Genomic DNA, 114234 nt, shown 5'->3' with positions numbered 1-114234 from the left:
TGCTCATCATGGAGCCGCCGGACATCCTGCTGGGCATCCTGACGGAGCGCGACCTGATGACGCGCGTGCTCGCCAGAGGACTCGATCCGGATCGCACGGCCGTACGCGAGGTGATGACGCCCAATCCGATCTGCGTGGCGCCGGAGACGCGGGTCGCGGATGCGGTCGTGCTGATGATCGAGCGCGGCTTCCGGCACCTGCCCCTTGTGTCGGGGACGAAGATCCTGGGGGTGTTCTCGGTGAGGGATGCGCTGCCGAGGGAGATCGGGGTGGCGCTCGGCGAGGCGGAGTTCAATGCGCAGGTGAATGATGTGTTGGGGTAGGGAGGCGTGGAGGCTGGGCAGCAGGTCCGGCTTTCTTACCGGGTGAGTGGCGCGGGCTCGTCCGGCGGGTCCAGTTTGAAGGTAATCGGCTGACGAAGCCGCACCTTGACCGGCGCGCCACGATAAGTGTGAGGCCGAAATTTCCATTGAGTGAGGGCACTGACTGCCGCGTCTGCCAGCAACTTGGGCGCCTCGCCGACGACCATCGTCCGAGCAACGTTTCCGCGCTCGTCGACTTCCATTTCGACAAGGACTCTGCCTTCAATGCCTGCTCGCCTTGCCTCGCCCGGATACGGGGATGGCACGGCGTGAAGGACTCGGGTTGGCTGGTCCAGTCCAAGCGCGCCCTCCCCTGGAGCGGACTCCTTCATAAGGACTGCTATCGCTTGCTCAGAGCTCAGGCTCTGCGAGTCCCCTATGAAATATCTCTGAGGCTTGGTTGCACAGCCAGACAGACTCAAGGTAAAGATGACCAAGAACGGAGAAAGTCTCATCGCATGTCCGCATAAGTGATGGGCTATAGAAGCACCGAGGGTCAGCTTCTTTGCTTGTTCGTGAGGGTTGGTGCGGCGTCGGCTGCTGCAAGCCGCCTTTGCGCACCCTCACACTTGGAATGTTTACATACGAGCGGCAAGGAACTACTTCAGCCTGAGCGTTTTCCAGTTCGGCCCAAGAAGATCGAACGAATCCCAGCGCAGAAACTCCAGCTCGAGCAAACGGCCGTTCTCGTCCGCGTGAAGCAACACAGACAACTCGGTGCCGTCACTGTCAAGCATCCTTCCTTCAACGCCGAAGGGATGCTGCCCACGATACTGAGGTCGCTCGTACCCAGCTATGAAGAACATGACTCGAGACCCATCCGGGGTGGCTGGGGCTGCCGAAGCCTTTTCGAGGTCCTCGAGGAGTTGGCTCCGTTCACCTTCTTCAAGCCGGTTGGCGAAGTTGACTATGAGCATTCTCTCTTCATGGGTTAATGGGCGCATGTTCATTTCACTGGAAAAAGTGTTCCGACATTTACAGTTCCGCTTGGAAGTAAGCGTGCACGATATTCCAACTCGACGCCGTCGACGATCAAACGCCCAACAACGTCTGCGTCTGCAGCCAGGTTCCCGCGCATCGCCTTTATCTCATTTGCTACTGCAGTCTCAGCATGAGCAATGTTTACGCCGGCAACTTCAAGACGCGACGCATAGTGGGCTGTTTTGAAGGCCGTCTCGGCGAAAGGAGTCACGCCCTTTAAGGCTCCCTCTGCGACACCGAGCGCTTTGACACCAGTGCCCACAGAAGCACCTATCGTGGGATTGAGCCCCTCCACGCTCTTCAGCGCCGTATCCACCAACGGCTCATTCTTCAACGCTGCCACCGAAGCGCTCCAGCCGCTGCTGATGGCTCCTCCAAGACCCGCAGCCAGCTCCACTGCCTGGCGTGCGATAAAGCCGGAAGGGTCGGTCCGGTTCGCCGCGTTGTTGCCCACATAGGCATACAGGTTGACGTCGTCCTTGTAGCCGATCGGATCGGTCTGCAGGAACCTGCCCAAGCCCGGCGAGTAGAAGCGCGCCTTGTAGTAGTACAGCCCGAGCTCGCCGATGAGCTGCTGGCCGGTGTACCGGAACCTCGGGCCAGTCATCGTGTTCGGCTCGCCATAGGGCCCATAGCTGTAGATGCCCGTGGAGGCGCCCGTCGCGTTGGCCGTGGCCACGATGCTGCCCAGGTGATCGGCGTAGAGCCAGTTCTTGGCCGTGGTGCCTGCTCCCTCGTACCAGACGATCGGCTCGTCGGTCCCCGGTCCATGCACATAGCGCCTTTGCAGTGTCGTGCCGGCCGCGTCGTACTCGGCAACCAGGTTCGCCGCGTCGTACAGCAGGTTCGTCGTGGCCGTCCCGATGGCCGTCTGCCGCAGGCGCCCTTCGGCGTCGTACGCCAGGCTCGCTGCCGTTCCGGTCTTGCTCGCCGTCTTCAGCCGGTTGTCCAGGTCATAGCCATAGCTCCAGGTGCCATCCCCCGTGAGGTTGCCATTGGCGTCGTAGGTCTGGGCCGTGCCAGCTACGGCCGTGTACTGGTTCAGCCCATTGCTGGCATAGCTCTTCGTACCCGGGCTCGCCCCGCTCCACTGGTACAGGTCGTTGGTCCAGTTGACGCTCTTGAGCTCGCGGACCTGGTTGCGCGTGTACGCGTACTGCACTTCCTGCGAGGGTGAGGCGAGGAAGTTCTTCAGGGTGGCCAACGCTCCCTGGTTGTCGTAAGTGCGCTGGATCGTTGTGCCGTTGCCCAGCGTCACCGTGGTGCGCCGCCCCAGGTCGTCGTAGGCGTAGCTGGCCAGGTTGACGCTGCCGTTCTCCAGGATCGCGCTCGGGCGGTTGCCGCGTCGTAGCTCGTGGTCGTGAAGAAGCCGTCTGGCCAAGTGGTGCGGATGCGATTGCCCGCGGCGTCGTAGCTGTGGCTCAGGGTCTTGCCGCCGGCCGTCATGCTCGCGAGCCGACCCGCGTTGTCCCAGGCGTAGCCGATGGCATGGCTGCCGTTGGCGAACTTGGCCAAGGTCCTCAGGCCGCGCAGGTCGTAGCCGAACTGGACGTTGTCGGCCGTGTTGGGATAGGACCGGGCGATCAGGCGGTTGACGTTGTCCCAGGCCTGTGTGACGACCTGCCCGTTGCGCCTGCGCAGGCTCGTGACGTTGCCATTGGCGTCGTAGCCGTTCTCCTCGTAGTCATTGGCGTTCGCGTAGTTGGGCGTGGCCGGCAGCGGGTAGTACGTCCTGGCGAGACGATCGAATCCGTCGTAGGTGTGGACGGTGAGGTTGTTCTTGGCGTCCTTGACCGAGTCGACGTTGCCGTTGGGCGTGTAGCTGTAGCCGGCATACGCCTGGGCCAAGGCAGTGCCGACGGCCTTGTTGATGGCCTGCACGCTGTCGTCGGGGTTGTAGACGGTCTCGGTGACGCGGTTGCCGCCGTCGGCCGTGGGCAGGTACTTGGTGGTGCGGAAGGGCCGGTCCAGGTCGTCGTAGGCCGTGTCGGTGATGGGGACGGGAGCGGTCTCGCCGGGGCAGGTCGTCGCGGCGGCGGTGAGCGCCGGGCCCCAGGCCCGGGTGACCTTGCCGGTCTCACTGTAGCGGCTGCAACTCACGAGCCATTGGGCACCCTGCTGCGCTGCGCTCTGGAGTGGGCGGCCGTCCGCGTCATAGGCAATGCGAGTCTGCTTGCCCATCGCATCGGTGACCTGCGTGGGCCGGCGCTCGGCGTCGTAGCTGGTGGCGATCGTGTCCGCCACGTCGGTGCGAGGGCCATCGACGCCGGTGAGGTTCCCGACCGCGTCGTGGGTGAAGGCGGTCGTCAGGTTCAGCTTGCCGGCACGACTGTCGAGCGTGCTCGTTTGCGGCACGTACTTGTTGGCCGCGTTGTAGGTGGTGGTGGTCACCACCGTACTGCTGGAAGTGGTTGTGACGGTCTTGGAGCTCGGCAGGGAGAAGCTCGGATAGCCGCTCGGGGTGAAGGCGGTGTAGGCGTAGGTGGTCTGCGGCGCCACGCCGGCGGCATCGGCCGGCGCCGTGATGGTCAGCGGCAGGCCCTGAGCGGTATAGGTGTAGCGGGTGAACTGGTTGCGCGCGTCGTAGGCGGTGTCGATCTTGTTGAAGGCGTTTTCGTAGTAGAAGCGCTGCACCCGGTTGGGCAGGCCACTGCCCGGCTTGGCCACGCTGGTGATGCTCTTGACGTTGTGCGTGCAGCGAAACAGAGGATTCGTGCAGGAGGCATCGTCGTAGGCGTACTCGGTCGCATTGCCCTCGGGCAGCTGCTTGCGAATGAGGCGGGACTGGCCGTCGTAGGTGTTGACGGTCCAGTTGCCAGCCGGGGTGCTGGATTGGATGACATTGCCCATCCCATCGAGGTAGCTGGTGCGGGCCACGCCCCCGGGGCCCACCTCCTCGGTTCTCGACCCGGCGAAGTAGTAGTCGTAGCGCTTGCCCCGTGCGTTCACCTGGCTCTGCACGCGACCGAGGCTGTCGTAGGTGTTGGTGAGCGCCGCGGTCGTAGGCAGCGCGGGGTTGTAGATGCTCTTGATCTGCCCGGGCAGTGCATAGGAGAAGGTGGTGCCCTGGCCCAGGGTGTTGGTGAAGGTGGCGAGGTTCGCGTTGGCGTCGTAGCCGAAGCTGACGGAACGCGCTCCGTCGCTCACCTGCGTGATGCGTCCGCCGGCGTTGGTGAAGGTGAGCGTGCGGCCCAGGCTGTTCTGCACCTGCGTGAGGTCGTTGCCCGAGTAGGTGAACTTCGCTTGAACCCCGCTGGGCTCGGTGTAGGTTTCCGCCTTGCCGGCGGCGTTGAACTTCAGGACCGCGCGGTTGAGCGTCTCGTAGCTGTAGCTGCCGTCGGCGTTCCTGGTGAGCTTGCCGGACTTGCCGGGGGGCGGGTTGTAGCTGCCGTCGGGCAGCTTGACGAAGACTTCGCCGTTGAGGCCCTGGGTGACGACGACGGTGTTGTCGATCAATTGGTCGCCGAACCAGCGCTGGCCGAGGGCGGCGGTGACGAGCTTGGCCAGCGGCCGTGCCGGGTCCATCAAGAGGTCGAAGGAGGCCTTGTGCTCGACCAGGGTGCCCACGGCGTCCAGCGCCGAGTCTTCGCCCATGGCCTGGAAGCCGTCGGAGTTGACGGCGGCGCTGGCGTTGAAGTTGTGGGTCCAGCCCCGGCCCAGTGGGCCGTTCTGGTTGCGCAAGCCGGAGCTGTACAGGCGCTGGAAGGACAGGCTTTGCGGGAAGGCGCCGACGCCGACGCTGAGGTCCTCGTGGTTGTAGAGGAAGTGGCCCTGGACCATGTCGATCGGGTCGCCCAGGAGTTGCAGGCCGGCTTGGATGAGACTGAGTGGCTCTCGGGATGCGGGGACCAGGATTTCGGAGAGCGTCCCAGCCGACTGTTCATACGTCGAGTAGCCACCCGAGAGGCCGTTGCTGATGATGGAACCGAGGTACAGGCCCGAGCCGACGGTGAAGTAGCCCGCCCCGCTCCAGCTGTTCTCCGTGATGTCGCAGCGCGCCGGCAGGATCAGGCGCAGGCCGGAGGCGAGATAACTGCTGAAGTTGGCCAGATGCGCCCCGCAGTTCACCAGGTTCGGTTGCACGGCACTGGCGTAGTTGGTATTGGTTGCGCTGTAGATGCGCTGCCCGGCAGCAGACGCCAGGTCGATGAGCTTGACGGTGGACACCGCCGGCACGCCGGTGGTCTGCTGCACCACGGTGGACTCCAGGATGCTCAGGTGCATCGCCCAGTTGGCAAAGGCCGCGCTCTCCTTGTCGGTGTTGCCGGCGAGGTTGGCCACGGCCAGCACGTTGCTGGGCAGATCGACATAGGCACTGCCGGTGTAGCCCGCGATGCCGACCTGGTGCTGGTGCAGCAAAGTGGTGTCGGCAATGCGCTCGGTGAGCGTGCCGGCGTGGGTGTTCTGGGCGATCCATTGCGCGCCGATGACGCCCAGGGTGCTGCCCAGCAGCGGCTCCGAGGCGTCGGCGGCGCCCGAGGCCCGGAGGTCGCTCAGCATCCTTCGGTAGTTCTCGGCGGGGCCACGGCCGGCCGGGCCCCAGCCGTTGGCGATCAGGAAGGTGTTGCTGCCGCCGCCCCGGATCTTCTGGGTGAAGCTGTGGTTGGCCCAGGTGGAGACGTAGGCATTGTGGGTGACGGTGAAGGTGATGGGAGTGGAAGAACCCGGCGTCACTGCCGTGCCCGGGTTGCCGACGGCGACGCCATCGAACTTGAGGATGGGCTGGTTGGCACCGTTGTAGGTGAGGGTCAGGCGCCGGCCGTAGATGGCGTCGGACGTATAGGTCTGGTCGATGCCCTGGTACTGCACGCGCAGGGTGGGCTTCATGTAGGCCGGCAGTTCGGCGAGTTCCTCGCTGCCCCAGGCGGTGTTCTGGTAGGGCAGTGATGTCTGGCGCAGCGCTCCGTAGAAGGGAGTGATGGTCTTGCCGCCGAGGACGTCGTCCAGCGTCGCGGTTTGCTTGGAAATGCGCAGGGAGCCCGCGAGGATGCCAGCGTACTTGGCGAGGTTGAAGCGGATGTTGTTGCGGTTGATGTTCTGCACGTAGTCGGCCGCAACAGTGGCGCCGCTCTGGGCCGAGGCCAGGTAGTTGGCGGCGTTGTAGCCGGCGTAGCTGGCCAGGTCGATGCCGCTCTTGAAGGTGTGGGGCTTGTAGCTGGGGTCGAAGACGTACCAACTGCCGTTGATCTTGGTCTTGACCCAGACGTGCTCGATGGACAGATCGGTCAATGCGGCCACGGTGCCGGGGCAGCTGCCGGCCGTGGTGGCGTTGATCTCGTAGACGGGGATCTGGGCCTGGCCGAGGAGGGACAGCACGCCGCAGGCGTTGGCGGTGCTCACGCCCCACCACTCGGCCAATTGAGCAGCGCTCAGCTTGGCGATGCCGCGCACGTAGTTGGCCTCCCAGGCCCGAGGCGCGCAGCAGCTCGACCATGAGAGTGGCCTGGTCGTGGGCCGTGGCCTGGTTGTCGAGGACTGCGCCCAGTGCCCCCTTCTGCAGGCCGAACACCGGGTAGTACTCGATGTTGTTGCGCACGTACTGGTAGATGAGATCGGGGTGGTAGCGCAGCGACCGGGCCAGCTCGGCGATCGAGGCCGGGCCGGAGGCTGCGGCGTCGCCGGAGATCTTGGCGGCGGTGGAGATCGAGCTGGAGGTAGAGGTAGAGGTGGGGGAGGAGGACGTCGAGGTCTTGCCGGTCTTCGCCGACGAAGCCGCCGCCGCGGAGACGCCCTGGTTGAGGTTGGCGGGAAGGACCCTCGCCTTCAGGATGCGCTGGGCCTCGGCGAAGCTGACCGGGGGCATGTTGGCGCGCAACACGCCGGGCGCGGGAGCGAATTCGCTGCTGGTGGTTGTCGCAGCACCGGTGGGGGCGTGAGTGGAAGCACCGGCCTCCTTCGCCCCATCCTTGACCGCCTCGCGCCGCACCGGGTCCTTGGCGCTCGGCAGGTCGCCCGCCTGGTAGCGCAATGCCGGCTGGCCGCTCGTGAAGCTCAAGGGACTGCCCGAGCCCGCGCTGCCGGAGGACGAGCGCTGGGTGACGTTGGCCTTGGCCGCGGGAGCACCGAGGGCCACAGCAGGCGGTGCGGCCTTGCGCGCAGTGCTCCCCTGGATCTGCGCGACGGCAAGGCCGCTCGCAAGCGATGTGGCAACAGCCACGGCAACGGCGCACGCGCGCGCGAGCTTGGAAATGGGAACTCCCCGAGGTCTTGTTGTTGAGAACGAACGAGAGACGAGCAGGCCCGAGGCACTTCTCGCCTCGAGGCTGTCGCGACACTGCTGCCGCTACGACGAGGTCGCCGCGACCGACGTGCGATTGCCCGCGGCGTCGTAGCTGTAGGTGATCGTGGTGGTGGCGCTACCGTCGCTGTAGACGGCGCTGGCCAGGCGGCCCAGCGTGTCGTAGCTGTAGCTCACGGAACCGGCATGGGCAGGTTGGCCTGCCAGTGCGGCGCCGCAGAGGCAAGCGGCGAGGACGGTGCGGCACAAAATCCGGCTCGGCGCATGGCGCTCGGAGGTCATCGAGGTGCGCGATCTCGATGCATGCGCTGTCAATGCAGCGGTCTTTTTATTCACTGGGGAAGCTCCCTTTTTTTTGGATCCGGCGGACTCTAGCGGATCCGGGAGAAAAACAAACTCGCTTTTTGTCGCACGAATGTGTCCTCGAGCACATCTTGTGAACCACCACTTCTGGTGGCAGGCGGCCTACTCCTGAACCGCATGTTCGACACCCCGACTCCGCCGCAGCGCCGACCTGAGCTGGCCCTCCTCCATACGGCTCATTTCGAGCGTCAGACGCCTGAACTCGGCCTGGTAGCAAGGCAACATCAACCCTGCCGTAAGCGCATGAACGTCACGGTGACTTGCACGGTATTCATGGCACGCAACGATGCTTCGATAGACGTCGAGCGCCTGTGCCACTCGGTCGGACGCTTGCTTGTCATTGCTCCTGTTTCGGATCATCGCCGGCTCCTTGCGGTGCGCCTCGGATGGCGCGCAAGGCAACTCTATTCACTCGGGCGCGAGACGGGGAGTAACAACATCGTCGTGAATCCGCGGCCCTGCCTGAAGCTGCGCTTCGATCGCCGCTTTGTCGATCACCGACCAGACTTGCCAGATCTTCCGTCCCCGGAACTCGTAGAACACGTTCTCGGCGAACGCAACTCGCTTGCCGTTGACCGGGAGCCCCAGAAAGGTTCCCTGGGGCCTGCACACGAAGGCCAGGCGGCTCGCGACATGGGGCGGCTCGGCAACCAGCAATGCCACGCTGAAATGCAGATCGGGGATCTCCCGGAAATCCCTTTCGAGCATGTCCCGGTAGCCGACCAGTTCGATCCGCCGGCCGTTATGGCTCACCTCATCGTCGACGAACCGCCCCAGCGCCGCCCAATCCTGCTGGTTGAGGCAAGCGATGTATTCGAGGTACAGCGCGGAGAGATCGGTCGGGCGCATTGGACCATCGCCCTGAAGGCTAGCCCTCAATGTCCGGCTCGACCAATCTCGCAAGGTTCAGCAGTGACTCCTGCCAGCCGAGATAGCATGCCTCCAGCGGAATCATGGCCGGCACGCCCTCCTGGACGATGTTCAGCTCGGTGCCGACCAGGACCTGCTTCAACGTGACCGTGACCTGCATCTCCCCGGGCAGGTTCGGATCGTCGAAGACGTCGGTGTACCGCAGACGTTCGTTGGGAACGAGCTCGCGGTATTCACCACTGAAGGACGTGCTCTTGCCCGTGGTGAAGTTGGTGAACGACATCCTGTACTTGCCGCCCACCTTGACCTCCATGCTGTGAACCTTCCCGGTGAAGCCATTGGGCGGCAGCCACCGCGCCTTGGCGTCGGCGTCGACAAACGCCCGATAGACTTTTTCCGGCTTCGCGGCAATGACGCGATGGAGTCTGACTGTGTTGGTACTCATGGTTCTCCTTCAATGATGGACGCGAAGGCCCGAGCCTACGAAGGATCACTCCGCACCACAAGACCAGAGAGCCGCGAATCCCGCCAAGCTGTTTCACAGAGCCCGCCACGCATCGAGACAATGCACCGCAAGCGCCGTCACCCAGCACGGCTCATCCGGATCGAAGGCCAGGCCGAAACGGGGACTGACGACAAACCCCGCCCGCTCGAACACCCCCGGATCTTCACGCCGGACGAACGGCGCCAGCGCACCGAAGGGCACCGCGAGATTGCCGAAGTTCACCACCGGCGCCTGCAGTGTGATCTCCTCCAGCCTCCCGCCGCCCTGGAAGCGGAAGATCACCGACGCGTAGTCGAGCTCATGGAGCCCGACACCGTTCCGGCCGGCCCTCGCGGGCTGGCCTCGCGTCTTCACGATCTCCTCTCGCGAAATCGAAAACGGGATTCCATCGACGCTGACGAACGGTTCCAGGTGCATGCGAGGCCAGCATGCCGTAAACCTGATCGCACTAAGGCCGTGCGGGATTCGGCTCTGCGGCGCCGCCCAGGGCTTTCGTCAGCATCACCAGGTCCATGGCCAGTCGTCCGACGCTGTCCACCTGGTCCCGCTGCGCCTGCAGCAGCGTTCGCTGTGCGTCGAGCTGTACCAGGAAATCGGTCAGCCCGTGCTCGTAGCGCACCCGCGCCAGCTCCCACGCATCCCGGCTCTGCCGCTCCTTGTCGGCGAGTTGCTCATGCCGTTGCCGCTCCGCGGCGTAGGCGCTCAGCGCATCGTCGATCTCGTGCCAGGCCTTCAGCACCGTCTGCTGGTATGCCACGGCCGCTTCCTGTTGCTGCAGCTCGCGCAGCGTCACGGTGCCGCGCCGCCGGCTGCCATCGAAGATCGGCAACTGCAGGCTGGGGCCGATGGACCATTGGCGGCTCCCCCACTCGCCGAAGCTGCGGCTCCCCACCGATTCGAAACCGAAGTTCGCACCCAGCGTGATGCGCGGATACAGATCGGCCACGGCCACGCCGATACGCGAGGTGGCCGCATGCAGCTGCGCCTGCGCGCGCCGGATGTCGGGGCGTCGCAGCGCCACTTCGGAAGGCAGCCCGGGCGACAGGTCGGGCAACGCGCTCGCGCTCCCATCGGCGGGGGCAGCGAGTTGCGCCTGCATTGCGCCGGGCTGCTCGCCGAGCAGCAGCGTGATCTGGTTGCTCGCCTGTGCCTCCTGCGCCAGCAGTTGCGGCAGGCGTGCGCGCAGGTCCGCGGCCTGGGCCGCCTGCCGCCGCACATCGAGATCAGTCGTCAGGCCACCGTCGGCGCGGGCCCGCACCAGGCTCAGCGTCTCCTCGCCGGCGGCGATGTCGGCACGCGCGATGCGCAATTGCCGCTGCGCCGTGCGCAGTTCGAAATAGTTGCGCGCCAGCTCCGACTGCACGGCCAGCTGCACTTGCGCGAGCATGGCCTGCGAGGCTGCGGCCTCGGCATCGGCCGCCTCGATGGCGCGCCGCACGCGGCCCCACAGGTCGATCTCCCACGAAGCGTCGAAGCCGGCCTGGTAGAGGTTGTGCGGCTCGCTCAAGGCACCGATCAGCTGCTCGCGGTTCGAGGGGTTGAGTGCATCGATGAGCCGCGTGGCGGAGCCGACCTCGCTCTGGCGCTGGCGCGCAGCCGCCGCGCTGGCATTGAGCTGCGGCCCGCGCTCGGCATCGGCCTGCCGGCGCCGGACACGGCTCTGGGCAAAGCGCAGCGCGGCGGTTTGCAGGTCGCGATTGGCGGCCAGCGCCTTCGCCATCAGCGCATCGAGCACCGCGTCGCCGAACGCGGACCAGCCGAGGGGCGTGCCCGCCGCGTCGCGCACCTGCGCATCGAGCAGCTCGGCCGAGCCACCGTGCCAGGCCGAGAAGTCGGCCGGCGCCTCGGGCGTCGGCGCCTTGAAATCCGGCCCGACGGCGCAGCCGCCGACCAGCATCAGCGCCGCTAGCAAGGGGCCGCAGCGGAACACGAACGACGAGGAGCAGGATGAGGAGGAGCATTGCGGGTTCTTCATGTCGCGCTCTCTTTCAGACGAGACGATGGCGGAACAGCCAGGCCGCCAGCGGCAGCGTGACGGCCGCGATGACGACCAGGGGAATGAGGTTGTGCCACACGGTCAGCAGGCCCACGCCCTCGAGATAGACCCGCTGCACCAGGTCGATGGCGAAGCGCAGCGGGTTGGCCAGGGTCGCGATCTGCAGCACCTTGGGCATGTTGCGCACCGGCGTGGTCAGGCCGGACAGCAGCATCAGCGGCATGACCAGCACGAAGGTGTAGAGCATGGCCTGCTGCATGTTGGCCGACACCGCCGAGATCGACAGCCCGATGCCCACGCTCGCGATGGTGAAGCAGGCCAGGCCCGCGTAGAGGGTGAGCAAGGAGCCGGCCATCGGCACTTTGAACCACAACAGCGTGACGCCGAGCACGATGGTGGACTGCACCAGCCCGATCAGCACCGGCGGCACGGCCTTGCCGATCATGATCTCGGTCGGCGTGAGCGGCGTGACCAGCAATTGGTCGAAGGTGCCCTGCTCCCGTTCGCGCGCGACCGAGAGCGCGGTCAGCAGCAGGGTCTGGAGCATGCTGAGCGCGGCGATCATGCCGGGCATCAGGTTCCAGCGGGTCTCGAGGTTGGGGTTGTACCAGGCGCGCGCGTCGATGCGCACCGGCGCCTGCGGCGCACCGTGCTGCTTGCGCCATTGCTCGTTGAAGTCGGCCACTACCGCGCTCACGTAGCCGGCCGCGGAGCCGGCGGTGTTGGAGTTGCGCGCATCGACGATGAGCTGGACGGACGCTTCCTCGCCGGCCTGCAGCTGCTGCTCGAAGCGCGGGCCGATGTGGACCACGAACAGGGCGTCCTGCGCATCGATGACGCGCTCGATGTCCGCCGGCGTGCGCAGCGTCGCGGCGCGGTGGAAGACGCCGGTGCCGTCCAGCTTCGCGACCAGCGCGGCCGAGGCCGCGCTCCGGCTTTGGTCGAGCAGCGCATAGTCGGCCTGGTTGAGGTCGTAGGTGGCGGCGTAGCCGAACAGCACGCTCTGCATCAGCGCGGGCACGACCAGGATGACGCGGCTCGCCGGGTCCTTGAGCACGGCCAGGAATTCCTTGCGGCACAGGTTGAGGATGCGCAGCAAGGTGTCGACGAAGGAAGCATTCATGGCATCCGCCCTCAGTCCAGCGTCTTGCGGGTGGTCGCGCGCGCCACGCCGAGCAGCAGCACGGCGTAGGCGGCGAGGATGGCGACATTGCGCAGCACCAGCGGCCAGACATCGCCGGCCAGGAAGAGCGTGCGGATCAGCTCCATGAAGTGGGTGGCCGGCAGCGCCTGACCCACCACGCGCACGGCGGCGGGCACGTTGCGCAGATCGAAGAGAAAGCCCGACAGCATCAGCGAGGGCAGGAAGCTCGCGAGCAGCGCGACTTGGCTGGCCAGGAACTGGTTGCGCGTCACCGCGGAGATGACGAGGCCGATACCCACCGCCACCAGCATGTAGAGCATGGCGCACAGCACCAGCAGCGCGAGCGATCCGACCATCGGCACCTCGAACAGGAAGCGCGCGGCCAGCAGGCAAAGCGTCAGGCCGACCATGCCGACGCCGAAGTAGGGAATGATCTTCGCCAGCAGGATCTCGACCGGGCGCACGGGCGTGACGAACAGTGCCTCCAGCGTTCCGCGCTCCCATTCGCGCGCCATCACCAGCGCGGTGAGGAAGGCTCCGACCAGCGTCATGATCAGCACGATCAGGCCCGGCACCAGGTACCAGGTGCTGGTGTTGGCGGTGTTGAACCACAGCCGCTGCTCGACGCTCACGCGGCCGATGGCGGCCGCGGGCTGGCCGCGATCGGCCTGGCGCTGCGCATTCTGCTGCAACGCGGCCGTCGCGTAGCGCAGCACGATGCTGGCGCGGCCGGCATCTGCCCCATGCACCAGCACCTGGATGCGCGCATCGCCGGCCGCCAGCCGGCGCGAGAAATCGCCGGGCACGCGCACGATGCCGTCGACCCGGCGCTCGCGCATCAGGCGCTCGGCATCGTGCATCGAACCCAGCATCACGGGCGAGATGTAGGGCGTGAGGTGCAGGCCCGCGACGGCCTCCATCGCGGTCGGCGAGCTGTCCTCCATCACCACCGCCAGGGGCGCGTTCTTCACGTCCAGCGAGAGGCCGAAGCCGAAGATGAGGATCAGGATGATGGGCAGCAGGACGCCGATGGCGATGCTGCTCGGGTCGCGCAGCAGTTGGCGCGTTTCCTTGCGCGTGAGCGCGGCCAGGCGTGTACGGAAGCCGCTCATGGGGTGGGCTCCTGCTCTTGGGTCTTTCTTTCCTGGGGGTGGGAGGGGGTGGGTTGTTGTGACCTTGTGCTTTGTTTGAGGTCGGAGCTGGGGTGGGAGGGGGTGGCTTGTTGTGACGTTGCTGTTCGGTTGAGCCCGGAGCCGGGATGTCGCCCCGGCAGGCGAGTCACTTTCTTTTGCTTCGCCAAAAGAAAGTAACCAAAGAAAAGGCGACCCCACTGGCCGCAACCCTGCGCTTCGCTGCGGGAAGCCTGCGGTGCTCGCTTTTCGCGGGGTCCGCGCAAACTCGCTTCGCTCAAACACGCGCGGCCCTGATCCGCGAAAAGCTGCGCTCCTCGGCTACGGCCAGAGGGGATCTCGACTTCAACGCGCCATGGCGCGTCCTTGTGTGGGGTGCGCGAAGACGTGCGCTGCAGGTCTTCGCTCACGCTGCGCAGACGCAGACACATGCCATGCACGTCCACATGCCCATGCCCATGCTCATACGTATGAGTAGGTCCGTGCACATGCGCCCGCACCCGCTCCCACTCAAGGCCTCGCGCAGCGAGGCCGTTGCAGGCCGAGCGAAGCAACGGCCCGATCCACTCCCCTCTGCGCGTGCCGAGGAGCGCAGCTTCAGGCGGATCAAGGGCCGCGCGTGTTTGAGCGAAGCGAGTTTGCGCGGACCCCGCCTGAAGCGAGCACCGCAGGTTGCCCGTAGCGAAGCGCAGGGTCACGCGCAGTGGGGTCGCCTTTTCTTTGGTTACTTTCTTTTGGCGAAGCAAAAGAAAGTGACTCGGCTGCCGGGACGACATCCCGGCTCCAGCCTCAAACAAAGCGCAACGCCAGCACAAGCGAGCAAAGCCCCAAATCCATAAGAGAAGAAACAAAGACAAAGCCCACCCGCCCCTCATCTCCCACCCCTCCTCTCCCTCGCCCTGCTCACAATCCCGATGAAGGCCTCTTCCATGTCCGGCGCCCGCCCGGCCTGCTGCCGCACCTCCTGCGGCGTGCCGATCGCGAGCACCCGGCCGGCATCCTGGATCACGATGCGGTCGCAGTACTCGGCCTCCTCCATGAAGTGGGTGGTGATGATCACCGTCACGCCGGCCTCGGCCAGCGCGGTGATGCGGCGCCAGAACTCGCGCCGTGCCAGCGGGTCGGTGCCGCTGGTGGGCTCGTCGAGGAAGAGGATCTCGGGCTCGTGCAGCAGGCCGGTGGCCATCGCCAGGCGCTGCTTGAAGCCACCGGGCAACAGGCCGCTGGCGGACTGCTCCTGTCCCCGCAGCTCGAACTGCTCGAGCACCGCCTGCATGCGCTCGCGCAGGCGCGCGCCGCGCAGGCCGTAGGCGCCGCCGAAGAATTCGAGGTTCTCCTGCACCGTGAGATTGCCGTAGAGCGCGAACTTCTGCGAGACGTAGCCGATGCGCGCACGCGCCTGCGCCCGCGCATGGCGCAGGTTGACGCCCGCCACCTGCAGGAAGCCGCTGCTCGCCGGCAGCAGGCCGCACAGCATCCGGAAGGTGGTGGTCTTCCCGGCGCCGTTGGGGCCGAGCAGTCCGAAGATCTCGCCGCGGCGCACGCTGAAGCTGGTGCTGGCGACGGCGGTGAAGTCGCCGAAGGTGCGCACCAGGTCCTTGACCTCGATCACGGTTTCGCCGGCATCGCCGGGGGCCGCTGCGCCAGTGGCGGCCGCAGCCGCTGCCGCGCTCTTCGGCCGCTGCTCGACGCGCAGCAGCACCATGAAGCCGTCCTCCAGGCGCGCGGGTACCGGTTCGCAAGGGGCGCCGTCGAGCAGCGCGGCCAGCGCCGGCTGGGCGGCCGCGGGCTGGCGGATCAAACGCACCTCGCCGCCCTGCGGCACGGCATCGATGATGGTGGCCGGCGCGTCGAGCAGCCGGGCCTGCAGCGTGCGGGCGGGCATGCCCTGCGGCGGCTTCGCGATGAAGCAGAGATCGCGCGCGCGGTCGCGCAGCGCCTGCGGCGCGCCCTGCGCGAGCAGGCGGCCCTCGTGCAGCACGAAGACCTGCGAGCACCGCTCCGCCTCGTCGAGGTAGGCCGTGCTGACGATCACGCTGAGCCGCTCGTCGTCGACCAGTTGCTGCACGATCTCCCACAGCTCGCGGCGCGAGAGCGGGTCGACGCCGACGGTGGGCTCGTCGAGCAGCAGCAGCTCGGGCGAGCGCACCAGCGTGCAAGCCAGGCCCAGCTTCTGCTTCATGCCGCCGGAGAGCTTGCCCGCGGGACGCGCGGTGAAGCGGCCGAGGTCGGTCATTTCCATCAGGCGCGCATAGCGTTGGGCGCGCTCCTGCTTCGCCAGTCCGTGCAGGTCGGCGTAGAGGTCGAGGTTTTCCTGCACGCTCAAGTCCTCGTAGAGGCCGAAGCGCTGCGGCATGTAGCTGATGCGGCCCTGCACGGCCTGGGGCTCGGCCGCGACGTCGATGCCGAGCACCTGCAGCGTGCCCTGGTCGGCCCGCATCAGACCGGCCGCGAGGCGCAGCAGCGTGGTCTTGCCGGCGCCGTCGGGGCCGACCAGCGCGCTCAGCGTGCCGGCCGGAATTTCCAGCGAGACATCGGCGAGCGCCTGCACCGTGCGCTTCGTGCCCTTGAGCGCGAAGCGCTTGTGCAGGCCATGGCCCACCAACGCAGGGACGGCGGCGTTCATCAGCGCCCCGTGGCGACCGGCGTCGCATTGCCGTCGAGCGAGAGGCGCACCGTCACCGGCATGCCGAGGCGCAAGCGATCCTCCTTGTCATCGGCCAGCACGCGGATCTCGTAGACCAGGCTGCTGCGCAGCTCCTCGGTCTGCACGGTCTTGGGCGTGAACTCGGCCACAGAGGCGATGAAGCCCACCTTGCCGGACAAGGGCTGGGCGGGCTGGCTGTCGATCGTCAGCGTGGCGGCCATGCCGGGCTTCACGCGCCCGAGGTCGGCCTCCGCCACATAGGCGCGGACCCATTTCGGGTCGGTGATGGCGAGCGTGTAGACGGGGCGCTGCGGCGACGCCATGTCGCCGGGCTCCATCAGGCGCGCGCGCACCACGGCGTCGATGGGAGCGCGGAGTTGGGCTTCGTCGAGCTGGCGGTCGAGCAGCGCGAGCTCGGCGCGTGCCACCTCGAGCTGGGCCTGGGCCTGCGCGATGTCTTCCTTGCGCGGGCCGGTCACCACCAGTTGCCGGGCCTTGCGGGCGTTCTCCAGTTGCGCCTGCGCCACCTTGCGGCGGGCCAGCGCGCTGTCCAGGTCCTGCTGGCTGACGGCGCGGCCGGCCGTGGTCTGGCGGATGCCTTGCAGGCGCTCGAGCTGCTGCGCGGCCAACTCGGCATCGGCCTGGGCGGCGGCCACGCCGGCGCGGGCTTGCGCGACTTCTTCGGGGCGGCTGCCGGTCTTCAGGCGCAGCAGGGCCTGCTCCTGGACGCCGATCTGCGCTCGCGCCTGCGCGGCGCGCAGCTGCAGGGTGCGGGTGTCGAGCTCGCCGAGCACCTGGCCGGCCTTGACGTGGTCGCCTTCCTCCACGTCGAGCTTGCCGATGCGATCGCTGCCGTTGAAGGCCAGCGAGACCTGGCGCTGGTCGACGTTGCCGTAGAGCACCAGGGTGGAGGCGTCGGCGGGTTTGCGGTTGAAGTACCACGCGGCCGAGGCCAGCGCCGCCACGAGCACGATGCCGCCGAGGATGAGGGGTTTCTTGTTCATGGATGGGCTTTCCCGCCAGGATGTCGTCGATGCAGTAGACTCGATAATAGCGAATTTGAATTTAAATTCAAACTAGAGCCGGTCCACGCGTCATCTCCTTCCTCGCCATGCCTTCAGCGCCTCGAAAGAAAGCCACCGCCGCGCGCGCCGTGCGCGCACCACGCCCCGACGGCGCCGCCACCCGCGCGCTGCTGTTGCAGACCGCCGGCCAGGTGTTCGCCGAGCGCGGCTATGCCGACGCCACCAGCAAGGAGATCTGCGCGCGCGCCGGCACGCCGATGGCGTCGGTCAACTACCACTTCGGCAGCCGGGAGGCCTTGTACGAGGAGGTGCTGATCGAGGCGCACCGGCAGATCGTGAGCGTGGACGAGCTCGTCGAGATGACGCGCGCGCTCGGCGATCCGCGCGACAAGCTGCGTGCGCTGCTGGCGCACATGCTCGCGCCCTCTTCGCGCGAGAACACGCCCTGGGGCTTTCGCGTGGTGCTGCGCGAGATGATGTCACCCGGGCCGCTGGCGCCGGCGCTGGTCGACAAGGCCGTGCGTCCGAAGGCGAAGCTGCTGCTCGGCCTGCTCGCCGCGATCCTGGAGCTGCCGGGCGATCACCCCGCGGTACAGCGCGCGCTGGTGTTCTCGGTGCTGCCCTGCATCGTGATGCTGGTGGCGCCCAAGGAGATTCCGCGCAAGGTGCTGCCGGCGATGGCGAAGGACAGCGAGGGAATGTTCGAGGACCTGATGCGCTATGTGTTCGCCGGGCTGGATGCGCTCCGAAAGGCGCATCGGGCGGCTGCGACTCCCCCTCGCGACGGGAGAAGGCGGGGGTGAGCCACGACGCCCGCTTCACGCCATCCGCTGCGGCAGCACCTCCAGCGCACGCAGCCGCGCAATCTCTTCCTCGCCATAGCCATGCGCCGCCAGGATGTCCGCCGCATGCTGCCCGAACCCCGGCGATGCGAATGCCTTCGGCCCCGGCGTGCTGCCGAACTTGACCGGCTTGTCGAAGCCGCGATAACCACCCACGTGCGGATGGTCGAAGCGCGACACCATCCGCTCGGCCAGCACCTGCGCGTCCACGAACATGTCTTCCACCGCCCTTACGGCGGCGCAGGGCACGGCCTCGCCGAAGATGGTTTCCCATTCGAGTGCCGTGTGCCGTTGCAGCGCGGCGCGCAGCTGGGGCACGATCTCCGCAGCCTGCTGCGCCCGCTTGCGCACTGTGTCGTAGCGCGCATCCGCGGCCAGCGCCTGCAAGCCGGTGCGTTCGCACAGCGCGGCCCAGAAATGCGCCGTGTTGGCCGACAGGTACAGGTAGCCCTCGCGCGTCGGATGCAGCCCGGTCACGCCGCCCGAGCGCATGTCGCGCCCCACCTCGCGGCCCTCGCCGTCGGCCCAGACCAGGCGAGCCGACTGCATGGCCAGTGCGCTGCGCAGCAGCGACACGCCGACGTACTGCCCCCGCCCGCTGCGCGCGCGCTCCACCAGTGCGGCGCTCACGCCCATCGCCAGCATGGAGGCCGCGTAGTAGTCGACGACCGAGCCATAGACGATCTCGGGCGGCCCGCCCGCCTTCCCCTGCATGGCGCAGATGCCGGTCATGCTCTGCAGCACCTGGTCGTAGCCGGCCTTGTCCTTGAGCGGCCCCTCCTCGCCGTAGCCGGTGACGGCGCAGTAGACCAGCGCCGGGTAGCGCTCGCGCAGCTGCTCGTAGCCGATCCCCAGCCGCGGCGGCACGGACGGCCTGAAGTTGTGCACCAGCACATCGGCCTGGGCCAGCAGCCGGTGCAGCACCTCCAGCCCTTCGGGCTTCTTGAGGTCGAGCGCCAGGCCCTTCTTGTTGCGGTTGACGCCGATGAAGGCGCGGCTCTCGGCCTCCAGCGTGGACGGGTACTTGCGCAGGTTATCGCCGGTGGGCGGCTCGATCTTGACCACGGCGGCGCCCATGTCCGCGAGCAGCGTGCAGCCATAGGGCCCGGCGATGTATGCGCTGAGGTCCAGCACGCGGATGCCGGTGAGCGGGCCGCGCGGCCCCTCCTCCTCGGGGTTCGTCGTCGTCATGGGAATGTCCTTCGGTTCATTGCGGGGCGATGCGCGCATTCTTCGCCGCCTGGCCCCACTTGCCGATTTCGCTCGCGATGAAGGCAGCGAAATGCTCGCGCGTGTCCGCCGCTGGCGTGAAGGACAGGGCCTTCAGCCGCTCCTGCATCTCGGGCGTGGCCAGCGCGCGTTGCACTTCCTTGTTGAGCTTGTCCAGCACGGCGTGCGGGGTCTTGGCCGGAGCCGCCAGGCCGATCCAGCCCACGGCCTCGAAGCCCTTCAGGCCCTGCTCGGCCAGGGTCGGTGCCTCCGGCAGCAGCGGCGTGCGCTGCGCCGAGCCGACGCCGATCACCTTGAGCTTGCCCGCGCGCACCTGCGGCAGCACCGCCGGCAGTGCGTCGAACATGAACTGCACCTGCCCGCCGATGAGCTGCGGCTGCGCCTCCGCCGCGCCCTTGAAGGGCACGTGCACGGCCTCCACGCCGGCCTGGTGCAGGAACATCTCGGTCGCCAGGTGCGAGGTCGAGCCGTTGCCTGCCGAGGCGTAGCTCATGGAGCCCGCCTTGGCCTTGGCGATGAACTCCTGCACGTTGTCGAAGGGTGCCTCGCGGCTGGCGACCATGGTCTGGATCACCAGGCCCACGTTGGAGATCGGCGCGAAGTCGCGCACCGGGTCGTAGGGCAGCTTCGCGTAGAGCGCCGGCGCGGCGGCGAAGCCGGCGCTGGTGGCCATCAGCAGCGTATAGCCGTCGGGCGGCGCCTTGGCAACGAAGTCGGTGCCGATGGTGGTGCCGGCGCCGGCCTTGTTCTCCACGACGAAGGGCTGGCCCAGCGAGCGCGAGAGCTGCTCGGCCACCACCCGCGCGAGGATGTCGGTGGCCTGGCCGGCCGCGATGGGCACGATCAGCCGCACGGGGCGGCTGGGGTAGTCGGCCTGCGCGTGGCCGTGCGGCGTGAGCGCCAGCAATGCGGCGCAGGAGGCGAGTGCAAGAAGACCTTGGCGGCGGCGGATCAGGGGCATGGTGCGGGTTCTCGGTGAAGATTCAGGCGAAGCCGTAGAGACGCGCCGGGTTGTGGACCAGGATGGCGGTGCGGGTGGCGGTGTCGGGCGCCCACTCGCTCAGAAGATCGAGCAGCCGGGCATCGTCGGGCTTGTGTCCTTCCTCGGTGGCATGCGGCCAGTCGCTGCCCCATACGAGGCGCTCGGGAGCGATGCGCACCAGGGCGCGTGCGGTCTCGACGGTATCGGCGTAAGCGGGAGGGCCGCTGTGCGTGTTGAGGTAGGCGCCGCTGAGCTTGACCCAGGCGCGCTCCCGCTCGAGCAATTCGCGCACGAGCGCGAAGGCAGCGTCCGCGTGCGCGCCGCCCACCGGCAGGCGCGCCAGATGGTCGAACACGAGCTGGCAGGGCACCTGCCGCAACACGGCCGCATGCGCCGCGATCTGCGCCGCCTGGAAGTGCAGCTGCAAATGCCACCCCAGCGGTGCGATGCGCTCGGCCAGCGGCATCAGCATGTCGAAGCGCGTGGGCGCCCCGGCGGCCGCATGCAGCGTGAGCCGCAGGCCGCGGATGCCGCCCGCATCGAGCCGGCGCAGCTCGGCACCGCCGGCTTCGGGCGTCAGCACCGCGATACCGCGCGTGCGGGCCGCGCCCAGCTGCGCGATGGCGTCCAGCGTCGCGCTGTTGTCGGTGCCGTAGGCGCGCGGCTGCACCACCACCGCGCGGCGGGTGCCCAGCCGGCGCTGGATCGCGCGGTAGTCGGCGGCCGTGGCCTGCGCGGGCGTGGATGTCAGCTTCTCGCCCGGCGCCTCCGCGAAGCGCGCATCGAACACATGGATGTGCGCATCGCACGCATCGTCCGGCACCGGATCGCGCGGCGGCGCGGTGCCGGAAGAGTTGGGGCAGGCCTCGCTCGTCATCATTCAGTCGAGATGCCTGCGTCCTTGGCCACCTTCTGCCAATACGGGATCTCGCGCTGGATCTGCGCGGCGAACTGCGCCGGCGTCAGGCCCGCGGGCTCGGCGCCTTCGCGCAGCAGGAAGGCTTTCATCTCCGGCCCCTCGACGATCTTGTTGATCTCGCTGTTGAGGCGCTGCACCACGGCAGCCGGCGTGCCGGCCGGCGCCAGCAGGCCCCACCAGATGCCGAAGCTGTAGCCGGGGATGGCCTGCGCCATCGGCACCAGCTCGGGCGCGGTGGCCGAAGGCTTCGCGCTGGTGATGCCCACCGCGCGCACCTTGCCCGAGCGCAGCGCCGGCTGCAGCGAGGGGCCGCTCGCGATCAGCACATCGACATTGCCGCCCATCAGGTCGGTGGTCGCAGGCGCCATGCCGCGGTACGGAATGTGGGTGATGAAGACGCCGGCGCTCGACTTCAACAGCTCGGTCGCGAACTGGTTGGTGCTGCCCGGGCCGGACGAGGCGTAGTTGAGCTTGCCGGGCCGCTGCTTGGCCAGCGCCACCAGCTCGGCCGGCGTCTTCGCGGGCAGGTCGGCGCGCACCGCGACCACGAAGGGACCCTGCGCCATCATGGCCACCGGCGCGAAGCTCTTCACCGGGTCGAAGGGCAGGCGCGGCTGCACCGCGGCATTGGTGACGAAGCTGGAGGACACCGCGGCCAGCGTGTAGCCGTCGGCCGGCGCCTTGGCCACGATGCCGGTGCCCAGCGTGCCGCCCGCGCCGGGCTTGTTGTCGATGAGCACCGGCTGGCCCAGCACCTCTGACAGGCGCCGGCCGATGGCCCGCGCGAACACGTCGTTGGAACCCCCGGCCGGATAGGGCACGACGATGGTGATCGGGCGCGCGGGCCAGGCCTCCTGCGCCGAGGCGCCGGCGCAGAAGGCAGCGGCGCCGAGCAGCGTCGCCAGTGCACCCGCCACGCGGCGCAGGCCGGTGGGGCAGGAAAGAAAAGAGCTGGGCAAGGTCATGTGGTCTCCGGTTGCTCGTGTTCGAAAGTCGATCGATGCGGTGCGCGCGCTCAGCGCTCGGGCAGGAGGCCCAGGCGTCGCGCATCCGCGAGCACGGCTTCGGCGCCGCGCACGAAGGGACCGTCCACCATGCGGCCGTCGACCAGGTATGCGCCCACGCCGCGGGCCTGCGCATCGCGCGCGGCCTCGACGATGCGCAGCGCGCGCTCGATCTCGGCCTGCGGCGGGCGGAACACCTGGTGCGCCAGCGCCACCTGGCTGGGATGGATGCAGCTCTTGCCGAGGTAGCCGAGCCGGCGCGCCATCTCGGCCTCGGCCAGGTAGCCCTGCGCGTCCTGCACGTCGGCGAAGGCCGCGTCGCAGGCGAACACGCCGGCCTCCCCCGCTGCCATGCGCATCGCGAACATGGCGGCATGCACATTGGCCGTGTCGCGGCGCGCGATGCCCAGCGGCTCGAAGAGATCGCCGAAGCCCAGCTGCAGGCCGGCCACGCGCGCATGCGCCTGCGCCATCGCCGCCGCCTCGCGCAGGCCGCGCGGCGATTCGACGTTGAGCATCAGCCGCACCGGCCGCGTCACACCGTTCGCGCGCTCGGCCGCCTCCAGCGCGGCGGCCGCGGCGCGCACCTGATCGACGGACTCGGCCTTGGGCAGGTTCAGCAGGTGCAGGCCCTCGCACACGACGGCGGCGATGTCGGCCTCGAAATGCGCCGTGTCGATCGCATTGACGCGCACGATCAGCGTCTTGCCAGTGGCCTGCGCCGTCGCAGAGCGAAGCAGTTCGCCGACCCGCGCCCGCGCCTCGGCCTTGCGCTCCTCGGCCACGGCGTCTTCGAGGTCGAAGGACAGGGCATCGGCGGCGCCCGACAAGGCCTTGGCAAAGAGCTCCGGGCGCGAGCCGGGAACGAAGAGCTTGCTGCGCATCGTTGGTCTCCAGAAGAACTGGTGCGAGTCTGCGCTCGTGGATCGAAAAGAAAAACCGCTCGGTGCTATCTTCAGAAGGTAGTTTTTCTTCATGATCCCGGAGGCCCCTTGAACACGGATTTCCTCAAGAGCTTCGTGGCCGTGGTCGAGCACGGCTCGATGGCCGAAGCCGCCCGCCGGCTCAACCTCACGCCCGCCGCGGTGGGGCAGCAGGTGCGCGCACTCGAGCGCGACATGGGCACGCCGCTCGTCAAGCGCCTGGGCCGCACGGTGACGCCCACCGAGTCGGGCGACCGCATCGTCGAGCGCGCCCGCGAGTTGCTGGGCCAGGTGGCCGACCTGCGCTCCGTGGCCAACGATGCGACGCTGTCGGGCGACCTGCGTCTGGGCGCCGGCCCCAACGCCCTGCTGGGCATGGTGCCGGACATCCTGGCCGGCCTGGTGAAGCGCTATCCGGGCGTGAGCGTGTACGTGCAGCCCGGCTACTCGATGGACATGCACCCGGCGGTGCAGCGCGGCGAGCTCGATGCCGCCATCGTGCTGCAGTCGCCGGTGGCGCTGCCCAAGGCCCTGGGCTGGCAGCTGCTGCGCGAGGAGCCGCTGGTGGTGCTGGCGCCCGCCAAGTGGGCCGGTGCCGATCCGCATGAACTGCTGTCGACCCAGCCGCTGATCCGCTATGACCGCACGCAGTGGGGCGGCCGGCAGGCCGAGCAGTACCTGCGCAAGGCAGGCATCAAGCCGCGCGAGCGCTTCGAGCTCAACGCGCTGGGCGCGATCGCGGTGATGGTGGATCGCGGCCTGGGCGTCTCGCTGGTGCCGGACTGGATCCGGCCCTGGCCCGAAGGCTTGCGGCTCGCGCGCATTCCGCTGTCCCTGCCCTTCGAGCCGCGGCGCATCGGGCTGATCTGGTCGCGCGCATCGCTCAGGCTGCGGCTGGTGGAAGCGGTACGGGAGGAGGCGATGGCGCTGTTTCCCGTGCCGGGCGGGCGAGCGCGTCGCGGCGGGCGTTGACGGTGCTTCGGCCCGCCCGAATGCGACGGAATTCCTTCGCCTCCCCGGCGCGGGGCTACAGCACCAGCACGGCCCGGAAGTCGTTGACGTTGGTGTGCGTCGGGCCAGTCACGCAGAGGTCGCCGATCGCCTGGAAGTAGCCGTAGGCATCGTTGCGGTCCAGGTGATCGGCCAGCTTGCGCCCCGCGGCCTCGGCGCGTGCCAGGGTATCTGGCGTGACGAAGGCGCCGGCGTTGTCCTCCACGCCATCGATGCCGTCGGTGTCGGCCGCCAGCGCCCACACGTTCTTCTGCCCGGCCAGCGCGCCGGCCAGGCCCAGGCAGAACTCGCCCGCGCGGCCGCCGCGCCCCTTGGCCTGCCCCGGCTGCCGGGGACGGATGGTGACCGTGGTCTCGCCGCCCGACAGGATCACGCAGGGCTTCGCAAAGGGGGCGCCGCGCAACGCGACCGCGCGTGCGAGCGCGCCATGGACCTTGCCGACCTCGCGCGACTCGCCTTCCATTTCGTCGCTGAGGATGTGGGCCTCGATGCCGGCTGCGCGCGCCGCCTCGGCGGCGGCTTCGAGCGACTGCTGCGGCGTGGCGATGAGATGCGTGGCATGGCCCTTGAAGATGGCATCGCTCGGCTTCGGCGTTTCGAGCGCGCCGCTTTCGAGCTGCGCCCGCACGGCCTGCGGCACCTCGATGCGATAGCGGTCGAGGATGGCAAGCGCATCGGCGCAGGTCGTGGCATCAGGCACGGTGGGGCCGCTGGCAATGATGGCCGGGTCGTCGCCGGGCACGTCGCTGATGGTGAGCGTCACCACCTTCGCCGGCCCGCAGGCCGCGGCCAGCCGGCCGCCCTTGATGCGCGACAGGTGCTTGCGCACGCAGTTCATCTCGCCGATGTGCGCGCCCGATTCGAGCAGCTGCTTGTTGATGCGCTGCTTGTCCGCCAGGGTCAGGCCCTCGGCCGGCAGCGTGAGCAGCGCCGAGCCGCCGCCGGAGATCAGGCACAGCACCAGGTCGTCGGCGGTCAGGCCCTTCGTCAGGGCGAGGATGCGCTCGGCCGCCTTCAGGCCGGCTTCGTCGGGCACCGGATGCGCGGCCTCGACGATCTCGATGCGCTGCACGAGCCCCTCGGGCCGAGGCGGGATGTGGTCGTAGCGCGTCACGACCAGGCCGGAGAGCGGCGCATCGGCCGGCCACAGGGCCTCCAGCGCCTGCGCCATCGAAGCGCCGGCCTTGCCGGCTCCCAGCACCAGCGTGCGGCCCTTGGGCGGCTTGGGCAGGTGCGCGCCCATGCTGTCCAGCGGCAATGCACGGCGCACGGCGATGCGGTAGAGCTGTTCGAGGAAGCCGCGCGGTGCGGCATGGGGATCGGGCAGGGCCTGCGATGGGTTCATTGCGTTTCGGTCTCCGTTGCCCGATTGTCCACGGCCAGCCCGCGGCGCCTCGAGCTTGCTAATTGGTCTTTGCGCCGCCCTCGAACCACTTGGCAATAAGGGCGCGCTCGGCGTCGGTCATGGCCGTCGCGTTGTTCATCGGCATGATCTTCGTGACCACCGCCTGCTGGTAGACGCCCTGCGCATGCGCGGCGACCTGCTCGGGCGAGTCGAGGCGCACGTTCTTCATCTGCACCTGGGCGCCATGGCACATGTAGCAGCGCTGCTCCAGCACCTTCTTGACGTCGCCGAAACCCACCTTCTGCGAAGCGGCGGCGCCGGCCATCTGCGCACCGGAGGGCTCGGGCCGCATCCACACGATCGACAGGCCCAGCACCACGACGCCGACCATCGCATAGGGCAGCGGATTGCCCGCATTGCCCAGCTTGAAGCGATGCCGCACCACGAAGAACTGCCGGATGGCCGCGCCGCCCAGCATGATCAGCAGCAGCACGACCCAGTTGTACTTGTGCGTGTAGGTGAAGCTGTAGTGGTTGCTCAGCATCGCGAACAGCACCGGCAGCGTGAAGTAGGTGTTGTGCACGCTGCGCTGCTTGCCGCGCGCGCCGTGGATCGGGTCGACCGGGCGTCCCTCGCGCAGTGCCTGCACGTTCTTGCGCTGGCCCGGGATGATCCAGAAGAACACGTTGCCGCTCATGGTCGTGGCCATCATCGCGCCCACCAGCAGGAAGGCGGCGCGGCCGGCGAACCAGTGGCAGGCCAGCCAGGCGGCGAAGGCGATGAAGACCGCCACCAGCACGCCGACGATGGTGTCGCCGTTCTTGCGCTGGCCGAAGAGCTGGCAGATGCCGTCGTAGACCATCCAGAAGACGACGAAGAAGGCCAGTGCCACGCCGATGGCGGCACCGGGCTGCCAGTCCATCTTGGACTTGTCGATCAGGTAGGTGCTCGCGTTCCACAGATAGGAGATCGTGAAGAGCGCGAAGCCGGTGAGCCAGGTGGAATAGCTCTCCCAGTAGGACCAGTGCAGGTGGTCCGGCAGCCTCTTGGGCGCCAGTGCGTACTTCTGCATGTTGTAGAAGCCGCCGCCGTGCACGGCCCACTGCTCGCCGCCGACGCCCTTGTCCAGCGATTCGCGGTCGTGCGGCTTCTCGAGGCTGTTGTCCAGCATCACGAAATAGAAGGAGGCGCCGATCCACGCGATGGCGGTGATGACGTGGACCCAGCGCAGCAGCAGATTGGCCCAGTCGAGGTAGTAGCTTTCCATGTGCTCAACCTTGGTTTGGACTGCTCACCACTGCGGGCGCTGTAAGCAGAGAAAGGGCCGCGAACGCAGGCTCCCGAAAAGGCCTCGCTCCGCTGCGGCTTGTGGACCGAAGTGTATACACTTTTGCGCTTGATATCGAGCGCTTTTCCGGCGCAGGACATGGTGGAAAACCCTGAGCCATACCCAAGCAAGCCCAATTCCAGGGACACCGCCGAACCGGCTTCGCCGGGCCGCCGGTGTTGCCCCCGGGTAAGGGCGGCCACACGAAGTGAGCCAACCTGGGGAAGAGCGTCATTGCATCAAGAGCTGTGCCGCGACGGCCACCGCAATCACCTCGGGCTCCTTGCCCGTGATGCCGGGCACGCCGATCGGGCAGGTGATGCGCGCCAGCTCCTGCGGCGTGAAGCCGCGCGCCTCCAGCCGGTGGCCGAAGGTGGCCCACTTGGTCTTGCTGCCGATCAGGCCCACATAGGGCAGGTCGTCGCGCACGCGCAGGCGCTTGAGGCAGGCGATCACGATGTCCAGGTCCTCGGCATGGCTGAAGCTCATGATCAGAACGCGCGAGCCGGGCTCCAGCTGCGCGACTGCGTCCTGCACGGGATCGGAGTGCTCGGTCTCGATCTGGGCCGGCAGCGCCTCGGGGAACACGCCGTCGCGGCTGTCGATCCAGCGCACCTTGAACGGCAGCGTGGACAGCAGCCGCGCCAGGGCCGCGCCCACATGGCCGCCACCGAACAGGGCCACCGGCTCCAGGTGCGCCAGCAGCTCGGACTGCAGCGCCTTCGCATCGGCCGCCGTAATGCGCTGGTAAGAGAGAAACACCACGCCGCCGCAGCACTGGCCCAGGCTCGGCCCGAGCGGATAGCGGCGCACGCCCTCGATCGCCGCACCGCCCGCGAGCCAGCGGCGCGCCTCGTCGGTTGCCTGATATTCGAGTTGCCCGCCGCCGATGGTGGCGGTGAGCCCGTCGGCCCACACCGCCATCCAGGTGCCTGCCTCGCGCGGCGCCGACCCCTGCGTGCGCTCGACGCGCACCAGCACGCCCTCCTCGCCGAGGGCGAGCCGCGCCAGCAGTTCGTCGACCATGCCGTTCATCCGCGATACCTCCCATTGCGCCGGGGCGATTCCGCCAAGGTATAAATCTCCGCATGAACCTCAAGCTGCCCGCCACGCCCCTTCGCCGCGCTTTCGCGGCCGCCCTGACCATGGCCCTGGGCCTTGCCGGCTGCGGCAGCCTGCCGGGATCGACGGGCACCGTGCCCGGCCAGCTGAGCGACGCGACGGCCGCCCCGGCCTCCAGCGCCACCCCGCGCCCCTCCAATGCCGCCACCCCGCGCGAATACAAGCAGGACGCCGCCCGCCACATCTACGCGCGCAATGGCAACCGCATTTACGCCGGCAAGCTGCCGCCGCTCCTCTACGCGGTCGGCACGCTCTCGGTCAGCCTCGACGCGAACGGCCGCGTGACCGGCATGAACTGGATGCGGCCGCCCAAGCATGCGCCCGAAGTGATCGCCGAGATCGAGCGCACCGTGCTGAGCGCCGCGCCCTACCCGCCCGCGAGCCGCATCGGCAAGCTGACCTGGACCGACACCTGGCTGTGGGACAAGAGCGGGCATTTCCAGCTCGATACCTTGAGCGAGGGACAGCTCTCGCAGTTTCAGGACCCGCGGTAGGTCGAGTAGCTCCACGGGCTCACCAGCAGCGGCACGTGATAGTGCTGGTCGGGGTTCGCCACACCGAAATCCAGCGTCACGCGATTCAGGAAGTTCGGCTCGGGCAGCTGCACGCCGCGTGACTTGAAATAACCCGCCACGTCGAACACCAGGCGGTAGGTGCCGGCCTTCAGCGCGCCGTCGCCGTACAGCGGCCCGTCGCTGCGCCCGTCCGCATTCAGTGCGAAGCGCTTCACCAGCGTGGCACGCGAATCCTCCCCGGTGCCGTCGGTGGTGTAAAGCGCGACCTCCATGCCGGCCGCGGGGCCGCCGTGCATGGTGTCCAGGACGTGGGTGCTCAGGCCCATGGTGATGCTCCTTCAAGGCATTGGGGAAATTCCGGTCGACAAAAGTGTATACACTTCTCGGCTTTGGGTCTATCATGAAATCCATGGATTCGACCACCACCCGCGCGATCGTCGATGCGCTCACCAAGGCCATCGTGGAGCACCGGCTGCAGCCGGGCAGCAAGCTGGCCGAGCAGAAGCTGGCCGACCACTTCGGCGTCTCGCGCACCCTGGTGCGGCAGGCGCTGTTCCAGCTCTCGCAGAACAAGCTGATCCGGCTCGAGCCCGCGCGCGGCGCCTTCGTCGCCGCGCCCGCGGTGGACGAGGCCAAGCAGGTCTTCGCCGTGCGCCGCATGCTGGAGGCCGAGATGACGCGCGAGTTCGTGCGCAGCGTGACGCCGGCCAAGATCAAGGCGCTCAAGGAGCACGTGGCGCTCGAGAAGGCCGCGGTCTCGGGGGAAGACATCTCCGGGCGCACCGAGCTGCTGGGCGACTTCCACGTCCGCATGGCTGAGCTGATGGGCAACCAGGTGCTCGCGCAGATCCTCGGCGAGCTGATCTCGCGCTGCGCCCTCATCACCCTGATGTACCAGAGCGCGAGCGCGGCCGAGCATTCCAACGACGAGCACGCCGACATCGTGAAGGCGCTGGCCGCGAAGGACGAGGCGCGCGCCGTGCGGCTGATGACCGAGCACCTGCTGAACGTCGAGGCCAACCTCGTTTTCGACCGCAAGGTCCCCACCCATGACATCTCGGTCGCGCTGGCGGCCTGAGCCCTCTTCCATGAGCAACATCTACGACTCCACCCTGCCCTTCCCGCGCGACCTGGTCGGCTACGGCCGGAATCCGCCGCATGCCCAGTGGCCCGGACGCGCGCGCGTCGCGGTGCAGTTCGTCCTCAACTACGAGGAAGGCGGCGAGAACTGCGTGCTGCACGGCGATGCGGGCTCCGAGCAGTTTCTGTCCGAGATGTTCAATCCGGCGAGCTACCCGGACCGGCACATCAGCATGGAGAGCATCTACGAGTACGGCTCGCGTGCCGGCGTCTGGCGCATCCTGCGGGAATTCGAGAAGCGCGGCCTGCCGCTCACCGTGTTCGGCGTCGGCATGGCGCTCGAGCGCCATCCCGAGCTGAGCGCCGCCTTCAAGGAATTGGGGCACGAGATCGCCTGCCACGGCTGGCGCTGGATCCACTACCAGAACGTGGACGAGGCCACCGAGCGCGAGCACATGCGCCTGGGCATGCAGGCCATCGAGAAGCTCACCGGCGAGAGAGCCCTGGGCTGGTACACCGGCCGCGACAGCCCCCGCACCCGCCGCCTGGTGGCCGACTATGGCGGCTTCGAGTACGACAGCGACTACTACGGCGACGACCTGCCCTTCTGGATGAAGGTGCAGAAGACCGACGGCAGCATCGTGCCGCAGCTCATCGTGCCCTACACGCTGGACTGCAACGACATGCGCTTCGCGCTGCCGCAGGGCTACTCGCACGCCGAGCCCTTCTTCCAGTACCTGAAGGACAGCTTCGACGCGCTCTACGCGGAGGGCGACGAGGCCCCGAAGATGATGAGCATCGGCATGCACTGCCGCCTGCTCGGACGCCCCGGCCGCATCACCGCGCTGCAGCGCTTCCTCGACCACATTGCCGGGCACGATCGCGTGTGGGTCTGCCGCCGCCTCGACATCGCGCGCCACTGGAAGGCGACGCATCCCTACTCCGAATCGAAGGGAGCCTGACATGGCGCTGAGCCTCGAACAACTGAACGCCGCCACGCCCGAGCAGGTCGCGGCACTGCTGGACGGCACCTACGAGCATTCGCCGTGGATTGCGCAGCGCGCCGCCGCCGCGCGGCCCTTCCGCTCGCTCGCCCACCTCAAGCACGCACTGGTGCAGGCGGTCTCCAAGGCCACCGACGAGGAACAGCTGGGCCTGATCCGCGCCCACCCCGAGCTCGCCGGCAAGGCGATGGTCAGCAAGACGCTGACCGCCGAATCCACTCACGAGCAAGGCAAGGCCGGCCTCACGGCGTGCACGCCCGAGGAGTTCGCGAAGATCCAGCAGCTCAACGCCGACTACAACGCCAAGTTCGGCTTCCCCTTCATCCTCGCGGTGCGCGGTCCGCGCGGCACCGGCCTGGGCAAGCGCGAGATCATCGACACCTTCGAACGCCGGCTGCACCATCCCGCGGACTTCGAGCGGGGCGAGGCGCTGCGCAACATCCATCGCATCGCCGAGATCCGGCTCGACGACAAGTTCGGCTTCACGCCCACGCTCGGCAACGACGTGTGGGACTGGCAGGAGCAGCTCTCGGTGCACACCGACCCGGGCTACGCCGAGAAGGGCCAGCTCACCGTGACCTACCTGACCGAGGCGCACCGCGCCTGCGCGCAGCAGATCGCGGGCTGGATGCGCGAGGCCGGCTTCGACAGCGTGGAGATCGACGCGGTCGGCAACGTGGTCGGCCGCTACGAAGCCGAGGGCTTCGTGCCGGGGACCGGCGCCACGCCTGATGCGAAGACGCTGCTCACCGGCTCGCACTACGACACGGTGCGCAACGGCGGCAAGTACGACGGCCGGCTCGGCATCTTCGTGGCGCTCGCCTGCGTGCGGGAGCTCAAGCGGCAAAACCGGCGCCTGCCCTACGCCTTCGAGGTCGTCGGTTTCGCGGAAGAGGAAGGCCAGCGCTACAAGGCCACCTTCCTGGGCTCGGGCGCGCTGATCGGCCATTTCGACGCCCGGTGGCTGGACCAGAAGGACGCCGACGGCATCACCATGCGCGAGGCGCGCGCGATCGCCGGCCTGAAGGACGAAGACATCCCGAAGCTGAAGCGCGACCCCTCCAGGTACCTGGGCTTCGTCGAAGTGCACATCGAGCAGGGTCCGGTGCTGAACGAGCTCGACCTGCCGCTGGGCATCGTGACCTCGATCAACGGCGGCGTGCGCTACGTGGGCGAGGTGATCGGCATGGCCAGCCATGCCGGCACCACGCCGATGAACCGGCGCCGCGATGCGGCCGCCGCGGTGGCCGAGCTGATCCTCTTCGCGGAGCAGCGCGCCGCGAAGGACGGCGACTCGGTCGCCACGGTCGGCATGCTGGAGGTGCCCAGCGGTTCGATCAACGTCGTGCCCGGCCTTTGCAAGTTCAGCCTGGACATGCGCGCGCCCAACAACCCGCAGCGCGACGCCCTCGCCGCCGATGTGATCGCCGAGCTCGGGGCCATCTGCGAGCGCCGCGGCGTGCGCTTCACGCTGGAAGAAAGCATGAAGGCCTCGGCCGCGCCCAGCGCCCCCGAATGGCAGCAGCGCTGGGAGAAGGCGGTCGACGCGCTCGGCGTGCCGCTCTACCGCATGCCCAGCGGCGCCGGCCACGATGCGATGAAGCTGCACGAGGTGATGCCGCAGGCCATGCTCTTCGTGCGCGGCATCAATTCCGGCATCAGCCACAACCCGCTCGAATCGAGCACCAACGACGACATGCAGCTGGCGGTCGAGGCCTTCCAGCTGCTGCTCGACAACCTGGCCCAAGAGAAGGCGCACTGACATGACCACGAGTACCGACTACGACAGGATCGACGCCTGGATCGACGCCCATTTCGACGAGGAAGTGCGCTTCCTCCAGGAGATGGTGCGCGTGCCCACCGACACGCCGCCCGGCAACAACGCGCCGCATGCCGAGCGCACCGCCGAGTTGCTCGAGACCTTCGGCTTCGTCGCCGAAAAGCATCCGGTGCCCGCACAGGCGGTGAAGGACTACGGCCTCGAATCGATCACCAACCTGATCGTGCGGCGCAAGTACGGCGAGGGCCGCACGGTGGCGCTGAACGCCCACGGCGACGTGGTGCCGCCGGGCGAAGGCTGGACGCACGATCCCTACGGCGGCGAGATCGAGGACGGCCGCCTCTACGGCCGCGCCGCGGCCGTCAGCAAGAGCGACTTCGCCAGCTTCACCTTCGCGCTGCGCGCCCTCGAGGCGGTGGCGAAGCCGGCCAAGGGCAGCGTCGAATTGCACTTCACCTACGACGAGGAATTCGGCGGCCTCCTGGGCCCGGGCTGGCTGCTCCAGCAAGGCCTGACCAAGCCCGACCTGATGATCGCAGCCGGGTTCAGCTACGAAGTGGTGACCGCCCACAACGGCTGCCTGCAGATGGAAGTGACGGTGCACGGCAAGATGGCGCATGCGGCCGTGCCCAGCACAGGCGTCGATGCACTGCAGGGGGCGGTCCATGTGCTGAACGCGCTCTACGCGCAGAACGCGCTTTACCAGCAGGTCACGTCCAAGGTCGAGGGCATCACGCACCCTTACCTCAACGTGGGCCGCATCGAAGGCGGCACGAACACCAACGTCGTGCCCGGCAAGGTGGTCTTCAAGCTGGACCGCCGCATGATCCCCGAGGAGCATCCGGCGGAGGTCGAGGCCACGATTCGCAAAATCATCGCCGACGCTGCGGCGCAGCTGCCGGGCATCACTGTCGAGATCAAGCGCCTGCTGCTGGCCAATTCGATGAAGCCGCTGCCGGGCAACAAGCCGCTGGTGGAGGCGATCCAGAAGCACGGCCACGCGATCTTCGGCGAGCCGATCAAGGCCATGGGCACGCCGCTCTACACCGATGTTCGCCTCTACGGCGAGGCCGGCATCCCCGGCGTCATCTACGGGGCCGGCCCGCGCAGCGTGCTCGAGTCGCACGCCAAGCGCAGCGACGAGCGGGTGGTGCTGGAAGACCTTCGGCGCGCGACCAAGGTGATTGCGCGCACGCTTCGCGATCTGCTGGGCTGAGGCTGCTTGCAGCAAGGGGCGTACTGGGGTCGCTCCTCTGCATTGGCATGCAGCGTTGATGCAGCCTGCGCGTTGCGGAAGGCCTGCGCGCCGCGGAAGGCGTGCGCGCCGCGGAAGGCGTGCGCGCCGCGGAAGGCGGTCTGCGGTCCGGGCTCATACTGGGGCGGTCGTCGCTGCGCGCCGACTCCGTTGCGGTGCTCGCCTGGGGGCAGCGCCGCGGAACTCGCTACGCGCTCCTTCGGCGCGCTTCGCTCAAACAGCCGCGGCGAGTCAGATCACGAAGCGCGCCTGTCCTTCGGCAGGCGCGCCCGCCCCCAGACTGCGCTCCTCACCGCCCCAGAAATCGCCCGGCCCGCAGACCACCTTCCGCGGAGGTGGCGTTCCGGGCGTTCGGAATACCGCACCCGCGCATCCGGGGCTCGGGTAATTGGGCATCTGGGCATTTGGGCATTTGGGCATTTGGACATTTGGACATTTGGGTAGTTGGGTAGTTGGGTAGTTGGGTAGTTTGGGTATGGAGATACCGGCACAACGTATCCCGCAAAGGTGCCCGCGGGTGCGCTGCGGCGTGCCTCTGTGGCGCCGAGAAGCGCAGCGCAGCCGGCCGCACGCCTGCCGAAGGACAGGCGTGCTTCGTGGTCTGACTTGCCGCAGCTGTTTGAGCGCAGTGAACGAAGTGAACGCAGCGAGTTCTGCGGCAGGCCGGCTGCGCGAGCATCGCAGGGGAGTCGGCGCGCAGCGCCGACCGCCACAGTGGCGCGCCGCAGCGCACCCGTGGGCGCCTTTGCAGCGCCCGATGCGGGACCTTCAGAATTGGCTTACCCTCGCGGCGTCGTCCTTCGCGAGGTGCCTCATGTCCCGTCCCCTCTTCAGCGCCACCATCGCCGGCAGCTTGCCCAAACCCGCCTGGCTGGCCGAGACCCGCAAGCTATGGCCATCATGGAAAGCCGAAGGCGCCGATCTCGCCCAAGCCAAGGCGGACGCCACGCTGCTGTGGATCAAGGCCCAGGAAGATGCCGGCCTCGACGTGATCGGCGACGGCGAGCAGTCGCGCCAGCATTTCGTCCACGGTTTTCTCGAAAAGGTCGAGGGCATCGACTTCGAGCACAAGGTGAAGATGGGCATTCGCGACAACCGCTACGAGGCCATGGTGCCGCAGGTGGTCGGGCCGCTGCGGCTCAAGGGACGGGTGCATGAGGCCGAGGCTCGGCTGCTGCGCGCCCACACGCAGCGCCGCACCAAGTTCACCCTGCCCGGCCCGATGACCATCGTCGACACCGTGGCCGACCGGCACTACGGCGACCGCGTCGCGCTCGCGATGGCCTTCGCCGAGCTGTTGAACCAGGAGGCGCTGGCGCTCGAAGCCGACGGCATCGACATCGTGCAGTTCGACGAGCCGGCCTTCAACGTCTACATGAAAGAGGCCGCGGACTGGGGCGTGCGCGCACTCGAGCGTGCGGCCCAGGGGCTGCGCTGCACCACCGCGGTCCACATCTGCTATGGCTACGGCATCCAGGCCAACATCGACTGGAAGGCTTCGCTCGGCGAGGAATGGCGCCAGTACGAGACGGTGTTCCCGGCACTCGCGAAAAGCCGCATCGACCAGGTGAGCCTGGAGTGCTTTCATTCCCACGTGCCGCCCCATCTGATGCGCCTGCTGGAGGGCAAGGACGTGATGGTCGGCGTGATCGACGTGGCGAGCGAGTCGATCGAGACCCCCGAGCAGGTGGCCGACACCATCGGCGAGGCGCTGCAGCACGTGCCGAAGGAGAGGCTGCTGCCCTGCACCAACTGCGGGCTCGCGCCGATGGACCGGGCCATTGCGCTAAAGAAGCTCGAGGCCCTGGCCGAGGGCGCCGCACTGGCGCGGCGCCGCTACGGCTGAGAGCGCCCCGGCGTCACGTCACGACGACCTGCCGGGCCGAGCTTCGCTCCCCCCACGCGCAAGGCTCTATCGCTCCACCAGCACCGACTCGTCGGGCTGCCGCTGAAGCGCGTGCCTTCTGCGCGCGCGCAGCAGGAACGCGACCGTCTGCCACACGACGAAGACGGCGATCAGCGCCAGCAGGGTGCCGCTGATGGGTCGGCTGACGAAGATCCCGAAGCTGCCGCGGCTCAGCAGCAGCGAGCGGCGGAAGTTCTCTTCGAGCATCGGGCCGAGGATGAAGCCCAGCATCAGCGGCGCGGCATCCAGCTCCAGCCGCATGAACATGTAGCCGATGAAGCCGAACCCGGCCGTGATGAAGAGGTCCTCGAGGCTGTTGTTCACGCTGAAGGTGCCGATGCAGCAGAAGAACAGGATCGAGGGGAACAACACGCTGTACGGGATCTTGAACACCGACAGCCAGTAGCGCACCAGCGGCACGTTCAGGGTGATCAGGAAGCAGTTGCCCACCCACATGCTGGCCACGAGGCCCCAGAACAGCTCGGGATGCGCGGCGATCATGTTCGGCCCGGGCTGGATGCCCTTGATGACGAAGGCGGCCAGCATCAGCGCCATCACGGCGTTCTCGGGGATACCGATGCTCATCAGCGGGATGAAGCTGGTGCGCGCGGCCGCCTCGTCGGCCGCGGCCTGGCCGGCCACGCCCTCGATGCAGCCGGTGCCGATCTCGTGCTTGTACTTGCTGACCTTCTTGTCGATCGCATAGGCGGCGAACTGCGCGATAGTCGGGCCGCCGCCGGGCAGGATGCCCAGGAACGAGCCGATCGCGCCGCCGCGCAGGGCGCTGGGGATGATCCGCTTGAACTCCGCCCAGGTCGGGATCAGGTCGATCTTGCCGTTGAAAGGCGAGCGCTCTTCGCGGGCATCGAGGTTCTTCGTGATCTCGGCGATGCCGAAGCAGCCCAGCGCGATGCTGACGATGCCGATGCCGTCCACCAGGAAGGGCAGGTCCATCGTGAAGCGCGCGGTGCCGCTGTTCACGTCGGTGCCGATCTGTCCCAGCAGCACGCCGATGAGGCACATGGCGAGGCCGTTGAGCAGGCTGCCGGTGGTGACGAAGCTCACGCACACGAAGCCCACGAGCATCATGGCGCAGTAGTCCGCCGGACCGAACAGGAAGGCCACCTCGCCCAGCATCGGAGCAAAGAACGCGAGCACCACGATGGCAATCGTGCCGCCGATGAAGCTGGAGACGCCGGCGGTGAACAGCGCCAGCCCGGTCTTGCCCTTCAGCGTCATCTGGTAGCCGTCGATGCAGGCCACGATGCTGCTGGCGTGCGGGATCTTCATCGTGATCGCGCTCACGCTGTCGCCGTACTGCGCGCCGTAGTAGATCCCGGCCAGCATGATGAGTGCGCCGGTGGTGTCGATGGAATAGGTCAGCGGCAGCAGCAGGCTGATGGTGGCCAGCGGGCCGAGCCCGGGCAGCAGGCCGACGAGTGTGCCCACCGTGCACCCGAGGGCGCAGTACAGCAGGTTGTGGATGGTCAGGGCGTGCGAAAAGCCGAACGCCAGGTTGTGCAGGACGTCCATCAGTAGAGGGGCAGGTTGAGGCCGAGGAGTTTCTGGAAAGCCAGGGCCATGAGGACCAGGCCGGCGGAGATCTTGACGTTGCGCACCCACGAATAGGAGGTGCCGGCCGTGGTCGAACAGAACACCATGAAGACGATGCCCACGATCATGTTCAGGTACATCGAGAGCACCGCGAAGCCGCAGAGGCTCGCCATGATGATGGCGATGTTCTTGAAGTTGAGGTCCAGGCGTACGCGTTCGACGAAGCGCGATCGGATGACCGTCGCCACGCCGATCAGGCCCAGCAGGCCGCTGACGAGGGCCGGGAACAGGCCGGGCCCGGCCCGGCTGAAGTCGCCGATCGGGTAGCGCAGGGATTGCAGGCCGAAGGCCAGCGAGATGAGGACGAGGAACAGGCCTCGGGCAAGATTTCTGTCGTTCATAGGCGTTTGATGAGCGTTGTCTCCTGTGTCGCCCATGCACGTCCATGCGGACTTGCCGGGCCGCCCGATGCTCGGGCCAGGCCGCTGATCGGAATCTGACCTGCCGGTGAGGGGAATTACGTACGGCCCCGCCTGCGCTCGCCGTGGCGCGGCTTCTCGACGCGTTCGCGTCAACGGCAGGGCTCAGGCCGTCGGCAGGATGTCGAAGCCCTGCAGTCGCGCCGGTGGCGGCATGGCCTCGGCCTGATCCAGCGCATCGACGCGCGCACCGGGCACCCCGTGGCGCAGCCATTCGCACATCCGTGCCAGCTGCTGCGGCGAACCCTGCAGCAGCGCCTCCACCGAGCCGTCGCGGCAGTTGCGCACCCAACCGGTGATGCCCTGCGCCCGTGCATGGCGCATGCAGCCATCGCGAAAGCCCACGGCCTGGACGATGCCGCGTATCCGCACCAGGCGGCTTTCGATCGATGCGTTCCCGTGATCCATGACGCGCCTGCCCTTCGTTTTCGAGCCGACCATTGTGGCCCTGCCCCGGGTAAACACCAATCCCGTCAGCTCGATTCGCGCTTGATTGCACCCATTTTTTGTATACAAATATGGGGTGCAATCATCGAACCGGGCCGACCGCCCGGACATCCGCCACCCCACGAGGAGACAACCCGTGAACACCGCCGTCAGCCAAGCCAGCGTCGACATGCCCATCCAGGGCCATGCCCCGCATGCCGAACCGTCCAACGCCGCCATGAAGCCGGGCTACGACCCGGCCCTCACCAACGAGGATCTCGCACCGCTGAAGAAGCAGACCTGGGGCCAGTACAACATCTTCGCCTTCTGGATGTCCGACGTGCACAGCGTCGGCGGCTACATCACCGCCGGCAGCCTGTTCGCACTGGGGCTGTCGAGCTGGCAGGTGCTGGTGGCGCTGCTGGTGGGCATCTGCATCGTGCAGTTCTTCTGCAACCTGGTGGCCAAGCCCAGCCAGGTGACGAGCACGCCCTACCCGGTGATCTGCCGCGCCTCCTTCGGCGTGCGCGGCGCCAACATCCCGGCCATCATCCGCGGGCTGATCGCGGTGGCGTGGTACGGCATCCAGACCTACCTGGCCTCGGCCGCCTTCATGGTGCTGGCGCTGCACCTGTTCCCCCACCTCGCGCCGTACGCCGACGTCAGGCTGCATGGCTTCGCCGGCCTGTCGGCGCTCGGCTGGGTCGCCTTCATGGTGATGTGGGTGCTGCAGGCCTTCGTGTTCTGGCACGGGATGGAAGCGATCCGCAAGTTCATCGACTGGGCCGGCCCGGGCGTCTACGTGGTGATGACGATCCTCTGCGGCTGGCTGGTGTGGAAGGCCGGCTGGCGCAACATCGACCTCAATCTCGGCGGCGTCAAGTTCCAGGGTTGGGACGCGCTGCCGGTGATGCTCTCGGCCATCGCGCTGGTGGTCAGCTACTTCAGCGGACCGATGCTCAACTTCGGCGACTTCTCGCGCTACGGCAAGAGCTTCGACGCGGTGAAGAAGGGCAACTTCTGGGGCCTGCCCGTCAACTTCGTGTTCTTCTCGCTGCTGACGGTGATCACCACCGCCGCGACGCTGCCGGTGTTCGGCGAGCTGATCACCGACCCGGTTCACACCGTGGGCAAGATCGACAGCACCACCGCCGTCGTGCTGGGGGCGCTGACCTTCATGATCGCGACGGTCGGCATCAACATCGTGGCCAACTTCGTCTCGCCGGCCTTCGACTTCTCGAACGTGGCGCCGCAGCACATCAGCTGGCGCGCGGGCGGCATGATCGCCGCGGTCGGCTCGGTCTTCCTGACGCCGTGGAACCTCTACAACAATCCCGAGGTGATCCACTACACCCTGGACATCCTGGGCTCCTTCATCGGGCCGCTGTTCGGTATCCTGATCGCGGACTTCTACCTGGTGCAGAAGCAGCACGTGGTGGTCGACGACCTCTACACGCTGAGCAGCAAGGGCCGATACTGGTATCGCAACGGCTACAACATGAAGGCCGTGTGGACCTTGGTCCCCTCGGCGCTGGTCCCGATCCTGTGCGTGCTGATCCCCTCGTGGCGCGGCGCGGCCAACTATGCCTGGTTCATCGGCATGGGGCTGGGCTTCGTGATCTACGCCCTTGTCAATCGAAAATCCTGAACGGAAGAAATCCCGAGCCCGCCATGCGCATCAAGATCATCAACCCCAACACCACCTGGAGCATGACCGAGAAGATCGGCGCCTGCGCGCGCTCTGCCGCGCGGCCGGGCACCGAGATCGTGGCGGTCAGTCCGTCGATGGGGCCGGCCTCCATCGAGAGCCACTACGACGAGGCGCTGGCCGTGCCCGGCTTGCTGCAGGAAATCGCCGCCGGCGAACAACAGGATGTCGACGGCTACGTCATCGCCTGCTTCGGCGACCCGGGGCTGCAGGCGGCGCGCGAGCTGGCGCGCGGCCCGGTGGTGGGCATCGCGCAGGCGGCCATGCACGTGGCCAGCCTGGTGGGCACGCGCTTCAGCGTCGTGACCACGCTTGCGCGCACCATCGGCCAGGCCCGGCACCTGGCCGAGGCTTACGGCATGCAACGCTTCTGCGCCAATGTGCGCGCCTGCGAGATCCCCGTGCTGGAACTGGACGCGCCGGGCAGCAAGGCGCGCGAGCGCATCGTCGACGAATGCCGCCGCGCGCTGGCGGAGGACGGCAGCGACACCATCGTGCTCGGCTGCGCCGGCATGGCCGATCTGTGCGCTCACATCGCCCAGGTGCTGGGCGTGCCGGTGATCGACGGAGTGGCTGCAGGCACGCAGCTGGTCGAGTCGCTGGTGAACCTGCGGCTCGGCACCAGCAAGCACGGGGAACTGGCGCAGCCGCCGGCCAAGCCGATGACGGGCTTGCTGGAAGGCTTCACCCTGCAGGCGCCGGCGCTCAGGCGCGCCGCCTGAGGAAGCTGTGGGCGAGGCTCCGGCATGAAACGCACGCCGCGGCTCGTCCACAATCGAGCCATGCCACGCGCGCCCAAAGCATCCGCCGCCCCGCCTCCGAAGACCAGCCCCGAACCCGACGCGATCGCCGCCGCCCCCGACAAGAGCGCCACCATCGAGAGCATCGCGCAGGACATCGCCACCGCCATCGTCGAGAAGCGCCTGCCGCCCGGCACCTGGCTGCGCGAAGAGGCCCTGGGCCGGGTCTACGCGGTGAGCCGCACCAAGATCCGCGCTGCCCTGCTGACGCTGTCGAAGGACAAGCTGATCGAGATGATTCCGGACAAGGGCGCCTTCGTCAGCAAGCCCAGCGTCGAGGAGGCGCGCGAGGTCTTCGGCGTGCGCCGCATCCTCGAGAGCGAAGTGGTGCGCCTGTTCGTCGCCAAGGCGAAGCCCGCCGACTACCGTGCGCTGGAGCAGCACATCCGTTTCGAGCGCACCACGCTGAGCGCCACCACGACCACCGGCACGGTGCGTGAAAAGCTGCTGGGCGACTTCCACGTCGCGCTGGCCGAGGCGGCCGGCAACCGCACGCTGGCCGAGCTGGTACGCGAACTGGTGGCGCGCAGTTCGCTGATTGCAATGCTCTACCACTCCTCCAACGACCCGCACTGTTCCTCCGACGAGCACTCGGACTTCCTGCGGGTGTGCCGCAGCGGCGACGTCGAAGCCGCGGTGGCCTGCATGACCGGACACCTGTCGCGCATCGAGGCCAGCCTGCAGCTCACGAGCGGGGCGCCTGACCGGCAGCTCGACTTGGTCAAGGCTTTGCTGGCCTGACGCTCCGGCAGGGCGCGCTGGGCCTTGCGGGCGCCATGCTCGGCAATGGCGCGCGTTGTTGCTCGAGCATGGCGTGGCGTATGACATGGGTCTTGATGAAGCCCGTTCGCGTGTGCAGGGGGCATTGCGGCCTGCGCGCCGCCGAAGGCGGTCTGCGGCCCGGGCTCCTGCTGGGGCGGTCGGCGCGTTGCGCCGACTTCGCTGCGGTGCTCGCCGCCCCAGAAGTCGCCCGGTCCGCAGACCACCTTCGGCGGAGGGAATGTTGGGGGTGCTCGGATACCGGCACAACGTATCCCGCAAAGGTGCCCGCGGGTCCGCTGCGGTGCGCCTCTGTGGCGCCGAGAAGCGCAGCGCAGCCGGCCGCACGCCTGCCGAAGAACAGGCGTGCTTCGTGATCTGACTTGCCGCAGCTGTTTGAGCGCAGTGAACGAAGTGAACGCAGCGAGTTCTGCGGCAGGCCGGCTGCGCGAGCATCGCAGGGGAGTCGGCGCGCAGCGCCGACCGCCACAGTGGCGCGCCGCAGCGGACCCGCGGGCGCCTTTGCAGCGCGCGGCACATCAGCGCTCAGTAAAACGCCTCCGACCACCGTGGTACTGCCACGTCCTGGCCGCCGCAATGGTGATCAAAACTCCTTCGTGTATACGATGAAGCCCAGGTGCTTCGCCACCTTGTCGTAGAGCAAGCGCCCCGCCGCATTCGACGCCTGCGTCTGCCAGTAGACACGCGACGCGCCGGCCGTCTTTGCCTGCTCGTAGACCCCTTCGATGAGCAGCCGGCCAATGCCGCGTCCCCGGTGGGATTCGAGCGTGAACAGATCCGAGAGATAGCAGATCGATTCGATGCGCGTCATGCTGCGATGGAACAGGTAATGCGCCAGGCCGACGATCCCGCCCTGGTCCACTGCGACCAGTGCGTCCATCGGCTCCGCCGGATCGAGGAAGCGCTGCCAGGTGGTCTGGGTGATGTGCTCGGCCAGCGCCGTCTCGCCATGGCGGCCGTAGAAAGCGTTGTAGCGGTCCCAGAGGGGCCGCCAGGCCGCGAGGTCGTCCTGCACCACTGGACGGACAAGAATGGGCTGCGTCATGGGAGGCGTTTTTTCTCCATTGGCGGTGTCGATGAAGCGCCCGAGTTTGCACCCGAATGCCACACTTCCACTGGCCAAGCCCCAACCGGCCTGACACACTGCCCGCATCCAAGGAGACGCACATGGACGAGACCTTCGACGCCATCGTCATCGGCAGCGGCCAGGCTGGCCCCGCACTGGCCGACCGCCTCTCGCAGGCAGGCTGGCGCGTCGCGGTGGTGGAGCGCCATCGCTTCGGCGGCACCTGCGTCAACACCGGCTGCATCCCGACCAAGGCGATGGTGGCGAGCGCGCATGTGGCGGCGCTGCTGCATCGAAGCCAGGACTTCGGCATCTCCATCCGCGGCGAGGCCGAGGTGGACTTCCCTGCGGTGATGGCACGCAAGAGCCGCATCTCCGGCAGTTCGAGCGAAGGCGTCGAGAAGTGGCTGCGCGGCATGCCGGGCATCACCGTCATCCAGGGCCATGCGCGCTTCGAGGCGCCCGGCGTGCTCCGCGTGGGCGAGCGGCTGTTGCACAGCGAGCGGGTCTTCATCAACGTCGGCGGCCGCGCGAGCGAGCTGGCGCCCGACATCCGCGGCGGCGTCGACGTGCTGAACAATTCCTCGCTGATGGCGCTCGACCGCTTGCCCGAGCACCTGGGCGTGGTCGGCGGCAGCTACGTCGGGCTGGAGTTCGCCCAGATGTTCAGGCGCTACGGTTCACGGGTGACCGTGCTGCAGCGCGGCGCGCAGATCGTGCCGCGAGAAGATGCCGACGTGGCGCGCGCGCTCCAGGAGACCCTCGAACGCGAGGGCGTCGAGATCCGAACCGGCACGGAATGCTTCGCGCTGCGCCGCGAAGGCGCGCACATCGCGGCGCGCTGGCGCTGCGGCGACGACCAGGACGAGTTCCTGTGCACGCACGTGCTGAACGCGACCGGCCGCCGGCCGAACACGGACGACCTCGGGCTCGACCGCTGCGGCGTCGAGGTCGATGAACGCGGCTTCATCCGGGTCGACGACCAGTTGCGTACCTCGGCGGCGGGCATCTGGGCGCTCGGGGATTGCAACGGGCGCGGCGCCTTCACGCACACGGCCTACAACGATTTCGAGATCGTCGCCGCCAACCTGCTCGACGCCGATCCGCGGCGCGTGAGCGATCGCATCCCTGCCTATGCGCTCTACACCGATCCGCCGCTGGCGCGCATCGGCATCACGGTGGGCGAGGCGCTGGCCTCGGGGCGCCCGACGCTGATCGGCGAGCGGCCCATGTCCAGGGTCGGCCGGGCCGTGCAGAAGGGCGAGGAGCAAGGCTTCCTGCGCGTGCTGGTGGATGCGCAGACGCGGCACCTGGTCGGGGCGACCTTGCTGGGCGTCGAGGCCGACGAAGCGGTGCATGCCCTGCTGACGCTGATGTACGCGCGCCAGCCGGTGGCGACGGTGCAGCGCGGCGTCTTCATCCATCCCACGGTTTCCGAGCTGCTGCCGACCGTGCTGGGCGCGCTCCGTCCGCTGGAAGCCGCGACCGCGCAACACTGATCCGCGCGCCCCGCAAACATAAGACGAAAGCCTCATGCCGGTGCGTGTCATTCCTGGGTAACGCGGGTTGTCAGGGCGTGATTTATTTGCTAGCCCGGGATGTGACTAAGTCGAAGGTCCCGCGACCCCTTCGCAGGCCGCTGCCAGAGGGAAATTTATCCCCCGAGGGGGTGCACAAGGTTGTGGATAAAGCTCTGGGCAACTGGCCGGCGCGAGTCCCCACGGGCGTTTCGACAGGATGCCGTCAAAACAGGCATCGACCCTCCGCGGGGCATGCGCACCGGCGAGGCGCGGACGCTCGCCTCCATGTTTTGAAAACTCAGGTACTCATACCTGTTGCCAGTTCGTGACGAATGCCACGCCGGCGAAACACACGCCGGCGCGCCTGTGGCGTCAAGGCAGCACCGGGTTGGCCTGCGCCCGCTGGATGCGGCGGTCGGCATCCCGCTGCAGCAGGAAGCGCTGCGCCACCAGGCTGTTCGCGGCATCCGTCACGGCCGTGACGAAGCCGGCCTGCGTCCCGTAGAGCGACTCGATCGAAGGCCGCGTGTCGCCGGCCGCGATGCGCGCCGCCTCGGTCTTGTGGAAGGGGATGAAGCTGCCCGTCAGGTTGGCCAGGTCGACGATGCCGGGGGTTGCCACGTAGTTGAATTCGAGGCTGGTGCCCAGCGGCGCCTGCACGTCGACGCTGCGGATACCCGCCCGCGTGAGGCCGGTGCCCGGGTCGACCTGCGGCACCAGGATCGCGTAGTCCTTGCCCATGTAGGAAGGCGGCACGATGGTCGGGATGCCGGACTCGTCCTCCGGCCGGTACTGCGGACCATAGTCCAGCAGCGGAAAGCCGTTGTAGCGCGCTAGGTAGGCGAAGGCCGGGATCGCCGCCGGCGTGCCGCCTGCGGGAGGCCAGCTGAGGCCCGCCATGGTCGGGAAGAGCAGCTGGCTGGGCCGCACCAGCGTGCCGTCGGCCACCTTGGGCACCTGGCTGGCGGGCGGCGGGGTGTTCTTGACGACCCAGTCCTCCATGTCGACGAAGAGCGCGCGGAAGGTGTCGGCGAAGTCCACCATCGAACCGGCCGGGTAGACCGTGGCGGCCGGGTTGAAGCCGATGCCCGTCGCCAGTCCGCCGGTGCCGCCGCCGTGCTGCGTGCTGGCGTAGTAGTAGATGCGCGCGTTATCGGGCTGCGCGAGGTCGGCGAAGCCGTTGGCGTCGGTCAGCACCGGCGAGCCCTGCAGCTGCCAGAACTCGGTGCCCGACAGCCCGAGGAAGAACTTGGGGCAGGTGGCGGTGGCCGTGCAGCGCTTCATCACGCCGCCGCTGCGGCCCGAGACGGCATCGACGTAGTCGGCGGCGAGGCCGCGCGGCGCCGTCTGGCCGAAGGCGCGGTGATCGGTGCGAAGGCCACCGCCGCCGCCCGGCACCGCGAAGCGCGTATTGATGTTCGTCTGCCGGGCTGCCACATGGGCGTAGATGCCGTCGAACACCTTGCCGCCGTCGAGCCGCTGGTTGAAGCCCAGGTGCAGGAAGGTCTTCATCGCGTTGCCCGACTGCGAGGTGCCCTGCCCGATCGTGTGCGCGATCTTGCCGGCCAGCGGGTTCGGCGTGCCGGCCGAATCCGCCGCGGCCGAACGGAAGAAGCTGATGGTGTCGCGCAGCGCCGCCAGGCCCAGGCCCATCACCTTCGGGTCCTTCGCGATGTACTGCAGCTCATACAGCTGGTTGGGCTGGAAGCCGCCCTTGAGGCACACCCGCGCCGGGTCGGCGGTGCCGGGGAAGGGATTGGCCGCGGCGTCGCAGCTGGCGAACTTCCAGTCCGAGGGCGCAATGGCGACACGCGGGTCGGTCTCGTTCACGCGCCGCGTCAGCAGGTAGCCGGGCTGCGTGTTGTCCAGGCTCGCCGGCGCGTAGGGAATCATGGTGCCGTTGAAAACGCCGCCGGGCAGGGCGATCGAGGGCGTGGGCACGGAGGCGATCAGCTCCGTCGCATAGGGCCCGGTGATCGAGGAGCCATCCTTGTTCTTCGCCACCGGCACCGTGACGGTGAGCCGCTGCGGCGTGCTCTTGGGCACGTCGCCTTGCCAGGCCGAAAACATCCACACATAGCCGCGCTCGAAGTACTCCGCGTCGCTCGGATTGGCGGCGAGGTTGGGCATCGTCAGGATGTTGCCGCGGTTGGGTGCGTCGTAGCGCAGCACGCCGTTGGCCTTGCCCATGTCCTTGGGCTTGAGCATCACGAAGTCGGCGCTGTACTCGACCATGCCGCGGGCGTTGAGGGGCGCGAGCTCCAGGTCCTGGATGATCGCGTTTTTGGGATCCTTGGGATCGACTTCGCCGCTCAGCGTGCCCGTGAGCTGCTCGTAGCCGGCGACGCTGCCGAAGCTGCCGGGGTAGTCGGCGGTGGTGCTGATCGTGAGCTTCATCTGCGGCGCGGCCGCCGTTGCCGGAGCGGGCGCGGGCGCCACCGGCAGGAAGCCGGAGAAGCCGCCGCCTCCTCCGCCGCCGCCGCAGGCTGTCAGTGTCGCGACCGCCCATGCGGCGGCGAAGAGTGCGCGCCGGCGGCGCGCCTCCTGAGTCTTGTGCATGCTTGTCTCCTGTTGTCGTGACGAGAATGGTCGGGCCGCTTACTCGGCCTCGATGCCCGCCGCTTTCACGATGCGGCCCCACTTCTGCGATTCGCCCTGCTGGAACTTCGCGAGCTCCTCGGGCGTGCTGGTGAACACTTCGGTGCCGCTCGGGTCGTAGAACGCGGTCTTCGCGGCCTCGCTCTTCGCCGCCTTCACCAGCAGCTCGTTGAGGCGCTTGACCACCGCAGGCGGCGTCTTCGCGGGCGCGTAGGCCGCGAACCAGTAGCCCATCTCGTAGCCTTTGACGCCGGCCTCGGCGATGGTCGGCAGCTCGGGCGCCAGCGGCGAGCGCTTGGCGCCGGAGACGCCCAGCGCGCGCAGCTTGCCGGCCTTGATCTGCGGCAGTCCGGTGGCGGTGTCGGTGATCATCATGTCGATCTGGCCACCCAGCAGGTCGGTGATGGCCAGCGGGTTGCTCTTGTAGGGCACGTGCAGCAGCTTGATGCCGGCCATCTGCTGCAGCAGCTCGCCGGCCATGCGGCTGGAGGAGCTGCCGCTGCCGAAGCTCAGCTTGCCCGGCTCCTTCTTGGCCAGCGCGATGAACTCGGCCACCGTCCTGGCCGGCGAGCTCGTGTTCACCACCATGATCTGGCCGCCTTTGCCCAGCGCGGCGACGGGTGCGAAGTCCTTCACCGGGTCGTAGGGCAGCTTCTTGAACAGGTGCTCGTTCGCGGCATGCGTGGTGTTGGTGGTGATCAGCACCGTGTAGCCGTCGGGCGCAGCCTTCGCCACCTGCTGCGAGGCGATGAAGCCGCTGGCGCCGGCCTTGTTGTCGATCACCACCGGCTGCCGGGTCTCGGCCGTCACGCCGTTGCCCAGGGCACGGGCGATCTGGTCGGTCGCGCTCCCGGCCGCGAAGGGCACGACGAAGGTGATGGGCTTGTCGGGGTAGGTCTGCGCTGCGGCGCCGCCTGCGGCCAGCAGCGCGGCGAGAAGCAGCGGGACGGATGGCAATCGGATCATGGTGGCTTGTCTCCTGGGGTCGTTGAATCGTCGAAAAGGAAATCGGTGCTCAGCCGCCGGGCGGCCCTGCGAGCCGGTGCAGCAGCGCGTGCGGCACCTCGATCGGCATGTCGAGCAGCAGGAAGGACAGGGCCTTGCCATGCGCATCGAGGTTGAGCGCGTCGTTCACGCCGCCGTCGAGCACGCCGTCGAGCACGAAATTCATGGCGCCCAGGCGCGGCATCAGGAAGCGCTGCACCCGGCCGGGCACGCGGTACCGGAACTGCGCGGCCACGGCCTCGGGCGTGATCTGCTCGACCAGCAGCGGGTAGAGCTCGGAATGCCAGGCGATCACGCTGATGTTGGAGCGGTCGCCCTTGTCGCCGGTGCGGCCATGGGCGGCGCGGAACAGCGGGACGCGATGCACTTGCTGCGTCATGCCTGCGCCTCCAGGATTTCGAAGCGCACCGGCACCTGCTCGCGCGGCAACAGGCAGGAGCGCGTATTGAGGCGCGGCGTGAGCGCCGTGCGCACGCCGCCGCCGCCGGCCGGGCCGCAGGTGTAGAGCGCCATCACCTCGCGCGTGAGCCGCTCGGCCTGCGCGCGCTCGTCGTGCACCGCGGCCACCCGCAGGCGCACGTCGCGCGCGTCGCCCGGGGGCGTGGCCGCCAGGGCGCGGCCGCCGTCGTCGGCCAGGATGCTGATGGCGCCGATCAGGTCGACCCGCAGCCGGAGCCCCGCGAGGCGGCTGCGCAGGATGTCGGCGGCCAGCCGGGCCCGCGCCTCGGCGCGTGCGCCGGCATAGGAGATCTCGCCCTCGGCCAGCCAGCCGCCTTCGAAGCAGACGTTGACCTTGTACCGCGCCGGCCGCGCATGGCCGCGGACGCCGGACAGCGCCACGCGATCGGCGCCGGCGGCGCGCACCTCGGCCTCGCCGATGTCGGCCACCACGTCGGGCGTGAGGTAAGCGGCCGGGTCATGCACCTCGTAGAGCAGCTGCTCCTTGACCGTGGCCTCGCTCACGAAGCCGCCGGTGCCCTCGGCCTTGCCCAGCGTGCAGCTGCCGTCGGCGTCGATCTCGGCGATCGGGAATCCGATCGACGCCAGCCCCGGCACATCCTTGTAGCCCGGATCGGCGAAGTAGCCGCCGCAGACCTGCGCGCCGCATTCGAGCAGATGGCCGGCCATGGTGGCGCGGCCGAGGCGCTCCCAGTCGTCGGCGCGCCAGCCGAAATGCGACATCGCGGGCCCCACGGTGAGCGAGGGATCGGCCACGCGCCCGCAGACCACGATCTGCGCGCCGGCATCGAGCGCCGCGGCGATCGGCTCCGCGCCGATGTAGGCGTTGGCGCTGACCACGCGCATGCCGTCCATCGCCGGGCCCAGTTCCGCGCGCAGCAGGGCCCGGTGTTCGCTGCCCGAGAGATCGTCGCCCTCCACCACCGCGATGCGCGGCGCGGCGGCGCCCACTTCCCGTGCCAGCCGGGCGATGCAACGGGCCGCGGCGCGCGGGTTGGCGGCGCCGAAGTTGCTGACGATGCGGATGCCGTGCGCCAGGCAGCGCGCCAGCACCGGACGCAGCATCGCCTCGAGCAGCGGCTCGTAGCCGGACTCCGGATCGGCGCGGCGGCGCAGCTGCGCCAGGGCCAGCGTGCGCTCGGCCAGCGTCTCGAAGATGAGGAAAGCGCGCCGCCCCGCGGTCGCGCCGCCGAGGCGGGCGATGAGGGTGTCCACCACGGGGCCGGCGCCATCGGTGCGGTCGCCGGAGAATCCGGCGGCGCAGCCGATGAGCAGGGAGGATGCAGGCGAAGGACTCATGCTTGTCTCACGTTGTGATGCGAATGTAGGCATTCCTCAGTCATCCGTAAAATCGAAACTTCGGATCGGCTCATTCGTCGTTCAAATCAATGGATCCATTGCCCCATGGCCTCCACGGACCTTTCCACCCGCCAGCTGCGTGCCTTCGTCGCGCTGGTCGACCTGCCCAACTTCACGCGCGCCGCGCAGGCCTGCCATCTGTCGCAGCCGGCCTTCAGCACGCTGATCCGTGCGCTGGAGCAGGAGGTCGGCACCCGGCTTTTCGACCGCAACACGCGCAGCGTGCAGCTCACGCCCGAGGGGCACCTGTTCGAAGCCTCGGCGCGCCGGCTGCTGGCCGATGTCGAGCGCGCCATCGGTGACCTGGGCGACCATGTGGAGCGGCGCAAGGGCCGCGTGCATGTCGCCGCCCTGCCCTCGCTCGCGGCCGGCTGGCTGCCGGCGCTCTTCTCGGACTTCCACGCGCAGTGGCCCGGCATCGAGCTGGCGCTGAGCGACCAGTTGTCGGACGCCTGCATCGACCTCGTGCGCGGCGGCCAGGCCGACTTCGCGCTGGCGGCGGCCGCCAGCCGCGCGGCCGACAGCGCCGAGCTGCGCCTGCGCGTGCTGTGCACCGACCGCTTCCACCTGGTGTGCCCCGCCGATCATCCGCTCGCGACGGAGCCCCGGCTCACGCTGCGCAAGCTGCAGCCCTTCGCCTTCATCCACATGACGCGCAACAGCAGCGTGCGGCAGGCGCTCGAGGTCGCGCTGCATCCGCTCGCGATGAACACGGTGCTGGAAGTCGAGCAGCTGGCCACCGTGATGGGCATGGTCGAGGCCGGCCTCGGCATCAGCGTGGTGCCCACGCTCACGCTGTATCAGTTCAGGCGCGAGACGATCGCCATCCGGCCCCTGCCGCTGCCCCAGCTCACGCGGCGCATCTACCTGGTGCAGCGGCGCGAGGGCAGCCTCTCGGCGGCGGCGCAAGGGCTGCACGACATGGTGGTGGAGCGGCTGGGATCGCTGTCGATCTGAGGGCAGCGAGCGCCATCACGCCGCTCGAGCGCCCCCTGATCCCGGAGAAAAGGCGCATTCACTCCTCGACCTGCTGCGACAGCTCGCAGTGCTGATGCTGTTCGATGCTGCCGCCCAGAAAACGCCAGAGCCGCTCGTCTTCGCTGAACGCGACGTTGAAGCGCAGCCAGCCGGTCGGGCGCGGATTGACCAGGAACAACTGCCCCGGGCCGAGCATGATGCCCTCGGCGGCCGCGCGCGTGGAGAGTTCGGCGCTGTCGACGATGTCCGGATGCCGCGCCCACAGATACATCCCCGCCGACGCCTCATGGAACAGCTCGAAGCCCAGCGCGTCCAGCCGGCGCGCCACGGCGGCCTGTGCCCGGCCCAGCCGGTCGCGCAGCGACTTGAGGTGCTTGCGCCAGCGGCCATCGGTCACCGCGCCGAAGGCCAGCCGCTCGGTGATGTCCGAGGACGTCAGCCCGGAGACCATCTTGAGCTGCGCCAGGTCTTCGAGCAGTTCGGGCCTGGCGACGACATAGCCGACGCGGATGGTCGGCGAGATGGTCTTCGAGAAGCTGCTCACGTAGACCACCTCGCGCAACTGCCCCAGGCTGGCCAGCGACGGGCGCATCGACGCGTCCATGTCGGCGTAGATGTCGTTCTCGACCAGCATGAAGTCGTGCGCCCGAGCAAGCTCCAGCAGGCGCACGAGTTGCGGCAGGGAAGCCGTCGAGCACGTCGGGCTCTGCAGCCGTGGCTGCGTGAAGAAGGCCTTGGGCCGGTGCACTGCCAGCAGCGCCTCCAGCGCCGGCAGGTCGTAGCCGGTCGGCGTGCGCGGCACGCCGATGAGCTGGACGCCCAGGAAGCGCAGCATGAACATCAGATTGGGGTAGCCGGGGTCGTCCACCAGGACCGCTTCGCCCGGCTTGAGCAACCGGCGAGCCACCAGGTCCAGCGCCTGGCTGGAGCCCTGGGTCAGCAGCACCTGCGCGGCATCGACCACGATCTGGCGTTCGGAGAGCGATTCGGCCACCGCCATGCGCAGCGCCATGTGTCCGAAGGGCAGGCCGTAGCCGCCGATGTCGGTTCCGCCGGCGGACAGGTGGCGCAGGCTGCGGCGCATGCCATCCTCGAACAGCCAGTCGTGCGGCAGCCAGCCGCAGCCGGGCTTGAGCTGCAGGTTGCGGTTCTCGAAGATCTGCTGCAGATACCACCGGGCATCGAAGCGCGGGTCGGCGCGCGGTGCGCCGGGCGCACCGGCGGCGCCCTCTTCGCTGCGCCGCTTGACGAAAAAGCCCGCGTTCGCGCGCGACACCAGCAGGCCCTGGGCCACCAGTCGGTCGTAGGCTTCGACCACCGTGAAGACGCTGACGCCGTGGGCGGCGGCGAAGGCACGGATCGACGGCAGCTTGCTGTCGGCCTTGAGTCGCTGGGTGCCGATCAGCCCGCGCAGCCCCTCCACGATCTGGCTGACCAGAGGTGTTGGAAGTTCAGGGCGAAGAATGAGCATCGGAGGGAGCCTCGGGCAGACCGATCTGCACCATATGGAGGAAAGTATGTACAGGATACAAGACCAGTACAGTCCGCCGAACGAGGACCCCGGCTGTACATGGCCGCGCCGGCTTGCGAAACCTAAAGTGCTGCCACTTTCATTCCGCCGACGGCATCCGGCTGCCCATAGACGAAGTCCAGGCCCCTCCTTGAACACCGCCATGACCCAAGAACCGCTGGTGCGCTTCCAGCGCGTCCAGAAAACCTACGACGGCGAACAGCTGGTGGTGCGCCAGCTCGACCTGGACATCCACCGCGGCGAATTCCTGAGCCTGCTCGGGCCTTCGGGTTCGGGCAAGACCACCACGCTGATGATGCTGGCGGGCTTCGAGTCGCCGACCTCCGGCGACATCCTGCTCGACGGCCGCCATATCACGGGCACGCCGCCGCACAGGCGGCACTTCGGAATGGTGTTCCAGAACTACGCCTTGTTCCCCCATCTCAGCGTAGGCCAGAACGTGGCCTATCCGCTCACGGTGCGCAAGGTGCCGAAGGACGAGCAGCGGCGCCGCGTGCAGCGCGCGCTCGAGATGGTGCAGCTGCGCGGCATGGACGACCGGCTGCCCGGCCGGCTTTCCGGAGGCCAGCAGCAGCGCGTGGCGCTGGCGCGTGCGCTGGTGTTCGAGCCCCAGCTGGTGCTGATGGACGAACCGCTCGGCGCGCTCGACAAGCAGCTGCGCGAACACATGCAGATCGAGCTGAAGGAGCTGCATCGCCAACTCGGCGTGACCTTCGTCTACGTGACCCACGACCAGGGCGAAGCCCTCACCATGAGCGACCGCGTCGCCGTGTTCAACGAAGGCGTGATCCAGCAGCTCGACACGGTGGAGCAACTCTACGAGAGGCCGGCCAACCGCTTCGTCGCCGGCTTCGTCGGCGACAACACGGTGCTCAAGGGCGTGCTGCGCAGCGCCGGCAACTGCGCCGAAATGGCACTGCCGGACGGCCGCGTGCTGACCGGCCTGAATGTGAGCGGCGCAGCCGCGGGCGCCGAGGTCGAGGCCTGCATCCGTCCGGAACGCGTGGTGCTGGAGCGGCAGGTCGAGGCCTCGGGCCCCGGGGTGCTCGAGGCCGAGGTGGCACGCGTCATCTACTTCGGCGACCACCTGCGGCTGCTGTGCACGATGGGCGGCGGCCAGGCGGACGCCACGGTCAAGCTGCCGCTGAGCGGCCTGCAGGGCGCCGCGCCGCCGCAGGGCGGTGAGCGCGTCTGGCTCAGGTTCCCGATCGACCACGTGCGCATCTATGCGGCCTGAGCGCCTTCGCACACTTTCTTTTTTCTGCCACCGCCAACCCACAAGGAATCTTCCTTCCATGAAAAAGACCCGCCTCGCCCTGATCGTGGCCGCCGCCGTGCTGGCACTGCCGGCACTTGCGCAGCAGCAGATCACCGTCGTCAACTTCGGCGGCGCCAATGCCAACGCCCAGAAGAAGGCCTACTACGAGCCTTACGAGAAGACCGGCACCAAGGTCATCCCGGTCGAATACAACGGCGAGCAGGCCAAGATCAAGGCGATGGTGGAGACCAGGAAGGTCACCTGGGACGTGGTCGAGGTCGAATCGCCGGACGCTGCGCGCGGGTGCGACGAAGGCCTGTTCGAGAAACTCGACTACTCGAAGATCGGCAACAAGGCGGACTTCCTGCCGGCCGCCGTCACCGATTGCGGCGTCGGGGTGTTCGTGTGGTCCACCGTCATGGCCTACAACGGTGAGAAGCTCAAGACCGCCCCCACCTCCTGGGCCGATTTCTGGGACGTGAAGAAGATCCCGGGCAAGCGCGGCATGCGCAAGGGCGCGCGCTACAACCTCGAGTTCGCGCTGATGGCCGACGGCGTGAAGCCGGCCGATGTCTACAAGGTGCTTGCCACCAAGGAGGGCGCCGACCGCGCCTTCAAGAAGCTCACCGAGCTCAAGCCGAACATCCAGTGGTGGGAAGCCGGCGCGCAGCCGCCGCAGTTCCTGGTGGCCGGCGACGTGGTGCTGACCACGGTCTTCAACGGCCGCATCGACGCCGCCAACCGCGAAGGCCGCAACCTGAAGATCTTCTGGCCCGGCGGCATCTACGACCTCGACTACTGGGTCATTCCGAAGGGCGCGCCCAACAAGGAGGCCTCGCTGAAGTTCATCCAGTTCGCCATGCAGCCGGGGGCGCAGGCGGTCTATGCGCAGAACATCGCCTATGGCCCGACCAACACCAAGGCCCTGGCGTCCCTCGACAAGAAGGTGCTGGACGATTTGCCGACCTCGGCGGCCAATGCCAAGGAAGCCATCCAGTTCAGCGTCGCCTTCTGGGCCGACCAGGGCGAGGCGCTCGAGAAGCGCTTCGCCTCGTGGGCGACGCAGTAAGCGGCCATGCACGCGGCAACGCTCGCCTCCCACCTCCCGGCGGAGGCTCCGCCGGGAGCGCTTCGCCGCGCCCTGGCGCGCGCCGAGGCGCGCCGCAAGTGGCGCGCGTTCGCACTCACGCTGCCGCTGCTGCTGTTCCTGCTGCTGACGCTGCTGGTGCCGATCGTCGCGCTGCTGCAGCGCGCGGTCGAGAACCCGGAAGTGGCCAACGCCCTGCCCCGCACGGTGCGCGCGCTCGACGGCTGGAGTCGCAAGGAAGCGCCCGCGCCGCAGGCCTATGCCGCAATCGCCGCCGACCTCGGCCAGCTGCCCGACAGCGCCGATGCCGGGGCGCTGGCGCGCCGGCTCAATACCGAGATCGCCGGCGCCCGCTCGCTCGTGATGGGCGCCTACCGCGCGCTGCCGATCACCGGCACGCCGGAGGAAATCAAGGCGCGCCTGCTGAGCCTCGACCCGCGCTGGGGCGAGGCGCCCTACTGGCAGGCGATCGCCAAGAACGGCTCGCGCTGGACGCCCGACTACCTTCTGGCCTCGGTTGACCTGCGGCGCGACGTGACGGGCAGTGTCGAGCGCATGCCGCCGGACCAGCGCGCCTTCGGCGGCATTCTCCTGCGCACCTTCGAGATCAGCGCCGTGGTCACCTTCTTCTGCCTGCTGCTCGCCTACCCGCTCGCGTGGTGGCTGTCGACGCTGCCGGCGCGCAAGGCCAACGTGCTGATGATCCTGGTGCTGGTGCCCTTCTGGACCTCCATCCTGGTGCGCGTGGCGGCCTGGATCGTGCTGCTGCAATCCGAAGGGCTGGTCAACCGCGGCCTCATGGGCATCGGGCTGATCGACCATCCGCTGGCGCTGCTGTTCAACCGCACCGGCGTGATCATCTCGATGGTCCACATCCTGCTGCCCTTCATGATCCTGCCGCTGTACAGCGTCATGAAAAGCGTGCCGCCGACCTATGTGCGCGCAGCCGTCTCGCTGGGCAGTCCGCCGCTGGCGGCCTTCTTCCGCGTCTATGTGCCCCAGACCTACCCGGGCATCGGCGCCGGTGCGCTGCTGGTCTTCATCCTGGCGATCGGCTATTACGTGACGCCGGCACTCCTGGGCGGAGCCGATGACCAGATGCTGAGCTACTACATCGCGCGCTACACCAATGTCGAGATCAACTGGGGCATGGCCTGCGCGCTCGGCGCCCTGCTGCTGGCCGCCACGCTGGTGCTCTATGCCGTGTACCGCCGCGTCGCCAAGGCTGACCTGAGCCTGGGCTGAGCGCACGAAAGACAAGCATGCCGAAGCTTCCCGAGTTCCCCGCCTACGCCACCTTCGCCGACAAGCTCGGCTGGTGGGCGGTGCGCGCCGGCTGCGTGGCGGTGCTCGCCTTCCTGCTGGCGCCGATCCTGGTCGTGATCCCGCTGTCCTTTTCGGACAGCTCCTTTCTGGCTTACCCGATCCCCGGCTGGTCGCTCAAGTGGTACCGCAACCTGTTCGAGTCGCCGGAATGGGCGCGGGCGGCGCGCAACAGCTTCATCGTCGCGCCCGCCGCGACGGTGCTCGCCACCGTGCTGGGCACGCTTGCCGCAGTGGGCCTGTCGCGCACTGACTTCGCCTTCAAGGGCCTGCTCATGAGCGTGCTGATCTCGCCGATGGTGGTGCCGATCGTGGTGGTGGGCGTGGCAACGTACCTCTATTTCGCGCCCATCGGGCTGGCCGACAGCTACCTGGGCCTGATCGTGGTGCATGCCGCGCTGGGCGCGCCCTTCGTGCTGACCACCGTGCTGGCGACGCTGGCCGGGTTCAACCACAACCTGGTGCGCGCCTCGCTGAGCCTGGGCGAAACGCCCTTCAACACCTTCCTGCGCATCACGCTGCCGGTGATCGCCCCGGGCGTGATCTCGGGTGCGCTGTTCGCCTTTGCGACCTCCTTCGACGAGGTGGTGGTCACGCTGTTCCTGGCCGGGCCCGACCAGGTCACGCTGCCGCGCCAGATGTTCACCGGCATCCGCGAGAACATCTCGCCCACCATCGCCGCCGTCGCGACCCTGCTGATCCTCTTCACGACCAGTCTGCTGCTGGCGCTCGAATGGCTGCGCGGCCGCCGCCGCTGAAGCCACTTCGCACGGGGACCTGAAAGCGCCGCCCCCCTGCCGCAGCGCACTCGATTTCAACATCGGACCGGGGACCTTGATCGCGCCGCTGGTGTCGCGCATGCTGCGCTTCTTTCCGCCGGTGGTGACCGGCACCATCATCGCGGTGATCGGCATCAGCCTCATGCGCGTGGCCATCAACTGGATCTTCGGCAACCCGGTGGGCCCGACCGAGCCGGCCCTGGCCGTGTGTCGACGTGGTGCTCCCCCCGCATCCTCTCCGGCGTGGACTTCAAGGGCAATCGCCACAACGCGATGATCGTCGCGGTGTCGATCGGCATCGGCATGATTCCGCTGATCGCGCCGAACTTCAAGCAATGGATGCCGCATGCGATCCACTCGCTGGTGGAGTCCGGCATCCTGCTGGCCTCGGTCGCGGCGGTGCTGCTGAACCTGTTCCTCAACGGCGCGAAGCAGGACGACGAAGCGGTGATCGCCGCCGCCAGGCAGGCCGAGGCGCACTGAAGAAGCCGTGAAGCGACGCGCGCGCCCCGGCTCCTTCAGATCATCGCCAACGGCTTCTTGCGCCGCGGCGGCGGGTGCAAGCGATCGATCTCCGCAAGGTCTTCCGCACTCAGCCGCAGTGCTGCAGCGGCGAGGTTGTCGCGCAAATGCGCTTCGCGAACGGCCTTCGGGATGGCGACGACCCCGGGCTGCGCCACCACCCAGGCCAGCGCGAGCTGCGCCGCCGTCACGCCCAGCCGCTGCGCCATCTTCTTCAGTGCCGCGTCGCGGGCCAGCGCACCCTGGTCGATCGGGCTGTAGGCCATCAGCGGCATGCCGCGCTCGCGCTGCCAGGGCAGCAGGCTGACCTCCGGACCGCGCTCGTTCACCGCGTAGTAGACCTGGTTGGCGGCGCAATCCAGTGCGTCGCCGCACACGACCGCCAGCTCCTCCATGTCATCGGTGTCGAAGTTGCTGACGCCCCAGTGCCCGATGCGGCCGTCCGCCACCAGCAGGCGCATCGCCTCGCAGGTCTCGGCGAGCGGATGTTCGCCGCGCCAGTGCAGCAGGTAGAGATCGATGCGGTCCAGCCCCAGCCGCGCCAGGCTGCGCGCGCAAGCCGCAGGCGTGCCCTCGCGGCTGGCATTGTGCGGATAGACCTTGCTGACGACGAAGAGCTCCTCGCGCTTCACGTCCCCGGTACGCAACGCCTCGGCGATGGACTGGCCCACCACTTCCTCGGCGCCGCCCTCGCCGTACATCTCGGCCGTGTCGATGAGGCGGTAGCCCATGGCGATGGCGGCGCGCACCGCGGCCACCTCCGCCTTGCGCGAAGCCGGCGCCTCGCCCATGCGCCAGGTCCCGAGCCCGAGGACCGGGATGGCTCCATTTGCCGAAAGTTCGAGGGTGCGCATGCCGGACGATTTTGACGTACTTCAGTTGCTCAGGAAGTAGATGTCCGGCTTGTCGACGACCCCGACCTCCTGCATCTTTTCTCTCAGGTCAGCGGACTCGGCAAAGGCGCGGGCCCGGTCGAGATCCGACGCTTCGAAGAGTGCCACGACCTCGTTCTGGTCGTCGGCATTGCGAAGCAGATACTTCTCCGTGAGACCGGCTTCGGCGCGCTTCGGCGCATGGGCATCGAAGCCGGACTTCCATGTCTTGAAGTCCCTGACCTTGTGCCTGACGAGCATGTAGGAAGCCATGGTGTTTCTCCACGAGTAAGTTGAGTCAGCGGGTCGATGCCGGCCAGGCATGGCTGACACATGCCTCGCGGCGCTACCACTTCCGCGTCGATGCTCGCGCCATCGCAACAGCGCGTGCAAAGCAAGTGCAACACGAACGGCGCGGCCGATGCGCCGAGCTCTGTGCCTGCGGTGTAAGTGTCGTGTCGACAGGCAAGCGGGAGGCGTGCAGGCCTCGGCGAATCCGAAGATGATTTGTAGCGATCTCTACTATGCTGTATCGTCCGCTACATGCAAATGGCCGCCGACGGTTGGCTTCTTCTGATCCTGTCTCTCCCGACGCAGGGCGCAACGGCGCGCATGCGCATCTGGCGCACGCTCAAGTCGCTGGGGTGCGCCGCGCTGCGCGATGGCGCCTATCTTCTTCCCGCCAGCTCCCACCACCAGGATGCCCTGCAGGAGCTGGCGGATGAGTGCGTCCGGGAAGGGGGTGGTGCCTGGGTCTTGTCCGCGACGCCTGCGCGCAATGACGACGCGCAGTCCTATCCGGCACTTTTTGATCGGTCCGAGGACTACGCGGCTCTCGTAAAGACCTGGAAGCAAGCGGCCGCGTCGCTCTCGAGTCTCGGGCCGGCCGAACTCAACCGTCTGCACAAGAAGCTGCACCGCGAGTACGAGGCATTGCGAGCCATCGACTTCTTTGCGGGCGAAGCCAGCATCGAGGCCGAGGCTGCGTGGAGCGACTTCAGCAGCCGCCTCGAACGCCTGCTGTCTCCGGATGAACCGCACGAGACCGAAGGACAGGTGTCCCGGCTCAATCCGAGCGAATACAGGGGGCGCCTGTGGGCGACGCGCAAGCGCCTGTGGGTCGACCGCGTCGCCAGCGCCTGGCTGATTCGGCGCTTCATCGACCCCGAGGCACGCTTCCAGTGGCTCGCCAAGCCCTCCGATTGCCCGCGCAAGGCGCTCGGTTTCGACTTCGACGGCGCCACCTTCAGCCACGTGGGCGAACGCGTCACCTTCCAGACGCTGATGGCGAGCTTCGGCCTGGAAGAAGACGCCGCCTTGCTGCGCCTCGGCGCGATGGTGCACTCGCTCGACGTGGGCGGCGCTCCGGCACCCGAAGGCAGCGGCTTCGAGGCGGTGCTCGCCGGTGCGCGCGAACGTCTGCCTGACGACGACGCCTTGCTGGCCGAGATCGGCGCCGTGCTCGATTCGCTGTACGCGCACTTTCAGCGAGAGGGCCAGCGCAGCAAGACGACCAAGGACCCGAAGTGACGGAGACCGCCGCACCCCGCTATACCTTGTGGCAACTCGTGCGCTACGCGCTCGCGCTCGGCACCTGGGGATTTGGCGGCCCGGTCGCACTCGTTGGCTACATGTACCGCGACCTGGTGGAGCGGCGCGGCTGGATCTCCGAGGCGGACTACAAGGAGGGCATGACGCTCGCCCAGCTGATGCCGGGCCCCTTGGCCGCCCAGCTCGCGATCTACCTCGGCTACGTGCACTACCGCGTGCGAGGGGCAACGCTCGTCGGCTTGGCCTTCGTGCTGCCTTCGTTCCTGATGGTGGTCGCCCTGGGCGCCGTGTACATGGCCTATGGAGGCATCGGCTGGATGCAGGCGGTCTTCTACGGCGTCGGCGCTGCGGTCATCGGCATCATCGTCATGAGCGCCTACAAGCTCACGACCAAGAACATCGGCAAGGACAGGCTCCTGTGGGCGATCTTCCTGGTCAGCGCGGCGGTGACGGTGATCACCAAGTCCGAGATCATCTGGCTCTTTCTCGGCGCCGGCATCCTCGTGTGGTTGCTCCGTGCACCGCCCAAGCGCTGGTCGAAGGGCCGGTTGAATGGCATCGCGATCGCGGCTCCGATCGGGGCGGCGGCGCTGGCAGCCGCCGTTGACTGGCACCAGCTCCTGGAGATCGGCGCCTTCTTTGCCTACGCGGGCAGCTTTGTCTTCGGCAGCGGGCTGGCGATTGTCCCGTTCCTCTACGGCGGCGTGGTGCAGGAGCACCACTGGCTCAGCGACCGGCAGTTCGTCGATGCCGTGGCGGTGGCGATGATCACGCCGGGTCCCGTGGTCATCACCACAGGCTTCATCGGCTACATCGTCGCGGGCCTCTGGGGAGCGGTGGTGGCTGCGGCCGGCACTTTCCTGCCGTGTTACCTCTTCACCATCCTGCCGGCGCCGTACTTCAAGAAGCACGGCAAGCGTCCGGGCACCGTCGCCTTCGTCGATGGCGTGACTGCCGCGGCGATCGGTGCGATCACCGGTGCGGCAATCGTGATCGGCCAGCGCACCCTCACCGACTGGGTCACGGCGGTGCTGGCCATCGTGACGGTGGCCGTGCTGTGGCGCTTCAAGAAGGTCCCCGAACCTGTGATCGTGCTCGTTGCCGCCTTGATCGGCCTGGTGGCGTATCCGCTCATGGCGCATGCCTGACGTTTATTCATCCCTACGGAGACGCCTGCACCCATGGCCACGACCCCCGAAGCCAGGTTGTTGCTGATCGGGCGGTCGCTGCGCGCGTTCGCCGACGGCTATGTGGCCGTCCTGCTGCCGGCTTATCTGCTCGCCCTGGGATTCGGCCAGATCGACGTCGGCCTGCTCAGCACGGCGACCCTGGCCGGCTCGGCCGCTGCCACGCTTGCGATCGGCGCTGTCGGTCATCGGTGGGCATCGCGCCGCCTCCTCCTGCTGGCGGCGCTGTTGATGGTCGCCACGGGACTCGGCTTCGCCGGCCTTTCGTCGTTCTGGCCACTGATGGTGGTGGCGCTTGTCGGCACGCTGAATCCGAGCTCGGGCGACGTGAGCGTCTTCCTGCCGGTGGAACACGCGCGCCTTGCCCATGCAGCCACGGGCGATGCGCGCACGGTGCTGTTCGCCCGTTATTCGTTGGCGGGCGCGCTCTGCGCCGCGCTCGGGGCCCTGGCTGCGGCGGTACCTGCCTGGTTGACGGCCCGCTACAACGTGGGCCTGCTCAATGCCCTCCGCGCGATGTTCGGGCTGTACGCGCTCATCGGCGCTCTGGTGGGGTGGCTCTATCGACGCTTGCCCATGAGCGATGGGCCCGTGTCGGCGGCGCCGGCGCCGCTGGGCCCGTCGCGAAGCATCGTGATCAGGCTGGCGGCGCTGTTCAGCGTGGACGCCTTCGCCGGTGGGCTGGTGGTCAACTCGCTCATGAGCCTGTGGCTTTTCGAGCGCTTCGGCTTCACGCTCGCTCAAGCGGGCGCCTTCTTCTTCTGGACCGGCCTGCTCGCAGCGGGCTCGCAGTTGGCGGCACCCGCGGTGGCACGGAGGTTCGGATTGCTGAACACCATGGTGTTCACGCACATCCCTTCCAGCTGCTGCCTGATCGCGGCCGCCCTGGTGCCTGATCTGCACCTGGCCCTGGCCCTGCTGTTCCTGCGAAGTGCGCTCTCGCAAATGGACGTACCCACGCGCACCGCGTACGTGATGGCCGTCGTCACGCCACCCGAGCGCACCGCCGCTGCCAGCTTCACCGCGGTACCACGCAGCCTGGCATCGGCCGCCAGCCCGACGCTGGCCGGCGCATGGATGGCGGCGGGCCTGCTGAGCGCCCCCTTGATCGCTTGCGGTGCGTTGAAGATTGCCTATGACCTGGCGCTCCTCTTCTCGTTTCGGCATTTGAAGGCAAGCGGTGAAAAGGAGTGATGCGGCTCGCCGATCAAAGCCCGGTTCAATCCAGCGTGATCCCCATCGCGGCTTCCGAATCCTCACCAGACTCGACGCGCAGTTCCGCCTGCGAGGTGTACTCGGTTCGTTGACCTTGCGTTACGAGGCATGTCGGGTTTACCCCATTCTTTCCAGATCGGAGACCTAGTGCGACGCCGAACGCCGTCCGATGCGAAGAGTCACTCAGGTCAGCGCACCGCCGCAAGCGCTGGATCGGCGGCGGGTTGAACGTCGCCCCTGCATCGGCGTTGTCTGCGGATTTAATGCGCGCCATGGCAGTGTGCAAGAGAAGGTAACGAACAGGGGTAATCCCGAACAAGCAAATCCCAAATCTTGCCTACATTGCTTGTATGCAAGATGATCTTTGTCTTGCATGCAACCATCACGGAGACAGGAGACAAGATGCCCCGTTTCGCCAAATCACTCTTCGGTCAGGTGGTCATCGCGCTGGTGCTCGGCGTGGCGGCGGGCCTGTTCTTTCCCGATTTCGCCGTCAAGCTCAAGCCACTGGGCGACGGCTTCATCAAGCTGATCAAGATGATCATCCCGGTGCTGGTCTTCTGCGTGGTGGTGCACGGCATCGCCGGTGCGGGGGACCTCAAGCGCGTGGGCCGGGTCGGCGTCAAATCGTTGATCTACTTCGAGGTGCTGACCACGGTTGCGCTGGCCATGGGCCTGGTGCTCGCCTTCGTGTTCAAGCCCGGCGTTGGCATGAACGTGGACCCGCGCGCGCTCGACCCGGCGGCGATGAGCGCCTATGCCTCCACGGCCGACAAGCTCACCAGCGGCGGCACGGTCGAGTTCCTCATGAAGCTGATCCCGACCACGATCGTCAACGCCTTCGCGACCGGCGACGTGCTGCAGGTGCTGCTGTTCGCGGTGCTGTTCGGCTGCGCGCTGGCGCTGCTGGGCGACCTCGGCAAACCCGTGGCCTCGGTGGTGGACGCGCTCTCGCTGGTGCTCTTCAAGATCATGGGCATCATCATCAAGCTGGCGCCGCTGGGCGTGCTGGGCGCCATCGCGTTCACGGTCGGCAAGTACGGCGTGGGCTCGCTCAAGCAGCTGGGCATGCTGGTGGTGCTGTTCTATGCGTCGGTGCTCATCTTCGTGTTCGTGGTGCTGGGCTTCGTGATGAGGCTCTCGGGCTTCAGCCTGATCAAGCTGCTGCGCTACCTGCGCGAGGAACTGACCATCGTCTTCGCCACCACCTCGTCGGACAGCGTGCTGCCCCAGATCATGGCCAAGCTGCGCCACATGGGCATCCGGGATTCGACGGTGGGCCTGGTGATCCCGACCGGCTATTCCTTCAACCTCGACGCCTTCTCGATCTACATCACGCTGGCGGCCGTGTTCATCGCTCAGGCCACCAACACGCCGGTCTCGATGTCGGACCTGCTGGCCATCCTCGCGATCGCGCTGGTGACCTCCAAGGGCGCGCACGGCGTGCCGGGCTCCGCCATCGTGGTGCTGGCCGCGACGCTGCACGCCATTCCGGCGATCCCCGCGATCGGGCTGGTGCTGGTGCTCTCGGTGGACTGGTTCATGGGCATCGCCCGCGCCCTGGGCAACCTGATCGGCAATTGCGTGGCCACCGTCGCCATCGCGGCCTGGGAAGGCGATATCGACCGCGAGCGCGCCCACGCGGTGCTCAATGGCACCCACTCGCCGGAAGACGAGCCGCTGGCCGAGCCCGATTCGCCGGTGGCTGCCGCCCATGCTGCACGGGCTGTCCATCCGGCACACTAGCGCGCCATGACCGACGTCACCCCCACCACCATCGCCGCGCGCGTGGTCGAGGCCATCCTGGCCCAGAAGCTTGCGCCCGGCGAGCGCCTGGGCGAGCAGCAGCTGGCCGAGAACTTCGGCGTCAGCCGCACGATGGTGCGCGAAGCGCTGATGCAACTGCAGGCGCGGGGTTTCGTCGAGGTGCAGTCGCGCCGCGGCTGGTACGTGGTGGAGCCTTCGGCGGAGGAGGCGCGCGATGCGTTCGCCGCGCGCCGCATCATCGAGGCCGGCATCCTGGCCGAATCATCGGGCCGGCCGCTGTCGAAGGTGATCCGCAAGCTGCGCGAGCACATTGCCGACGAGAAGCGCGCCATCGCCGGCGCCGACGCCGCCACCCGCGCCTTCCTGCTGGCCGACTTCCATGTCTGCCTGGCCGACCAGATGGGTCACCGCCTGCTGTGCGATGTGCTGCGCGACCTCACCGCGCGCACCACGCTGGCGGCCACGCTGTTCCAGTCCACGCACGAGGCCGGGCAGTCCTGCGCCGAGCATGCGGCCATCGTGGCCGCGCTCGAGGCCGGCGAGATCAAGCGCGCCCGCCAGCTGATGCTGGACCACATCGGCAACGTCGAGGAAGCGCTGGAGGCTGAGGTGGCATCCAGCCCCGGCGCCGACGAGCGCCTGCGCGCCACGCTGGCACCGGTGGCCCTGCCACGGGCTGCCCGCTGACAGGGCGCGCCCCCCGGGCTCGGCTACAGTCGCCGGGCCATGAATTCACCTGAACTGCAGCGCACGGTTTTCCTCCTGCTGCTGGCCGCCGTGACGGCCGCGTTCTTCTTGATCCTGCTGCCCTTCTTCGGGGCGGTGCTCTGGGCCGTCGCGCTGGCGATCCTGTTCACGCCGCTCTACAAGCGGCTGCTGCGGAAGATGCCGGGCCGGCACAACCGCGCGGCGCTGGCCACGCTCGCAATCTGCCTCGTGATCGTGATCATCCCGCTGGCAATGGTGACGGTCTCACTGGTGCAGGAGGCCTCGCTGGTGACGCAACGCATCCGCACCGGCGAGATCAACTTCGCGCGCTACCTCCAGCAGATCATCGGCGTGGCGCCGCAATGGCTGCTCAACCTGCTCGACCGCTTCGGACTCGGCAACATGGAGGCGATGCTGTCGCGCATCGGCCAGGGCGCCGCCCAGACCGGCCAGATGATCGCCACGCAGGCGCTCAATATCGGGCAGAACACCTTCGACTTCCTGGTGAGCTTCGCGCTGATGCTCTACATGCTGTACTTCCTCCTGCGCGACGGCGCCGCGCTCTCGAAGACGGTGCGCCAGGCATTGCCCATGGCGCGGCCGCACACGCACTTCCTGCTCAACAAGTTCACCAACGTCATCCGCGCCACCATCAAGGGCAACGTGGCAGTGGCCGCCGTGCAGGGGGCGCTGGGCGGGCTGGCCTTCTGGGTGCTGGGCGTGCAGGGCGCGCTGCTGTGGGCGGTGCTGATGGGCTTCCTCTCGCTGCTGCCGGCGGTGGGCGCGGCGCTGATCTGGCTGCCGGTGGCGCTCTACTTCCTCGCCACAGGCCATGTGTGGCAAGGCGTGGCGCTGATCGTCTTCGGCATCGTGGTGATCGGGCTGGTCGACAACGTGCTGCGCCCGATCCTGGTGGGCAAGGATACGCAGCTGCCCGACTACATCGTGCTGATGTCCACGGTCGGCGGCATGGCGCTGTTCGGCGTCAACGGCTTCGTGATCGGGCCGGTGGTGGCAGCGCTGTTCATGGCGACCTGGGACCTGTTCGCCTCGTCGAACGAGGAGGCGGCGGAGCCGCCCGGGTAGAAGACGCACATCGGTGCGCGAAAGGCGCGAAGGTCCTCCGAACGACACAAGGGAATCTGAGTAGCACTTTAGGACTACGCAACTTGGTGGATTCGCTCCAGAATGGCGGCTGTATAACGCCAAAGTTCTACTACGGGTTGCGAACATGCCAACGACCTCGCCGCCATTCCCGCGTGCTTCCGGGTTCAGGTGGATTGCCTTGTGGGCGCCGCTGGTGATCACCGCGTGCGGCGGCGGTGGAAATGGCAATGGCGGAATGGCGCCCGGAGTGGCTGGCACCGGCGCGGGCATGACCAACACCGATGCTTCCGCCCCCGCACCCACCCCCGCCCCCGCCCCGGGGCAGAGCGACGGCTCGATGGCCCCGGCCATTGCCGCTACCACGGCCGGCGCGGCCGATCCCTCGGCACCGGCCGCGGCTGCCGAAGGCGGGGCCAAGGCCTCCGCCGTCATGACACGCAAGTCGATCATCACGCCAGCGGACATCGCCCGGCAGCGGGAACTGGAACGGGACAGCCCCGCCCCGATCGACCGGGGCCCAGGGCCCACCGGCACGACCACCACGACTACGACGACCACGACCACTGCTGCAGTGGCCTCGGCCGCCTTGGCGTCCAACACCGGCGGCGAGTGGGCAGCACCGATCACCTGGCCGATCAATGCCATCCACGTCGTGCTGACGCCCGACGGCAAGGTGATGAGCTACGGCACCGATCCGAGCGGCGCCCAGGGCGCGCAGCTCTACTACGACGTCTGGACCCCGAGCACCAACGCCCACAGCCTCTTGCAGCACTCCACGCGCACCGACCTCTTCTGCAGCGCCCAGACCGTGCTCCCGGCCGGGCAGGTGCTGCTGGCGGGCGGCGACACGCGCGGGATCACGCCGGACAAGGTCAATGGCGGCGTGCCCGACGTCAACTTCTACGACCCGGTCTCCTCCCTCATCAGCGCCGGGCCGCCGATGGCCTATGCGCGCTGGTACGGCAGCGCGGTTCCCCTGGCCGACGGCCGGGCGCTGATGCTCGCGGGCATCGACGCCAACGGCGCCGGCTCGGGCGTGCCCGAGATCTACACGCCGGGCCCGGGCTGGAAAACCCTCGGGGCCATTCCCAACTGGCCGGGCGACTGGTTCTATCCGCGCGCCGTGCTGGCCCCCAACGGCCGGGTGGTCGTGGCGAGCAGCAACCAGCTGTTCAGCATCGACACCGAGGCGCCCACCCTCGGGCCCATCGGCACGCTGCCGAAGTTCATCAACTGGGTGCTGCCCTGGGCCATGTTCGACCGCGGCAAGATGCTCATGGTCGCCGACGACGGCGGGGCGGTGGTGGTCGACATCAATGGCCGCACGCCGGTCGTGACCAGTGTCGCGGGTCCCGGGCTCAACCGCGAATGGGGCACGGCGACCGTGCTGGCCGACGGGAAGGTGCTGGTCACCGGGGGCTCGGCCCAGGAGAACCAGCTGACCGACACCGCCTTCACGGCCCTCCTGTGGGACCCCGCCACGGCACAGTGGACCACCGGCAACCCGGCGCAGAAGCCGCGCCTGTACCACTCCACCGCCATGCTGCTGCCCGATGCGACGGTGCTGTCGGCCGGCGGCGGCTCGCCCGGGCCCGTGCTGAATCTCAACGCCGAGATCTATTCGCCGCCCTACCTCTTCGACAGCAGCGGCCAGCGCGCGCCGCGCCCGATCATCAACACGGCGCCCGCGCAGTTGACCCTCGGCACCGACTTCCAGATCAGCGTCGTATCGCAGTTGGCGATCCGGCGCGTGACGCTGGTGCGTACCGGCTCGGTGACGCATTCGACGGACTTCGGGCAACGCTTTCTGGAATTGCCTTTCACGCAGGCCGCCGGCAGCTCGACCGTCAACATCACGCTCAACGAGAGCCCGAACATCCTGCCCGCCGGGTACTACATGCTGTTCGCGATCGACAGTGCCGGCGTGCCCTCCATCGCGAAGATCCTCAAGGTGCAGGGCAGTTGGACGAACGTGGGCAACCAGGGCTACACCTTCACCCTGCCGGCCCCTACCGTCGTGCAGTTCGGCAATGGCGGGAACTGGACGCAGAAGACGGTCACCGGCACCGTGAGTTGCCGCAACGAGTTCTTCGGGATGAATCCCGCGCCGAACGCCGCCAAGACCTGCCAGGTGCTGGCGCCCAAGGCCGGCGGCGTGACGCCGGGCACCCAGGTGACGACCGCCGACCGCACGGTGGCCGCGCAGGGCGCCGCCTTCAACATGACGGCCGCGACGGTGGTGAGCTACGGCGTCGATTCGCGCTGGGTCGACAAGGTCGTGACCGGCACCGGCACCTGCAGCACGACCTTTTTCGGCGGCACGGATCCCGCGCCGGGCGTGACCAAGTCCTGCGTGGCGGACACGGGAACGGCCGCTCCGCCTGCGCCTGCGCCTGCGCCTGCACCGGCGCCCGCACCGGCGCCCGCGCCCGCGCCCGCGCCCGCGCCCGCGCCTGCACCCGCGCCCGCGCCCGCGCCTGCACCCGCGCCCGTGCCGTCCGGGCCGACGCTGGCCGTTGAGGGCGGTACCTTCACCGTATCGAGCGCAACCGTGGTGGCCTATGGCGCCGACACACGCTGGGTACAGAAGACGGTCAGCGGCACGGTGTCTTGCAGCAACACCACCTTCGGCACCGACCCAGCGCCCTTCGTGGTGAAGTCCTGCAAGCTGCCGACCGCGCCTGCTCCGGAGCCAGCGCCCGCACCGGCACCGGCACCGGCACCCGCACCGGCACCCGCGCCCGCGCCCGCACCTGCACCGGCACCGGCACCCGCACCCGCGCCCGCACCCGCACCTGCGCCCGCGCCCGCGCCCGCACCTGCACCTGCACCTGCACCTGCACCTGCACCTGCACCTGCACCTGCACCTGCACCTGCACCTGCACCCGCACCGGCGCCTGCGCCTGCGCCTGCGCCTGCACCTGCGCCCGCACCCGCACCCGCACCCGCACCCGCACCCGCACCGGCGCCCGCACCGGCGCCCGCGCCCGCGCCCGCGCCCGCGCCTGCACCCGCACCTGTGCCGTCCGGGCCGACGCTGGCCGTCGAGGGCGGTACCTTTACCGTATCGAGCGCGACCCTGGTGGCTTATGGCGCCGACACACGCTGGGTACAGAAGACGGTCAGCGGCACGGTGTCTTGCAGCAACACCACCTTCGGCACCGACCCGGCGCCCTTCGTGGTGAAGTCCTGCAAGCTGCCAACCGCGCCTGCTCCGGCGCCCGCGCCCGCGCCCGCGCCCGCGCCAGCGCCAGCGCCAGCACCTGCACCTGCACCAGCACCTGCACCCGCACCTGCGCCTGCGCCTGCACCTGCACCTGCGCCCGCACCCGCACCCGCACCCGCACCCGCACCCGCACCCGCACCCGCGCCTGCGCCCGCACCCGCACCCGCACCTGCGCCCGCACCTGCGCCCGCACCCGCACCCGCGCCTGCGCCTGCACCAGCACCAGCACCAGCACCAGCACCTGCACCTGCACCTGCACCTGCACCCGCACCTGCGCCCGCGCCCGCGCCGCTGCCCTCGGGCACGTTCCTGGCCACTGAAGGACAAAGCTTCACCGTGTCGTCACCGACCGTGGTGAAGTACGGCGCGGACACACGCTGGGTCCAGAAGACGGTCAACGGCACGGTGCCCTGCACCAATGCCTACTTCGGTACCGACCCGGCGCCCTTCGTCGTCAAGTCGTGCCGCGTCGCCTAACCCTGGACGGCTCGCGGCACGGGGTCGAAATAGGTGAACAGGTTCGGAATCGGCAAGGCCAGATTCGAATACGAGAAAGACACACTGACGTCCAGCGCCCGCACCTGGTGCCACCAGCCCAGCGGCAAGAACATGGTCTCGCCCGGCCAGACCACGACTTCGAGCACGCGCACGCCCGCGAACAAGGGGAACTGCCTCAGGTCGACCGCGTCCAGGTCGATCGGGCTGAAGACGCCGTTCGTGTTGTACAGGCGCTGCCCCTGCAGCGGCGAGATGAGGCGCCAGCGCTTGCGTCCGACGACTTGGGTGTGGAACAGCATCAGCGTGTCGTGGTGCAACGGAGTCACGGTGCCCGCCGGCCCGAACCAGAACGAGGAGCGCTCAGCCAGCTCGGCGCGATCGCAGCACGGCGGCAGGCTGCCGACGTCATCCAGCAAAGGCGCGAAGTCGGGCCGCCGCAGCGCTTCATTGTTCGCGGTGAGGTAGTAGTCGTTGGTTTCGCCGCCGGCGAGCACCTGGTCGACGAATTCGCTTAGGCGGACCGTCCGGCGATGCAAGGCCTTGTCTTCTTCGTAGCGCGGATTCGCCTGGCGCTCGGCCTGGACATCGACATCGAGATGGCCGAAGCGCATCTTCAGGTCGGGCGGCGACCACCGCCGCATTGCAGGCCAGTCTCGCGTGTGGCCGGTGAGCACGAGCGGCCGGCAGCCCCGCACGTAGCGATCGATGAATTCGTCCTCGCCGACTGTCACGCGCTTGTCGACGATGCCGTACATCGGGTCGATCTCCCAGAGCAGCTGCAGGTTGGCCAGCGTGGACTCGAGCTTGCGCAGCTGTTGCGCCCGGCCTTCCGCGGCAATGTAGACCGCGTTGCCCGGCACCTGTTCGATCACCTCCGCGCTGGCCTGCGCGTCGAGGCCGGCAGCCGTCATCGTCGCCAGCACCGATTGCGGCGTGCAGCCGCGCAGCAATTGCTCGGTGACCCAGCGCAGCCACTCGGCGGTCAGCGGTGCGCCCCCAGGCGCCGGCGAGGTTTTTTCGGGCTGGCTTGCGGGCGGGCGCGGCGGGGCAGGCGGCTTCGAAGGTCTCATGCGGAAATCTCCTGCGGACTCTGGGCCGGCTCATTTTGTGCCGAACTCGCCGAGTTGCAAAAGTCGACGCGCCGGCCGCCGCGGTGCGCGCCGCCGATGCGCTGCGACCCCGACTCTCAGACGTCGAAGCGCACGCCCTGCGCCAGCGGCAGCGAGCGCGAGTAGTTGATGGTGTTGGTCGCGCGGCGCATGTAGTTGCGCCAGGCATCCGAGCCCGACTCGCGGCCGCCGCCGGTCTCCTTCTCGCCGCCGAAGGCGCCGCCGATCTCGGCGCCCGAGGTGCCGATGTTGACGTTGGCGATGCCGCAGTCCGATCCCGCCGCCGAAAGGAATTGCTCCGTCTCGCGCAAGTCGTTGCCGAACACCGCCGACGACAGGCCCTGCGGCACGTCGTTGTGCATCGCGATCGCCTCCTCGAAGTGCTCATAGCCCAGCACGTAGAGGATGGGTGCGAAAGTCTCGTGGCGCACAGTCGCCGTCTGCGCCGGCATCTCGACGATGGCCGGGCGCACGTACCAGGCATCCGGCCGTGTGTCGGCGAGGACGCGCTCGCCGCCATAGACCTTCCCGCCCTCCTCCGCCGCCGCGGCGAGCGCCGACTGCATGCTTTCGAAGGCGGCGCGGTCGATCAGTGGGCCGACCAGCGTGCCGGGCTCGCGCGGATCGCCGATGGCGAGCTTCTCGTAGGCCTTGCGCAGGCGCGCGACCAGCATCTCGCGCACGCTCTCGTGCACGATCAGCCGGCGGGTGGTGGTGCAGCGCTGCCCGGCCGTGCCCGCGGCGGCGAAGAGAATGCCGCGCACCGCGAGGTCGAGGTCGGCCGAGGGCGTGACCACCACCGCGTTGTTGCCGCCCAGCTCCAGCAGGCAGCGGCCGAAGCGCCGCGCCACCCGCGGGCCGACCTCGCGGCCCATGCGCGTGCTGCCGGTGGCCGACACCAGCGCCACGCGCGTATCGTCGACGATCGCCTCGCCGATTTCGCGCAGGCCGATGGCGACGCACGAGAGGCCGGCCGGCGCCTCGGCGCCGAAGCGCCGCGCGGCGCGTTCGAACAGGGCCTGGCAGGCGAGCGCCGTGAGCGGCGTCTTCTCGGACGGCTTCCACACCACCGCATCGCCGCAGACGATCGCCAGCGCGAAGTTCCAGGACCACACCGCGGCCGGGAAGTTGAAGGCGCTGATGACGCCGATCACGCCCAGCGGATGCCAGCTCTCCATCATGCGGTGGCCGGGCCGCTCGGAGGCGATGGTCAGTCCGTGCAGCTGGCGCGACAGGCCGACCGCGAAGTCGCAGATGTCGATCATCTCCTGCACCTCGCCCAGGCCTTCGGTGAGGATCTTGCCGGCCTCCAGCGAGACCAGCGTGCCCAGCGTCTCCTTCTCGGCGCGCAGCTCCTCGCCGAGCAGGCGGATCAGCTCGCCGCGCCGCGGCGCCGGCACGCTGCGCCAGGCCAGGAAGGCGGATTGCGCCTCGCCGACCAGGCGCGAGACATCGTCGGCCGAGTGCACCGGCAACTGGGCCAGCGTGCTGCCATCGATGGGCGATCGCACCGACAGCGGGCCGCCGCGCAATGCCGCCGCGGGCACGCCCAGGCGTTCGAGCAGGCTGTGGGTCTGGGTGGCGGGAGCTGTCATATCGAATCCTTGTGTGGGCATCCGTCGCGTCACTTTTCGATCGTCTTGTTCCAGCGCGCGTTCCAGGCGGGCCGGTTGGCGTTGATGCTGTCCCAGTCGATGGTGACCGCATTCTTCATCCAGTCATTGATCTTCGCGACCAAGGCGCTGGCGTCGCCACTGGCCGGCGTCTTCGGGTTGGTCGGCAGCTGGCTGCCGTACTGCAACGCGGCGGCTTGCGCCTGCGGGCTCAGCAAGAACTCGGCGAGCTTCTGCGCCAGCTCGGGCTCGCTGTTGTTGGCGATGACGCACTGGCCGACGGTCAGCACCACCGAGCCTTCCTTCGGCTGGGCGTACTCGACCGGGATGCCTTTCTCCTTGAGTGCCGCCACCGCGGTGGGCGTGAGCGGGAAGATCGCGGCCTCGCCGGTCTGCACCATCTCCGACAGCTTGGCCGAGCTCGGGATGTACTCCAGCACGTTCGGGCCGATGGTCTTGTCCCAGGCATTGAAGCCGGGGTCGACGTTCTTGTCGTTGCCGCCCTGGATGCGATTGAACATCAGGAAGCCGTGCAGGCCGAAGGAGGAAGAAGGCATCGACTGGAACACCACCTTGCCCTTGTACTTCGCGTCGGCCAGGTCCATCCAGGAGGTGGGCGCGGCCCAGCCCTTTTCAGTGAACATCTTCTTGTTGTAGGCCAGCCCCGTCATGCCCAGGCTCACGCCGCTGGCCATGTCGCCCTTGAAGCGGGCCGCGGGGTAGAGCGCATCGAGCGCGGCGCTCGGCCGCTGCTTCTCGCACAGCCCCATGCCGATGGCGCGGTACATGATGCCGTCGTCGAGGAACATCACGTGCATCTGCGGCTTGTCCTTGTTGGCCTGTGCCTTGGCCAGGATGTCGGAGGAGGTGCCGGGCACCACCACCACCTTGGCGCCGGTCTGCTTCTCGAACTCGGGGAAGACGTACTGCGTGTACGTCTTCTCCATCGTGCCGCCGTTCATGCCGATGTACAGCGTCTTGTTCTGCGCAGTGGCAGCCCCTGCGGCGAGCAGGGCCGCGAGCGCGGCGGCGAGGGAAATCGTGGTGCGGGGGTTCATGGGGTCTTCCTTTCAGCGTGCGACGGAGATGGGTTGGGGGCGGGGTGAGGGGTGCGCTTCGTTCGCCGGCTCGGCCGCTTCGGCGGCGCGCACGAAGCGATCGACCGCGAAGGCCTCGATGGGCGTGCTGCTGCGGCCATGGCAGGCCAGCTCGGCCAGCACTTCGCCGGCGGCAGGGCCGACCTGGAAGCCGGCACCGGCGAAGCCGAAGCCATGGATCAGGCCGGGCCTGCGCGGGCTCTCGCCGAGCACCGGCTGGCGGTCGGGCAGATAGCCCTCGGTGCCGCTCCAGGTGCGGATGATGTGGGCATGGCGCAGCGCCGGAAGCAGCTCGATGGCCTGCTGGCACATCCCGTCGATGGCACTGCGCTCCACGCGTGCGCGTTCGTCGTCGAGCGCGAAGCCCGCGCCGCCGCCCATCACGACATTGCCGCGCGCTACCTGGCGGCAGTAGATGCCGCCGCCTTCCACGCCCAGGCTCCAGTTCATGAAGACGGGCAGCGGTTCGGTCACGGCCATGGCCGGATGGCCGGCGCGCAGCGGCAGTTCGTCACCGAACTGCGCGGCCAGCGGGCCGGCCCAGGCGCCGGCACAGTTCAGCAGCACCGGCGCGCGCACTTCCAGGCCGCCGGCGGTGCTGCGCAGCACGAAGCGCTGCCCGTCGTGGTCTGCCTCGTCCACGCGCGTGCGCTCCAGCACCTGGGCGCCGGCACGCTCGGCGGCGCGCGCGAAGGCGGGCGACACCAGGCGCGGGTTGGCCTGGCCGTCCTCCGGGCAGAAGGAGCCGCCCACGGCCTTGATGCCCAGCCAGGCGGATTGTTCGCGCAGCCGTGCACCGCCGATCATTTCCAGCCCGAGGTCGAAGTCGCGGCTCTGCGCGCGGTAGTGCTCCAGCGCGGCGAGGTCGGCCTCGCTGCGCGCGATCTTGAAGTGGCCGGAGCGCACGTACTCGCCGTCGGTGCCGATGGTTTTCGCCAGCGCGCCCCAGATGCGGTGCGAGCGCTGCGCCAGCGGCAGCTGGCTGATCGGGCGGCCCTGGCGTCGCACGCCGCCGAAGTTCACGCCGCTGGAGCGCGAGCCGCACAGGTCGCGCTCCAGCAGAACCACCTGCCGTCCCATGCGGCGCAGCGCCAGCGCGGCGGAAGCGCCGACGATGCCGCCGCCGACGATGGCCACGTCGCAGTCGATGCGCCGCGTCATGAAGACAGGCCCTCCGGCGCGGCAGCCAGTTGCATGGGGATGGGCTTGATCGGCGCCTGCCCGCGCAGCCGGCCCACCTGCTGCAGCGGCTGGCCGGTGGCATGCGCCAGCACCTCGGCAGCCGCCACGCCGCACATGCGGCCCTGGCAGCGGCCCATGCCGACGCGGCACAGCGCCTTCAGGCGATTGAGCTCGTCCGCGCCCGCTTCGCGCACGGTCTGGCGCAAGGTGCCGGCCGTGACGTTTTCGCAGCGGCACACGACCAGTTCGTCCGGCGCCCGAGAGGCCCAGTCCTGCGGAAAGGGAAAGGCGCGCTCCAGGCCCGCGCGAAAGCCCGCGACCCGCGCCAGCTTGCGCTCGAGCGCCTGCGCGCGCCGGGCATCGACCTGCAGGCCGCGGTCCTGCAGCAGCGCCAGGGCCGCACGCTCGCCGGCCCACTCGGCGGCATCGGCGCCCAGGATGCCGGCCCCGTCCCCGGCCAGGTAGACGCCCGGGACGCTGCTGCGCCCGGCGTTATCGCGCTCGGGCAAGTGCGCGCGATGCAGCGGCGCGAAGGCGAAGCGGCAGCCGAGCAGGTCGGCCAGCTGCGTCTCGGAACGCAACGCATGGCCGAAGCCCACCGCGTCGCATTCGAGCGTGCGCTCGACCCGGCCGTCGTGCCAGGCCACGCCCTCGACGCGCTCGCTCCCGAGCACGCGCAACGGACGCACGCCGCCATGCAGCGCGATGCCATGGGCGCGCAGCCACCCCACGTAGTACAGGCCCTTGAGCAGGACCGCCGGCTGCGTGCTCATCGCGGGCAAGGCGGCGCATTGGTCCGCGAAGCGGGCGGTGTCGAGCACGGCTGCAACCTGCGCGCCCGCTTTGGCGTACTGGCAGGCCACCAGGTAGAGCAAGGGCCCGGTGCCCATGAAGACGACGCGCTGACCGATCGCGCAGCCCTGGAACTTCAGCGCCACCTGCGCACCGCCCAGCGTGTAGACGCCAGGCAGCGTCCAGCCGGGCACGGGCAGCACGCGGTCGGTGGCACCGGTGGCGACGATGAGTTGTTCGAAGGGCACGCGGCGCGTGCGCTGGGTGGGGCCGTGCAGCACGTCGAGCCAGCCGTCCTGCGCGTTCCACACGAGGCTGTCGGGCTGATGGTCGACCTGCTCGCGCAGGGCGTCGAAGCTCGCATGCAGCGCGTCGGCGCGCCCGGCCTCGAAGCCGTAGAGCGTGCGGCTGCTGCGCCCGAACTGCGCCGGCTGGCGGCGGTAGACCTGGCCGCCGGCGCGCGGTGCTTCGTCGATGACGACCGGCCGCAGGCCATGCGCCGCCAGCGCCTGCGCGGCGCGTACGCCGGCCGGGCCGGCGCCGACGATCACCGGCGGGGTCGTGCTCGCGCCGGTCATGGCGCCCCCTCGGTGACCAGGCTCATGCCGTCCTGCACGAAGGTCGAGCAGGCACGCAGACGCGCGCCCTCGGCGGTCTGCACCCAGCAGTCCTGGCAGGCGCCCATCATGCAGAAGCCGGCACGCGGCGCACCGCTGAACTCGTTGCGGCGCAGGCGGCCCGCGTGGGTCAGCACCGCGGTGAGCACGGTATCGCCCGCGAGCGCGGTGCAAGGCACGCCGTCGAGCGTGAAGGAGATCTCGGCGCGGCCCGTTTCGGCCACGCGGTGCAGCAGCGGGGCGCTCATCCGATGCTTCGTCGGTGTCATGCGCGGCCCACCAGCACGCGGTCCAGCCCGTAAACGCGATCGAGCAGCAGCATCGCGCAGGCGGTGACGGCGATCATCAGCGCCGAGACCGCGGCCATCAGCGGATCGATGGACTCGGTCGCATACATGTACATGCGCACCGGCAGCGTGACCGTCGAGGGCGCGGTGACGAAGATGGACATCGTGACCTCGTCGAAGCTGTTGATGAAGCCCAGCATCCAGCCACCGGTGACGCCCGGCAGGATCATCGGCAGCGTGATGCGCCGGAACACCGTTGCCTGGCTCGCGCCCAGCGAGAGCGCCGCCTGCTCGGCGCTGCGGTCGAAGCCCACCAGCGCCGCGAGCACCAGCCGCAGCGTGTAGGGCGTGACGATCACCGTGTGCGCCAGCACCAGCCAGCCGAAGCTGCCGGTGCCGCCGACCAGCGCGAACATGCGCAGCATGGCCACGCCCAGCACGAGATGCGGAATGATCAGCGGCGAGAGGAACAGCCCGTTGAGGAAGTCGCGTCCCGGAAAGCGATAGCGCGTGATCGCGATGGCCGCCGGCACCGCCAGCACCGTGGCCAGCGTGGCCGAGCACAGCGCCAGCCGCAGGCTGTTCCAGAACGAGGCGACGAAGTCCGGATGGACGAACACCGCGCGGAACCAGCGCAGCGAGAACGACGTGGTCGGGAGGGTGAGCGTGTTGTGCGGCGTGAAGGCCACCACGCACACCACCAGCAGCGGCGCCAGCATGAAGGCGATGACGAGCGCGTTGAACGCGAGGGCGATGGGTCCGTTGTTGCGCATGCCAGCCCCTACCCCAGCGCCTTCTTGTAGCGGCCTTCGACCATGCGGTTGAGGCTGAGCATCACCACCAGGTTGGCCCCCAGCAGCACCAGAGCGACCGTGGCGCCGAGCGGCCAGTTGAGCTCGTGCAGGTACTCGTCGTAAACCACGGTGGCGACCATCTTCAGCCGCCGGCCGCCGAGCAGGCCCGGGATGGCGAAGGCGCTCGCGCTCAGGCCGAACACGATCAGGCTGCCGGAGAGCACCCCGGGCATCACCTGCGGCAGCACCACCCGCCTGAGCGTGGTGAAGGGCGAGGCGCCGAGCGAGAGGGCGGCGTTCTCGACGCCCGCGTCCAGCTTCTGCAGCGAGGTCCACACGGCGATCACCATGAAAGGCATCATCACGTGCACCAGCGCCACCACCACCGCGATCTCGGTGTAGAGCATCTTCACCGGGCCGATGCCGACGGCGCGCAGCACGCCATTGACCAGCCCCTCGGGGCCCAGCAGCATGCTCCAGCCGAAGGCCCGCACCACGACCGAGACCAGCAGCGGCGCCAGCACCACCAGCAGCAGCACCGCGCGCCAGGGGTTGCGCATGCGGCTGAGCACGTAGGCTTCCGGCGCGCCGACCGCGACGCAGATCAGGGTGACCAGCATCGAGATCCAGAAGGTGCGCCAGAAAATGGCGAGGTAGTAGTCGTCGCCGAACACGTGCGCGTAGTGCTCGAGCGTGTATTGGCCAGCCTTGACGCCGGTGGCCGCGTCGTAGACGTTGAAGGACAGCACCGCCGTGAGCAGCAGCGGCGCGAGCAGCAGGGTCGCGAAGAGGGCGAAGGCCGGCGCCGTGAGGAGCCAGGGCACCGCGTGGCGCGCGGGCGCGGGCGCGGGCGCGGGCGCCGGCATGATCGAAGGGATCGGCGTCGTGGCCGCCAGGTCGGCGTTCATGCCGATGCTCCCGCGGCCATCGGCGCCTCGGCCGGCAGCAGCCGCATGCAGTGGTCCGGCCAGTCGATGGCGGCGGCCTCTCCCACGGCCAGCGACGCGCGTCCATCGTTCGGGCAGAGCACGGTCCAGTCGCCGGCATCGGTCGACAGGCGATAGAGCCATTGGCTGCCGAGGAAGAAGCGCTCCTGCACTTCCCCATCCATCCGGCCGCGGCCGCGCGGCAGCAGCTGCAGCTTCTCGGGCCGAACGCTCAGCAGCGCGACGGCGCCGGGCGCGAAGTCGGCCGGGTTGTCCACCGCCACATCGAGACGCAGTGAGCCCAGCGACACCCCCACCCGCTCGCCGGCCTCGCGCACACGCGCATCGAGCAGGTTGGCCTTGCCCACGAAAGTGGAGATGAAGCGCGTGCGCGGATGCTCGTACACGCGCTGCGGCTCGTCGACCTGCGTCACGACGCCGGCCTGCATCACCACCACCCGATCACTCACCGACATGGCCTCGCTCTGGTCGTGCGTGACCATCACCGTGGTGGTGCCGACCTTGCGCTGGATCTGGCGCAGCTCGAACTGCATCTCCTCGCGCAGCTTGGCGTCGAGGTTGGACAGCGGCTCGTCCAGCAGCAGCACGGGCGGCTCGATCACCAGCGCGCGCGCCAGCGCCACCCGCTGGCGCTGACCGCCCGAGAGCTCGCGCGGATAACGCTGCGCATGCGCATCGAGGTGCACCAGCGATAGAGCCTTGCGCACGCGCTCCTGCCGCTCGGCGCGCGGGAGCTTGCGCATCTCCAGGCCGAAGCTCACGTTGTCGGCCACCGTCATGTGCGGGAACAGCGCATAGCTCTGGAAGACGATGCCCAGGCCGCGGGTGTTGGCCTTGGCGCGCGTGATGTCGCGCCCGGCCAGGGTGATGGTGCCGCTGCTCACCGGCTCGAAGCCGGCCACCATCTGCAATGTGGTGGTCTTGCCGCAACCCGAGGGGCCGAGCAGCGAAACGAATTCGCCCTGCTCCACCGACAGGTTCATGGCCGAGACGGCGCAGGTGCTGCCGTAGAACTTGCTCACGTCGCGCAGGCTGAGAAATGACATCGGGGGCGCTCCTGATCCGGGGACCGGGCGTCCATGGCTGGCCCCGGCGGGCCGGCCTCGCAGTGCTTGCCTGCGAGCCGGTGTGTTCCACTCTATTGCAACAAGCAAGCCATCTTGCGCAGGGTATTCCATTAAACGGATTTTTTTATCGTTTTATTCCGTTCAGCGGAATTTTCTGGCGGTATAGTTCGCTGAAGATTTCGAAGAGCAAGATCATGACGCCCTCTGAGACCGCCACCGGCGCCGTGCCCCGCCTGTTCGCCCTGCTCCGTGCACTGGCCGACGCCCCATCGGAGGGCTGCCGCGTCACCCAATTGGCGAAGCGCGTAGGCCTGACGCAGGCGACGGTGCACCGGCTGCTGCAGTCGCTGATGGCCGAAGGCGCCGTCGAGCAGGACCCGCGCAGCAAGCTCTATCGGCTGGGCGTCGACTTCTTCGCGCTGGCCGCACGTGCCGGCAATCCGGGCGACTTGCGCAGCCTGTGCCGGCCCGCCCTGCTGCGCCTGTGCGGCAGCCTCGGCGACACGATCTTCCTGCTGGTGCGCAGCGGCTTCGACGCGGTGTGCCTGGACCGCAGCGAAGGCCCTTTTCCGATCCGGTCCTTCAGCGGCGACATCGGCGGGCGCATTGCGCTCGGCGTGGGCCAGGGCGCCATGGCCATCCTCGCCTTCTTGCCGGAGGCCGAGCGCGAGGAGGTGATCCGCTTCAACCTCTCGCGGGTGCGCGAGTACGGGGTGTTCGACGAGGTGTACCTGCGCACCGAAATCGAGCAAGTGCGCAAGTCGGGCTACGCCGGGCGTAACACAGGCCTGCTGGAAGGCATGGCCGGCGTCGCAGTGCCGATCCTCGACCGCGAGGGCCGGGCCGTGGCGGCGCTGAGCGTGGGCACCATCTCCGACCGCTTGAGCCCGGAGCGGATGCCCACGGTGGTGTCGCTGCTCAAGCGAGAGGCCGAGGCGATCGGCCCGAAGATCCATCCCTTCGACTCGACCCTGCGGCGGCCGGCGCAGCGGCTGTCCGGCGCGGCGACGTAGCTACCCCCACCACCCTTCCCCGAACCGCCCCTGCAGGAAAGCGACGAAGCTCGACACCTTTCCCGGCACCAGCTTGGGCGACGGGAAGACCGCGTGGATCTCCTGCTCGGGTAGCGCATGCCCCGGCAGCACCTCCACGACCTTGCCCGCGGCCAATGAATCGCTCGCCACGTAGCGCGGCATCAGCGCGATGCCCAGCCCCTCTCTCGCCGCGGCCAGCACGGCCGAGACGTTGTTGGAGCGCAGCCGGCCGGAGACAGGCACCGTCACCGGCTCGCCCTTGGGCGTGTGCATGCGCCAGACGTCGTCGCCCACCACGCTGCTGTAGATCAGCGCCACATGGCCGCTCAGGTCCTGGGCGCGCCTGGGCGTGCCGTGCTTCTTCAGGTAGTCGGGCGCCGCCACCATGACCCAGGGATTCATGCCGAGGAAGCGCGCGCCCAGCGATGAGTCGGCCAGCTTGCCCATGCGCACCGCGACGTCGATGCCCTGCGCGATCAGGTCGACATAGCGGTCTTCGAAGCTCAGGTCCACCTGCACCTGCGGGTGACGCGCCATGTACTCCAGCGCGAGCGGCACCATCACGCGCCGTCCGAAGGCGACCGAGGTGCCGATGCGCAACAGGCCCTGGGCCTGCGACTCGCGCCGGCGCACCACCTGCTCGGCCTCCTCGGCCTCGTGCACGATGGACTTGCACTTCTCGTAGTAGAGCGAGCCCGATTCGGTCAGGCTCACGCCCCGCGTGTTGCGGTTGAGCAGCCGCACCTTCAGCCGCGCCTCGGTGGCCGCGACCTGCTTGGTCACCGTGGGCTGGGTGGTGTTGAACTCGCGCGCGGCCTTGGAGAAGCTGCCGGTCTCCACCACGCGAACGAACATCTCCATGGCAAGCAGTCGGTCCATCGGGCAATCGTAGCCAGTTATTCCGTGCCGGAATAGCTTTTATGGCCCCGCGCCGCCTTCTGCCGGACGCCCCAAATTCCTACAGTCAAGCCATCCCAAGGAGACTACACATGGCAAAGATGACCGCGGCCCAGGCCGCCGTTCTGGTGATGGAAAAAGAAGGCGTAACGCAGGCCTTCGGCGTGCCCGGCGCCGCCATCAATCCGCTCTACTCGGCGCTGCGCAAGCAAGGCAGCATCGGCCACATCCTGGCGCGCCACGTCGAAGGCGCTTCGCACATGGCCGAGGGCTACACCCGCGCCGTGGCCGGCAACATCGGCGTGTGCATCGGCACCTCGGGACCGGCCGGCACCGACATGATCACCGGGCTGTACTCGGCCTGGGCGGACTCCATCCCGATCCTCTGCATCACCGGCCAGGCACCGCGCGCGCGTCTCTACAAGGAAGACTTCCAGGCCGTGGACATCGAGTCGATCTCCAAGCCGGTCACCAAGTGGTCCGTCACCGTGCGCGAGCCCGGCCAGGTGCCGCAGGTGTTCCAGCAGGCCTTCCACCTGATGCGCTCCGGCCGCCCGGGCCCGGTGCTGATCGACCTGCCCTTCGACGTGCAGATGGCCCAGATCGAGTTCGACATCGACACCTACCAGCCGCTCACGCCCTACAAGCCGGCCGCGTCCCGCGCGCAGATCGAGAAGGCCATCGCAATGCTGAATGCCGCCGAGCGCCCGTTGATCGTGGCCGGCGGCGGCATCATCAACGCCAACGCCAGCGAGCTGCTGGTGCGCTTCGCCGAGGCGACCGGCGTGCCGGTGATCCCCACCCTCATGGGCTGGGGCACGATTCCCGACGACCATCCGCTGATGGCCGGTATGTGCGGCCTGCAGACCAGCCACCGCTACGGCAACGCCACCATGCTGGCTTCCGACTTCGTGCTGGGCATCGGCAACCGCTGGGCCAACCGCCATACCGGCTCCGTCGAGGTCTACACCAAGGGCCGCACCTTCGTGCACGTGGATATCGAGCCCACGCAGATCGGCCGCGTGTTCACGCCCGACTTCGGCATCGTCTCGGACGCCAAGGCCGCATTGGAACTGTTCGTGGAGGTGGCGGAGGCCATGAAGGCCAAGGGCCAGTTGCCCAGCCGCCGCGCGTGGGCGGACGAATGCCTGGAGCGCAAGAAGACCATGCTGCGCAAGACCAACTTCGACGACGTGCCGATGAAGCCGCAGCGCGTGTACCAGTGCATGAACCGCAACTTCGAGCGCGAGACCTGCTATGTGAGCACCATCGGGCTTTCGCAGATCGCGGCGGCGCAGTTCCTGCATGTCTACAACCCGCGCAACTGGATCAACTGCGGCCAGGCCGGCCCGCTCGGCTGGACCATCCCGGCCGCCCTGGGCGTGCGTGCCGCCGATCCGGCGCGCAGGATCGTCGCGCTCTCGGGCGACTACGACTTCCAGTTCATGGTCGAGGAACTGGCCGTCGGCGCGCAGTTCAAGCTGCCGTACATCCACATCGTGGTCAACAACTCGTACCTCGGGCTGATCCGCCAGGCGCAGCGCGGTTTCGAGATGGACTACTGCGTGCAGTTGGGCTTCGAGAACATCAACGCCACGGCCGAAAGCGGCGTCGAGCGCGAGTACGGGGTCGATCACGTGAAGGTGGTCGAGGGCCTGGGCTGCAAGGCGATCCGCGTCTACAAGCAGGAAGAGATCAAGCCCGCCATCCAGCGCGCCGAGCAGCTGATGGCCGAGTTCAGCGTGCCGGTCGTGATCGAGGTGATGCTGGAGCGAGTGACCAACATCGCCATGGGCACCGAGATCGATGCCATCAACGAATTCGAGGCGCTGGCCGAGAGCCTCGCGGATGCGCCGAGCTCCGTCGCTGCCGCCATGCTGGATTGAGAGGAGACAAGCAAGATGCCGCGCTTTGCCGCCAACCTGACGATGCTCTTCACGGAGCTGCCCTTCATGCAACGCTTCGAGGCTGCCGCGAAGGCAGGCTTCAAGGCCGTCGAGTACCTGTTCCCCTACGCCTTCGACAAGAAGGAGCTCACCGCGGCCCTGCGCGCCAACGGCCTGCAGCAGGTGCTGCACAACCTGCCCGCGGGCAACTGGGAGGGCGGCGAGCGCGGCATCGCCTGCCATCCCGACCGGATCGGTGAGTTCCGCGAGGGTGTGGGCATGGCGATCGACTATGCGAGTGCGCTGGGCTGCCCCAAGCTCAACTGCCTGCTCGGCAAGCTGCCACAGGGTGTGAGCGCGGACGAGGCGCGCAAGACCGCGGTGGAGAACCTGCGCTTCGCGGCCCGCGAACTGCAGGGCGCGGGGATCATGCTGCTCGTCGAACCGGTCAACTACTTCGACATTCCGGGCTTCTTTCTCACCCGAACCGACCAGGCGCTGGCCATCCTCGACGAGGTGGGCTCGACCAACCTGCTGCTGCAGTACGACATCTACCACGCGCAGCGCATGGAGGGTGAACTGGCCGCCACCCTCACCAAGAACATGGCCCGCATCGGCCACATCCAGCTGGCCGACAACCCGGGCCGGGGCGAGCCGGGCACGGGCGAGATCAACTACCCGTGGCTCTTCAAGCACATCGATGCCGCCGGCTACACCGGCTGGATCGGCTGCGAGTACAAGCCGCGCGGCGAGACCGTCGAAGGTCTCGGATGGCGCACCGCCCTCCCCCGATAACGACACACAGACAAAGACAAGGAATTCATCGCATGTCCTCTACGGCCTCTCAGAAGATCGGCTTCATCGGCCTCGGCATCATGGGCGCGCCCATGGCCGGGCACCTGCTCGACGCCGGCCACACGCTCTTCGTCCACACGCACGGCGCAGTGCCCGAGCCCTTCACCTCGCGCGCCACCGTGTGCGACTCGGCGGCCGAGGTCACGAAGCAAGCCGACGTGATCTTCATCATGGTTCCGGACACGCCCGACGTTGAAAAGGTGCTGTTCGGCGAGAACGGCGTGGCCTCGACCCTGACCCGGGGCAAGACGGTGGTGGACTGCAGTTCCATCGATCCGATCGCGACCAAGGGCTTCGCCCAGCGCATCGTCGACCTGGGCTGCGGTTACGTCGACGCGCCGGTATCGGGCGGCGAGGTCGGTGCCAAGGCCGCCAGCCTCACCATCATGTGCGGCGGCGACGAAGGCGTGTTCGGCCGTGTGCGGCCTCTGCTCGAGAAGATGGGCAAGAACGTCACGCTGGTGGGCGGCGCGGGCGATGGCCAGGTGTGCAAGGTAGCCAACCAGATCATCGTGGCGCTCAACATCGCCGCCGTCGGCGAGGCGCTGGTCTTCGCCAGCAAAGCCGGCGCCGATCCGGCCAAGGTGCGGCAAGCGCTGATGGGCGGCTTCGCCTCCTCGCGCATCCTCGAGGTGCATGGGGAGCGAATGATCAAGCGCACCTTCGCGCCGGGCTTTCGGATCTCGCTGCACCAGAAGGATCTGAACCTCGCGATGCAGAGCGCACGCGCGCTGGGCGTGGCGCTGCCGCAGACGGCTGGCGCGGCGCAGTTGATGAATGCGTGTGCGGCGCTGGGGCACGGGCAGGAGGATCACTCGGCGCTGGTGCGGGCGCTGGAAGCCATGGCGCAGCACCCGGTGGCGGGCGAGGGCTGACGGCGAGATGCTACGCGAGCGGGGAGTGAGGCGCGGAGTCGTCTCTGCGAGAAAGCGCGACAAAGTTGGGCAGTATTGCGACAAATTTTGACGCAGCGATCAGTTACGTTTACATACGACCTTCCAGAACACCATGAAGGTTGCCAAATGAGTCGCGCCAGCAGATATGTGCCGCATTCGCCCCAGTCGCCCTATGGGGAAAAACTGCAGAAGCAGTCAGGACCAAAGCGAGCCGAACAAGGCTCCAGTCACACGAATCCTGAGAAAGTTTCGCCCCCCATAATCACTCCCCTCAAGATTGGCCGAATCAGGGACGAATTCGATCGTCGCCTCGCAGTCTCCCGGCGCGCCGATGACAACCGGCTGGTCAGGCGGGATGCGCTGCCACGGATCGCCCGCATGTCTCAGAGGGTGCTGGTCCCCACGATCGAAAGCTTGCGCAAAGACATGTCTCCGGAAGAGCGTCGGAGAACAAGCAGGATCATCGACAAGGCGAAAAAAATCATCGCCGCTGACGATTCTGATGTCGTCGAGTCTGATCCCGAGACCGTACAAGATGCTTCCGCTGACAGTGGGGACCTGTCGAGCGACAGCTGGGACACGTTGGCCGACGACGCGGAACTCGAAGCCGACGTCAAGCACTTGCTGCGTTGCATGCAAGAGGTCGCATTGGAGCATCCAGGGGACTCTCCCGATGCGCAGCAGCAACGACGCTGCGGGCTGATCGATTTTCTGGGCGCGATCTTACGCAACGAGTTCAGGAGCGACGCTGGACGATGGGCCGCCAACATCATCAACGTGGGACTGCGCACCGGCATCGTCGTGACGCTGTGCAAGCTCATGGGCGACGCGATCGCCTTCGAGGTCAGCAGAGCCTCGAAGCTTGACGCCCCCTATATGTCCCTCACGGCCATCCTTGCCATCGCCATCGCACCGACCTTCAACCTGGTGGGAGCCATTTCATCAGGCTGCCTCGGCACGGCCAACAGGATCAGCATCATCGCGCGCTCGGCATTGGGCATCATGAACCTGGGCGCGATACTGGCCTGCTACATGACAGGCTCTCTGTACTCGATGGGGGTCCAATTGTCGCCAGTCGTCTGCTACTGCCTTGCTCGCGATATATGCAACTTCATCTTTCCTCTCAGAGACAACCTTAGATCGCTTCCATTTCGCGGAGTGGCCGCATCGGGAGTGTTCTACGTTTTCGGCCAATGGTTCGGTGGATTGGCCATGGACATAGCAGCCCCCATCTCAGGCGCCCGAGGCCTTCCTAGCGCCGTCGGCAATGGAACGGTACTGCCAGAGGTTCTGCTCGCCGCCAGTCTCAACCTCAAGGATTCCGGGATCCACGGGTCGACCAATGGTGGCTTGGAAATCGGTGATGACTTGGTCATGCCTTCCATTGCGAAGTTGCTCGAAAGAAGAACATATCTTCGCGAGGCAAAGGAACAACTTCAAGACGAATCCATTCACAAAAAGTACATCGAAGTCTTGAGTACTTTTGCCAAAAAGCTGCTGATGACGCCAGCCGCCGAGCGCCAGCAGATGATCAACGAGTTGAACGTCGAACTGTATGTGCAAGAGCTTCAACGAATGGAGGGACAGGAGTACGACAGCCTCGATGAGCCGCACAAGCAATATCTTGAACAACTCAGAAAATTGGAGCCAGCCTTTTCTGACAGTCCGGAGATCTCAAAATGGGGAGCACTGAGGGAGTTCGAGAAGGGGCTTGGCATCTACAGCAGGTCACGAGAAATGCGTCGAATGAATCGTGTGAACTTCGATCAGCTCGACAAAACACAGCGCAATTACCTGATGCAGCTCCGAGATGACGTTGATGCGCAGCGAGAACAGTTCGATAGGCTGACTCAGCTCAAGGAGATGCATAGTCTTTACCTGGAAGTTCTTACTGACCCAGACTCTGCAGGACGTGAAGAACGGCTTGAGATGCTAAAAGAGAAGAGGAAGGACAGTCCAGTGCAGACTGACGGGCAAATGCAATTTGGCGAGAAAGAACAAAAACTTCTGGAATCTCTCCGGTATGAATTTGACGACAAAACGGAGTTGCCTCCGATGTCCCTTCTGCGGGACGCTGCTGCATACAGGGCGCCGGACTTCACTCGCCTAGACAAGAGGATCGACAGACTATGCAAGCGACTGTCCCCTGAGATGGAGCGGCGGAGTCGCCAAGAACTCGTGGAAGAACTATTCGTATACGAGTTCATGAGGGCCTATCTCCCATGCCGGCTCACGGCTGTCGAGACCGAGGTCCTGACCAAGCTCTTCGATGAGAAACCACGCCTTGGATCGGGCCTCACAAAAGAATGGCTCAACGAAGTCGATGAACGCAGAAGGAAGGACATGGAAGGGCCTCGCATTCAACTCGGATTTCTTCCCTCCACCGGCAATTTCATTGATAGCCTTGGCAGGATGTTCTTGGTCACCAACGCCGCACGGCAAGGCGTGTTTGCAGGGGTCGTTGGCCTATTGACGGCGCTGTGGGCCGCGCTGGAGGCCGAGCACAGCACTCTGACCGAGGACAGCAACGACATCACGCGGATCCTGTTCTGGAACCTGATGCTCGGAACGGTCATTTACTTGCATTACTGGGCGCTGTACTTGGTTCACAGGGAAGGTGAGTCATCGGAACGGCAGGTCCAGCGGCCGGGAGCGCAAGGCGACTTCCCCCGCGCCCGGAAAGAACCCGAGACGTTCAAAGACGTCATTACACCAAGGGGCCGTGGAAACGACATAAAAGTGAAGGAATACGACGACAACCGAGGCATCAGCGAGGGACTGTCCAGCGAGGGACTGTCCAGCGAGGGGGTGTCCTCGTCGGACGAAGACCTCGGCCCGCCCGATCCGTACTCCGCGCGCCGAACTCGGGAAGACTTAGCGAAGGCCGGCGACGAGTACGAAGCAATCGAACTCGATCCGCTCTCCGCTCGCGGTCAGAAAATTCAGTCGATGGAATAAACCGACTTGTTTTTAACGGGGCGAACTTCCGCGCCCAGCCGAAGCGTTGAGCCTTACCCCGCCCGGCAGTTCCCAAACTCGCAGCGCACTGCCATCGTCTGGCCGTTCGCGCATGGAATGCTGTGGCGCTCGTAGCCGGGGCCCTTCTCGACCAGCGCAGCCATCGGCAGCACGCTGCAGCGCCTGGCCTTGGCGAACTGCTCGGCGCTGTAGGTGTCGCGTCCGGTGCTGCGCAGGGCGGGCTCCGCGGAGCGCTGGCCCGGCGGCACCCAGGTCACGCGCACGCTGGGGTCGGTGTTGACGTAGCCCTTCTGAGCCAGGCAGTTGACCATGGAGGTTTCCTGCCTGGCGTGCCAGACGCGGCGCTCGGGGGTGTAGACAGCCTTGTTGAATGCATAGAGGCCGCCGACCACCGCGGCGCCGCCCAGCGTCGAGATGCCGGCCATCCAGCCTGCGCCGACCACGCCGGTGTCGAGCACGACGAGCGCATCATCATGCTGGCTGGCGCGGAAGGGAATGCTGGCGGCCGAGGCGCGGCACCGGGCCAGGTCGCTCTCGTAGGCCGCCGGATCGTTGGCGGGCGCCTGCACGGCGGGGACGTAGTCGGCCCCGGAACCGGAACCGGGGCCCTGGTTGGGGCGGGTGGCGCAGCCGGCCGCCAGGGCGGCGATGCAGAAGATACTCAGCAGTCTTTTCATGGATGTCCTCGACGGTTCCTCTACTCCGCCGCCGATTGGATCACACAAATAGTTACTTGCCAAAGCGGCTTTTGGAGCAGGCGGTACCATGGCCCGCTTTCGCTTCATGCTTTCCGCCGCCCTCTTCTGCCTGGTCGTCGCCATCAGCGACGGCGACACCCTCAAGCTTCGCTGCGGCGACGCCGGCGCCTTTCGCCAGCTCACCGTGCGACTGCATGCCATCGACGCGCCGGAACTCAGCCAGCCCTTCGGCCGGCGCGCCAAGCAGGCGCTGTCGCAGATCACCTACCGCAAGACGGCGCGGCTGGACTGCCAGGAGGATGAGGACCGCTACCATCGCCTCGTGTGCCGCGTGCGCGTGGCGCCCGACTCCTGCACCGAGGCGCACTGCGCCAAGACGCTGGACGCCGGGCTCGCGATGCTCAACGCCGGCATGGCCTGGTGGTCGCGCGCCTACGCCGGCGAGCAGAGCCCCACCGAGCGCGGGCAGTACGCATTCGCTGAGTCCGACGCCAAAGCCCGACGTGCCGGCCTCTGGGCCGATCGCAATTCGGTGCCGCCCTGGACTTGGCGCGCTGGGCATCCGCGCCCCCACTGATCGAACGCTTCGAGTAACGGTAGACCGCGAGGCCCTTCCACACGGCTCTGGCGCGCCTAGGCGGTCCTAGGCCTTACGCCCTCTTGCCTTCGTCAGCTCGGCTCCGGGCTCAGGCCGTGGCGCCGTGGGAAGCCGCGGTGATCGAACGGGCCTGCACGCGGTCGATGCGCTTGCCGTCGAGGGCCACGATGCGGAAGCGCCAGTCCGCGCAATCGATCTCCTCGTCCACTTCGGGCAGGTGGCCGGCCACGAAGATCAGCAGCCCCGCGACCGTGTTGTAGCGGCCGCGGTCCTCGTCGGGCAGCTCGCGGATGCCCAGGCGCGCACGCAGCTCGGCCGCCGGCATCAGCCCGTCGAGCTCCCACTCGCCGTCCGGGCGCCGATGGGCCCACGCGTCGGCCTGGGTGGCCGTCTGCAGCTCGCCGGTGATGGCTTCGAGCAGGTCGCCCGGCGTCATCAGCCCCTGCACCACGCCGTACTCGTCGACCACGAACACCAGGCGCGCGGCGCGCGCACGGAACTGCTCGAGCAGCTCCATGCCGGTCAGGGTCTCGGGCACGAAGATCGCGGGCTGCGCCGCTTCTTCGATGGTGCCGGGATTCGCAAGGCCCAGCGCCAGCAGCCTGGCCACGCTGATGGTGCCCACCACGTCGTCCAGCGAGCCCCGGCACACCGGATACCAGGAGTGGACGTTGTCGCGCACCGCGTCGCCCGACACCTTCCGCAGGGCCTGCTCGACCGTGTCGGAGGCCTCCAGCCAGTCGATGTCGGCGCGCGGCACCATCAGCGAACTGAGCCGCCGGTCGTCGAGGTGGAACACGTTGCGCACCATCTGGTGCTCGTGCATTTCGATCACGCCGGCGTCGACACCTTCCTCCAGGCTGGCCGAGATTTCCTCCTCGGTCACCACGCGGGCCGCATTCAGGTCGATGCGCAGCAGCTTGAGGATGGCGGCCGTGGCACCCGACAGCAGCAGCACGAAAGGCTTGGCGGCCGCAGCGAGCATGTGCATCGGGCGCGCCACGTAGCGCGCCACGGGCTCGGGATAGAGCTGGCCGATGCGCTTGGGCACCAGCTCGCCGAAGATGATGGTGAAGAAGGTGATGCAGGTCACGACCACCGCGGTGGACGCGACACTGGCCGTGCCTGGGCCGAGCCCCGCCTTCTCCATCCACGCGGCAAGCGGCGCCGCGAAAGCGGCCTCGCCGACGATGCCGCTCAGCATGCCGATGGACGTGATGCCGATCTGAACGGTCGAAAGGAACTGGGTGGGCGCCTCCATCAGCTCCAGCGCGGCGGCGGCCCCGGCGTCCCCCGTTTCGGCCAGCGCGGCCAAACGGGCCCGGCGGCTGGTGGAAAGGGCCATTTCGGACATTGCGAACGCCGCGTTGAGCGTGGTCAGCAAGGCCAGCAGAAAGACATCCATGGAGGAAGGGGAGAATGGGAACCCATGGCACTCTACCTGATCGGCGATGTGCAGGGCTGCGACCAGCCCCTGGCGCGCCTGCTCGACGACATCGCTTTCTCCCCCAGCCGCGATCAGCTGGTGCTGCTGGGGGACCTGGTCAACCGCGGACCCGACTCGCTGGCCGTGCTGCGCCGCGTGCAGCGCCTGGACGGCGCCGCGCAGAGCGTGCTGGGCAACCACGACCTGCACCTGCTGGGAGTGGCCCAGGGCGCGCGCAAGCCAGGACGCAAGGACACCCTGGCCGAGGTGCTGGCCGCGCCCGACCGCGAGGCCCTGATCGACTGGCTACGCCGGCAGCCGATGGCCTTGCACCGCGAGCTCGCCGATGGCGAGTTGCTGATGGTGCACGCAGGCGTGCTGCCCCAATGGAGCCTGGGGGACACGTTGGCGCTGGCAGCTCAACTCGAATCGGTGCTGCGCGGCCCCGGCTGGACCGAATTTCTGCAGACCATGTATGGCAACGAGCCCGCGCGATGGAACGACTCGCTGAGCGGCAGCGCACGGCTGCGCGTCATCGTCAATGCGCTGACCCGGCTGCGCTTCTGCAGCGCTGAGGGCGTGATGGAGTTCGAGACCAAGGACGGCGCGTCCGCCGCGCCGGAGGGCTACATGCCGTGGTTCGATGTGCCGGGGCGGCGCACGGCTGGCGTCACCATCGCCTGCGGCCACTGGTCGACACTGGGCTGGGTCTCGCGGACCGACCTGATCTCGGCCGACACGGGCTGCGTCTGGGGCGGTTGCCTGAGCGCGGTACGCATGGGCGCTACGACCGCGGATCGCGAGCTGATCCAGGTGCGCTGCGCGCAGGCGCAGAAACCCGGCTGAGCGACCGGCTCAGTTCGGCTGCGCCTCCGTTGACTTGAACAGCGCCGGGACCTTGCGCTTGCTCTTGATGTTGTTCGAGATGCCGCGCGCGGGCGTGGCCTTGGCGGCGGCCTCCCAGGAGGGCGCGGCCTCGCGCTCCGGGCTTTCATACGGCTTCTCGAAGAAGGGGTCGCGCGGCGCCGCGGGTGCGCGGTGCGGCCGCGTGCTGCGCCCGAAGCGGGCTTCGCCGTTGCGCTCGCGCGGCTGGTCGAGCACGTCGCGCGCGTCGCCGGCCTCGCCCTCGTCGCGCCAGTGGCGGCGGCCGTCGTTGATGCGGCCGCGCGGACGGTCTTCCTCGAACTCGACCGGCTCCAGCTCGATCTTCCTCTTGATCAGCTTCTCGATGTCGGCCACCAGCCGAACGTCGTTGCCGCCGCTGGCGAAGCTCACCGCCAGGCCCGAGGCGCCGGCGCGGCCGGTGCGACCGATGCGGTGCACGTAGTCCTCGGCGTTGAAGGGGATGTCGAAGTTGAAGACGGCCGGCACGTCCTTGATGTCGAGGCCGCGGGCCGCCACGTCGGTGGCCACCAGCAGGTCGACCTCACCGGCCTTGAAGGCAGCCAGCGACTTCAGGCGCTCGTCCTGGCTCTTGTCACCATGAAGTGCCGTGGTGTTGAGCCCTTCGCGCTCGAGCGAGCGCGCAAGGCGCGCACAGCCCAGCTTGCTATTGACGAAAACGAAGGCCTGCTTGAGGCCGCGCTGCCTCAGGATCTGCTTCAGCGCGCGGCGCTTGTCGTCGTCGCTGACGCTGTAGAAATGCTGCTCGACCGTGGAAGCCGTCTCGTTCGGCCGCGCCACTTCGATGGTGACCGGATTCTGCAGATAGCTGCTGGCCAGGCGCTTGATCTCGGGCGAGAAGGTGGCCGAGAACAGCAGCGTGGTGCGCTGCTTCGGCAGGTACGAGAGGATACGCTGCAGGTCGGGCAGGAAGCCGATGTCGAGCATGCGGTCGGCTTCGTCGAGCACCACGTACTCGACCTGGTTGAGCACCGCATTCTTGGCCTCGATGTGGTCCAGCAACCGGCCCGGCGTGGCCACCAGGATCTCGACGCCCTTCTTGAGCTCCACCGTCTGCGGCTTCATGTCGATGCCGCCGAACACCACGGTGCTGCGCAAGCTGGTGTGCTTGGCATAGAGCTTGACCTGCTGCGCCACCTGGTCGGCGAGCTCGCGCGTGGGCAGCAGCACCAGCGCACGCACGGGGTGGCGTGCCGGCGATGTCGAGCTGTTCTCGTGCTTGAGCATGCGCTGCAGGAGTGGCAGCGAGAAGGCCGCTGTCTTGCCTGTGCCGGTCTGTGCGGCGCCCATCACGTCCTGGCCTGCGAGCACCACCGGGATGGCCTGCGCCTGGATCGGAGTCATGGACTCGTAGCCCATTTCGGCCACCGCGCGCATCAGGGGCTCGGCCAGGGATAGATTGGAGAAGGAACTGGTCATGAACCTTCTATTGTCGCACTGCGGCAAAAAACGAGGATGACAGTGCGGTGACTGGTTGTTTTGCTATGTTTTCAGTAGCAACAGAGCAGGGCCGGATCAGAGGCCGCGCGCAGCGAAGGTATCGCAGTCCTGGACCTTGCCGCTCTTGTAGCCGGTGCCGAACCAGCGCTGGCGCTGAGCGCTGGTGCCATGGGTGAAGCTGTCGGGCACCACGGCCCGGCCGGCCGAGCGCTGCAGGGCGTCGTCGCCGATCTTCTGCGCCGCGTTCATGGCTGCCTCGATGTCACCGGGGTCCAGCCACTGCTTGGACTCCTGCGAATGGTGCGCCCACACGCCGGCGAAGCAGTCGGCCTGCAGTTCGACGCGCACGCTCAGCGCGTTGTTCTGCGCCTGGCCGAGCCGAGCGCGCATCTGGTCGACCTTGCCGGTGATGCCCAGTTCATCCTGCACATGGTGGCCGACCTCATGCGCGATCACGTAAGCCTGCGCGAACTCGCCGGGCGCGCCGAGCTGGTTCTTGAGGGTGTCGTAGAAGCCCAGATCGATGTAGACCTTCTTGTCGCCGGGGCAGTAGAAGGGCCCCATGGCCGACTGGCCGGTGCCGCAGGCAGTGGGCGTCGCGCCTCGGAACAGCACCAGGCGGGGCGGCGTGTAGCTGCCGCCGTTCTGGCGGAAGACGTCGCTCCACACCACCTCGGTGTTGCGCAGCACGGTCGACACGAAGGCGGCCTCGCGGTCGTTGGCAGGCGGCTTGTGCGCCGGGCCCTGCTGCTGCACCTGGGCCGGGGGTTCGCCGCCGCTCATCAGCCCCAGCAAGGTGAGCGGGTTGATGCCGAAGATCCACCCCGCGATCACGGCCACCGCGACCGTGCCCAGCCCGATACTGCGCCCACCGATCGGCAGGCCGCCGAAGCCCCCGCCGCCGTCGCGGCGGTCCTCGACGTTGTCCGATTGTTCGTTGCCTTCCCATCTCATGACGTATCTCCTTGCCGCCGCGCGACGGCTCCGCTCCCGATCGTAGGCGCCCGGTCCTGGAGCACGACCATGGCTGGACATCCTTGCGCTGACCCTCCGGACCCGCACGCGCCGCCAGGCGCAAGCGCGTGCAGGACAGCGCCGCGAAGTGGCCTATGCCTTGGGCAGGGTCACGCCGCGCTGGCCCTGGTACTTGCCGCCCCGGTCCTTGTAGCTCGTCTCGCAGACCTCGTCGCTCTCGAAGAAGAGCACCTGGGCGCAGCCCTCGCCGGCGTAGATCTTGGCGGGCAGCGGGGTGGTGTTGCTGAACTCCAGCGTCACGTAGCCTTCCCACTCGGGCTCGAAGGGCGTGACGTTGACGATGATCCCGCAGCGCGCGTAGGTGCTCTTGCCCAGGCAGATGGTCAGCACATTGCGGGGGATGCGGAAATACTCGACCGTGCGCGCCAGCGCGAAGCTGTTGGGCGGGATGATGCAGGAGTCGCCGTGGAAGTCGACGAAGCTTTTCTCGTCGAAGTTCTTCGGGTCGACCACCGTGCTGTGAATGTTGGTGAAGACCTTGAACTCGGGGGCGCAGCGGATGTCGTAGCCGTAGCTCGAGGTGCCGTAGCTGATGATGCGGTGGCCGTCCTGCTCGCGGATCTGGCCCGGTTCGAAGGGATCGATCATGCCGTTCTTCTCGGCCATGCGCCGGATCCACTTGTCGCTCTTGATGCTCATATGCGCTCGTACTGCTGGGGTCGCGCGATTGTGGCATGGCATGGAAAGCGGACGCCGTACGCGAAGGGCGCGAAGGTCTCAAGAAGGGGCGAAAAGAAGACGACATCCTTGCCTTCTTCGCGCCCGTTTCAACCCGCTTTCTGCAGCGCCTGGGACACCACCGTCTGCTCCACCAGCCGGTCATCCCCCAGCACGATCATCGTGAACAGCAGTTCTTCGAGGCTGTCCGCCCGCGCCGTCTTGCGCGCGAGCAGTGGCGTGGCCCCGGGATCGAGCACCAGGAAGTCGGCCTCGCAGCCCGGCTGCAGGTTGCCGATGGTGCCCTCGAGGCCCAGCGCGCGCGCGGCGCCGCCGGTGTGGCGCCACCACAGCTGAGAGGGGGCGATGCTCAGGCCGGGCTTGGTCTGGCCCTCGCGGCCGACATAGTAGGCAGCCAGCATGGTCGAGAAGGGACTGAAGCTGGTACCGCCGCCCACGTCGCTGGCCAAACCGTAGGCGCAGCCGATGCGGTCGGCCCCTTCGAAATCGAAGAAGCCGCTGCCCAGGAACAGGTTGCTGGTCGGGCTCACGGCCGCGGCGGTGCCGGTCTCGCGCATCAGCCGGCGGTCGTCATCGTCGAAATGGATGCAGTGCGCATAGACGGCACGCTCGCGCATGAGGCCGAAGCTCCGATAGACATCGAGGTAGGAGCGAGCACCGGGGAACAGCTCGCGCGCCCACTTCACTTCGTCCTTGTTCTCGGCCACGTGGGAATGGATCCAGGTGTCCGGGTACTTCGCGGCCAGCTCGCCCGCGCCGCGCAGCTGCGCGTCGGTGCTGGTCGGCGCGAAGCGCGGGGTGATCGCGTAACCCAGGCGGTCCACGCCGTGCCAGCGGCGGATCAGCGATTCGGTGTCGCTCAGGCTCTGTTCAGTCTGGTCGCGTACACCGTCTGGCGAATGACGGTCCTGCAGTACCTTCCCGGTGATCATGCGCAAACAGCGGCGCTGCGCCGCCTCGAAGAAGGCCTGCACCGACGCCGGATGCGAGGTCGCGAAGGTCAGGGAGGTGGTGACGCCGTTGCGCAGCAGCTCGTCGAAGAAGACCTCCGCCACCTCGGCCGCATGGGCCGGGTCGGCGAAGCGGCTCTCGGCGGGAAAGGTGTAGTTCTCGAGCCAGGGCAGCAGGCCTTCGGAGGGCGCGCCGATGATGTCGGTCTGCGGGAAGTGGATGTGCATGTCCACGAAGCCCGGGGCAATGATGCGGCCAGGCCAGTGCGTGACGGCGACGCCCGGATGGCGGGCCGCGACACCACCGAAGGCGCCGGCGTCCAGCACCCGCTGCCGCCCGCCGCTGTCCGGGCCGACGACCAGCAGGCCGTCCTCGTCGAAGACAGGCTGGCCGGCGGCATCGAATCGCAAAAGGGAGGCACGGTAGGCTTGCATGGGCTGGGAGGGTAAGGCAGCGACGCCGGTACGGAATGTACGAGCGCGTATGGAGGCTATATGACAGCCCCGGTTTCCGTCCTCCACGGCGTGGGGAGCCCCTCCCGCTAGAACATAATTCCTCCTTCAAACCCGATAGGAACAGCGATGACTCCACGCGACGCAGACCGCCGCGCATGTCCAACATGAAAGTGCTCCTCATAGGGAACTACGTCCCCGACGGCCAGACCAGCATGCTGGCCTTCAAGCGCATCCTGGAACAGGAACTTCCCCACGTCGGCTGCGAGCTGCGGGTGCTGACGCCGCCGCGGCGGGTGCTGCGGGTCCCCACCTCCTCGCGCCTTTGGAAGTGGCTGGGTTACGTGGACAAGTTCATCCTCTTCATTCCGTCGATGGCGCGGCACGTGCGCTGGGCCGACGTGGTGCACGTGACGGACCACTCCAACGGCATGTACATCCCGTGGGTCCGCTCGAAACCCAATGTGATCACCTGCCACGATGTGATCGCCGTCCAGGCCGCCAAGGGCATGGTGGACGGCTGGAACGTGGGCTGGACCGGTCGCCTCTTCCAGCGGCTGATCGTCAAGGGGCTGGGGGCGGCCGACCTGGTGGCCTGCGTCTCGCACCTGACCCGGCGCGAGCTGCTGTCGCTGGGCCTGGCCGAGGAGCCGCGGGTCACCGTGGTGCTCAACGGGCTGAACGACGATTTCCGGCCGGTTCCCCCCGAGGAGGCGCAGGCGCTGATCCGGCGCTTCGGCATTTCGGCCGAGGACAAGTTCCTGATCCACGTCGGATGGGACCTGGCGCGCAAGAACCGCAGCAAGGTGGTGGAGACCTTCATTGCCCTGCAGGAGCGCGCGGCGGCGGGCGGACGGCCGGCGCCGGTCCAGCAGCTGCTGTTCGTCGGCCCGGAGCTGGTGCCGGAGGTGGCCGAGCTGGCGCGCAAGCACGGCGTGGCCGATCGGATCAAGACGGTGCAGGGGGTGTCGCACGAGGAGCTGCGTGCGCTCTACGCGAGCGCGACTGCCCTGCTCTTTCCTTCGCTGCAGGAGGGCTTCGGCTGGCCGGTGATCGAGGCCCAGGCCTGCGGTTGCCCGGTTTTCACCTCCAATCTGGCGCCGATGAACGAGATCGGCGGCGAAGGCGCTGTCTACGTGGACCCCAACGATCCGCAAGCCATGGCCGCCGCCATCGAGGACGCTGCGCCGCGCTTCGAGGAGATGCGGCGCCTGGGCATCGAGAACGCCAAGCAGTACACGGCGCAGAGCATGGCCTCCAACTACGTGGCGAGCTACCGCCGCGTGCTCGACGAGCGGAGGTCGCGCGGGTGAAGCGGCTGCTCGGGCTGCTGGTGGTGTTCCTGCCCTGGCCGCTGAAGCGCGCGGTGCTGCGCCGCTTCTGGGGCTACCAGATCGCCGACGGCGCGCGCATCGGGCTCTCCTACGTCTTCCCGGGGCAGCTCGTGATGGGCGAAGGGGCCTACATCGGCCACTTCAACGTGGCCATCCACCTGGGCCGGCTCGAGTGCGGTGCGCATTCGGTCATCGACCGCTCGAACTGGATCACCGGCCATCCGCCGGCGGGCGCTCATTTCAAGCACCGCAGCGACCGCGACCCGACCTTCTCGCTGGGCCAGCATGCGGCCGTCACCAAGCAGCACATCATCGACTGCACCGACCGCGTCGACATCGGCGCCTTCACCACCATCGCCGGCTACCACTCGCAATTGATCACGCATGGCATCAACGTGCTGGAGAACCGGCAGGACTGCAAGCCGATCCGCATCGGCGCCTACTGCCTGGTGGGGACGCGGGTGACGGTGCTCGGCGGCGCCGCCCTGCCCGACCGCTCGATGCTGGGCGCCGGCTCGGTGCTCAACAAGTCGCACGTCGAGTCGTACGCGGTCTATGCGGGCTCGCCGGCGGTGCCGGTGAAGAAGCTGGACCCCGAGGCGGCGTACTTCCACCGCGAGCGCGGCTTCGTGCATTGAGGCGGGCCGCATCGCCTCTCGGATGCCGGCGGCTCAGCGCGCGATGTGGCCCTGCACGCCCTCGACCAGCCAGTTCATCATCAGGATCTGGTCGTCGCGCAGCCCCGTGCCCTTGGCGATGACGACCTTGCCTTCGTTGTCGCGCACGTCCTCGGCCGCCCGGAAGACCTGCAGCTTGCCGCTGGCGATGTCCTGCTGGCGCGCCAGCACCTCCTCCTGCACGGCTTTGGGAACCTTCGTGCCGAAGTCGCCGACGCGGACCATCCCTTCCTTCACGCCGCCCCAGATGCTGACCGGCTTCCAGCTGCCGTCGAGCACCGCCTTCGCGCGCTGCGTGTAGTAGCCGCCCCATTGGTGGGTGACGGCGACGATCTGCGCATCGGGCGCGACCTTGCGCATGTCGGAGTGGTAGGCCACGGCCAGTTTGCCGCGCTCCTGCGCCGCGGCCATCACGGCGGTGGAGCCGGTGTGGAAGGCGATCACGTCGACGTCCTGATTGAACAGTGTCATCGCCGCGTCGCGCTCCCGCGGCGGATCGAACCAGGCGTCCAGCCACACCACCTTGACCTGCGCCTTGGGGTCGACGGAACGCATGCCCAGCGTGAAGGCATTGATGCCCTGCAGCACCTCGGGAATCGGGAACCCGGCCACGTAGCCGGCGACATGGGTCTTGCTCATGCGTCCGGCCGCGATGCCGGCCAGGTAGCGGCCCTGGTAATAGCGGGCGTTCGCGGTCGCCACATTGGGCGCCGGCTTGTAGCCGGTGATCGATTCGAACTTCACGTCGGGGAAGTCGCGCGCCACCTTGAGCGTGGGCTCCATGTAGCCGAAGCTGGGCGTGAAGATCAGCTTGTTGCCCTGCTGTGCCAGGTCACGGATCACGCGCTCGGCATCGGGACCCTCCGGCACGTTCTCGACGAACGTGGTCTTCACCTTGCCGGCAAGTGCCGCCTCGACGGCCTTGCGGCCCTCCTCGTGCTGGCGCACCCAGCCGGCATCGGTGATGGGCGCGACGTACACGAAGCCGATCTTGAGCGGCTCCGCCTGCGCGGCGGATCGAGAAATGGATGGCAATAGGAAAAAACAGGCGGCCGCGAGCGCGGCTGCGAGGTTTTTGTACATGGTGTTCCTCTACATGGCCCCGGGATGAAAATGGCGCTGGGGGGCGGCAGCGCCGGGGCCATATTTTACCGGGCGGGCCGGCCCCGGCCCGACGCGCGGCTCAGGTGTTGCTGGTCGCGCGCACTTCCTCGATCGTGGTCTCTCCGGCGAGCACCTTGGCGATGCCGTCCTGGCGCAGCGTGCGCATGCCCTCGCGCAGCGCGGCTTGCTTGATCTCTTCGGCGCGGGCGCCGCCTTGCACGAGGTGGCGCAGCTCCTTGGACATCGTCATCAGCTCGTGGATCCCCACGCGCCCCCTGAACCCGGTGTCCTTGCAATGCTTGCAGCCGGCGCTCGAAAAGCTCATGAGCCGTCCGTCGCGCGCATGGCGGCGTTGCCACGAAGCGACCACCCCTTCGCGATCGGCCGGCGAGGCCTTCACCGCGAAGGCATGCAGGTAGTCGGACACCAGCTCGTCGGTCTCTTCCGCCGTCAGCGGACGGCTGCTGATGCAGTGGGTGCAGAGGCGGCGCACCAGCCGCTGCGCCAGCACGGCCAGCAGCGAGTCCGCGAAATTGAAGGGGTCCATGCCCATGTCGAGCAGCCGCGTCACGGTCTCGGGGGCGCTGTTGGTGTGCAGGGTGGACAGCACGAGATGGCCGGTCAACGAGGCCTCGATTGCCATCTTCGCGGTCTCCTCGTCGCGGATCTCGCCGACCATAATCACGTCCGGGTCCGCACGCACGAAGGCGCGCAGCGCCTTGGCGAAGGTCCAGTCGATGCGAGGGTTGACCTGCACCTGGCGCAGACCCGGCTGGGTGATTTCGATGGGGTCTTCCGCGGTCCAGATCTTGCGCTCGGGCGTGTTGATGTGCATGAGCGCCGAATGCAGCGTCGTGGTCTTGCCCGAACCGGTCGGCCCCACGCACAGCACCATGCCATAGGGTCGCTCGATGGCCTCCTTGAGCCGGCTCAGATTGCGCCCGGACAGCCCCAGCGCATCCAGCGCGATGGGCTTGGCCGACGCCAGGATGCGCATCACCACGTCTTCCAGCCCGCCGGTGGTCGGGACGGTCGCCACGCGCAGCTCGATGCGGTGCTGGGGCGAGAACTTGGCGAAGTTGATCTTGCCGTCCTGAGGCTTGCGCTTCTCGCTGATGTCGAGGTCGCACATGATCTTCACGCGCGCGACGATCGCGTTGCGGTAGCTGGGCGGCAGCTCCAGGTAGGTGTAGAGCCGCCCGTCGCGGCGAAAGCGGATGCGGGTTTTCTCGCGCCCGGGGTAGCTCTCGATGTGGATGTCCGACACGCCCTCTCGGTGCGCTTCCAGGATCATGCTGTTGATCATCCGGACCAGCGAGTTGTCCGATTGCTCGATCGGCGCGTCCTCGTCGACCGGCGGGCGGACTTCCTTCTCGAGGGTCTCCAGCAGTTCGCTGGTGCCGGCGAGGTCGAAGTCGATGCTCATCGGGTCGGCCGCCGCCGGGCGTGCCTCCGCCTGTGCGCCGATCTTCTCGTAGGCCTTCTGCAGCACCTCGTCCAGATCGCGGGATTGGCCGATCACCGGCACCACCTTCATCTGGGCGATGAACTCCACTTCGTCGATCGCCGCATGCCGGCCGGCCGGGTCGTCGAGCGCGACCACGAGGCGGCCGTCGTGGATCATCAGCGGCATGACCTGCAGGCGCCGTGCGACCCCATGGTTGATTTTGCGCAGGGCGTCGGCCGCGGGCGGGTACAGCTGCAGATTGACCAGCGGGTAGCCCATCTTGCGCACCAGCGCAAGCTGCAGCTGGGCGCGGCTCACCACGCCCATGCGCACCAGCGTCTCGCCCAGCGGCACGCTGCGGTCGAACTGCTGCTGCGCCAGCGCGGCCTCCAGCTGCCCTTCCGTCACCATGCCCAGCGAGACCAGGGCCTCGCCGATGCGCATGATCGGCATGCGGCTCTGGGCCTCGAGTTCCTTCGACAACTGCTCGGGCGTGACGACTTCCGCAGACGACATGGCTTTGACCTCTTGTTCGGTTTTTTTCCGGGAACTCCAGGGCTCCCCGCAGCGATTTCAGCACAGCTGCGGGCCCCACACGATGAGGACTTGTGTCTTCACAACGAAAGTACTCACGCCGGGGCGAAGGCGTGGGTGTTGCGTCCCGCCGCCTTCGCCGCGTAAAGCGCGCCATCGGCGCGCTCCAGCAGCTCGGACGGCGTGACCGCGCGATCGGAGGGCACATGGAAGGCGACGCCGATGCTGGTCGTGATCTCCAGCTGCCGGCCATCGATGCGGAAGGCGGGTGCGCCCACGCAAGCGACGATCTTGCCGGCCACGGTCGCGGCCTCCTCCTGGCCGTCCAGGTTCTCGAGCACGATCACGAACTCGTCGCCGGCCAGCCGCGCCACGATGTCGGTGCTTCGCACGGCGGCTTGCAAGCGGCGGGCGAATTCAACCAGCACGCCGTCGCCGGTGGCATGGCCGAGCGTGTCGTTGATGCGCTTGAAATGGTCGATGTCGAGGAACATCAGGCCGAGCGCACCTCCGGTGCCGGCGGCCCGCGCGAGGGCCTCCGGGAGCATCTCGTTGAAGGCCAGGCGGTTCGGCAGGCCCGTGAGGGTGTCCAGCCGCGCCAGTTCGATCAGCCTGCGCTCCACCGCCTTCAGCCCCGTGATGTCCAGGCTGAGCGAGAAGATGCCGTGCGTCGCGCCATCGAGGCCGATGTCGGGCACGTAGATGACGCGGGTCACGCGGTCGAAGTCGCCGCTCTTGGTCGCCGCCTCGAACTCCACGCGCTCGCCGGCCAGCGCGCGCTCGATCATCGACTTGCGGGATTCGTACAGCTCGACCCCCGCGACGTCGCGGATATGGCGCCCCAGCAGCTCCGCCGGGTCGAGCCCCAGCCACTCGCGGTAAGTGGCGTTCGCAAAGGTGATCTTCTGCTCGCGGTCGATGTAGGTGATCAGCGCCGGCAGGTTGTCGGTGATGGTGCGCAGGCGCATCTCGCTCTCGGCCTGGCGCAGCTCCGCCTCCTTCAACGCGGTAATGTTGAAGGTCATCACGTAGAAGCCGAGCACCCGCCCCTGCAGGTCCTTGTCCGGAATCATGTTCACCTGGTAATGGCCGGCCTGGCCGTGCAGCGGCGCCTCGATCGGAAAGCGCGCTGCTTCTCCCGCCAGCACCTTCGGAAGAAAGGGTGCGTGCTGCGCGTACACCGCCTCGCCGACCGCCGAACGCAAGGTCACGCCATCGAGCGGGCCGTCGGCCAGACCGGCCATCTGCCGCGCCCGGCTGTTGCCATAGAGGCAGTTCTGCTCGCGGTCGAAATACCCCACCAGGGCGGGAATGCTGTCGGTGACGTCGCGCAGCCGCTTCTCCTGCTCGCTGAGGGCCTTGCGGATGTTGACCTCCTCGGTGATGTCGAAGGTCATGGCGAATACGCCCTGCACCATGCCGACGTCGTCCTGGTCGGGGATGTAGTGGCCCTTGTAGGTCCGGTGGCCGACCCCGAGCATCTCATCGCCGGCTTTCTCGACGATCACCGTCTCTCCCGCGAGCGCACGCCGGTAGTAGGGCTCGACCTTTGCGAAGTCGGCCGCGCCGCGCAGCTCGGGCATCGACTTGCCGACCATCGCATCGTCGTGGTGCAGCGCCCTGACCTTCGCATTGACGAAGGTGTAGCGCAGCGAGGCGTCGACGTGCGAGACCAGCGCCGGGATGTTGTCGGCGATGGTGCGGACCTGCGCCTCGCTGTGCGCCAGGCTGAGTTCGATGCGCTTGCGCTCCGTCACCTCGGAGGTCATCGCGTAGTAGCCGCGGACTTCCCCCGCCCGGTCTCGGTCGGGGATCAGCTCGGTCTGGAAGAAGCGGGGAGCCTCGCCGCCACGGATGGAGCCGCGGCGTTCGAAGGTCACCGGTTCGCCGGCCAGCACGCGCCGCAGGTAGCGCTCGGGGATGGCACTCTGCTCGGCGCCGACCGCCTCGCGCACGGGCCGGCCCAGCAGATCCGCTGCGCTGCGGCCCAGTTGCTCGCACAGGCGTGCATTCACGAAGGTGTAGCGGCCTTGCGCGTCTGCGTGCGACACCATGGCCGGCAGGTTGTCCGTGATGTCCCGCAGGAACTTCTCGCTGGCCCGTCGCTGCTGCATCAGTTCGTCGAAGGTGCGCCACAGGTCGCCGATCTCGTCGTGCGCATAGGTGCTCGGCGCAGCGGCTTCCTCCGGCGCGGCCTGGGCATCCAACATGCGCCGGTGCAGTTGCGACAGCGGCTGGAGCTGGCTTCGCACCAAAGCCAGTGCGGCGGCGCCCGCCAGCAGGGCCAGCACGAAGGCGCCTGCCCAGGCCACGCGCTCGATGGCATCGACCTGTGCGAAGGCCTCCTTGCGCGGATATACCGCGCCGAGGATCCAGCCGGCCTGCCGCAGGCGCTTGAAGGCGTAGAGGGCGTGCGTCCCGTCGTGGTCCAGCCCCTCGCTCGTGCCTTCGAAGCCTGTGATGGCGCGCTGGATCTCGATGTCCGCGACCCCATCGGAGCCGGCGCGATTCAACACCAGCTCCGGCCGAGGATGGTCGATCACGATGCCGTCCGCGGAGAGCATGAAGAGGTAGCCCGTTTCGCCGAACTTGATGTTGGCCAGCTCCCCCAGGATGTTCCTTTCCTTCAGGTTGATGGAGCCCCAGATCACGTAGCGCAGGCGCCCGGCTGCGTCCTGCACCGGCTCCGTGATGGCCACCTGCGCCAGGCCGTTGATCCGGTTGCGGTACGGTGGCGAGATCACCCCGGCGCCGCTGGAGACCGTGTCCGCGAAGTACGAACGGTCGCGGACATTCGCGCGGCCAAGCTGCTGCACCCCGTTCAGGTTGGCGACGATCTCGCCGTCGAGATCGATGAGGGCAACGTTGTCGAAGGCCTCGCGCAGCGATTGGTGTTTTTCCAGCAGGCCCTGCAGCGGCGCGGCGTCCGCAACCTCCTGCGATTTCACGCTGTCGGCCAGGGTCTTCAGCACGTTGCGCCGACCGGAGAATTTCTGGTCGACCGCCTCGGCAATGGCGGTGACCCGCGCGAGCTCCTCGCTGGCGATCGACGCCTCCATGCTGGCCTTCACGAGGTGCAATGCGACGGTGGCGATCGCGAAGGTCGCGGCCAGCACCACCGCGGCCACGGCGGCGCTCAGGCGCGTGTTCAGGCTGAGGCGGATGTTGCTGAGACCTGGCGATTTCATCGGGATCGGCAGCATAAGGCAGTCGGGCACACGGGCCGCTGACCGCGCAGCCTGCTCGCCACAGGCGCTGGGCCGGCAAGCAGGCCTCGGCGAAACGCCGGCGCGAACGTCGGCGTGGCGTGGCCGCCACCGGCATCGATGCGAATTCGCAACTCGGCCTGCGCTCCAGGCACTAGTTCACGCCCCCGCCATGCGCGCGCCGCGATGCAGCAGTACGATGCTCACGACGAACCCCTCAGCGTTCGTGAAGCGGCAGGTCCTATGAAAGCGCGTGTACTGGGAGCACTTCTATCGGCGTCGGTCATCGGCATCTCCCTGCCGGTCCATTCGCAGACCACGCGGCCCGCTGCGGCGCCAACCGCCGCCGAGCAGCAGGAAGCCGATTACCGCGTGATCGCAGCCCGTTGCGGCACGCCGGCCTTCGAGAAGGGCTTCTTCAAGAGCTCCAGAGCGGCCGTCGCGGCCGGGCTGGTCAACAAGCACCGGATGCCAGCCGACGTCGAAAAATCGGTGGAGGCGCTGCGGCGCAGCCCCTTCGTGCTGGTGGCGACGAACGCCGATTGCCCGAACCAGCTGGCGCAGCTCAAGGAACTGCTGAAGACGCGCCAGGAAACGATCCGCACCGGGCGCGCGCGCAAGCCTTAGCCGGGCCGCGCGGCGCGACTGCCCCAGCGCAATCCGAAAGTCGCGCTCAGCGCCCGGCGAACTGGGCGAAGCACGCGCCCAGCCTTTCCATCCAGAGCGCCTTGGTTGGCGCATCGACGAAGCTGCCCTCGAAGCTGTTGGCCGCCAGCTGCCACGCATGCTTCGCCGTCAGCCCGGTCGCCGCGAAGGTCTGGATGAAGTTCTCGTTCATGTAGCCGCCGAAGTAGGCCGGGTCGTCCGAGTTCACGGTCGCGACCAGGCCGGCGTCCAGCAGCTGGCCGAGGTTGTGCTGCGCCAGGTCGGGGAACACGCAGAGCTTGAGGTTGGACAGCGGGCAAACGGTCAGCGGGATGCGCTCCTGGGCCAGGCGCCGCATCAGCGCCGCATCCTTCGTGCTCTGCACGCCATGGTCGACGCGCTCCACCTTCAGCACATCGAGCGCGCTCCACACGTAGGCCGGCGGGCCCTCCTCGCCGGCATGGGCGACGAGGTGGAAACCCAGCTCGCGGCAGCGCGCGAACACGCGGGCGAATTTCTCGGGCGGATGGCCGAGCTCGCTGGAATCGAGGCCGACCCCGATGAACTTGTCCCTGAACGGCAGCGCCTGCTCCAGCGTCGCGAAGGCATCTTCCTCGCTCAGATGGCGCAGGAAGCACAGGATGAGCGCGGCGCTCACGCCCAGCTTTGCCTCGGCATCGCCGCAGGCGCGGTGCAGGCCGTCGATCACTGTCTGCATCGCCACGCCACGCGCGGTGTGGGTCTGCGGGTCGAAGAACATCTCGGTGCGGACCACGTTGTCGGCGGCCGCGCGCTCCAGGTAGGCCCAGGCCATGTCGTAGAAGTCCTGCTCCTTCAGCAGCACGCTGGCGCCCGCGTAGTAGATGTCCAGAAAGCTCTGCAGATTGGTGAAGGCGTAGGCGCGGCGCAGTTCCTCCACGCTGGCGTAGGGGATGGCCACGCCATTGCGCTGCGCCAGCGCAAAGATCAGCTCGGGCTCCAGCGAGCCCTCGATGTGCATGTGCAGCTCGGCCTTGGGCATGGCGCGCAACAGCGCGGGCAGGCGGTCGGCGGGGATGTCGTGGGTGAAGGGATGGAGATCGGTCATGGGGCGGTCAAGAGCTCTGTTCGCGCACAGCATAAGCGCAGCCGAGTCGCCCGGCGATGCCCGCCACGCGCAGGTCTCGCGGCAGCATCGCGCCAAAAAGAAAAAGGGTTGCGCGAGGCAACCCTTCCCGGCGGAATCCGGACGGCCTACTTCTTGTCGCCGCCCGGCACCTTGCCTTCCACGCCCTTGACGTAGAAGTTCACGCCCGAGAGGAACTTGTCGTCGGCGACCGCGTCCTTGGCCACCAGCTCCTTGCCGTCCTGGCCGACGATCGGGCCCTTCCAGATCGAGAAGCTGCCGTCCTTCAGGCCCTTCTTGACTTCCTCGATCTTGGCCTTGGCTTCGGCCGGCACATCTTCGGCGATGGAGACGATGTCGATCGCGCCTTCCTTCACGCCCCACCAGGTCTGGCCGGTGGTCCACTTGCCGTCCAGCACGTCCTGCACGGCCTTGGTGTAGTACGGTGTCCAGTTGATCACGGCCGAAGCCAGGTGCGCCTTGGGACCGTAGGCGGTCATGTCCGAGTCCCAGCCGAAGGCGCGCTTGCCTTTTTCCTGGGCGGTCTTGAGCACGGCCGGCGAGTCGGTGTTCTGGAACAGCACGTCGGCGCCGCCGTTGATCAGCGCGGTGGCGGCCTCGGTCTCCTTCGGCGGACTGAACCACTCGTTGACCCACACCACCTTGGTCGTGATCTTGGGGTTGACCGACTGTGCGCCCAGCGTGAAGGAGTTGATGTTGCGCAGCACCTCGGGGATCGGCACCGAGCCGACCACGCCCAGCGTGTTGCTCTTGGTCATCGAGCCCGCGATGACGCCGGCCATGTAGGCACCTTCGTAGGTGCGGCTGTCGTAGGTGCGCATGTTCTCGGCCGTCTTGTAGCCGGTGGCGTGCTCGAACTTCACGTCCTTGTTGTCGTTCGCCACCTTGAGCATCGGCTCCATGTAGCCGAAGGTCGTGCCGAAGATCAGCTTGTTGCCCTGCCCCACCATGTCGCGGAACACCCGCTCGGCATCGGCCGACTCCGGCACGCTCTCGACGAAGGTGGTCTTGATCTTGCCGCCGAATTCCTTCTCGATCGCCTTGCGTGCGTTGTCGTGCGCGAAGGACCAGCCCCCATCGCCCACCGGGCCCACATAGGCGAACGCCACGTTCAACGGCGCGGCCGGCGCGGGCGCCGCGGCCGTCGGGGCCGGCGCCGGGGCGGCGGGTGCCGGGGCCGGGGCTTCTTCCTTCTTGCCGCAGCCGATCAGGGCGGCCGAGGCGACCGCGGACAGGGCAGCCAGCTTGAGCAGGGAACGCTTGTTCAGATCATTCATTGTGAGAAAACCTCGAAGGACAGTTGGCGAAACAATTGTGGACGCGATTATGAGCCGGGGTAGAAGGGTTTCCCGATGGAGGCCGGCATGTTGATGCGGATGAATGCCGGGTTGCGCGAGATCAGCGCCAGCACCACGATCGGCGCGATGTACTGCAGCATGCTGAGGAACTGGCTGGGCACGTTCACCCCCGTGCTCTGCAGGTGGAAGCCCAGCATCGAAACCCCGCCGAACAGGTAGGCGCCCAGGAGCACCCGCACCGGCCGCCAGGTCGCGAAGGTGGTGAGCGCCAGCGCGATCCAGCCGCGGCCGGCGACCATGCCCTCGACCCACAGCGGCGTGTAGACGGTCGAGAGGTACGCGCCCGCCAGCCCGCACAGCGCCCCGCCCGCGATCACCGCCATGAAGCGGATGCGCCGCACCGGATAGCCCAGCGCGTGCGAGGACTCCGGCGACTCGCCCACCGAGCGCAGCACCAGCCCGGCGCGGGTGCGGTAGAGGAACCAGACCAGCCCGATGGTCAGCAGCACCGCGAAATACACCATCGGATGGTGGCGGAACAGGGCCGGCCCGAGGAGCGGAATGTCGCCCAGCACCGGCAGCGCGTAATTGGTGCTCTCGGGCAGCTTGGCCTGCACGAAGTTGATGCCGGCGAAGGCCGAGAAGCCGACGCCGAAGAGGCTCAGCGCCAGGCCGGTCGCGTACTGGTTGGTGTTGAGCCAGATCACGAGCACGCCGAAGAAGGCCGCCAGCAGCGCGCCGGCCGCCATGCCCGCCGCGAAGCCGAGCCAGGTGTTGTGCGTGGTCACCACGGTGGCGAAGCCGGCAATGGCCGCGCACAGCATCATGCCTTCGGCGCCAAGGTTGACGATGCCGGCCTTTTCGTTGATCAGCAGGCCCAGCGCCGCGATCGCGAGCACGGTGCCGGCGCTGAGCATGGAGCCGAGGAGGAGTGCGTAGGATTCCATCAGATGACTCCTTCCTGGACCTGGGCGGTGACCGGCGCGGTCAGCGGCGTGCTCGCCTGCAGCGACGAGGTGCCCGCGGGCACGGCCGCAGGCTTGGGCGCCGCCTTGCGCCGGATGCGGTAGGCGATCAGGGTGTCGCAGGCCAGCAGCGTGAACAGCAGCAGCCCCTGGAACACGCCGGTCAGCGATTTGGGCAGCCCCAGGCGCGACTGCGCCAGCTCGCCGCCGATGTAAAACATGCTCATGAGGATGGCCGAGAAGATCATGCCCACCGGGTGCAGCCGGCCGACGAAGGCCACGATGATGGCCGCGAAGCCGTAGCCGGCCGGCACGTAGGGCGTGAGCTGGCCGATGGGGCCCGCCACCTCCAGCGCGCCCGCCAGCCCGGCCGCGCCGCCCGAGGTGAGCAGCGCGATCCAGATCGCGCGCCTGGCCGAGAAGCCCGCATAGCGCGCCGCCGCCGGCGCCAGCCCGCCGACCTGCTGCGCGAAGCCGGCCCGCGTGCGGAAGAGGAACACCCAGAGCGCAGCCGCGCCCGCGAGCGCGAGGACCAGCCCGATGCTCACGCGCGAGCCCTTCATGAGCCGCGGGATCTGCGTCACCGCCTCGAAGGTCTTGGTCTGCGGGAAGTTGTAGCCCAGCGGGTCCTTCCAGGGGCCGTAGACCATGTAGCCCAGCAGCAGCGTCGCCACGTAGACCAGCATCAGGCTCACGAGGATCTCGCTGGCGTTGAACTTGTCGCGCAGGAAGGCCACGATGCCGGCCCACACCATTCCGCCGAGGATGCCGGCCGCGAGGATCGCGGCGACGATCCAGGAGCCGGTGGTCTTGTCGGCCATCAGGGCCACGCCGCCGGCCGCGATGGCACCGAACACGAACTGCCCCTCGGCCCCAATGTTCCACACGTTGGAGCGGAAACACACCGCCAGCCCGAGCGCGATGATGAGCAGCGGCGTGGCCTTGACCATCAGCTCGCCCAGCGCATAGCCGCTCTTGATCGGCTCCCAGAAGAAGACCAGCAAGCCCTTGACCGGGTCCTTGCCGAGCAGGGAGAACAGCACCATGCCGATCAGCACGGTGACGGCCAGGGCCAGGATCGGCGAGCCGTAGCTCCAGAAGCGCGAGAGCTGCGGACGGGGTTCGAGCTTAAGCATGGGCCACCTCCTCTTTCTTCGCCGCGGCGGGCTGGGCGCCCCACAAACCGCTCATCCACTCGCCGATCTGCGGTACCGTGGCTGCGGCCCGATCGATGGAGGGTGACATGCGGCCCTTGGCGATCACGTGCAGCCGGTCGCTGATCTCGAACAGCTCGTCGAGCTCCTCGCTCACCACCAGCACCGCGCAGCCGGCGTCGCGCAAGGCCAGGATTTCGCCGCGGATCAGCGCCGCGGCGCCCACGTCCACGCCCCAGGTGGGCTGCGAGACGACGAAGATCTTGGGGTCTGCGTCGATCTCGCGCCCGACGATGAACTTCTGCAGGTTGCCGCCCGAGAGCGAGCGCGCCGCCGCACCCGGCCCGCCGGCCTTGACCTTGAAGCGCTCGATGATGCGGCCCGCATGCTGCTGCAGCGCGCCGGTGCGGATCCAGCCACCCTGGCCCACCGCGTTGCTGCGCGTCAGCAGCATGTTGTGCGCCAGGCTCAGCGTCGGCACCGCGCCGCGGCCCAGCCGCTCTTCGGGCACGAAATGCAGCCCCAGCGCGCGCCGCCGGCGTGGCCGGAAATGCGCGGCCGGCTGGCCGAAGACCTCGATCATCCCGGCCTCGGCGCGGGTGTCTTCGCCGGACAGCGCGTACAGCAGTTCCTTCTGGCCGTTGCCCGAGACGCCCGCGATGCCCACCACCTCGCCGGAGCGCACCTCGAGCGAGACGCCGTCGAGGTCGACGCCGAACTGGTCCTCGCGCGCCAGTGTCAGGCCCTTGACGCGCAGAGCCACGGCGCCTGCATGCACCGGCCGGTGCTGCAAGGGCGGTGGTTCCGCGCCGATCATCAGGCGTGACAGCGATTCGTTGCTCTCGTTCTGCGGATTGCACACGCCGGTCACCTTGCCGCCGCGCAGCACGGTGCAGGCGGTGCAGAGCTCGCGGATCTCGTGCAGCTTGTGGCTGATGTAGAGGATGCTGCAGCCCTCGGCCGCCAGCTTCTTGAGCACCACGAAGAGCTTGGTCACGGCCTGGGGCGTCAGCACCGAAGTGGGCTCGTCGAGGATCAGCAGCTGGGGGTCGGTCAGCAGCGCGCGGATGATCTCCACCCGCTGCATCTCGCCCACCGAGAGGGTGTGCACCGGGCGCGCGGGGTCGATGTCCAGCCCGTACTCGCCGGCCTTGGCCGAGATGCGCCGCGTGACCTCGGCCAGCGTGAGGCTCTTCTCGAGCCCTAGCCAGACGTTCTCGGCCACGGTCAGGGTGTCGAACAGGCTGAAGTGCTGGAACACCATGCTGATGCCCAGCGCCCTCGCCTCCTGCGGGTTGCGCACGTTGACCGGCTGGCCGTTGAAGCTCACGCTGCCCTCGTCGGGCTTGACCGAGCCGTAGATGATCTTCATCAGCGTGGACTTGCCGGCACCGTTTTCGCCGAGCACGGCGTGGGTTTCGCCGGGCGCCACCGTGAGCGAGACATCGCTGTTGGCGACCACCGAGGGGTAGCGCTTGGTGATGTTCGATAGCTGGAGTCTGTGGATTGTCATGCCTGTGCCTGGCCTGTGGGTTACCGAATCGCCCTGAACCGCCCCCCATGGGCGATCGCATTATTTTCTGTCGTCAGTGTCCGCCTATGTAGATGAACTTGAAGAGGAAAACCCCGCCGATCAGCCACACCATCCAGTGCACCTGCCTGGCGCGGCCGGTGAACAGCTTGAGCACCGCGTAGGTGATGAAGCCGAAAGCCAGGCCGTTGGCGATCGAGTAGGTGAAAGGCATGGCCAGGGCGGTGACCGCGGCCGGGATCACCTCGGTCGTGTCGTCCCAATCGAGCTCGGTGATATCCCTGAGCATCAAGCAGGCCACGAAGAACAGCGCGGGCGCGGTGGCATAGGCAGGCACGGCGCCGGCCAGCGGCGAGATCGCCAGCGCGGCCAGGAACAGCACCGCCACCGTGAGCGCGGTCAGCCCGGTGCGGCCGCCGGCCTGCACCCCGGCCGCGCTCTCGACGTAGGCCGTGGTGCTGGAGGTCCCCAGCAGCGAGCCCGCGAAGATCGCGCCGCTGTCGGCCAGCAGCGACTTGTTGAGCCGGTCCATCTTGCCCGGCACCAGCAGGCCGGCGCGGCGCGCCACGCCCATCAGCGTGCCGGTGGCATCGAACAGCTCGACCAGGAAGAACACCAGGATCACGTTCAGGATGCCGCCCGACAGCGCCGACTTGATGTCCAGCTGCAGGAAGGTGGGCGCGATCGAGGGCGGCGCGGCGAACACGCCGTGGAAGGTGTTGCCGGCAAAGAAGAAGGACAGCACCGTCACCGTGATGATGCCGATCAGGATGGCGCCCGGCACCTTGAGCCGGTCCAGCACCACGATCAGGAAGAAGCCGATGGTCGCCAGCACCGCCTGGGGCGTGTGCAGGTCGCCCAGCGTGACGTAGGTGGCCTTGGAGGGCGCCACGATGCCCGCACTCTTGAGCGCGATGATCGCGAGGAAGAGCCCGATGCCCACCGTGATCGCCAGGCGTATGGACTGCGGGATGCCGCGGATGATCAGCTCGCGCACCCGGAACACCGTGACCAGCAGGAAAAGGCAACCCGAGACGAAGACCGCGCCCAGCGCCGCCTGCCAGGTGAAGCCCATCTGCAGCACCACCACGTAGGCGAAGTAGGCGTTGAGGCCCATGCCCGGCGCCAGCGCGATCGGGTAGTTGGCGTAGAAGGCCATGATCCCCGTGCCGAGCGCCGCGATCAGGCAGGTGGCGACGAACACCGCCTCCTTCGGCATGCCCGCGTCGCCCAGGATCGAAGGGTTGACGAAGATGATGTAGGCCATCGTCAGGAAGGTGGTGAGGCCTGCCACGATCTCGGTTCGCACCGTGGTGTTGTGCTCCCTGAGCTTGAACAGGCGTTCTGTCCAGCCGCTCGTCGGTGCTTGCGTGGGGATGATCGGGGTGTCGTGCCCGGGAATGCCGAGCACCTGTTCGGTACGGTTCATCGCGTTGTCTCCGAGTCTTTTCTCGTTCAAGGCGTTGTGAGATGTCGCGACGCCGGGCGCGAGTCGGGGTGGGCCGTCTATTCGGAGCCGGCCGTGGAAGTTGCGGGCCTCAGCGAGGCCGCTACCGATTTGGTCCGCTCGCGCAGCCAGCGCGCGGAACTGGAGGAATGGGTGCGCTCATGCCACAGCTGGTAGTACATGAGGCGCGGCAGCGCGATCGGGCACGGGAGGATCGTGACCGGCAGCCGGTCGAGGAAGCGCTCGCAGTACTGCCGCCCGGTGGTGAGCACCAGCAGGCTGGAGGCCACCATGTCCGGGATCAGCCCGAAGTGGGCGCAGCGCGCCGTGATGTTGCGCTGCCGGCCCTGCTCGTCGAGCATCTGGTCGATGATGCCGCGCGCGCCCGGGTGCAGCGCCGTGGGCGCCACGTGCTCGGCCGCAAGCCAGCTCTCCAGGTCCCAGCCGCGGCGCACCGCCGGATGGTCGCGATTGACCAGGCAGACGATCTCGTCGCCGAAGAGCCGCGCCATGTGCAGGTCCTCCGGCGGCTTGAGCCAGTTGCCGATCACCAGGTCGACCTGGCCGAGCGAGAGGTGCGCGTGGTAGTCCGATTCGGACGACAGCGCGTGGATCTCGATGCCGCACAGCGGCGCCTGCGCCTTGACCTGGGCCACCAGCATGGGCAGGAAGAGCGGGTCCAGGTAGTCCGAGGCGGCGATGCGGAAGGTGGTCTGCGCGGTCTGCGGATCGAAGCCGCGCGCATCCGAGAACAGCATCTCCGCCGCGCGCAGGATGCTGGCGGCCGGATCGATCATGCGCAGCCCCGCATCCGTGGGCACCATGCCCGAGCCCGAGCGCACCAGCAGCGGATCGCCCGAAAGCTCGCGCAGCCGCTTCAGCGCCGCCGACACCGCCGGCTGGTACATGCCCAGGCGAATGGCGGCGCGCGAGACGCTGCGGTCGGTCAACACGGTATGAAGCACCCGGATGAGATGCAGATCGATCTTGTCCAACAGGGCCTGGTCTCTCATGGGCGCTCGCACGGTAATGAACGATGCGGATCGTTATACCGCCGGCCGTGGGGAACGGACAGCCGAACGCAGAAGGCGCGAAGGTGTCGCAGAGGACGCGGAGGAAGTTCATCGGAAGATTCCCTGAGGTCTTTTCTGACGGGACTGACGGGACGTCCGCTTCCTCACGCTCACTTTGCCTGGACGGCCGTCACCGCGCGCAGGATGGACTCGCTCGTGGCCGGCGCCGTCAGCGGCGGGTCGACCCGGTGCTCGCCCACCGCCGACACCGCGTCCCGGATCGCGAAGAAGACCGAGAAGGGCAGCAGCAGCGGCGGTTCGCCCACCGCCTTGCTGCGGTGGATCGAATCCTCGAAGTTCTGGCCCTCGAACAGGCGCACGTTGAAGACCGGCGGGCAGTCGTTGGCCGTCGGGATCTTGTAGGTGCTGGGCGCGTGGGTGGTGAGCAGGCCGGTCTTGGGATGCCACACCAGCTCCTCGGTGGTGAGCCAGCCCATGCCCTGGATGAAGGCGCCCTCGACCTGGCCGATGTCCACGGCCGGGTTCAGCGACTTGCCGGCGTCGTGCAGGATGTCGGCGCGCAGCAGCTTCCATTCGCCGGTCAGCGTGTCCACGATCACCTCGCTCACGGCAGCGCCGTAGGCGTAATAGAAGAAGGGACGGCCCTTCATCGTTTCCTTGTCCCAGCTGAGGCCGGGCGTGGCATAGAAGCCGTCGGACCAGAGCTGCACGCGGTCGAGGTAGGCCTCGCCGACGACGGTGCTGAAGGACAGCAGGCGGCCGTTGACCTCGACCTGGTCATTGGCGAAGCGCACCTCTTCCGCCTTGCCGCCGTGGCGCGCGGCGGCGCAGGCGGCCAGCCGCTCGCGGATCTGGCGTGCCGCGTCCTGCGCCGCCTTGCCGTTGAGGTCGGCGCCGGTCGAGGCCGCGGTGGCCGAGGTGTTGGCCACCTTCTGCGTGTCGGTCGCCGTCACGCGCACGCTCTCGAAGTTCACGCCCAGCTCGTGCGCCACCACCTGCGCCACCTTGGTGTTGAGGCCCTGCCCCATCTCGGTCCCGCCGTGGTTCACGAGGATCGAGCCGTCGGTGTAGACGTGGACCAGCGCCCCCGCCTGGTTGAAATGCCTGACGTTGAAGGAGATGCCGAACTTCAGCGGCGCCAGCGCGATGCCGCGCTTGAGCACCGGGCTGGTCTTGTTGAAGGCCGCGATCTCCTCGCGCCGCGCGCGGTAGGCGCTGGTGCCCTCCAGCTCGGAGACCAGCTCATGGATGATGTTGTCGGAAACGACCTGGCCGTAGGGCGTGACGTTGCGCTCGCCCTTGCCGTAGAAGTTGACGCGCCGCACGTCCAGCGGATCGCGCCCCAGTTCGCGCGCCACGCTGTCGAGGATGTTCTCGATCGCGATCGCGCCCTGCGGGCCGCCGAAGCCGCGGAAGGCGGTGTTGCTCTGCGTGTTGGTGCGGCCCGAGTAGCCGTGCATCGCCACGTCGGGCAGCCAGTAGGCGTTGTCGAAGTGGCACAGTGCCCGCGTCATCACCGGGCCCGACAGATCGGCCGAATGGCCGGCGCGCGAGACCATGCTGATCTCGGCGCCGAGGATGCGGCCCTCGTCGTCGTAGCCCACCTCGTACGCGTACCAGAAGCAATGGC

Annotated in this window: 97 protein-coding genes and 1 pseudogene (2 of these 98 only partly in view); 38 read left to right on the top strand and 60 right to left on the bottom strand. The window is 68.0% G+C overall.

The features are described 5' to 3' along the window. Window positions 1-323, top strand: the 3' portion of a protein-coding gene (locus J2739_RS14465) for a CBS domain-containing protein (RefSeq protein WP_309902762.1). The gene continues 118 nt to the left of window position 1, outside the view; the window shows 323 of its 441 coding nt (coding positions 119-441); its start codon lies beyond the left edge, outside the window; it ends in the stop codon at window positions 321-323. Between the two features lie 35 nt (window positions 324-358). Here J2739_RS14465 and J2739_RS27915 read toward each other — a convergent pair whose 3' ends face one another. The 4 genes from J2739_RS27915 to J2739_RS14450 all read right to left on the bottom strand — a co-directional run bounded on the left by J2739_RS27915 (window position 359) and on the right by J2739_RS14450 (window position 6734). Continuing rightward, a complete protein-coding gene (locus J2739_RS27915; RefSeq protein WP_405053885.1) occupies window positions 359-694 on the bottom strand; it encodes an energy transducer TonB in 336 nt (111 codons plus the stop codon). Window positions 695-961: 267 nt separating this feature from the next. Further along, on the bottom strand, window positions 962-1312 hold the full coding sequence (locus J2739_RS14460; RefSeq protein ID WP_309902760.1) for a DUF6984 family protein: 351 nt from the start codon (window positions 1310-1312) through the stop codon (window positions 962-964). Further along, the gene (locus J2739_RS14455) at window positions 1309-1950 is read right to left on the bottom strand and encodes an RHS repeat-associated core domain-containing protein (RefSeq protein WP_405053894.1); all 642 of its coding nucleotides are present in this window, start codon (window positions 1948-1950) and stop codon (window positions 1309-1311) included. The genes J2739_RS14460 and J2739_RS14455 overlap by 4 nt, the downstream gene beginning before the upstream one ends. Before the next feature lie 647 nt (window positions 1951-2597). Next, window positions 2598-6734 (bottom strand): DUF6531 domain-containing protein, encoded by a 4137-nt coding sequence (locus J2739_RS14450; RefSeq protein WP_309902758.1) that lies wholly within the window; start codon window positions 6732-6734, stop codon window positions 2598-2600. 245 nt (window positions 6735-6979) lie between these two features. Here J2739_RS14450 and J2739_RS14445 point away from each other — a divergent pair, with 245 nt between their 5' ends. Beyond that, window positions 6980-7219, top strand: coding sequence for a hypothetical protein (locus tag J2739_RS14445; protein WP_309902757.1), 240 nt, complete (start codon window positions 6980-6982; stop codon window positions 7217-7219). Window positions 7220-7626: 407 nt separating this feature from the next. Here J2739_RS14445 and J2739_RS14440 read toward each other — a convergent pair whose 3' ends face one another. The 9 genes from J2739_RS14440 to J2739_RS14400 form a co-directional block, all read right to left on the bottom strand. After that, on the bottom strand, window positions 7627-7917 hold the full coding sequence (locus tag J2739_RS14440) for an RHS repeat domain-containing protein (protein ID WP_309902755.1): 291 nt from the start codon (window positions 7915-7917) through the stop codon (window positions 7627-7629). 435 nt (window positions 7918-8352) lie between these two features. Next, complete coding sequence (locus J2739_RS14435; protein WP_309902753.1) at window positions 8353-8793, bottom strand: ester cyclase; 441 nt, start codon at window positions 8791-8793, stop codon at window positions 8353-8355. Between the two features lie 19 nt (window positions 8794-8812). Continuing rightward, the gene (locus J2739_RS14430) at window positions 8813-9259 is read right to left on the bottom strand and encodes an SRPBCC family protein (protein WP_309902751.1); all 447 of its coding nucleotides are present in this window, start codon (window positions 9257-9259) and stop codon (window positions 8813-8815) included. Between the two features lie 93 nt (window positions 9260-9352). Further along, a complete protein-coding gene (locus tag J2739_RS14425) occupies window positions 9353-9736 on the bottom strand; it encodes a hypothetical protein (RefSeq protein ID WP_309902749.1) in 384 nt (127 codons plus the stop codon). A gap of 31 nt (window positions 9737-9767) precedes the next feature. Next, window positions 9768-11294: an efflux transporter outer membrane subunit gene (locus J2739_RS14420; protein ID WP_309902747.1), complete on the bottom strand. Its 1527-nt coding sequence runs from the start codon at window positions 11292-11294 to the stop codon at window positions 9768-9770. A 13-nt stretch (window positions 11295-11307) separates the two neighbouring features. Then, a complete protein-coding gene (locus J2739_RS14415) occupies window positions 11308-12438 on the bottom strand; it encodes an ABC transporter permease (RefSeq protein ID WP_309902745.1) in 1131 nt (376 codons plus the stop codon). An 11-nt stretch (window positions 12439-12449) separates the two neighbouring features. Then, on the bottom strand, window positions 12450-13571 hold the full coding sequence (locus J2739_RS14410; protein ID WP_309902743.1) for an ABC transporter permease: 1122 nt from the start codon (window positions 13569-13571) through the stop codon (window positions 12450-12452). An 889-nt stretch (window positions 13572-14460) separates the two neighbouring features. Further along, window positions 14461-16215 carry an ATP-binding cassette domain-containing protein gene (locus J2739_RS14405; RefSeq protein WP_309902741.1) on the bottom strand — a complete coding sequence of 585 codons (1755 nt, stop codon included), beginning with the start codon at window positions 16213-16215 and terminating at the stop codon, window positions 14461-14463. After that, window positions 16215-17240, bottom strand: a complete 1026-nt coding sequence (locus J2739_RS14400) for an HlyD family secretion protein (protein WP_309902740.1) — start codon at window positions 17238-17240, stop codon at window positions 16215-16217. Before J2739_RS14400 ends, J2739_RS14405 begins: the two co-directional genes overlap by 1 nt. 107 nt (window positions 17241-17347) lie before the next feature. On the opposite strand from J2739_RS14400, the gene J2739_RS14395 reads away from it, so the two are divergent. Continuing rightward, window positions 17348-18064, top strand: coding sequence for a TetR/AcrR family transcriptional regulator (locus J2739_RS14395; RefSeq protein WP_309902738.1), 717 nt, complete (start codon window positions 17348-17350; stop codon window positions 18062-18064). A gap of 15 nt (window positions 18065-18079) precedes the next feature. Here the strand turns inward: J2739_RS14395 and J2739_RS14390 are convergent, their stop codons facing one another. From J2739_RS14390 to J2739_RS14370, 5 genes are read right to left on the bottom strand one after another with little or no spacing between them, the layout of a single operon-like run. Continuing rightward, window positions 18080-19294 (bottom strand): CaiB/BaiF CoA transferase family protein, encoded by a 1215-nt coding sequence (locus J2739_RS14390; RefSeq protein ID WP_309902736.1) that lies wholly within the window; start codon window positions 19292-19294, stop codon window positions 18080-18082. Window positions 19295-19310: 16 nt separating this feature from the next. Beyond that, window positions 19311-20294, bottom strand: a complete 984-nt coding sequence (locus J2739_RS14385) for a Bug family tripartite tricarboxylate transporter substrate binding protein (RefSeq protein WP_309902734.1) — start codon at window positions 20292-20294, stop codon at window positions 19311-19313. 22 nt (window positions 20295-20316) lie between these two features. Then, complete coding sequence (locus J2739_RS14380; RefSeq protein WP_309902732.1) at window positions 20317-21195, bottom strand: amidohydrolase family protein; 879 nt, start codon at window positions 21193-21195, stop codon at window positions 20317-20319. After that, entirely contained in the window at window positions 21192-22199 is a 1008-nt protein-coding gene (locus J2739_RS14375) for a tripartite tricarboxylate transporter substrate binding protein (protein WP_309902730.1), read from the bottom strand. The genes J2739_RS14380 and J2739_RS14375 overlap by 4 nt, the downstream gene beginning before the upstream one ends. 50 nt (window positions 22200-22249) lie before the next feature. Then, the gene (locus tag J2739_RS14370) at window positions 22250-23122 is read right to left on the bottom strand and encodes an HpcH/HpaI aldolase/citrate lyase family protein (protein WP_309902729.1); all 873 of its coding nucleotides are present in this window, start codon (window positions 23120-23122) and stop codon (window positions 22250-22252) included. A 108-nt stretch (window positions 23123-23230) separates the two neighbouring features. On the opposite strand from J2739_RS14370, the gene J2739_RS14365 reads away from it, so the two are divergent. Continuing rightward, window positions 23231-24133 (top strand): LysR family transcriptional regulator, encoded by a 903-nt coding sequence (locus J2739_RS14365; RefSeq protein WP_309902727.1) that lies wholly within the window; start codon window positions 23231-23233, stop codon window positions 24131-24133. Window positions 24134-24188: 55 nt separating this feature from the next. On the opposite strand, the gene J2739_RS14360 is transcribed toward J2739_RS14365, so the two are convergent. The 3 genes from J2739_RS14360 to xdhC all read right to left on the bottom strand — a co-directional run bounded on the left by J2739_RS14360 (window position 24189) and on the right by xdhC (window position 27879). Then, window positions 24189-25517: a glycerate kinase type-2 family protein gene (locus tag J2739_RS14360; RefSeq protein WP_309902726.1), complete on the bottom strand. Its 1329-nt coding sequence runs from the start codon at window positions 25515-25517 to the stop codon at window positions 24189-24191. Window positions 25518-25575: 58 nt separating this feature from the next. Beyond that, window positions 25576-26784 carry a urate hydroxylase PuuD gene (locus J2739_RS14355; RefSeq protein WP_309902724.1) on the bottom strand — a complete coding sequence of 403 codons (1209 nt, stop codon included), beginning with the start codon at window positions 26782-26784 and terminating at the stop codon, window positions 25576-25578. A gap of 291 nt (window positions 26785-27075) precedes the next feature. Further along, the gene (gene xdhC / locus J2739_RS14350) at window positions 27076-27879 is read right to left on the bottom strand and encodes a xanthine dehydrogenase accessory protein XdhC (RefSeq protein ID WP_309902722.1); all 804 of its coding nucleotides are present in this window, start codon (window positions 27877-27879) and stop codon (window positions 27076-27078) included. Between the two features lie 53 nt (window positions 27880-27932). Here xdhC and J2739_RS14345 point away from each other — a divergent pair, with 53 nt between their 5' ends. Then, a complete protein-coding gene (locus J2739_RS14345) occupies window positions 27933-28460 on the top strand; it encodes a hypothetical protein (protein WP_309902720.1) in 528 nt (175 codons plus the stop codon). Here J2739_RS14345 and uraH read toward each other — a convergent pair. Continuing rightward, window positions 28445-28807: a hydroxyisourate hydrolase gene (gene uraH / locus J2739_RS14340; RefSeq protein WP_309902718.1), complete on the bottom strand. Its 363-nt coding sequence runs from the start codon at window positions 28805-28807 to the stop codon at window positions 28445-28447. The genes J2739_RS14345 and uraH overlap by 16 nt on opposite strands. 74 nt (window positions 28808-28881) lie before the next feature. Here uraH and J2739_RS14335 point away from each other — a divergent pair, with 74 nt between their 5' ends. From J2739_RS14335 to J2739_RS14315, 5 genes are all read left to right on the top strand, one after another. Next, window positions 28882-29559: a GntR family transcriptional regulator gene (locus tag J2739_RS14335; RefSeq protein WP_309902715.1), complete on the top strand. Its 678-nt coding sequence runs from the start codon at window positions 28882-28884 to the stop codon at window positions 29557-29559. A 10-nt stretch (window positions 29560-29569) separates the two neighbouring features. Next, entirely contained in the window at window positions 29570-30523 is a 954-nt protein-coding gene (gene puuE, locus J2739_RS14330) for an allantoinase PuuE (protein ID WP_309902713.1), read from the top strand. A gap of 1 nt (window position 30524) precedes the next feature. After that, window positions 30525-32327, top strand: a complete 1803-nt coding sequence (gene uraD, locus J2739_RS14325) for a 2-oxo-4-hydroxy-4-carboxy-5-ureidoimidazoline decarboxylase (RefSeq protein WP_309902712.1) — start codon at window positions 30525-30527, stop codon at window positions 32325-32327. Between the two features lies 1 nt (window position 32328). After that, a complete protein-coding gene (locus J2739_RS14320) occupies window positions 32329-33561 on the top strand; it encodes a M20 family metallopeptidase (RefSeq protein WP_309902710.1) in 1233 nt (410 codons plus the stop codon). An 853-nt stretch (window positions 33562-34414) separates the two neighbouring features. Then, a complete protein-coding gene (locus J2739_RS14315; RefSeq protein WP_309902708.1) occupies window positions 34415-35446 on the top strand; it encodes a methionine synthase in 1032 nt (343 codons plus the stop codon). A gap of 66 nt (window positions 35447-35512) precedes the next feature. On the opposite strand, the gene J2739_RS14310 is transcribed toward J2739_RS14315, so the two are convergent. The 3 genes from J2739_RS14310 to J2739_RS14300 form a co-directional block, all read right to left on the bottom strand. After that, complete coding sequence (locus tag J2739_RS14310; RefSeq protein ID WP_309902705.1) at window positions 35513-37039, bottom strand: tripartite tricarboxylate transporter permease; 1527 nt, start codon at window positions 37037-37039, stop codon at window positions 35513-35515. Then, on the bottom strand, window positions 37039-37461 hold the full coding sequence (locus J2739_RS14305) for a tripartite tricarboxylate transporter TctB family protein (RefSeq protein WP_309902703.1): 423 nt from the start codon (window positions 37459-37461) through the stop codon (window positions 37039-37041). Before J2739_RS14305 ends, J2739_RS14310 begins: the two co-directional genes overlap by 1 nt. 183 nt (window positions 37462-37644) lie before the next feature. Further along, window positions 37645-37947, bottom strand: coding sequence for an acylphosphatase (locus tag J2739_RS14300; RefSeq protein WP_309902701.1), 303 nt, complete (start codon window positions 37945-37947; stop codon window positions 37645-37647). A 175-nt stretch (window positions 37948-38122) separates the two neighbouring features. Here J2739_RS14300 and J2739_RS14295 point away from each other — a divergent pair, with 175 nt between their 5' ends. The 3 genes from J2739_RS14295 to J2739_RS14285 are packed head-to-tail and all read left to right on the top strand — an operon-like array spanning window position 38123 to window position 41214. Then, window positions 38123-39613 carry an NCS1 family nucleobase:cation symporter-1 gene (locus J2739_RS14295; protein ID WP_405053883.1) on the top strand — a complete coding sequence of 497 codons (1491 nt, stop codon included), beginning with the start codon at window positions 38123-38125 and terminating at the stop codon, window positions 39611-39613. A 23-nt stretch (window positions 39614-39636) separates the two neighbouring features. Then, window positions 39637-40395 (top strand): aspartate/glutamate racemase family protein, encoded by a 759-nt coding sequence (locus J2739_RS14290; protein WP_309902700.1) that lies wholly within the window; start codon window positions 39637-39639, stop codon window positions 40393-40395. Window positions 40396-40455: 60 nt separating this feature from the next. Beyond that, window positions 40456-41214 (top strand): GntR family transcriptional regulator, encoded by a 759-nt coding sequence (locus J2739_RS14285; RefSeq protein ID WP_309902698.1) that lies wholly within the window; start codon window positions 40456-40458, stop codon window positions 41212-41214. Between the two features lie 622 nt (window positions 41215-41836). On the opposite strand, the gene J2739_RS14280 is transcribed toward J2739_RS14285, so the two are convergent. After that, window positions 41837-42298 carry a GNAT family N-acetyltransferase gene (locus tag J2739_RS14280; protein ID WP_309902696.1) on the bottom strand — a complete coding sequence of 154 codons (462 nt, stop codon included), beginning with the start codon at window positions 42296-42298 and terminating at the stop codon, window positions 41837-41839. Window positions 42299-42420: 122 nt separating this feature from the next. Between J2739_RS14280 and J2739_RS14275 the strand changes: the two genes are divergently transcribed. Beyond that, window positions 42421-43818: an FAD-containing oxidoreductase gene (locus tag J2739_RS14275; RefSeq protein ID WP_309902694.1), complete on the top strand. Its 1398-nt coding sequence runs from the start codon at window positions 42421-42423 to the stop codon at window positions 43816-43818. A gap of 393 nt (window positions 43819-44211) precedes the next feature. Here J2739_RS14275 and J2739_RS14270 read toward each other — a convergent pair whose 3' ends face one another. Genes J2739_RS14270 through J2739_RS14255 form a run of 4 tightly spaced genes read right to left on the bottom strand, consistent with a single transcriptional unit; the run spans window position 44212 to window position 49200 of the window. Continuing rightward, a complete protein-coding gene (locus J2739_RS14270) occupies window positions 44212-46398 on the bottom strand; it encodes an alpha/beta hydrolase domain-containing protein (RefSeq protein WP_309902693.1) in 2187 nt (728 codons plus the stop codon). Between the two features lie 39 nt (window positions 46399-46437). Further along, window positions 46438-47403, bottom strand: coding sequence for a Bug family tripartite tricarboxylate transporter substrate binding protein (locus tag J2739_RS14265; protein ID WP_309902691.1), 966 nt, complete (start codon window positions 47401-47403; stop codon window positions 46438-46440). A 49-nt stretch (window positions 47404-47452) separates the two neighbouring features. Further along, window positions 47453-47821 carry an AtuA-related protein gene (locus J2739_RS14260; protein ID WP_309902689.1) on the bottom strand — a complete coding sequence of 123 codons (369 nt, stop codon included), beginning with the start codon at window positions 47819-47821 and terminating at the stop codon, window positions 47453-47455. Further along, complete coding sequence (locus J2739_RS14255; RefSeq protein WP_309902687.1) at window positions 47818-49200, bottom strand: acyclic terpene utilization AtuA family protein; 1383 nt, start codon at window positions 49198-49200, stop codon at window positions 47818-47820. Before J2739_RS14255 ends, J2739_RS14260 begins: the two co-directional genes overlap by 4 nt. 105 nt (window positions 49201-49305) lie before the next feature. On the opposite strand from J2739_RS14255, the gene J2739_RS14250 reads away from it, so the two are divergent. After that, a complete protein-coding gene (locus J2739_RS14250) occupies window positions 49306-50217 on the top strand; it encodes a LysR family transcriptional regulator (RefSeq protein WP_309902685.1) in 912 nt (303 codons plus the stop codon). A 58-nt stretch (window positions 50218-50275) separates the two neighbouring features. On the opposite strand, the gene J2739_RS14245 is transcribed toward J2739_RS14250, so the two are convergent. Further along, window positions 50276-51709 carry an aminotransferase-like domain-containing protein gene (locus tag J2739_RS14245; RefSeq protein ID WP_309902683.1) on the bottom strand — a complete coding sequence of 478 codons (1434 nt, stop codon included), beginning with the start codon at window positions 51707-51709 and terminating at the stop codon, window positions 50276-50278. Window positions 51710-51911: 202 nt separating this feature from the next. Between J2739_RS14245 and J2739_RS14240 the strand changes: the two genes are divergently transcribed. From J2739_RS14240 to J2739_RS14215, 6 genes and pseudogenes are all read left to right on the top strand, one after another. Then, window positions 51912-53006 (top strand): ABC transporter ATP-binding protein, encoded by a 1095-nt coding sequence (locus tag J2739_RS14240; RefSeq protein ID WP_309902681.1) that lies wholly within the window; start codon window positions 51912-51914, stop codon window positions 53004-53006. A 58-nt stretch (window positions 53007-53064) separates the two neighbouring features. Next, entirely contained in the window at window positions 53065-54096 is a 1032-nt protein-coding gene (locus J2739_RS14235; RefSeq protein ID WP_309902679.1) for a polyamine ABC transporter substrate-binding protein, read from the top strand. A 6-nt stretch (window positions 54097-54102) separates the two neighbouring features. Further along, window positions 54103-55359 carry an ABC transporter permease gene (locus J2739_RS14230; protein ID WP_309902676.1) on the top strand — a complete coding sequence of 419 codons (1257 nt, stop codon included), beginning with the start codon at window positions 54103-54105 and terminating at the stop codon, window positions 55357-55359. Between the two features lie 17 nt (window positions 55360-55376). Continuing rightward, complete coding sequence (locus J2739_RS14225) at window positions 55377-56195, top strand: ABC transporter permease (RefSeq protein ID WP_309902675.1); 819 nt, start codon at window positions 55377-55379, stop codon at window positions 56193-56195. Window positions 56196-56286: 91 nt separating this feature from the next. Beyond that, window positions 56287-56493: a solute carrier family 23 protein gene (locus tag J2739_RS14220; RefSeq protein WP_405053893.1), complete on the top strand. Its 207-nt coding sequence runs from the start codon at window positions 56287-56289 to the stop codon at window positions 56491-56493. Next, window positions 56445-56699 (top strand): annotated as a pseudogene (locus tag J2739_RS14215) (purine permease); the annotation flags it as partial. The gene J2739_RS14220 and the pseudogene J2739_RS14215, both read left to right, overlap by 49 nt. A 35-nt stretch (window positions 56700-56734) precedes the next feature. On the opposite strand, the gene J2739_RS14210 reads toward J2739_RS14215, so the two are convergent. Together J2739_RS14210 and J2739_RS14205 are read right to left on the bottom strand one after the other, a co-directional pair. Further along, a complete protein-coding gene (locus J2739_RS14210) occupies window positions 56735-57592 on the bottom strand; it encodes an aldo/keto reductase (RefSeq protein ID WP_309902673.1) in 858 nt (285 codons plus the stop codon). A gap of 21 nt (window positions 57593-57613) precedes the next feature. Further along, entirely contained in the window at window positions 57614-57883 is a 270-nt protein-coding gene (locus tag J2739_RS14205; RefSeq protein ID WP_309902671.1) for a hypothetical protein, read from the bottom strand. Between the two features lie 270 nt (window positions 57884-58153). On the opposite strand from J2739_RS14205, the gene J2739_RS14200 reads away from it, so the two are divergent. From J2739_RS14200 to J2739_RS14170, 7 genes are all read left to right on the top strand, one after another. Beyond that, window positions 58154-59140, top strand: a complete 987-nt coding sequence (locus J2739_RS14200) for a chromate resistance protein ChrB domain-containing protein (RefSeq protein WP_309902669.1) — start codon at window positions 58154-58156, stop codon at window positions 59138-59140. Continuing rightward, complete coding sequence (locus tag J2739_RS14195) at window positions 59137-60309, top strand: chromate transporter (RefSeq protein ID WP_309902667.1); 1173 nt, start codon at window positions 59137-59139, stop codon at window positions 60307-60309. Before J2739_RS14200 ends, J2739_RS14195 begins: the two co-directional genes overlap by 4 nt. 33 nt (window positions 60310-60342) lie before the next feature. Beyond that, window positions 60343-61542: an MFS transporter gene (locus tag J2739_RS14190; RefSeq protein WP_309902664.1), complete on the top strand. Its 1200-nt coding sequence runs from the start codon at window positions 60343-60345 to the stop codon at window positions 61540-61542. 423 nt (window positions 61543-61965) lie between these two features. Next, window positions 61966-63309 (top strand): C4-dicarboxylate transporter DctA, encoded by a 1344-nt coding sequence (locus J2739_RS14185; RefSeq protein WP_309902662.1) that lies wholly within the window; start codon window positions 61966-61968, stop codon window positions 63307-63309. A 6-nt stretch (window positions 63310-63315) separates the two neighbouring features. After that, complete coding sequence (locus tag J2739_RS14180) at window positions 63316-64017, top strand: GntR family transcriptional regulator (RefSeq protein ID WP_309902661.1); 702 nt, start codon at window positions 63316-63318, stop codon at window positions 64015-64017. Between the two features lie 39 nt (window positions 64018-64056). Continuing rightward, entirely contained in the window at window positions 64057-65124 is a 1068-nt protein-coding gene (locus J2739_RS14175; RefSeq protein ID WP_309902659.1) for an AI-2E family transporter, read from the top strand. 289 nt (window positions 65125-65413) lie between these two features. Next, window positions 65414-68848 carry a galactose oxidase early set domain-containing protein gene (locus J2739_RS14170; RefSeq protein WP_309902657.1) on the top strand — a complete coding sequence of 1145 codons (3435 nt, stop codon included), beginning with the start codon at window positions 65414-65416 and terminating at the stop codon, window positions 68846-68848. Here the strand turns inward: J2739_RS14170 and J2739_RS14165 are convergent. The 9 genes from J2739_RS14165 to J2739_RS14125 all read right to left on the bottom strand — a co-directional run bounded on the left by J2739_RS14165 (window position 68845) and on the right by J2739_RS14125 (window position 78353). After that, window positions 68845-69939 carry a cupin-like domain-containing protein gene (locus J2739_RS14165; RefSeq protein WP_309902655.1) on the bottom strand — a complete coding sequence of 365 codons (1095 nt, stop codon included), beginning with the start codon at window positions 69937-69939 and terminating at the stop codon, window positions 68845-68847. The genes J2739_RS14170 and J2739_RS14165 overlap by 4 nt on opposite strands. Before the next feature lie 116 nt (window positions 69940-70055). Then, entirely contained in the window at window positions 70056-71573 is a 1518-nt protein-coding gene (amaB, locus tag J2739_RS14160; RefSeq protein ID WP_309902653.1) for an L-piperidine-6-carboxylate dehydrogenase, read from the bottom strand. 29 nt (window positions 71574-71602) lie between these two features. Further along, a complete protein-coding gene (locus J2739_RS14155) occupies window positions 71603-72649 on the bottom strand; it encodes an ABC transporter substrate-binding protein (RefSeq protein WP_309902651.1) in 1047 nt (348 codons plus the stop codon). Window positions 72650-72661: 12 nt separating this feature from the next. Further along, complete coding sequence (locus J2739_RS14150) at window positions 72662-73849, bottom strand: NAD(P)/FAD-dependent oxidoreductase (RefSeq protein WP_309902649.1); 1188 nt, start codon at window positions 73847-73849, stop codon at window positions 72662-72664. Beyond that, on the bottom strand, window positions 73846-75240 hold the full coding sequence (locus J2739_RS14145; protein WP_309902647.1) for an FAD/NAD(P)-binding oxidoreductase: 1395 nt from the start codon (window positions 75238-75240) through the stop codon (window positions 73846-73848). The genes J2739_RS14150 and J2739_RS14145 overlap by 4 nt, the downstream gene beginning before the upstream one ends. Next, complete coding sequence (locus J2739_RS14140) at window positions 75237-75527, bottom strand: (2Fe-2S)-binding protein (protein ID WP_309902645.1); 291 nt, start codon at window positions 75525-75527, stop codon at window positions 75237-75239. Before J2739_RS14140 ends, J2739_RS14145 begins: the two co-directional genes overlap by 4 nt. Window positions 75528-75544: 17 nt before the next feature. After that, window positions 75545-76339 carry an ABC transporter permease gene (locus tag J2739_RS14135; protein WP_309902643.1) on the bottom strand — a complete coding sequence of 265 codons (795 nt, stop codon included), beginning with the start codon at window positions 76337-76339 and terminating at the stop codon, window positions 75545-75547. A gap of 8 nt (window positions 76340-76347) precedes the next feature. After that, entirely contained in the window at window positions 76348-77226 is an 879-nt protein-coding gene (locus J2739_RS14130) for an ABC transporter permease (protein ID WP_309903014.1), read from the bottom strand. Window positions 77227-77264: 38 nt separating this feature from the next. Further along, window positions 77265-78353: an ABC transporter ATP-binding protein gene (locus tag J2739_RS14125; protein ID WP_309902641.1), complete on the bottom strand. Its 1089-nt coding sequence runs from the start codon at window positions 78351-78353 to the stop codon at window positions 77265-77267. Between the two features lie 215 nt (window positions 78354-78568). Between J2739_RS14125 and J2739_RS14120 the strand changes: the two genes are divergently transcribed. Then, window positions 78569-79387, top strand: a complete 819-nt coding sequence (locus J2739_RS14120) for an IclR family transcriptional regulator (protein ID WP_309902639.1) — start codon at window positions 78569-78571, stop codon at window positions 79385-79387. On the opposite strand, the gene J2739_RS14115 is transcribed toward J2739_RS14120, so the two are convergent. Further along, window positions 79388-80287, bottom strand: coding sequence for a LysR family transcriptional regulator (locus J2739_RS14115; RefSeq protein WP_309902637.1), 900 nt, complete (start codon window positions 80285-80287; stop codon window positions 79388-79390). It lies immediately after the preceding gene. Between the two features lie 110 nt (window positions 80288-80397). Between J2739_RS14115 and gcl the strand changes: the two genes are divergently transcribed. From gcl to J2739_RS14095, 4 genes are all read left to right on the top strand, one after another. After that, the gene (gene gcl, locus J2739_RS14110) at window positions 80398-82191 is read left to right on the top strand and encodes a glyoxylate carboligase (RefSeq protein WP_309902636.1); all 1794 of its coding nucleotides are present in this window, start codon (window positions 80398-80400) and stop codon (window positions 82189-82191) included. Window positions 82192-82206: 15 nt separating this feature from the next. Further along, window positions 82207-82986: a hydroxypyruvate isomerase gene (gene hyi, locus J2739_RS14105; RefSeq protein WP_309902634.1), complete on the top strand. Its 780-nt coding sequence runs from the start codon at window positions 82207-82209 to the stop codon at window positions 82984-82986. Beyond that, on the top strand, window positions 82962-83921 hold the full coding sequence (locus tag J2739_RS14100; RefSeq protein ID WP_405053882.1) for a 2-hydroxy-3-oxopropionate reductase: 960 nt from the start codon (window positions 82962-82964) through the stop codon (window positions 83919-83921). Before hyi ends, J2739_RS14100 begins: the two co-directional genes overlap by 25 nt. A gap of 147 nt (window positions 83922-84068) precedes the next feature. Then, a complete protein-coding gene (locus tag J2739_RS14095; RefSeq protein ID WP_309902631.1) occupies window positions 84069-86900 on the top strand; it encodes a hypothetical protein in 2832 nt (943 codons plus the stop codon). A gap of 53 nt (window positions 86901-86953) precedes the next feature. Here J2739_RS14095 and J2739_RS14090 read toward each other — a convergent pair whose 3' ends face one another. Beyond that, on the bottom strand, window positions 86954-87598 hold the full coding sequence (locus J2739_RS14090; RefSeq protein ID WP_309902629.1) for a hypothetical protein: 645 nt from the start codon (window positions 87596-87598) through the stop codon (window positions 86954-86956). 88 nt (window positions 87599-87686) lie between these two features. On the opposite strand from J2739_RS14090, the gene J2739_RS14085 reads away from it, so the two are divergent. Then, window positions 87687-88196, top strand: a complete 510-nt coding sequence (locus J2739_RS14085; RefSeq protein ID WP_309902627.1) for a thermonuclease family protein — start codon at window positions 87687-87689, stop codon at window positions 88194-88196. Between the two features lie 109 nt (window positions 88197-88305). On the opposite strand, the gene J2739_RS14080 is transcribed toward J2739_RS14085, so the two are convergent. Beyond that, window positions 88306-89622: a hemolysin family protein gene (locus tag J2739_RS14080; RefSeq protein ID WP_309902625.1), complete on the bottom strand. Its 1317-nt coding sequence runs from the start codon at window positions 89620-89622 to the stop codon at window positions 88306-88308. A gap of 24 nt (window positions 89623-89646) precedes the next feature. Between J2739_RS14080 and J2739_RS14075 the strand changes: the two genes are divergently transcribed. Further along, window positions 89647-90489, top strand: coding sequence for a symmetrical bis(5'-nucleosyl)-tetraphosphatase (locus J2739_RS14075; RefSeq protein ID WP_309902623.1), 843 nt, complete (start codon window positions 89647-89649; stop codon window positions 90487-90489). Window positions 90490-90498: 9 nt separating this feature from the next. Here the strand turns inward: J2739_RS14075 and J2739_RS14070 are convergent, their stop codons facing one another. From J2739_RS14070 to guaD, 4 genes are all read right to left on the bottom strand, one after another. Further along, the gene (locus J2739_RS14070) at window positions 90499-91965 is read right to left on the bottom strand and encodes a DEAD/DEAH box helicase (RefSeq protein WP_309902622.1); all 1467 of its coding nucleotides are present in this window, start codon (window positions 91963-91965) and stop codon (window positions 90499-90501) included. Window positions 91966-92061: 96 nt separating this feature from the next. Continuing rightward, window positions 92062-92940 (bottom strand): KPN_02809 family neutral zinc metallopeptidase, encoded by an 879-nt coding sequence (ypfJ, locus tag J2739_RS14065; protein WP_309902620.1) that lies wholly within the window; start codon window positions 92938-92940, stop codon window positions 92062-92064. A 153-nt stretch (window positions 92941-93093) separates the two neighbouring features. After that, window positions 93094-93660, bottom strand: a complete 567-nt coding sequence (gene dcd, locus J2739_RS14060; RefSeq protein WP_309902618.1) for a dCTP deaminase — start codon at window positions 93658-93660, stop codon at window positions 93094-93096. Window positions 93661-93788: 128 nt separating this feature from the next. Next, on the bottom strand, window positions 93789-95084 hold the full coding sequence (gene guaD / locus J2739_RS14055; RefSeq protein WP_309902616.1) for a guanine deaminase: 1296 nt from the start codon (window positions 95082-95084) through the stop codon (window positions 93789-93791). Window positions 95085-95260: 176 nt separating this feature from the next. On the opposite strand from guaD, the gene J2739_RS14050 reads away from it, so the two are divergent. Beyond that, window positions 95261-96415, top strand: a complete 1155-nt coding sequence (locus J2739_RS14050) for a glycosyltransferase family 4 protein (RefSeq protein WP_309902614.1) — start codon at window positions 95261-95263, stop codon at window positions 96413-96415. Next, complete coding sequence (locus J2739_RS14045; protein ID WP_309902612.1) at window positions 96412-97074, top strand: acyltransferase; 663 nt, start codon at window positions 96412-96414, stop codon at window positions 97072-97074. The genes J2739_RS14050 and J2739_RS14045 overlap by 4 nt, the downstream gene beginning before the upstream one ends. A 33-nt stretch (window positions 97075-97107) precedes the next feature. On the opposite strand, the gene J2739_RS14040 is transcribed toward J2739_RS14045, so the two are convergent. From J2739_RS14040 to J2739_RS14030, 3 genes are all read right to left on the bottom strand, one after another. Beyond that, on the bottom strand, window positions 97108-98196 hold the full coding sequence (locus tag J2739_RS14040; protein ID WP_309902611.1) for a BMP family ABC transporter substrate-binding protein: 1089 nt from the start codon (window positions 98194-98196) through the stop codon (window positions 97108-97110). A 100-nt stretch (window positions 98197-98296) separates the two neighbouring features. Beyond that, the gene (locus tag J2739_RS14035; protein ID WP_309902609.1) at window positions 98297-100180 is read right to left on the bottom strand and encodes a GspE/PulE family protein; all 1884 of its coding nucleotides are present in this window, start codon (window positions 100178-100180) and stop codon (window positions 98297-98299) included. A gap of 113 nt (window positions 100181-100293) precedes the next feature. After that, a complete protein-coding gene (locus tag J2739_RS14030; protein WP_309902607.1) occupies window positions 100294-103386 on the bottom strand; it encodes a sensor domain-containing diguanylate cyclase in 3093 nt (1030 codons plus the stop codon). A gap of 261 nt (window positions 103387-103647) precedes the next feature. Here J2739_RS14030 and J2739_RS14025 point away from each other — a divergent pair, with 261 nt between their 5' ends. Further along, the gene (locus J2739_RS14025) at window positions 103648-104031 is read left to right on the top strand and encodes a hypothetical protein (protein ID WP_309902605.1); all 384 of its coding nucleotides are present in this window, start codon (window positions 103648-103650) and stop codon (window positions 104029-104031) included. Window positions 104032-104077: 46 nt separating this feature from the next. On the opposite strand, the gene J2739_RS14020 is transcribed toward J2739_RS14025, so the two are convergent. From J2739_RS14020 to xdhB, 8 genes are all read right to left on the bottom strand, one after another. After that, window positions 104078-105136, bottom strand: coding sequence for an adenosine deaminase (locus tag J2739_RS14020; protein WP_309902604.1), 1059 nt, complete (start codon window positions 105134-105136; stop codon window positions 104078-104080). Window positions 105137-105282: 146 nt separating this feature from the next. After that, window positions 105283-106452, bottom strand: coding sequence for a BMP family ABC transporter substrate-binding protein (locus tag J2739_RS14015; protein WP_309902602.1), 1170 nt, complete (start codon window positions 106450-106452; stop codon window positions 105283-105285). A gap of 47 nt (window positions 106453-106499) precedes the next feature. Then, the gene (locus J2739_RS14010; RefSeq protein WP_309902600.1) at window positions 106500-107420 is read right to left on the bottom strand and encodes an ABC transporter permease; all 921 of its coding nucleotides are present in this window, start codon (window positions 107418-107420) and stop codon (window positions 106500-106502) included. Beyond that, entirely contained in the window at window positions 107420-108574 is a 1155-nt protein-coding gene (locus J2739_RS14005; protein WP_309902598.1) for an ABC transporter permease, read from the bottom strand. Before J2739_RS14005 ends, J2739_RS14010 begins: the two co-directional genes overlap by 1 nt. After that, window positions 108567-110105, bottom strand: a complete 1539-nt coding sequence (locus tag J2739_RS14000) for an ABC transporter ATP-binding protein (protein WP_309902596.1) — start codon at window positions 110103-110105, stop codon at window positions 108567-108569. The genes J2739_RS14005 and J2739_RS14000 overlap by 8 nt, the downstream gene beginning before the upstream one ends. Before the next feature lie 73 nt (window positions 110106-110178). Next, window positions 110179-111552 (bottom strand): NCS2 family permease, encoded by a 1374-nt coding sequence (locus J2739_RS13995; RefSeq protein WP_309902594.1) that lies wholly within the window; start codon window positions 111550-111552, stop codon window positions 110179-110181. A gap of 77 nt (window positions 111553-111629) precedes the next feature. Continuing rightward, window positions 111630-112583 carry a LysR family transcriptional regulator gene (locus tag J2739_RS13990; RefSeq protein ID WP_309902592.1) on the bottom strand — a complete coding sequence of 318 codons (954 nt, stop codon included), beginning with the start codon at window positions 112581-112583 and terminating at the stop codon, window positions 111630-111632. A gap of 170 nt (window positions 112584-112753) precedes the next feature. After that, a protein-coding gene (xdhB, locus tag J2739_RS13985) for a xanthine dehydrogenase molybdopterin binding subunit (protein ID WP_309902590.1) crosses the window boundary here: on the bottom strand, window positions 112754-114234 show its 3' portion. 940 nt of this gene lie beyond the right edge of the window; the window shows 1481 of its 2421 coding nt (coding positions 941-2421); its start codon lies off the right edge, out of view; its stop codon occupies window positions 112754-112756.

The sequence above is a fragment of the Variovorax soli genome, assembly GCF_031454625.1.
Lineage (GTDB): Bacteria > Pseudomonadota > Gammaproteobacteria > Burkholderiales > Burkholderiaceae_C > Variovorax > Variovorax soli_A.
The sequence above is the reverse complement of the archived record's forward strand: the minus strand, read 5'-3'. Positions and strand labels throughout refer to the sequence as shown.

Bases quoted from the DNA above. Each gene is read 5' to 3' on its own strand.
- J2739_RS13990 (WP_309902592.1), bottom strand. From the start codon at position 112,583: ATGAGAGACCAGGCCCTGTTGGACAAGATCGATCTGCATCTCATCCGG.
- J2739_RS14020 (WP_309902604.1), bottom strand. From the start codon at position 105,136: ATGACCGATCTCCATCCCTTCACCCACGACATCCCCGCCGACCGCCTG.
- J2739_RS14320 (WP_309902710.1), top strand. From the start codon at position 32,329: ATGACCACGAGTACCGACTACGACAGGATCGACGCCTGGATCGACGCC.
- J2739_RS14125 (WP_309902641.1), bottom strand. From the start codon at position 78,353: ATGTCATTTCTCAGCCTGCGCGACGTGAGCAAGTTCTACGGCAGCACC.
- J2739_RS14155 (WP_309902651.1), bottom strand. From the start codon at position 72,649: ATGAACCCCCGCACCACGATTTCCCTCGCCGCCGCGCTCGCGGCCCTG.
- J2739_RS14370 (WP_309902729.1), bottom strand. From the start codon at position 23,122: ATGCGCAGCAAGCTCTTCGTTCCCGGCTCGCGCCCGGAGCTCTTTGCC.
- J2739_RS14180 (WP_309902661.1), top strand. From the start codon at position 63,316: ATGACCGACGTCACCCCCACCACCATCGCCGCGCGCGTGGTCGAGGCC.
- dcd (WP_309902618.1), bottom strand. From the start codon at position 93,660: ATGAGCATCAAGAGCGACAAGTGGATCCGGCGCATGGCCGAGAAGAAC.
- J2739_RS14050 (WP_309902614.1), top strand. From the start codon at position 95,261: ATGTCCAACATGAAAGTGCTCCTCATAGGGAACTACGTCCCCGACGGC.
- J2739_RS14435 (WP_309902753.1), bottom strand. From the start codon at position 8,793: ATGCGCCCGACCGATCTCTCCGCGCTGTACCTCGAATACATCGCTTGC.
- J2739_RS14335 (WP_309902715.1), top strand. From the start codon at position 28,882: ATGAAATCCATGGATTCGACCACCACCCGCGCGATCGTCGATGCGCTC.
- uraH (WP_309902718.1), bottom strand. From the start codon at position 28,807: ATGGGCCTGAGCACCCACGTCCTGGACACCATGCACGGCGGCCCCGCG.
- J2739_RS13995 (WP_309902594.1), bottom strand. From the start codon at position 111,552: ATGAACCGTACCGAACAGGTGCTCGGCATTCCCGGGCACGACACCCCG.
- J2739_RS14120 (WP_309902639.1), top strand. From the start codon at position 78,569: ATGACGCCCTCTGAGACCGCCACCGGCGCCGTGCCCCGCCTGTTCGCC.
- J2739_RS14010 (WP_309902600.1), bottom strand. From the start codon at position 107,420: ATGGAATCCTACGCACTCCTCCTCGGCTCCATGCTCAGCGCCGGCACC.
- J2739_RS27915 (WP_405053885.1), bottom strand. From the start codon at position 694: ATGAAGGAGTCCGCTCCAGGGGAGGGCGCGCTTGGACTGGACCAGCCA.
- J2739_RS14100 (WP_405053882.1), top strand. From the start codon at position 82,962: ATGGCGCACCGCCCTCCCCCGATAACGACACACAGACAAAGACAAGGA.
- J2739_RS14400 (WP_309902740.1), bottom strand. From the start codon at position 17,240: ATGAACAAGAAACCCCTCATCCTCGGCGGCATCGTGCTCGTGGCGGCG.
- xdhC (WP_309902722.1), bottom strand. From the start codon at position 27,879: ATGAACGGCATGGTCGACGAACTGCTGGCGCGGCTCGCCCTCGGCGAG.
- J2739_RS14460 (WP_309902760.1), bottom strand. From the start codon at position 1,312: ATGAACATGCGCCCATTAACCCATGAAGAGAGAATGCTCATAGTCAAC.
- J2739_RS14095 (WP_309902631.1), top strand. From the start codon at position 84,069: ATGAGTCGCGCCAGCAGATATGTGCCGCATTCGCCCCAGTCGCCCTAT.
- J2739_RS14000 (WP_309902596.1), bottom strand. From the start codon at position 110,105: ATGACAATCCACAGACTCCAGCTATCGAACATCACCAAGCGCTACCCC.
- J2739_RS14225 (WP_309902675.1), top strand. From the start codon at position 55,377: ATGCCGAAGCTTCCCGAGTTCCCCGCCTACGCCACCTTCGCCGACAAG.
- J2739_RS14380 (WP_309902732.1), bottom strand. From the start codon at position 21,195: ATGATGACGAGCGAGGCCTGCCCCAACTCTTCCGGCACCGCGCCGCCG.
- J2739_RS14255 (WP_309902687.1), bottom strand. From the start codon at position 49,200: ATGAGTCCTTCGCCTGCATCCTCCCTGCTCATCGGCTGCGCCGCCGGA.
- J2739_RS14385 (WP_309902734.1), bottom strand. From the start codon at position 20,294: ATGCCCCTGATCCGCCGCCGCCAAGGTCTTCTTGCACTCGCCTCCTGC.
- J2739_RS14210 (WP_309902673.1), bottom strand. From the start codon at position 57,592: ATGCGCACCCTCGAACTTTCGGCAAATGGAGCCATCCCGGTCCTCGGG.
- J2739_RS14315 (WP_309902708.1), top strand. From the start codon at position 34,415: ATGTCCCGTCCCCTCTTCAGCGCCACCATCGCCGGCAGCTTGCCCAAA.
- J2739_RS14190 (WP_309902664.1), top strand. From the start codon at position 60,343: ATGGCCACGACCCCCGAAGCCAGGTTGTTGCTGATCGGGCGGTCGCTG.
- J2739_RS14405 (WP_309902741.1), bottom strand. From the start codon at position 16,215: ATGAACGCCGCCGTCCCTGCGTTGGTGGGCCATGGCCTGCACAAGCGC.
- J2739_RS14030 (WP_309902607.1), bottom strand. From the start codon at position 103,386: ATGAAATCGCCAGGTCTCAGCAACATCCGCCTCAGCCTGAACACGCGC.
- uraD (WP_309902712.1), top strand. From the start codon at position 30,525: ATGGCGCTGAGCCTCGAACAACTGAACGCCGCCACGCCCGAGCAGGTC.
- J2739_RS14170 (WP_309902657.1), top strand. From the start codon at position 65,414: ATGACCAACACCGATGCTTCCGCCCCCGCACCCACCCCCGCCCCCGCC.
- J2739_RS14420 (WP_309902747.1), bottom strand. From the start codon at position 11,294: ATGAAGAACCCGCAATGCTCCTCCTCATCCTGCTCCTCGTCGTTCGTG.
- J2739_RS14080 (WP_309902625.1), bottom strand. From the start codon at position 89,622: ATGGATGTCTTTCTGCTGGCCTTGCTGACCACGCTCAACGCGGCGTTC.
- amaB (WP_309902653.1), bottom strand. From the start codon at position 71,573: ATGACAGCTCCCGCCACCCAGACCCACAGCCTGCTCGAACGCCTGGGC.
- J2739_RS14200 (WP_309902669.1), top strand. From the start codon at position 58,154: ATGCAAATGGCCGCCGACGGTTGGCTTCTTCTGATCCTGTCTCTCCCG.
- J2739_RS14150 (WP_309902649.1), bottom strand. From the start codon at position 73,849: ATGACGCGGCGCATCGACTGCGACGTGGCCATCGTCGGCGGCGGCATC.
- J2739_RS14395 (WP_309902738.1), top strand. From the start codon at position 17,348: ATGCCTTCAGCGCCTCGAAAGAAAGCCACCGCCGCGCGCGCCGTGCGC.
- J2739_RS14285 (WP_309902698.1), top strand. From the start codon at position 40,456: ATGCCACGCGCGCCCAAAGCATCCGCCGCCCCGCCTCCGAAGACCAGC.
- J2739_RS14305 (WP_309902703.1), bottom strand. From the start codon at position 37,461: ATGAACGACAGAAATCTTGCCCGAGGCCTGTTCCTCGTCCTCATCTCG.
- J2739_RS14250 (WP_309902685.1), top strand. From the start codon at position 49,306: ATGGCCTCCACGGACCTTTCCACCCGCCAGCTGCGTGCCTTCGTCGCG.
- J2739_RS14260 (WP_309902689.1), bottom strand. From the start codon at position 47,821: ATGACGCAGCAAGTGCATCGCGTCCCGCTGTTCCGCGCCGCCCATGGC.
- J2739_RS14005 (WP_309902598.1), bottom strand. From the start codon at position 108,574: ATGCTTAAGCTCGAACCCCGTCCGCAGCTCTCGCGCTTCTGGAGCTAC.
- J2739_RS14185 (WP_309902662.1), top strand. From the start codon at position 61,966: ATGCCCCGTTTCGCCAAATCACTCTTCGGTCAGGTGGTCATCGCGCTG.
- J2739_RS14355 (WP_309902724.1), bottom strand. From the start codon at position 26,784: ATGGAAAGCTACTACCTCGACTGGGCCAATCTGCTGCTGCGCTGGGTC.
- J2739_RS14165 (WP_309902655.1), bottom strand. From the start codon at position 69,939: ATGAGACCTTCGAAGCCGCCTGCCCCGCCGCGCCCGCCCGCAAGCCAG.
- J2739_RS14410 (WP_309902743.1), bottom strand. From the start codon at position 13,571: ATGAGCGGCTTCCGTACACGCCTGGCCGCGCTCACGCGCAAGGAAACG.
- J2739_RS14140 (WP_309902645.1), bottom strand. From the start codon at position 75,527: ATGAGCGCCCCGCTGCTGCACCGCGTGGCCGAAACGGGCCGCGCCGAG.
- puuE (WP_309902713.1), top strand. From the start codon at position 29,570: ATGAGCAACATCTACGACTCCACCCTGCCCTTCCCGCGCGACCTGGTC.
- J2739_RS14360 (WP_309902726.1), bottom strand. From the start codon at position 25,517: ATGAACCCATCGCAGGCCCTGCCCGATCCCCATGCCGCACCGCGCGGC.
- J2739_RS14375 (WP_309902730.1), bottom strand. From the start codon at position 22,199: ATGACCTTGCCCAGCTCTTTTCTTTCCTGCCCCACCGGCCTGCGCCGC.
- ypfJ (WP_309902620.1), bottom strand. From the start codon at position 92,940: ATGAGATGGGAAGGCAACGAACAATCGGACAACGTCGAGGACCGCCGC.
- J2739_RS14085 (WP_309902627.1), top strand. From the start codon at position 87,687: ATGGCCCGCTTTCGCTTCATGCTTTCCGCCGCCCTCTTCTGCCTGGTC.
- J2739_RS14300 (WP_309902701.1), bottom strand. From the start codon at position 37,947: ATGGATCACGGGAACGCATCGATCGAAAGCCGCCTGGTGCGGATACGC.
- guaD (WP_309902616.1), bottom strand. From the start codon at position 95,084: ATGCAAGCCTACCGTGCCTCCCTTTTGCGATTCGATGCCGCCGGCCAG.
- J2739_RS14175 (WP_309902659.1), top strand. From the start codon at position 64,057: ATGAATTCACCTGAACTGCAGCGCACGGTTTTCCTCCTGCTGCTGGCC.
- J2739_RS14415 (WP_309902745.1), bottom strand. From the start codon at position 12,438: ATGAATGCTTCCTTCGTCGACACCTTGCTGCGCATCCTCAACCTGTGC.
- J2739_RS14265 (WP_309902691.1), bottom strand. From the start codon at position 47,403: ATGATCCGATTGCCATCCGTCCCGCTGCTTCTCGCCGCGCTGCTGGCC.
- J2739_RS14025 (WP_309902605.1), top strand. From the start codon at position 103,648: ATGAAAGCGCGTGTACTGGGAGCACTTCTATCGGCGTCGGTCATCGGC.
- J2739_RS14040 (WP_309902611.1), bottom strand. From the start codon at position 98,196: ATGTACAAAAACCTCGCAGCCGCGCTCGCGGCCGCCTGTTTTTTCCTA.
- J2739_RS14270 (WP_309902693.1), bottom strand. From the start codon at position 46,398: ATGCACAAGACTCAGGAGGCGCGCCGCCGGCGCGCACTCTTCGCCGCC.
- J2739_RS14390 (WP_309902736.1), bottom strand. From the start codon at position 19,294: ATGACGACGACGAACCCCGAGGAGGAGGGGCCGCGCGGCCCGCTCACC.
- J2739_RS14455 (WP_405053894.1), bottom strand. From the start codon at position 1,950: ATGACTGGCCCGAGGTTCCGGTACACCGGCCAGCAGCTCATCGGCGAG.
- hyi (WP_309902634.1), top strand. From the start codon at position 82,207: ATGCCGCGCTTTGCCGCCAACCTGACGATGCTCTTCACGGAGCTGCCC.
- J2739_RS14015 (WP_309902602.1), bottom strand. From the start codon at position 106,452: ATGAATGATCTGAACAAGCGTTCCCTGCTCAAGCTGGCTGCCCTGTCC.
- J2739_RS14075 (WP_309902623.1), top strand. From the start codon at position 89,647: ATGGCACTCTACCTGATCGGCGATGTGCAGGGCTGCGACCAGCCCCTG.
- J2739_RS14240 (WP_309902681.1), top strand. From the start codon at position 51,912: ATGACCCAAGAACCGCTGGTGCGCTTCCAGCGCGTCCAGAAAACCTAC.
- J2739_RS14145 (WP_309902647.1), bottom strand. From the start codon at position 75,240: ATGACCGGCGCGAGCACGACCCCGCCGGTGATCGTCGGCGCCGGCCCG.
- J2739_RS14135 (WP_309902643.1), bottom strand. From the start codon at position 76,339: ATGCGCAACAACGGACCCATCGCCCTCGCGTTCAACGCGCTCGTCATC.
- J2739_RS14205 (WP_309902671.1), bottom strand. From the start codon at position 57,883: ATGGCTTCCTACATGCTCGTCAGGCACAAGGTCAGGGACTTCAAGACA.
- J2739_RS14035 (WP_309902609.1), bottom strand. From the start codon at position 100,180: ATGTCGTCTGCGGAAGTCGTCACGCCCGAGCAGTTGTCGAAGGAACTC.
- J2739_RS14245 (WP_309902683.1), bottom strand. From the start codon at position 51,709: ATGCTCATTCTTCGCCCTGAACTTCCAACACCTCTGGTCAGCCAGATC.
- J2739_RS14430 (WP_309902751.1), bottom strand. From the start codon at position 9,259: ATGAGTACCAACACAGTCAGACTCCATCGCGTCATTGCCGCGAAGCCG.
- J2739_RS14115 (WP_309902637.1), bottom strand. From the start codon at position 80,287: ATGGACCGACTGCTTGCCATGGAGATGTTCGTTCGCGTGGTGGAGACC.
- J2739_RS14280 (WP_309902696.1), bottom strand. From the start codon at position 42,298: ATGACGCAGCCCATTCTTGTCCGTCCAGTGGTGCAGGACGACCTCGCG.
- J2739_RS14230 (WP_309902676.1), top strand. From the start codon at position 54,103: ATGCACGCGGCAACGCTCGCCTCCCACCTCCCGGCGGAGGCTCCGCCG.
- J2739_RS14290 (WP_309902700.1), top strand. From the start codon at position 39,637: ATGCGCATCAAGATCATCAACCCCAACACCACCTGGAGCATGACCGAG.
- J2739_RS14310 (WP_309902705.1), bottom strand. From the start codon at position 37,039: ATGGACGTCCTGCACAACCTGGCGTTCGGCTTTTCGCACGCCCTGACC.
- J2739_RS14090 (WP_309902629.1), bottom strand. From the start codon at position 87,598: ATGAAAAGACTGCTGAGTATCTTCTGCATCGCCGCCCTGGCGGCCGGC.
- J2739_RS14070 (WP_309902622.1), bottom strand. From the start codon at position 91,965: ATGACCAGTTCCTTCTCCAATCTATCCCTGGCCGAGCCCCTGATGCGC.
- J2739_RS14130 (WP_309903014.1), bottom strand. From the start codon at position 77,226: ATGCCGGCGCCCGCGCCCGCGCCCGCGCCCGCGCGCCACGCGGTGCCC.
- J2739_RS14235 (WP_309902679.1), top strand. From the start codon at position 53,065: ATGAAAAAGACCCGCCTCGCCCTGATCGTGGCCGCCGCCGTGCTGGCA.
- J2739_RS14425 (WP_309902749.1), bottom strand. From the start codon at position 9,736: ATGCACCTGGAACCGTTCGTCAGCGTCGATGGAATCCCGTTTTCGATT.
- J2739_RS14345 (WP_309902720.1), top strand. From the start codon at position 27,933: ATGAACCTCAAGCTGCCCGCCACGCCCCTTCGCCGCGCTTTCGCGGCC.
- J2739_RS14275 (WP_309902694.1), top strand. From the start codon at position 42,421: ATGGACGAGACCTTCGACGCCATCGTCATCGGCAGCGGCCAGGCTGGC.
- gcl (WP_309902636.1), top strand. From the start codon at position 80,398: ATGGCAAAGATGACCGCGGCCCAGGCCGCCGTTCTGGTGATGGAAAAA.